Origin of the sequence: Burkholderia cenocepacia (genome assembly GCF_900446215.1) — a bacterium.
In the GTDB taxonomy this organism is placed as follows: Bacteria; Pseudomonadota; Gammaproteobacteria; order Burkholderiales; family Burkholderiaceae; genus Burkholderia; species Burkholderia cenocepacia.
This window is the reverse complement of record NZ_UAQZ01000017.1, coordinates 1-113,546: the sequence shown is the minus strand read 5'-3', so window position 1 is coordinate 113,546 and position 113,546 is coordinate 1. Positions and strand designations below refer to the sequence as shown.

Below are 113,546 nucleotides of genomic sequence, written 5' to 3'. Positions count from 1 at the left end.
GCGTGCCGTATTTTTCGACCGCGTGCCTGGCGGCGACCGCACTGGCTGGCTGCCGCGAGGCGGCCGACGCCACCGGCTGGCTTGCAAAGATCGCCGAAGGCGCGTGCAGCGCGACGCTGGCGCTGCCATTCGAGATGCCCGCAGGTTCGTGGTCGTTGCAGGTCGTCGCGGAAGAGGCCGCGAGCGGCTACGCGCTGTCCGGCGAGATCGCGCAGGTGATCGACGGCGTGCGCGCCGATCTGCTGCTGATTCCCGCCCGGATCGCGAACGAAGGGCAGTCGATCGGTTTGTTCGCGATCGACGTCGCAACGGCAACGGGCCTGACCGTCACGCCGCTCGACACGCTCGATGCGACGCGGCCGATCGCGCGCATCGTCCTCGACGAAACGCGCGTGAGCCGCGACGCGCTGCTCGCCGTCGGCGCCGCCGCGGCCCGGACGATGGAACGCACCGCCTGGTTCGCGGCGCTCGCGCTGGCCGCCGAACAGCTCGGCGGCGCACAGCAATGCCTCGACCTGACGCTCGACTACACGAGCCAGCGCGTGCAGTTCGGCCGGGCGATCGCGTCGTTCCAGGCCGTCAAGCATCGATGCGCGCAGATGATGGTGCTGATCGAAGCGGCGCGTTCGGCCGTACTCGGCGCCGCGCACGCATGGGATGCCGAAACCGGCGCGATGCCGGGCGCCGCGTTGCGCGCCGACATCGCGGCCGCGAAGGCCGCCGCGAACGATGCGTATGCGTTCTGCGCGCAGGAAGCGATCCAGCTGCATGGCGGCGTCGGTTTCACGTGGGAATACGACCCGCACCTCTATTTCAAGCGCGCACAGGCGTCGAGCGCTCAGTTCGGCAGCACGCCGCACCTGCTCGAATGGATCGCATCCCGTGCGATCGACGGCGGCGCATCGCCGCGCGACGAAGCCCGGGCAGCGTCGCCGGTTTCGATCGCCACGCGTGCATCGGCCGCGCGCGCAGGAGCCCTCCAATGAACAGCGAAACGCGTGAACGGCAATTGCGGCACGAAGTGGCGGACTGGGTGCAATCGCACCTGACCGGCGAATTCGCATGCCTGAAATATCGCGGCGGTCCCGGCGACGAGGAAGCGTGGCCCGCGTTGCGCAAGGCGTGGGAGCGCGAACTGGCCAACGGCGGCTGGACCGGCCTCGGCTGGCCGACCCGCCAGGGCGGGCGCGGCTTCTCGGTCGCCGAGCAGGTGATCTTTCACGAGGAATATGCGCGCGCCGGCGGCCCCGGACGGATGGGCCACATCGGCGAAGGGCTGCTTGGGCCGACGCTCGTCGCGTGCGGCACCGACGACCAGCGCGCCCGTTTCCTGCCCGGCATCCTGGCCGGCACGCAGTTCTGGTGCCAGGGCTACTCGGAGCCCGGCGCGGGTTCGGACCTCGCCAACGTGCGCACGCGCGCCGAGCAGGACGCGGACGGCGCGTGGCGCGTGCACGGCCAGAAGGTATGGACGTCGCTCGCGCACGATTCCGACTGGATCTTCGTGCTCGCCCGCACCGATCCCGCGTCGACGGGCAACAAGGGGCTGTCGTTCCTGCTGATGCCGCTCGACCAGCCGGGCATCGAGATCCGGCCGATCAGGCAGCTCAACGGCGGCGCGGAATTCAACGAGGTGTTCTTCGACGGCGCGCGGGCCGACGCACGCGATCTGGTCGGCGCGGCCGGCGACGGCTGGCGGATCGCGATGACGCTGCTCGGCTTCGAGCGCGGGATGTCGACGCTCGGCCAGCAGATGCAGTTCGTCCGCGAACTCGAATGGGTGATCGACGCGGCGCGCGAATCGGGCGCGGACCGCGACCCCGTGCTGCGCCAGCGGATCGGCCGCGCGTGGGCCGGGCTGCGCGTGATGCGCTACAACGCGCTGCGGATGCTGTCCGGCGCGGACGATGCCGACGGCGGCTCGGGTGCGTCGCTGCGGCGCGAGGCGCTCATCTACAAGTACTTCTGGTCGAACTGGCACCGCGATCTCGGCCAGCTCGCGATGGACGCACTCGGCCCGCGCGCGAACGTGCTCGATCCGGCCGACGACAAGCTCACCCATCTGCAGCGCGTATTCCTGTTCTCCCGCGCGGACACGATCTACGCGGGCACCAACGAAATCCAGCTCAACATCATGGCCGAGCGCGGGCTCGGCATGCCAAGAGAACCACGAGGCACAGCATGACCGAACCCCAGATCCAGAAAGCGCCGGCATACGTTCCCGGCCATCAGTTGCTCGCCGGCAAATCGGTGTTGATCACGGCTGCCGCGGGCGCCGGCATCGGCTTCGCGGCCGCGCGCCGCTGCGCGGAGGAAGGCTGCCGCGCGCTGTTCATTTCGGATATCCACGACAAGCGCCTCGCACAGGCCGTCGAGACGCTGCGCGCGGAAACCGGGCTGCAGCAGGTCCATGGCCGCCTGTGCAACGTCGCGGTCGAGGCCGACGTGCAGGCGCTGGTCGCCGAAGCGCAGGACAGGCTCGACGGCGTCGACGTGCTGATCAACAACGCCGGGCTCGGCGGATCGACCCGCATCGTCGATATGGACGATGCCGAATGGTCGCGCGTGATCGACATTAGCCTCACCGGGACGTTCCGGATGACGCGCGCGATGCTGCCGCACATGCAGGCCCGCGGCCGCGGCGCGATCGTCAACAACGCATCGGTGCTCGGCTGGCGTGCGCAGGCGGAACAGGCGCACTACGCGGCGGCGAAGGCGGGCGTGATGGCGCTCACGCGCTGCGCGGCGCTCGAGGCGTCGCCGTACGGCGTGCGCATCAACGCGGTCGCGCCGAGCATCGCGATGCACGATTTTCTGAAGAAGTCGGCTCCGGCCGATTTGCTGAATCAACTGGCGTCGCGCGAAGCCTTCGGGCGCGCCGCCGAAGTCTGGGAGGTTGCGAACGTGATGGTGTTCCTGGCAAGCGATTACGCGTCGTACATGACGGGCGAAGTGCTGTCGGTCAGCAGCCAGCACGCATGATGGATACGACCCTCGACTCCGTCCGCGCGACGCCGCGCGTGTTCGCGCATCCCGGCGAACTCGCGGCCGCCGTCGGCGACACGCTCGGCGCGAGCGCGTGGCTCGCGATCGACCAGTTCCGCATCGACGGCTTCGCCGATGCGACGGGCGATCACCAGTGGGTGCACGTCGATCCGGTGCGCGCGAAGGACGGCCCGTTCGGCGCGTGCATCGCGCACGGCTACCTGACGCTGGCGCTCGTCAATCATTTCCTGCCGCAGATCGTGCGCATCGACGGCGCGCGGCTCGGCGTCAACTACGGCTGCGACAGGATCCGTTTTCCCGCGCCGGTGAAGGTCGGCGCACGCGTGCGCGGCGTCGGCGAGCTGCTGCGCGTCGAGCCGCTCGACGGTGGCGTGCAGGCATGGATTCGCGTGACCGTCGAGATCGACGGCGAGGCCAGGCCCGGCTGCGTGGCCGACACGATCAGCCGCTATTACTTCTAGTTTCCGATTCAGAGAGCCAGCACATGGAAGACGCAGTCATCGTTTCCGTCGCACGCACGCCGATCGGCAAGGCGTTTCGCGGCATGTTCAACGACACCGAGGCGCCCGCGCTGGGCGGCCACGTCGTGCGCGCCGCGCTCGAACGCGCGGGCGTCGCGCCGGCCGACGTCGACGACGTGCTGATCGGCTGCGCCGCGCAGCAGGGCACGCAGGGCTACAACATCGGCCGCCTGTCGGCCGCGGCGGCCGGGCTGCCGGCGTCGGTGCCGGGGATGGCGATCGACCGCATGTGCTCGTCGGGCCTGATGTCGATCGCGAGCGCGGCGCGCAGCATCGGCGCGGGCGATGCGCGGATCGTCGTCGCGGGCGGCGTCGAGTCGATCTCGCTCACGCAGAACAAGCACAAGAACGCGTATCGCGCGCGTTCGCAGGCCGTGCTCGAGCACCAGCCCGACGCGTACATCGCGATGATGGAAACGGCCGAGATCGTGTCGCGCCGCTACGGCATTTCGCGCGCGGCGCAGGACGCATTCGCGCTGCAGAGCCACCAGCGCACCGCCGGCGCGCAGGCAGCCGGCCGCTTCGACGCGGAAATCGCGCCGCTCGACGTGCGGCGCGCGCTGTTCGACGAGGAAGGCAATCCGGCCGGCCACGAAGCGGTGCGCGCGGCGCGCGACGAGGGCGTGCGCGCCGACACGACGGCCGAGCGGCTCGCGGGGCTGAAGCCGTCGTGGAGCGGCGGCAAGCTCGTCGAGCAGGGCGAGTTCGTGACCGCGGGCAACGCATCGCAGCTGTCGGACGGCGCGGCGGCCGTGGTCGTGATGTCGCGCGCCGAGGCGACGCGTCGCGGGCTGACACCGCTCGGCGCGTTCCGCGCCCTCGCGGTGGCAGGCTGCGCGCCGGACGAGATGGGTATCGGCCCGGTGTTCGCGATTCCGAAGCTGCTGGCGCGCTTCGGGATGACCGTGGCCGACGTCGGGTTGTGGGAGCTGAACGAGGCATTCGCGTGCCAGGCGCTGTACTGCCGCGACACGCTCGGCATCCCGGACGACCGGTTGAACGTGGACGGCGGCGCGATCGCGCTCGGCCATCCGTTCGGGATGTCGGGCACGCGGATGACGATGCACGCGTTGCTCGAAGGCGCGCGGCGCGGCGTGCGGCACGCGGTCGTGACGATGTGCATCGGCGGCGGGATGGGGGCGGCCGCGCTGTTCGACGTCGGCGCATAACGTCCGGTAGCGGCACGCGGACGAGCCGCGCCGCACGAGCGGCCATCCATTCAGGACCCTTCGAGGCCGCGGCAACGACCGACGGCCCGGAGACTGGCGGCCGACGGTGGCCGGCGCTTCGGCGCCTGCCGCCGTCGATCGCAGACACAGGAGACAAGCATGAAACGAACCTTGCCCGGACTCGCGATATCGGCGCTCGTGCTCGGCGCCGCGCTGTTCGCATTCTCGCCGCGCCCGCTGCCGGCGTTCCCGGTCACCGCGATCCATGCCGACCGATTGCAGATCAACGGGCTCGCCCGTGCCGGCACGACGCGCATCGTCGCGGTCGGCGAGCGCGGCGTGATCCTGCTGAGCGACGACGCGGGTGCGCACTGGCGGCCGGCGGCGATCGCGCACGACCCGGCATCGACGCTCACGCAGGTGCGCTTCATCACGCCGACGCTCGGGATCGCGGTCGGCCACGACGGGCGGATCGTGCGCAGCGACGACGCGGGCATGCACTGGCGCGAGGTGCACATCGACCACGACCATTCCGATCCGCTGCTGTCGATCTGGGGTACCGCCGACAGCCCGCTGTTCGCGGCCGGCAGCTTCGGCCAGCTGCTGCGCTCGGACGATGCGGGTGTCAACTGGCGGACGGTGAAGACGCCGGCCGGCGACCGCCACCTGAACGCGATCGTCGGTGACGGCCGCGGCAACCTGCTGGTCGCGGGCGAGAGCGGCACGCTGCTGCGCTCGGCCGACAACGGCGTCACGTGGGACAAGCCGCCGTCGCCGTACGCGGGTTCGCTGTTCGGCGCGCTGATGCTCGCGAACGGCGACTGGGTCGCATACGGGATGCGCGGCAACGTGGTGCGCAGCACCGATCACGGCGCGAGCTGGACGCACGTCGACAGCCACGTGCCGGTGTCGTATTTCGGCGCGACGCAGCTCGCGGATGGCGAACTCGTGCTGGTCGGCCAGGGCGGCGCGATCGTCGTGTCGAAAGACGGCGGGCTGACTTTCGACGTACGCAAGCTCGGCGGCGTGCAGAGCCTCGCGGCCGTGCTCGACATGGGGCATGGCGCGCTGCTGCTCGGCGGCGAATCCGGCGTCGCGCCGCTCGCCGTGTCGCCGTCCTGACGCGCGGCCCGGCGGCCGCGATCGATGCAGCCGCCGTTTTTCGCCCGTATCCGTTCGTTTCGCATCGCCCGTCCGTCCCGACACGAGAATTCCATGAACGACCTGTCACGTCCCCCTGAAGCCGTTTCCGCGTCGCGCCTCGCCACGTTCGTCGAGCGCTGCGCCAACACGATCATCCGCCGGCGCCGGCTGCTGATGCTGCTGTGCGTCGCGGTGACGCTCGCGCTCGGGCTGTCCGCGACGCGGCTGAAGCTCGATCCGGGCTTCAACAAGATGATCCCGATGCAGCACCCGTACATGCAGGTGTTCGAACGCTACGCGGGGGCGTTCCCCGGCGCGAACACGATCCTCGTGAGCCTGCGCTGGAAGGGTGACGGCGACATCTACAACCAGACCTTCATGGACGCGCTGCGCCACGCGACCGACGACGTGTTCTTCATCCCCGGCGTGAACCGTTCGCGCGTGTTCTCGCTGTTCACGCCGAACGTCCACTACACCGAGGTGACCGAGGCCGGTTTTCGCGGCGACGTGGTGGTGCCCGGCCAGTTCTCGAGCGCGAACCCGGACGATCTCGCGAAGGTGCGCCGCAACGTCGCGCGCTCGGGGCAGATCGGCCGGCTGGTCGGCAACGACCTGAAGTCGGCGCTGATCCGCGCGGAACTGCGCGAGACCGATCCCGCGACCGGCAAGCGGCTCGACTACAGCGCGGTCGCGCACCAGCTGGAGGAGATTCGCGCGAAGTACGCGAAACGGGGCATCGACGTGAACATCATCGGCTTCGCGAAGCTGGTGGGCGACGTCGAAGCCGGGATCGCCGGCGTGATGGCGTTCTTCGCGCTCGCGTTCCTCGTCACGGCCGCGCTGCTGTTCGCGTATACGCGTTCGCTGAAGACCACCGCGCTGGCGCTCGTCGTCGCGCTGCTGCCGGTCGTCTGGCTGCTCGGCGCGCTGCCGCTGCTCGGGCTCGGCATCGACCCGATGTCGATCCTCGTGCCGTTCCTGATCTTCTCGATCGGCGTGTCGCACGCGGTGCAGATGACCAACGCGTGGAAGCAGGCGCTGGTGCGCGGCGCGTCGTCGGTCGATGCCGCGCGCGACGCGTTCCGCAAGCTGTTCGTGCCGGGCACCGTCGCGCTGCTGACCAACGCGCTCGGCTTCATGGTGATCATGCGGATCAGGATCGACATCGTGCGTGAGCTCGGCATCACTGCATGCCTCGGCGTGCTGCTGATGATCGTGACCAACAAGGTGTTCCTGCCGATCCTGCTGTCGTACACGCGGCTCGAGCCCGGCACGCTGGCGCGCGCGCAGCGCACCGCGGCGGCCGGCGGCAGCCGGATGTGGTCGCGCTTCGCGGTGTTCGCGCGGCCGGCGCCGGCGCTCGGCGTGTTCGCGGTGGCGCTCGCGCTGCTCGCGTACGGCACGCTCGAATCGCGCCGGCTGGAGATCGGCGACATCGGCACCGGCGCGCCGGAGCTGCGCGCGAACTCGCGCTACAACGTCGACAACGCGGCGATCACGCACCAGTACAACATCGGCGTGGACGTACTGTCGGTGATCGTCGAGACGACCGGCTTCGACGACGCATGCCTGCATTACCCGGTGATGAGCGCGATCGAACGCTTCGAGATGAACATGCGCGGCGTGGCCGGCGTGCAGTCGGTGACGAGCGTGGCGTCGCAGGGCAAGGTGTTCATCGCCGCGTTCAACGAAGGCAACCCGCGCTGGGCCGCGCTGCCGCGTTCCAGCGACGGACTCACGCAGGGCGCCAACGCGTTCGATCCCGACAACGGGATGAACACCGCGAACTGCAAGGCGATCCAGGTCCTGATCTACACGAAGAACCACGAAGGCACGACCATCGCGCACATCGTCGACGAGATCAAGCGCTTCGCGGCCGAGAATCCGACGCCGAACGTCGCGTTCCGGCTCGCGGGCGGCAACGTCGGCGTGATGGCCGCGACCAACGAGGCGGTCGGCGACGCGGAGATCGCGATGCTGCTGTCGATCTTCGGCGCGATCGCGCTGCTCTGCGCGCTCACGTTCCGCTCGTGGCGCGCGGTGCTGTGCATCATCGTGCCGCTCACGCTCGTGTCGATCCTGTGCAACGCGGTGATGGCGCGGCTCGGCATCGGGCTGAAGGTCGCGACGCTGCCGGTGATCACGCTCGGCGTGGGCGTCGGCGTCGACTACGGGATCTACCTGTACGAGCGCCTGCAGCACGACCTCCGCCACGGCGCGACGCTGCCGGACGCGTTCGCCGATGCGATGCGCCAGCGCGGCACGGCGGCGCTGTTCACGGCCGTCACGATGTTCATCGGCGTCGGCACGTGGGCGTTCTCCGCGCTGAAGTTCCAGGTCGACATGGGCGTGCTGCTCGCGTTCATGTTCCTCGTGAACCTGTTCGGCGCGGTGTTCCTGCTGCCCGCGCTCGCCGCGTGGCTCGGCGTCGAGCGTGCCGAGCGCCGCCTGCCGAAGCAGCAGCCGTCGCCGGCGACCCCCGCGCCGCCGCAGCCGGCGCCCGCACTCGAACACGGCAACCCGGTGCGCTGAACGGCGCGCCGATTTTCCCCGCGCGCGGCGGGCCGCCGCGCGCTCTCCACAAGAGGAGTCAACCCACATGTCCGCACGCCCTTACAAGATCGAAGCCCAGCCGCTCGCGCAGCGCTATGCGCGCGGCTGGCACTGCCTCGGCCTCGCCCGCGACTACCAGGACGGCAAGCCGCATACGCTGAACATCTTCGGCCGCAAGCTCGCCGCGTTCGCCGATTCGACCGGCAAGGTCAACGTCGTCGACGCCTATTGCCCGCACATGGGCGCCGACCTGAGCCTCGGCACGGTCCAGGGCGACACCCTCGTGTGCCCGTTCCACGGCTGGGCGTGGAACGGCGAAGGGCAGTGCGCGTCGATTCCGTACTGCAAGCGGATTCCGCCGAAGGCGCGCATCGGCGCGTGGCCGACCTGCGAGGAAAACAACCTGCTGTTCGTGTGGAACGACCCGGAAGGCCATGCGCCGCCGGCCGAGGTCGCGATTCCGCGCCTCGACGTGTGTTTCTCGGACGAATGGTCGGGCTGGGTCATCGACAAGATGGTGATCCACGCGAATTGCCGCGAGCTGGTCGACAACATCTCGGACGTCGCGCACTTCGCGACCGTGCACCGTGCGCCGATCGACTATTTCGCGAACCTGTTCGAGCACCACAAGGCGACGCAGTTGTTGGTCGGCCGCAGCGAGAAGCTCGGCGGCGACAGCCTGACCGCGCTGTCGACCTATTTCGGGCCGGCCGTGCACATCACGCAGATGACGGGGCAGAGCAACGGGCAGCCGATCCATTCGGTGCTGCTGAACTGCCACGTGCCGATCGACATGAACAGCTTCGAGCTGCGGTACGGCGTGATCGTGAAGAAGGTGGCCGGACTGTCCGACGAGCAGAACATGGAGATCGCGAATGCGTACGTGAAGGAAGCGCAGCGCGCGTTCTACGAGGACGTGGACATCTGGCACAGCAAGACGCGGATCGACAACCCGCTGCTGTGCGAAGGCGACGGCCCGCTGTACCAGATGCGCGACTGGTATTCGCAGTTCTACCTGGACGTGGCCGACGTGCGGCCCGCGAGCGTCGCGCGCAAGGCGTTCGAGATGCGCATTCGCGAAGGCGACGCGCCGCCGGCGCTGCATCACGTGTTCGAGCCGCAGTAAGAAAGGGGCAGGCCGGCCGGAAAAGAGGGGCGCATCGAAAGCGCGTCGATCGGCCGGCAACACCCGCCGCAGAAGGCGCGCCGGGCGCCTGCGCTTGTGCGCCGCACCAAAAGAACTTGACGAAACGGCCGCTACCGCGTAGTGTCCGAGACCGAAGTCGTCAAGAAGTTCGATTGCTCATCATTGGCCGCACACCGTGCGGCAGTCGTTGGTCTCTCCCTCTTTGATTCTTTCTGTGCCCGTCGCGGGCGCATGTTCACCATTCGTCATTTGTATTAAGGAAGTATTTGTGGATACCGGTACCGTCAAGTGGTTCAACGAAACCAAGGGCTTTGGTTTCATTTCCCCGGACAACGGCGGCGACGATCTGTTCGCCCATTTCTCGGAAATTCGCGGCACGGGCTTCAAGACCCTGGCCGAAGGCCAGAAGGTCAGCTTCGAAGTGAAGCGTGGCCCGAAGGGTCTGCAAGCGTCGAACATCACGCCGCAGTAAGCCGCATCGGCAGCGGTCGCCGATCGGCGGCCGATGCCGGATGGAGTATCGCGCGGGGCGCTGCCTGACGGCGGCCTGTGCGTTCCGATGCGCACGACCGATGCATCGCGACATTCACGATGCATCGGTCGTGACGCCTCCCTCATCGCATGCCTGAACCGCATGCGACGCAACGCCCTCGCGAAGCGCAAGCCGTTTTGCGAGCGCATCACCGCTTCAACGCATCAACCCGAGCAGACCGCCGCCATGCCGTAGCTGGCGCGGTCCCGACTTGCGCGGCGCTGCTGGCGCCGCAGCCACCGACCGCCCGAACGTCGCAACGCGCCGGGCTCCGATCGCAAGACAGGCCCGAGGCCCGTCTGAACGAACCGATCCCGGCAGCCTGCCGGCCGCCGTCCCGTTTGCGGGAATCGGCGCCGGGCAGTCGCCGGCCGCGGTCAATCACCTTGTCTGGAGGAATTGGTTTGGCAAAAGAAGAACTGCTGGAACTGGACGGAATCGTCGACGAAGTGCTGCCGGACAGCAAATACCGTGTCACGCTGGAAAACGGCGTCGTGGTCGGCGCATACGCGTCGGGCCGCATGCGCAAGAACCACATCCGCATTCTCGCGGGCGATCGCGTGACGCTCGAACTGTCGGTGTACGACCTCACCAAGGGCCGCATCAACTTCCGGCACAAGGACGCGAATTCGCCGCGTCCGCCGCGAAGCGGGCAGCCGCGCCGCTAAGCGGCCACCATCGGTGCGCAGCAGCGCGCACCGATCGACACCCGTCCGGCCGCACGGCCGGACGAACCGGCTGAACGGCGCACGGTGTGCCGTTCGCCGGTCGCCGCGGCGCCATCGCGCCGCGGCGGCTTCTCCCGCCTTTGCCGGCGCCGTGCGTGTACCACGCTCAGGCGGCCGCGTCCTGCAGCAAGTCTCCCCGTTCCGAACCGCACGAGCCGGGCGAAACGCATCGTCGTCCGCACCGGCCGGCGACTGAACGCACCCGTTGCGACGTCGTTCGCCGGCGGCTTTACGCGCGGGCCGGCGCGGTCGTACACTCGTCGGCAATTCGCGGCCCGCACGCGGCTTTCAATCCCTTCGGTGCGGGCTCGTCACGACAACCTGCCGGACCGATTGTCCGCAAAGGATCCGAGCATGAGTACCGCCCCGACGCCGGACCCGCGCGATGCGCTGCCCGTGCGCGATGGCACGAGCCTGATCGCCTATCTGCACATCCTGAGGAAAGCGCATGCGGCGCTGGTTGGCCAGGATCACGCGCATCAGCGCTTCAGCGAGATCGTCACGCGCGGGCAGGCGCGCCAGTAACATCGAGGAACTGATGCCGGTGCTGCTGCGCAAGCGCGCCGAGCACCGGGCGCGCAAACATGGCGGGAAGCACCATTGAGCGAACGGCGGGTGCGCATGTGTCGCGTCATGCCGCCCGCTGCACGCTGACCGCCGATACCGCCGCGCCCGTCAGTTGAACCGCCGCGCCGGCGAGCATCGCGACGCGCAGGCCGGCCGCGCCGCCATGCGCGGCTGCGAACGCCGTGCCGAGCACCGCGATGCCGAGCGTCGCGCCGGTCATTCGCGCGACGTTGACGAGCGCGCTGGCGGTGCCCGAACGGGCCGCGTCGACCGCACCGACCGCGACGGTCATCAGCGGGCCCGTCGCGATCCCCATCCCGAGCCCCGTCAACGCCAGCCCGATTTCGGCGCCGAGCAGGCTCGCTGACTCGGCCGATGCGCCGATCGCGGCGAGCCCGCTCGCGATCACCGCGACACCGCCGGCCGTCGTCGCACGCGTGCCGATACGCTCCGACAACGGCCCCGACCAGGGCGACACGACGACGAACACGAGCGCCATCGGCAGCAGCGCGAGCCCCGCGCCGGTCGAATCGAGGCGGCCGACGCTTTGCCACGTCAGCGGCAGCAGGAACAGCACGCCGTACATTCCGAACGTCATGCCGGTGGTCGCGGCGATCGCGCCGCGAAATGCGCTGATCCGGAAGAGGTCCAGCGGCACCAGCGCGGATTCGCCGTGGCGGCGCTCGATCGCCACGAACGCGGCGAACGACGCGACCGCGATGCAGCCGGCGATCGTGCAGGCGACCGGTGCGTCGCGGAACACGATCGCCGCATACGCGAGCGCGCCGAGCGCGAGTGCGCCCGCGACTTGCGCCGCACCGTCGAAATGACGGCCGTGCGGATCGGACGATTCGGGCACGGCCGGAATCGCGAGCAGCATCGCGGCGACGCTCAGCGGCACGACGACGAAAAAGATGCTGCGCCAGCCGAAGTGCCGGATCAGCACGCCGCCGAGCGTCGGGCCGAGCGCCATCGCGACGCCGTTGCACGCGGCCCAGATGCCGAGCGCGCGGCCGCGCGCGACCGGATCGCGCCACACGACGCGCACGATCGCAAGCGACGCCGGCAGCAACAACGCCGCGCCGACGCCGGCCAGCGCACGTGCGGCGATCAGCACCGATACCGATGGCGCGAGCGCGCACAGCAGCGACGCAAGCGTGAAAACGGCCGTGCCGGCCATGAAGATGCGGCGCCGGCCGTACAGGTCGGCGAGCAGGCCGCCGGTCAGCAGCAGCACCGCGTACGTGAGGTTGTAGCTGTCGACGACCCATTGCAATGCACCGACACCGGCGTGGAAATAGGCGCCGATGGCGCGCGTCGCGAGATTGACGACGGCCGTGTCGACCTGCGCGACGAGTACGGCGAGGCACAGGGTCAGCAGGGTGACACCGCGCCGTTTGACGGCGCGCTCGGCCAGTGCGGCCAGTTCTCCGGTATGGGCCACGGGCGATGCTCCTCGGGTGTCGGACGTTCGAGCTTAGGGCCCGCCTGCTGACAGCGTGCTGTCAGCAGGCGGGTGCCCCGGGCGCGCGCAATCGACATGCCCGTGCATCCAACGACGAACGGGGCTTGCGCCCCGTTTCCGTTGGTCGGCCGTGCACGACCTCGTCCGCCTACGCCGCCACCTCCCGCGCCCGCACCATCGTCAGCGCCGCATCCTCGATCATGTCTTCCTGCCCGCCGACGAGCCGCTGACGGCCCAGCTCGACGAGGATGTCGCGCGCCGGAATCCCGTACTTCGCTTCCGCACGCTTCGCGAACAGCAGGAACGACGAGTAGACGCCCGCATAGCCGAGCGTCAGCGCGTCGCGGTCGAGACGGATCGGCGCATCCATGATCGGCACGACGAGATCCTCGGCGACGTCGGAAATCGCGAATACGTCGACGCCCGTTTCGATCCCCATCCGGTCGCACACCGCGACGAACACTTCCATCGGCGTGTTGCCCGCGCCGGCGCCGAGGCCGGCCGCCGCCGCGTCGATCCGGTTCGCGCCGGCGGCGACCGCCGCGACCGAATTTGCGACGCCCATCGCGAGGTTGTGGTGGCCGTGGAAGCCGAGCTCCGTCTCCGGCTTCAGCGCGTCGCGCACCTGGCCGATTCGCGCGGTCACGTCGTCGGGCAGCATGTGGCCGGCCGAATCGGTGATGTAGATGCAGTTCGCGCCGTACGACTCCATCAGCTTCGCCTGTACGACGAGCTGTGCCGGCGACGACATGTGCGCCATCATCAGGAAGCCGACCGTGTCGAGCCCGAGCGTGCGTGCGAGGCCGATATGCTGCTCGGACACGTCGGCCTCGGTGCAGTGCGTCGCGACGCGGATCGTGCCGACGCCGAGTGCGTGCGCCATGCGCAGGTGCTCGACGGTGCCGATGCCGGGCAGCAGCAGCGCGGACACCCGGGCCTGTTTCAGCTCCGGAATCACGGCGCTCAGGTACGCCTCGTCGGTGTGCGCGGGAAACCCGTAGTTGACCGACGCGCCGCCGAGGCCGTCGCCGTGCGTGACCTCGATCAGCGGCACGCCGGCCGCGTCGAGCCCGCGCGCGATGTCGCGCATCTGGTCGAGCGTGATCTGGTGGCGCTTCGGGTGCATCCCGTCGCGCAGCGACATGTCGTGGACGGTGATCTTCTTGCCTGCAAGTGACATCGTGTGGCTCCTCGGCTCAAGCGGTGGCGGCCGTCGCGGCCAGCATCTGTTCGGCGAAACGCTCGGCCGTGGCGGCCGCGGCGGCGGTCATGATGTCGAGGTTGCCCGCGTACTTCGGCAGGTAGTCGCCGAGCCCCTCGACTTCCATGAACACCGACACGCGATTGCCGTCGAACACCGGGCCGTTCTTCAACGTGTAGCCGGGCACGTAGCGTTGCACTTCCTTGACCATCGCATGCACGGACGCGGTGATCGCGTCGACGTCGGGCGGCCCGTCGGTCAGGCAGTGGATCGTGTCGCGCATGATCAGCGGCGGCTCGGCCGGGTTGATGACGATGATCGCCTTGCCCTTGCGTGCGCCGCCGACCTGTTCGATCGCGCCGGACGTCGTGCGCGTGAACTCGTCGATGTTCTTGCGCGTGCCGGGGCCGACCGAGCGCGACGACACGGTCGCGACGATCTCGCCGTACGCGACCGGCTGTACGCGCGACACCGCATACACCATCGGAATCGTCGCCTGGCCGCCGCAGGTCACCATGTTCACGTTCGTCTGCGCGCTGTCGAGATGCGCGTCGAGGTTCACCGGCGGCACGCAATACGGCCCGATCGCCGCGGGCGTCAGGTCGATCATCTTCACGCCGAGCGCGGTGAGCTTGTCGGAATTGTCGCGATGCACGTATGCCGACGTCGCGTCGAATGCGATGCGGATCTCGTCGCCGACGACGTGCGGCAGCAGCCCGTCGACCCCCTTGTCGGTGGTTTTCAGGCCGAACTCGCGCGCGCGTGCGAGGCCGTCGGATGCCGGGTCGACGCCGACCATCCACACGGGTTCGAGCACCGGCGAACGGCGCAGCTTGTACAACAGATCGGTGCCGATGTTGCCCGGCCCGATCAATGCGCATTTGATTTTCTTCATCGGGAGTGTTCCTTTAGATAAAGCGGACGTCGCAGCCGCCGATGCCGGCGATGTGCATCGACAGCGTGTCGCCGGCCGTGACCGGAATCAGTTTCGTGAGCGAGCCGGACAGCACGATCTCGCCGGCAAGCAGCGGCACGTCGTAGGCGGCGAGCGTGTTCGCGAGCCACGCGACCGCATCGGCGGGATGGCCGAGCGCCGCATCGCCGCGACCGCGCGCGACGGGCTCGCCGTTTTTCTCGATCGTCATCTCGCAGGCGGCGAGATCGAGCGTGCGCGGATCGACGCGCGCATCGCCGAGTACGTACACACCGCACGAGGCGTTGTCGGCGACGGTGTCCTCGATCCGGATCGCCCAGTCGCGGATGCGCGAATCGACGATCTCGAAGCAGGGCGCGACGGCGGCCGTCGCGGCGATCACGTCGGTGCGGTCGATGCCGGGGCCGCGCAGGTCGTGCGCGAGGATGAACGCGATCTCGCCCTCGGCGCGCGGCGCGATCAGCGAGTCGGTCGCGATCGCTTCGCCGGCCGCATGGTGCATGCCGGACAGCAGGATGCCGAAATCGGGCTGGCGCACGTTGAGCATGTCCTGCACGGCCTGGCTCGTCACGCCGATCTTCTTGCCGACGACCGCTTCGCCGTGTTCGACGCGGCGTTCGATGAAGCGCTGCTGGATGAGATAGGCATCGTCGAGCGACAGACGGCGCGGGCGGCTCGACAGCGGCGCGACCGGCGCGCGCGCGTGCCACGCGGCGTACAGCTCGTCGCCGAGCGTCGTATGCAGGCGGGAAGACATGAAAGGGCCCTCGAATGGAAAAAGGCCGCCGTCGCGGGCGGCGTCGTGCGCCGGAGCGGGGCTCCGGCGCGTGGAGCGCGGGCAGGCCGCGTCGATCGATCAGTTACCCGAACTACGGATCGCGTCCGGCGAGAAGTACGCTTCGCTGAACTGCGGGCTGTTGTCGAGCTTCGGCATCGGGCCTTCGTTGGTGAGGCGGTCGGCCATGTATGCGCCGGAGATCAGGTCGTGGAAGAACACGACGCCCGGATAGAACGTCTTCGCGTCGTACGCATACAGCGTCGTCGCGACGTTGGTGCGCCACAGCTGTCCGCGCGCGTCGTAGTTGTCGGCGAGCAGCGTCATCCAGGAATCCTCGTCGATGTACAGCACGCGCTTCGCATACTGATGACGGTAGTTGCTCTTCAGCGTCGCCTGCAGCACCCACACGCGATGCAGTTCGTAGCGGATGTACGCCGGGTTTTCATGCCCCTTGGTCAGCAGGTCCGCATACTTGACCGAGCTGTCCATCGCCTTGTAGTTGTCGTACGGCACGTAGATCTCGCGCTTGCCGACGATCTTCCAGTCGTAGCGGTCGCCGGGGCCGTTGTACAGGCGATCGTCGTCGACGGTGCGGAAGCCGCCCGGGCCCTGCGGCTGGTCATAGCCGTATTCCGGCGCCTGGCGCACGCGCCGGGTGCCGGGGTTGTACATCCACGTGCGCGACGCGTTGTCCGCGCCGGCCTTGTCCCAGTTCTGGAAGCCGACGATCAGCGAGCCGCGGTCGGACAGCGGCAACTCCGTCGCGTTGCGGTAGAACGTGCGGTTGTTCAGGTCATTCTTCACGTCGTACTTGCCGACGTTGCGCGGCGAGTAGATGTCATAGCGCACCTTGCCCCACGCGATGTTGCCGTCGGAATAGACGACCGCCTGGTCGTAGGTTGCCTGCTCTGCACCGATCGCCGACGACATGCGCTGATTCCACAGCAGCTCGGCCGCCGTCTTCGGGATCGGATAGGGCACCTGCGGCGGCGCGTTGGTCAGCCCGTTCGCGTCGGACGTCATCGTCGAATCGGGCGCGTACGTGCGGATGTCCTTGTAGACGGAATCGGTGTAGCGGAAATCGCGATGACTCGGGTAGACGTTGATCTTGAACGTGGCCGGATAGCGCTTGAACATCGCCTTCTGACCGTCGGTCAGATGCTCCGCATACTGCGCCATGTTGTCCGCGGTGATCGTCGCGACCGGCTTCTCGTTCGCGAACGGATCGGGGTAGCGGCCGCCGCGCTTGTACTGCACGTCGGGCGGCGTGCCGAGCCACTTGCCCGACCACTCCGGCACGCCGTTGTCCTTGCTCGCGGCGCGCAGCGCGCCCATCGGCGTCAGCGGGCCGTCGAGCGCCTTCAGGTCGTCCGGCGTGACCTTCGGGAACGACGCCGTCGCGACGACCGCGCACGCGGCCATCACCGAGGCGCGAAGGAGGGGGAGATGAATGCGTTTCATATCGATCCTCTTGTTGCTGAGTGACGAGCGGCCGGGCCGCTCAGAAGTGATAGGTCGCCGTGGCCAGTACGTAGTCGCGATCCGAGAGCGGACGCGTGACCGGGTTCGGCGAGCCGAGGAACTTGGCATAGACGAGCGACAGCTGCAGGTTGCTCAGGCGCGTGAAGGTCAGGCCGGCCGTCACGCGGTGATCGCCCTGGCCCGTCAGCGAGCCGAGCGCGCCGGCGAGCGGCGACGTGCCCGTCAGGTCGTGCGTGTAGGTCAGCGGCACGTCGAGATCCCAGCCGTTGAACACGTTCTTGTAGCTGAGCGTCCACGCGATCTCCATCGCGAGCGCGTTGCGCGAATTCGACAGCGTGGTCGAGCCGTCGAGCGCCGAGATGCTGCCTGCGTGCACGTACGTGAGTTCGCCGATCAGCGATTGCGAGTTCGCGAGGAAGCTCGGGCCGATCGAGTAGATGCCCGACAGGTTGGTCTGCAGCACGTTCGCGCGGGTCGACTGCGGGCCGGTCGCCGTATTGACCAGCACGGCCGCGCCCTGGCGGTACGACACTTCGCCCGCGACGTTCACCGGGCCGACCTGCGTCGAGAAGCTCGCGCCGGTCAGCTTGATGTTGCTGAAATACTTCTGCTGGTACTGCAGCGTCGGGAAGTACGTCGTGACGACGCTCGGGTTCATGTCGTTGTAGTGCAGGTGGTACAGGCCGAGCTCGGTGTCGCCGAGTATGCGAAAGCGCGCGCCGATCCCCCACTGGTTGCGTGCGCTCGGCTTGTCGTCCGGGCCGCGCGGAATGATCATCCCGCCCGGGCCGATGATGTATTGCGCGCCGGGGCCCGTGACGTCGGAGTAGCTCCAGTACGTGCCGGGCGCGGTCAGCCGGTTCTGCTGGTACGAGAACTGGTAGTAGCCGAGCAGGCTGAAGTTCGGCGTGATCTGCCACTGCGTCGAGATCTGCGGCACCGGCAGCAGGATGTCCTTGACCTCGGCGCCGGCCATGTACGACTTGGTCGCGTCGGACGGCCCCTGTGCGCCCGCGATGTTCGGGAAGAACAGGCTTTCGCCCCAGGCGACCACCTGATCGCCGACCTTCACGTTCAGGCTCGTCGAACCGAGATGGAACGTGTTGTACGCGTACGCGGCGAGCAGCGTCGTGTGGCCGCCCGACCAGTAGCGCGCGTCGCTCGTGAAGTCGTTGTACTGGCCGGAGTGGTTCACGGTGCCCGGCGCGTCGTTGTAGTTCGGGCGCCGATACGCCTGGTCGTAGAACGTGTCCGCGCGAACGAATATCCCCCAGTCGTCATGCTTCAGGTTCACTTCGCCGAGCAGGCTGACCTGGTTCTCGATCAGCTTGTTCTTCGCGAAGTTGCGATCGCCGTCGTCACCGTTGATGTTCGCCGGCGTCAGCAGATTGCCGCTCGGCGCACGGGTGCGCATGCCGAGGCCGTAACTGAGCGTGAACGTATAGTCCAGCGTCGTGTCGGCGCCGAGCGCGATCGTGCTGCCGGCGTGTGCGTCCGGAACGGCGCACGTCAGCAGCGCGGCGGCCAGCGTCGACAGCGTGGCGGCGGCCCGCTTGTCGGTACGGCGCGAAATCCGTTGATGCATGGTGTCTCCTCTTGGGGTATCGACGACGGTCGACTCTGTGTGTTGTCGTGAGAGGCAGAGTAGGGAGATCGCGGTAGCAGGGAATCGTCAAAATGAACTAGAGGACTTCCCTAGCATCGGCAACGACCGGCTGCGCACCGTGTGCGTCGCATGGTTCAGCGCGCGTCCGTCCGTGCGGCCGACAGGAACGCGGGCCGTTCGCCGCCGCCGTCGAGTCGCAGGTTCGCGCCCGACGTGTACGACGCGTCGGGCGATGCGAGGAACAGGCAGGCGGCGGCGACGTCGTCGGGTGTCGCGAGCCGGCCGGCGGGAATCGTCGCGCGAATCGCGTCGAGCGCGGCATCGTCGCCGTAGTGGCCTTCGGTCGCCGCGTCGGTCTGCACGAGGCTCGGGCTGATCGCGCACACGCGCACGCGCGGCGCCCACTCGACCGCGAGCGACGTGACCGCGTTGACGAGGCCGGCTTTCGCGGCGCCGTACGCGGCCGTGCCGGGCGACGGTCGCGATGCGCTGACGCTCGCGATGAACAGCATCACGCCGCCCGTGGACTGCGGCTGCATGATCGCGTTCACGCGTTGCGCGAGTTGCAGCGGCGCGATCAGGTTCAGCCGCACGATTGATTCGGTGAAGCGCGGCGACGCATCGGCCGCGAGCGCGAACGGCGAGCCGCCCGCGTTGTTGACGAGCACGTCGAGGCCGCCGGCCATGTCGCGAATCGTCGCGAGCATCGCGTCGACCTGCTCGATGTCGCGCAGGTCGGCCGCGACGAAGGCAGCCGTGCGGCCATTCGCCGACGGCGGCGTATCGGGCGCGCTGCGTCCGCAGACGAACACGCGCGCCCCGGCCGCGAGGAACCGTTCGGCGATGCGCCGCCCGATGCCCTTGGTGCCGCCCGTCACGAGCACCGTCTTGCCGCTGTAGTCGAATCCGTTCATCGTCGCCTCCGTTTCGGTGGACCGATGATAGGAACAAGTGCGCGCGGCTTCGTAGTCTGAAAGGATGATGCCAGCCGGCGCCGGCGGCGCAATCATCGTGGCAGGCATCCATCGAACGACGAAGGAGACAACCCGCGATGACGACCCCCACGACGCCGCCGGCCGGCATCTTCACCGACGTACCGGGCGGCATGCGCCTGCATCATTTCGAGGCGGGCGAGGGCCGGCCGGTGGTGTTCATTCACGGCAGCGGGCCGGGCGCCAGCGGCTTCAGCAACTTCAAGCACAACTATCCGGCGTTCGCGGCGGCCGGCCATCGCGCGATCGTCGTCGACCTGCCCGGCTACGGGCAGTCGTCGAAGCCGTCCGACGTCGCCTATACGCTCGATTTCTTCGTCGGTGCGCTGCATGCGCAACTCGCCGCGCTCGGGATCGGGCCGGCCGTCCTGCTCGGCAATTCGCTCGGCGGCGCGATCGCGCTGAAATACGCACTCGACTACCCGGACGAAGTGGACGGGCTGATCATGATGGCGCCCGGCGGCGTCGAGGATCGCGACACCTATTTCCGGATGGAAGGGATTCAGCGGATGGTGAAGCTGTTCACCCATCGCCAGATGAATGACGACACGATGCGCGAACTGCTGACGCTGCTCGTGCACGACCCGGCGATCGTGACCGACGCGCTCGTCGCCGAGCGGATGAAGGTATGCGTCGAGCAGCCGACCGAAGTGCTGTCGACGATGAGCGTGCCGAACCTGACCGCGGCGCTCGGCGATCTGCGCAGCCCGGTGCTCGGTTTCTGGGGTACGGACGATCGCTTCAATCCGGTCGGCGGCGCGCTGACCTTCCTCGAACGCTGCCGCGATGCGCGCTTCGTGCTGATGAACCGCTGCGGCCATTGGGTGATGGTGGAGCACGCCGATTATTTCAATCGGGAATGCCTCGATTTTCTTGCGGCGCGGAATACGCGATAACGTCGGATGCGCTCGAAGGCGCCCATCCGAATACAAGGAGACGACATGAAACTCATCGAAGAACTGTTCGACCTGCGCGGCAAGGTGGCCGCGATCACCGGCGGCGCGCGCGGTATCGGCGCCGAGACGGCGCGTACGCTGGCCGCGGCCGGCGCGAGCGTCGCGATTCTCGACGTGCTGTCGCAGCCGGCGCAAGCGCTGGTCGAGGACATCCGCGCACAGGGCGGCCAGGCCGCATTCTGGTCGCTCGACGTCACGCACGAGGCGGATGTGGCGCGCGTGTTCGACGAGATCGTCGCGCGCTTCGGGCGCCTCGACGTGCTCGTGAACAACGCGGGTATCGAAGGGCACAACGTGCCGACGCACGAGCTCACGCTCGCGCAATGGCAGCGCGTGCAGGACGTGAACGTCAACGGCGTGTTCCTGTGCACGCGCGCGGCGATTCCGCATATCGACGCAGCCGGCGGCGGGTCGATCGTGAACCTGTCGTCGATGTACGGGATCGTCGGCGGCCCCGACGTGCCCGCGTATCACGCGTCGAAGGCCGCGGTGCGGATGATGGCAAAGGTCGACGCGATGCTGTACGCGGCGAAGAACATCCGCGCGAACTCGGTGCATCCCGGCTATATCCGCACGCCGATGCTCGAGGACGCGTTTCGCCAGATGGGCCAGGACCCCGATCGCGCGTTCGAGTACATGCAGACGCACGTGCCGATGGCGAAGATCGGCAATCCGCGCGATATCGCGGCCGGCATCCTGTATCTCGTGTCGCCGGCAGGCCGCTACGTGACGGGCGCGGAGCTCGTGATCGACGGCGGGTTTACCGCGCGCTGATACGGCGCGCTCGCGCAACGGAACAGGAGACAGGCAGTTGAAAGTGCTCGTGGCAGTGAAACGCGTGGTCGACGCGAACGTGAAGGTCGGCGTGAAATCCGACCGGACGGGCGTCGATATCGCGAACGCGAAGATGTCGATGAACCCGTTCGACGAAATCGCGGTGGAAGAAGCGGTGCGGTTGAAGGAGGCTGGAGTCGCGACCGAAGTGGTCGCGGTATCGGTGGGTGTCGCGCAGGCGCAGGAAACGCTGCGCACGGCGCTGGCGATCGGCGCGGATCGCGCGATTCTCGTCGAGTCGAATGAAGGCGTCGAACCGCTGGGCGTCGCGAAGGTGTTGAAGGCGCTGGTCGACCGGGAGCAGCCGCAATTGGTGATTCTCGGCAAGCAGGCGATCGACGACGATGCGAACCAGACGGGCCAGATGCTCGCCGCGCTGGCCGGTCTGCCGCAGGCGACGTTCGCGTCGAAAGTCGTGATCGCCGACGGCCATGCGACGGTGGCGCGCGAAGTCGACGGCGGCGCGCAGACGCTGTCGCTTCGACTGCCCGCGGTCGTGACGACCGACCTGCGCCTGAACGAGCCGCGCTACGTGACGCTGCCGAACATCATGAAGGCGAAGAAGAAGCCGCTGGAAACGGTGAAGCCCGACGATCTCGGCGTCGACGTATTACCGCGCGTGAAAGTGCTCAAGGTGAGCGAGCCGCCGAAGCGCGCGGCCGGCGTGAAGGTGCCGGACGTGCAGACGCTGGTCGGCAAGCTGAAGACCGAAGCCAAGGTGCTGTAACAGGGAACGCAACGACATGACGATTCTGGTAGTGGCCGAGCACGACAACGTGTCGATCAAGGCCGCGACGTTGAATGCGGTGGCCGCGGCACGGGCGCTCGATGCCGCGGGCGTCGGCGATGTTCACGTGCTGGTCGCGGGCCACCACGCGCAAGCGGCGGCCGATGCAGCGGCAAAGATCGCGGGCGTTTCGAAGGTGCTGCTGGCCGATGCGCCGCATCTGGCCGAAGGCCTGGCGGAAAACGTCGAAGCGACCGCGCTGAACATCGCGAAGGACTACTCGCACATCCTCGCGCCGGCCACCGCGTACGGCAAGAACGTCGCGCCGCGTATCGCCGCGAAACTGGATGTCGCACAGATTTCCGAGATCACGGCTGTTGTATCGGCCGACACGTTCGAGCGCCCGATCTACGCGGGCAACGCGATCGCGACCGTGCAGTCGGGCGATCCGGTCAAGGTCGTCACGGTGCGGGCGACCGGCTTCGATCCGGTTTCGGCGGAAGGCGGCAATGCGACGGTCGAGAGGATCGACGCAGCGGCAGACGTCGGCACGTCGCACTTCGTGAGCCGTGAAGTGACGAAACTGGATCGGCCGGAACTCACCAGCGCGAACATCGTCGTGTCGGGCGGCCGCGGACTGGGCAGCGGCGAAAACTACACGAAGGTGCTCGAGCCGCTGGCCGACAAGCTGCAGGCCGCGCTCGGCGCATCGCGCGCGGCAGTCGACGCCGGCTACGTGCCGAACGACTACCAGGTCGGCCAGACCGGCAAGATCGTCGCGCCGCAGCTGTACGTCGCGGTCGGCATTTCGGGTGCGATCCAGCACCTGGCCGGCATGAAGGATTCGAAGGTGATCGTCGCGATCAACAAGGATCCCGAAGCACCGATCTTCAGCGTGGCCGATTACGGTGTCGTCGGCGACCTGTTCACGCTCGTGCCGGAAGCGGTCGCGGCGCTCTGACGATGCCGCTGTTCGAATTCAACGGGATGCGGCCGCGCGTCGATCCGTCCGCGTACCTCGACCCGAGCGCGGTCGTGATCGGCGACGTGACGATCGGCGCGCGCTGCTACATCGGCCCGCATGCGAGCCTGCGCGGCGACTTCGGCGCGATCGTCGTCGAAGACGGCAGCAACGTGCAGGACGGCTGCGTGCTGCACGTCGGGATCGGCGAGACCTGCCGGCTGGGCGTGAACAGCCACATCGGCCACGGCGCGATCGTGCATGGCGCGACGCTGGAGCCGGACACGATGATCGGCATGAATGCGGTCGTGATGGACGGTGCGACGATCGGCGCAACGACGATCGTCGCGGCCTGTGCGTTCGTGAAGGCCGGCTACGACGTGCCGCGCGGCGTGCTGCTGGCGGGCATGCCGGCGCGTGTCGTACGCCGGCTGAGCGGCGCGGAGATCGACGCGAAGGCGAATGGCACGCGGATTTATCACCAACTGGCGGCGGATTGCCTGAAGACGATCAGGCCGGTCGTCGATTGAGCGCGGTGGTGCGGAGAGCCGCCCCGCGATCCATGCGGCATCGCGCCTGAACGCGCGAAATCCTTCCGCCGTCGCGACGCATGCCGGCTTCCGTCGAGGTTGCCACAATCGATGCGCTTTTACGCATGCGGGTCAATCGGGACGATACCGGATCGATTGCGTCATGCATCGCCATTGGCTTAAGATCGTCGGGAAATCATCCCACGCCTTCAGCGTCAATGAAAAAGAGCATAAGCCTGCGGGTCGCCATCATCGCTTCGGCCGTTGCCGTGTACAGCATCTACATGCATGTCCAGCAGTTGATCAGCGGCTGCATGTGGGTCAGGGGCCATCAGCGCTGCAGTTTCGAAAACAGTACGAATTTCGAGGGCTGGATGGATCTGGACCTGATGATCACCTGCTGCTGGGTCGCCGCGGCCGTGGTCGGGTGGATTTCCGTTGCGCAGGGCACGAAAAAACCGGGTTAGCGGCCCACGCACGTCCTCGTTAAACGGGTACGACATGGCCATTCGATCGGGTCGAGCCTGTCAATCCGTGACAACGCGCATTCGCTGCCTGGTCGCGACGGCGCACGCGATGCGTTCGAGCCGGACATGAACGCGTGAGTCTGCGCCGGCAGACGCCGTCATCGCGGTCCCCGGCGAGATGGGCGTCAGCGCGCGGGTCGCGCGAGGGGAGGTTCCCGTGCAATTTCCGACAGGATCGGTGGTCGCGCTCAGTTCGGCCGCCGCGACGATGTTCTCGATGGGCATGCTGTTTCTCGGCTACTGGGGGTTGCACGAAGCGCTGCCCTGGCGGTTCGGCGACTACGTCGTGATCGTGCCCGCGCTGGCGGGTTTCGCGTGCCTCGCCAGCGTGCCGTTTCTTGCCACGTCGCCGATGAAAACCCCCGGCGACGAGTCGCGAATGTTCGTCGCGCGGCGCGTGTTTCTGTGCGGCGCCGGCGCCGTGTGGTGCGCGATCGTTGCTTCGCTGATCGTGTGAGAACAGGCGGACGAGACGGTTTCCGGCGCAACCCGGCGAACGCATCCTGAAACGTCTTACGTGAGGCCGGAACCCCCGGTTTTCACGCCGCCACGACCGCTTTGCTTTCCCCGATCGCGTGCACTAGATTCGAAGCGTTCGTCTGTTTCAGAGCGCGAGGTGGAGCCATGACACCGTGGGAAATTCAGGGAACCGAAATGATCAGTTGCAATTGCTCATACGGTTGCCCTTGCCAGTTCAATGCGCTGCCGACCAACGGCAACTGCGAAGCGATGGGGGCGATTTCGATCGACAGCGGCCACTACGGCGACGTGGTGCTCGACGGCGTCAGGATCGCGGTGGTGTTCCAGTGGCCGGGCGCCGTTCACGAAGGCAAGGGCAAGTGCCAACCGATCGTCGACGAGCGTGCCAGTCCGGCACAGCGCGAGGCCGTGCTGAAGATCATGACCGGTCAGGATACCGATCCGTTCGCGACGATGTTTTCGGTGTATGCGTCGACGCTCGAGCACGCGTTCGAGCCGATCTTCACGAAGATCGATTTCGACGTTGACGTCGATGCGCGGCGCGGCCGGATTCACGTGGACGGTGTGTTCGACGCAGCCGGCGAACCCATCCACAATCCGGTGACGGGTGCCGAGCACCGTGTGCGGATCGACCTGCCGCACGGTTTCGAATACGAGCTGGCCGAGATCGGTTCGGGCACGGGGCGCTCGCAGGGCAACATCGCGCTGAATCTCGACGGAACCTATGCGCAATTCGCGCGGCTGCATCTGAACAACCACGGGCTGATTCGGCATCGCGCCGCGGCATGACGCCGTTCGACACCTGGCTCGCCCGCGAGCGCGCCGTCACGCTGATCGGCATGGCCGCGCTCGTCGGCCTGTGCTGGTTCTATCTGTGGACGGGCGCGGGAACCGGCATGTCGGCGCGGGAGATGACGACCGTCGCGCTGTTTCCGCATCGGCTGGCGGACGGCATGGGCAGCATGGATCCGCCTCTGCCGACCGTGATCGCGATGTGGTGGGTGATGATGATCGCGATGATGACGCCCGGCGCGGCGCCGCTCGTGATGCTGTACCGGCGCGTGCTACGGCAGCACGGCGACGGGGCGACGGGATCGGCGTTCACGTCGGTGGCGCTGCTGACCGGCTATCTGACGACGTGGCTCGCGTTCTCGATCGGCGCGGCGCTGCTTCAGGCGCTGCTGCAACCGGCCGGGCTGATCTCCGCGATGATGCTGTGGTCGAAGAGTGCGCGCCTTTCCGCCATCGTGCTGGCGCTGGCCGGGCTTTATCAATTCTCGCCGCTGAAACGCGCGTGCCTGCGGCAATGCCGGGCGCCGGCTGCATTCCTGGTCGCGCACTGGCGCCCGGGCGTCGCCGGCAGTTTCCTGCTGGGCGTGCGGCACGGCATCGTTTGCGTGGGCTGCTGCTGGTTGCTGATGGCGCTGCTGTTCGTCGGCGGCGTGATGAACGTGGTGTGGATCGTCGCGTTGTCGCTGTTCGTGTTCGTGGAGAAGGTGCTGCCCGGTGGCGAGCGTATCGGCCGCGTGCTGGGTGTCGTGCTGATCGCGTGGGCCGGTGCGACGTTGATCGTGTGATGCGTGGCGCTGGCTGGCGACGGAAACGCGCTGGCTCGACGGGAGATGCTCGATGAAGACCTGTTTTCGCGCTGTCGTCGTGTCGTGCGCGATGGCGACCATTGCCATGCCGGCGCTCGCCGGCGGCGACATGCCGGGCATGAACGCAGGCGGCGCGACCATGTCGGCGTCGAATGCGACGCTGACCGATGCCGAAGTCAAGGCAATCGATGCCGGCCGCAGGCTCGTGACGCTGAAGCACGGCGCGCTCGACAACATCGGCATGCCGCCGATGACGATGGCATTCAAGGCCGGCGACGCGGCGATGATCCCGCCGCTGCATGTGGGCGACAAGGTTCGGGTTCGGGTGGAAAACGTCAACGGCACGCTGACGATCGTGAAGCTGGTGAAGCGGCCGTGACGAGGATGCTGCCGGTTTTTCCCGGTCGGTGCTACGTAACGCGGGGCCGGTGTTACGTCAGCGCGATCGGAATGCCAGGACGGGACGCGCCGCGACGCACGATCCGCACGCGATGTGCCGTGACGCGCAGTGCGGCCCGGACCGCGATCGAAAGGCGATCGTGACAATGTGAAGGAGGCCCACGGAGATGGCACGCTAGATGCTTGTTGACGTGATCGAGCTGAATAGCGAACGGGGGCTTCCATGCACAATCACTTCATCAAGGCGAATGTTTCACTCGCCGCCATTGCCACTGCGTGTGCGCTCGCGGCGTGCGGCGGCGGTGACATTACGGCGCCGACGCTGGCCGGCAACACCATCGGGACGAGTACGAGCGGGACGAACGGAACCGGTGGTACGAGCGGGACCAGCGGCACGAGCGGCACGAGCGGCACGAGCGGGACGAGCGGGACGAGCGGGACGAGCGGCACAAGCGGCACCAGTGGCACGAGCGGCACGAGCGGCACGAGCGGCACGAGCGGGACCAGTGGCACAAGCGGAACCAGCGGCACGAGCGGAACCAGCGGCACGAGCGGAACCAGTGGCACGAGCGGAACCAGTGGCACGAGCGGAACCAGTGGCACGAGCGGAACCAGCGGCACGAGCGGAACCAGCGGCACGAGTGGAACCAGCGGTACACCCGGCACCAACGGCATCATCAGTTCCGTCGGCGCAGTCGTGCTGGCCGCGGGCTCGACGCTCGGCGACGTGACACTGCCCGGCGTCGGCAAGACCATGACGGCCGGGCCGGCCGACACGGTCACCGGCGTCGGCACGCTCATCCGCGACACGACGAACGCCGTGAGCAACGGTATCGGCCAGATCGGCTTCACGCCGAACCCGGTCGGCACGACGGTGACGGGCCTCGGCACCCTCGTCGGCTCGACCAGCAACCCGGTCAACGGTCTCAGCGAAACGGTGAAGGCGCTCGGCTCCGGCCCGCTGTCGCCGCTCGCGCCGATTACGACGCCCGTCGGCGGTCTACTCGACACGGTGGCCGGCGGCCTGAAGTCGGGCGGCACCATGCTCGGCTCGGCCCTGTCGTCGGGCCCGGTCCAGCAGGCGACGCAGGCGCTCAGCACGGCGATCACGCCGCTCGTGACGACGGCCGGTCAGCTCACGCAGCAGGCCGGCACCGCAACGGGCCTCGGGCAGCCGGTCGCGGGCCTGCTCGGGCAGGTCGGCGGAGCGATCACGTCGGCTGGATGGAAGGTGACGTCCACGTCGCCGCAGCCGATCGTCGGCGCGGTCGGCGGTCTCGTCCGGGCGGTCGGCAACACGGTGACCAATGCGGGCGGCCTCGTGAACCCGAGCGGCCCGAACGGCGCGGTGCCGGTCGCCGGTCTGGTGACGAGCGTGGTCGGCGGCATACCGGCGACCGTGCACGGTGGCGCCGAGACCGGTGCGAGCGGCGGCGGCTCGCCGCTGGGCGCGCTCGCCAACCCGCTCGCGCCGGTGACGTCGCTGGTGGGTGGCCTGCTCGGCGGCGCGGTCGGCAAATAGCCGGCTCGTGCCGATCGCCATGCGGGAACCCGGCCGCATGACCGGAGACGACGGCCATCGGTCGTCTTCGGTCCCGGCCGGGACCGGCGATGGAGCCTGAAACCGCGGCCCGCTACCTGCGCGTGTCGCCGGGCTTCGACGGCGGCCGTGCGAGCCCGCGCGCCGGCAGCGGCGTCGACATCACGATCGACGTGCGCGTTTCGCCGTACAGGTTGATGCGTTCGATCAGTTGTTCGAGATGAGCCATGCTGACGGCGACCAACCGCATCACGTACGAATCCGCCCCCGTCACGTGATGGCATTCGACGACTTCGGGAATCGTCTCCAGCAGTTTCAGGAACTTCGCTTTCGCCGGTTGCTGCACCGTGATGCCGATCAGCGCGCTCACCGGATAGCCTGCCGCGGACGGGTTGATCCGCGCGGTGTAGCCCTCGACCACGCCGGCTGCTTCAAGGCGCTTCACGCGTTCCGTCACCGCCGGCACCGACAGGTGGACCTGGCGCGCGAGCTCCGTATAGCTGATGCGTCCGTTGTCCTGCAACAGCGCCAGTATCTTCCAGTCCAGATCGTCCATCGCGGCGGGCGTTTTTAAGGTGGAGTGCCTATTTTTCCTTAAAAACCGTATTCAGCGGGGGCCGGACTTTCCCTACGATGCCTGTTCGATCCACTGGATGCTGCAAGGGGCAGGCGATGCTGTTCATCAAATCCGTCGTGATGGGGTGGTCGATCGCGGCGCCGGTCGGCCCGATCGGCATGCTGTGCATTCAGCGCAGCCTGAGCCGCGGCTTCCAGGCGGGATTCGCGACGGGCATCGGCGCCGCATGCGCCGACGCGATTTACGGCCTGCTCGGCGCGTTGGGCGTTGCGGGCCTCGTCACCGCGTTCCCGATGCTGACCGTCGCCCTGAAAATCGGCGGCGGCGCGTTTCTCGTCTGGCTCGCGTGGACCATCGCGCGCCAGGCGCCGGCCGCGCCGGCGGGGCAACGCGAGCTGCCGCGTACGACGGTCCTGCGCGATTTCCTGACGACGTTCGGCCTCACGCTGTCGAACCCGATGACGATCGTGTCGTTCGTCGGGATCTTCGCGGCGCTCGGCCCGCTGCCGGGCACGCAGGAAGGCGCGATGGGGGCCACCGTCGGATCGATGGTCGCCGGCGTGTTCATCGGTTCGGCCATGTGGTGGCTGTGCCTGAGCAGCGCGAGCGCCGCGCTACGCACGAGGCTGTCGTTCGGGTTCATGCACGGGCTGTCGCGCGTGTCGGCGGCGATCGTCGCGGGATTCGGCGCGATCCAGCTGGTCGCGGGCGTGCGCGGACTGATCTAGACGCGCGGGGCAGCGCAGCGATCCCGGCCGATGCCGATGTCGTTGCCGGGTGCGTTTCTATTCATCGCCGGCTCCATTCGATGCGTGCATGTGCGCGTGCACGAAGCGCGCGATTTCCTGGCTCAGCTCGATATCCTCCGGCGCGCCCATGAATCCGCCGTGCGGCATCCCCTCGAACACGTGCAGCTCGGTCGGCACCTGCGCGCGTCGCAACGCGCGATGCAGGCGCACGGCGTTCGACAGGAACAGGTCGCGCGTGCCGCTCTGGATGAAGGTCGGCGGGAAGCCGGCGGCGAAATCGCCGAACAGCGGCGACAGGTACGGACGCGCGAGATCGGCGCCGTTCGCGTAGAGCAGATTGTTCGCCATCAGCGGCCCCGGCAACACGACGTCGACCAGGCGGTTGGTCTCGAAGCTGTCGCCGGATTCGGTCAGGTCGGCTTCCGGCGACAGCAGCACGAGCGCGGCCGGCAGCGGCAGGCCCTCGTCGCGGGCGCGCAGCACCATCGCGGCGGCGAGATTGCCGCCGGCCGAACGGCCGCCGATGACGACGTGTTCCGGTGCGTAGCGCTCCAGCACGTAGGCATAGGTCGCGATGCAGTCGTCGAGCGCGGCCGGATACGGATGCTCGGGCGGCATCCGGTAGTCGACGCCGTAGCAGCGCACGCCGAGCCGGTCGGCCTGCATCTGCGCGCCGGCACGGCACGCGGCGCCACCGCCGACGACCAGCGCGCCGCCGTGCAGGTCGATGGTCGCATAGGCGCTGGAAGCCCCAGCTTCCGGTGTCGCGACATGCACGTCCGCGGCGCCGACGCGGATCGTCTCGACGCTCGAACGCAGATAGCCGGCGAGCTGCTCGACCGCGGCCGCGTAATGTGCGTCGGCGCTGGCCTTCACGCGCATCCATGCGTCGATATCGTCCGGGGCCGGCATCACGTGCAACGCGTTCAGCGGCACGCCGTCGTCGCCGGTCAGGCGTTGCAGCGCGGCGCGCGCTTCGTCGCTGATCGAGGTCGGGAAGGGAACGACACGGCTCGGCAGTACGACGCCGTCGGGTTTGTCTTTCATCGCTCGGGTTCCGTTCGGTGCGTCAGGCGGCCGACGGCCAGTGACGCAGCATCACGTCGAGCGCATCGAGGCTGCGCGACCACGACGCGTCGGAATCCGGTGCGCTGTGCGAGAAGCCGCCGGCGCTTTCGAGCGTCACGTAGCCCATGAAGAAGCCGCCGAGCAGACGGATCGCGTGCGCCTGTTCGGTTTCCGGCAGGTCGTAGCCGCGCAGCACCGCCGCCGTCATCCTGACGAGCTGCCCGCCCGCGCTTTCGGCGGCCCGTTCGGCGCTCACCGGATGGCGCGCGGCCGCAAAGCGGCCCGGATGCGCCCGCGCGTAGTCGCGATAGACGTTCGCGAGCGCGGCCAGCGCGTCCTTGCCGGTGCGGCCGGCCAGCGCGTCGGTGGCGCGATCGGCCAGCTCCTGCAGCGCGAACAGCGCGATCCGGCTCTTCAGATCGTCGAAGCTCGGGATATGGAAATACAGGCTCGCCAGCTTGACGTCGAAATGTCGCGCGAGCGCCGCGCCGGTGAGCAGCTCGAAGCCGGTTTCATCGGCGAGCCGCGCGCCGGCTTCGACGAGCTTGTCCACGGTAATGCCGGCACGCGCCATGACGAATGCTATGCGGATTAGTCAAAAAACTAATTCTATTAGGTTTGGCCGCGATGTCAATTTTCCGCGCGTGCCGGCGTGGCGCTTCATGCGGATGCGTGAGCTCGTCAGAACGTATAGCTGACCTTGCCGAACGCGGTGCGCCCGAGCGTGTTGTAGCCGTACGCGGTCATGTACTGCCGGTCGAACAGGTTCGACAGCGACGCCGACACGGTCAGGTGCGAATTGATCCGGTACGACGCGCGCAGGCTCACCGTCAGGTACGACGCCAGATACTGCCGGTTGGCCGGATCGTCGAACGTCGAACCGCCGTACAGCAGCGACGCGCCCGTGCTCAGCGCATGCAGCTTCAATTCGTCCCACGTGTGGTCGACGTTCAGGCTGACCGTCTGGCGCGGCCGGCGGCTGAGCCAGGTCTGGTTGGTCTCGTCCTGCGGATTCAGGATGCCGACCGCGATGCTCACCGGCGTCGAACGGCCGATCGTCCCCTTGTACGACAGGTCGATGCCGCGAATGTGCGAACGGCCGATGTTCATCGGCGAGAACGTCGCCGGGTTGTAGGCGATCAGGTTGTTGACGCGCGTATCGTAGATCGCCGCGGTGAAGGTGCCGTACGCCGTGTTCGCGTCGAGCGCGGCCTCGACCGACGTGCTGCGTTCCGGGCTGAGGCTCGGATTGCCGTAGCCGGGATAGTACAGGTCGTTGAACGTCGGCAGGCGGAATGCATTGCCGTACGACACGCGCGCCGTGTAGACCGGCGTGATCGCCCACGACAGCGCGGCGTTGCCGGTGTTCACCGCTTGCCCGGCGACGATCTCGTGGCGACCCGCGACGAACATCGTCACGCTGCCGAGCGTCGCCGACTGGTGCAGCGAGAACGCGGAATCGTTGCGCGTCGGTACGCCACCGGGAATGTCGACCGGCAGGAACGCCTGTTCGCGCGTGAAATCGTAGGCGAGCTTCGATTCGCCCGACAGCGGCAGGCCGAACAGATGAAATCCGTGCGCCTGATGGGTCAGCGACGTCGACGTGCTGATGCGTTGCGAATTGATCTGGTCCGTCGCGAGGGCCGGGTTGTCCGCGTAGATGAACTGGCGGTCGTTCGCATAACCGAACGACTGGTCGAATTGCGTATCGGGCGTGATGTCGAGATGGAACGCGACGCCGGTCGTCAGCTGGTGATCGAGCTCGCGATTCGCGTAGCCGCTGTTGTCGTAGGACAGGTCGGAGCGGTGGTACAGCGCGAACGTCGAGATCGACCAGTTGTCGCGCGCATAGCCGAGCCGCGCGTCGAGATCCTGCGCGTGATACGGATTGCGGCCGTCTTCGTGACCGTAGAAGAACGGCCGCGTCGCGTCGATGCCGGCCGTGTTGTAGTCGTGCAGCCCGAGCGAATAGGTGAGCCCGCCGAGCGCGGCCAGCGGCCCCGTCGACGGCACCGTGCCCGACGTGCGGAACCGCGTGTCGAACGTCTTGTTCGTGCCGCCGCCGAACGACACGGTGGTCTGGTTCGGCTGTTGGGCGGCGCGGCGCGTGAAGAGTTGCACGACGCCGCCCATCGCGTTGTTGCCGAACGACGCGGCGGCCGGCCCGGAGATCACCTCGACGCGCTCGAACGCGTCGGTCGGCAGGTCGGCCCACGGCGCGATGCCGGTGGTCGGCGAGCCGATCCGGATGCCGTCGATGAACACGGCGACCTGGCTCGCCGACGAACCGCGGATGCTGACCGACGCGGACGAGCCGGGCCCGCCGTTCTGCGTGACGGTCACGCCCGGCAGCGTCGCGAGCGCCTGCGTGATGCTCGGGTCGGCCGGCGACAGCCGGTCGAGATCGTCGCGCGTGAGCACCTGGGTCGACGCGTAACGCCGGTCGAACGATTCGGGCAGGTGCCGCGTGTCGGTCACGCTGATCGTCGGCAGGTCCGCCCCTTCCGCGGGCCCGGCGGGCTGCGCAGGCGCCGTGTCGCCGGCCGCATGGGCGAGCGGGGAAAGCAGCGCGGTGGCGGCGGACGTGGCGAGCAGGTGACGAAGGTTCATGAGACGGCGGGACAAAGCGAGTAGCGGGTACGGCGATCGTGAGCGGAGGGCGGACAAGCAACGGATGCCGACGGCGTGTCGGTGCGACGCTTCCGGCCGGGAAGCGGATTCGGGAACGATGGACATCTGGTGGATCCTGAGGTCGGGTCGTCCATGCAACGGGCGACCACCCGGGGGCGGCGCCTGGCGCATCGGGACACCCCGCCCGGTGCGGCTGCTGGACCTCGGGTCGATGGCAGGTCTCCTGGCTCGCGGGTCGTCGTCCGTGCGGGCCTTCCCGGTTTCCCAGTGGCATGCGGTGGCACGGATTCGCCGCTCACAGTTGCGGGGGCAGCCGCAGCTTCGAGGCGTTGCCTCGCCTGCGTTCCCTTTTGATCCCATCCCTGGGAACCATCAGCGCGCAAGGGTAATGGCGTGCGTTCGCGCACGTCAATCGTCCGGCTGCCTGCGGATGCGAAAAAACGTCATTGTCCGGCGTCAGCTTTCCGGATCCTTTCGTTTCATGCGCGCGGGCCGTGCGTCTGGTCTGACGAAACGGGGCGAGCGCGTGCCCTCGAGCCGGAACCGGCTCGGCGCGTTGCGCGGGCCGCGCTTCCCTCGACAGCTTCCCGTTCGAACCTGCCGCTCGCGTGCGCGATCTCGTTCAAACGGGCGAAGCGGAACCCGGGCGCGTATTGCACCGTGTGGATATCGCGGGTTCGAGCTGAACGGCCCGCACTCGATGACAGGAGACATCATGACCGATACCCGAGGCCGGTTCCTTGCCGGCCAGTGCACGCTCGCGCAGCGCCGCGCATCCGACCCGACAGGACGTTGACCGACATGACCGATTCGATTCGCTTCGACGGCGGCACCGCCGTGATTACCGGCGCGGCCAGCGGCATCGGTAGCGGGCTGGCGCGCCACGCGGCCGCGCTCGGCATGCGTGTCGTACTGGCCGATCTCGATCCGGCGAAACTCGACGCGTTCGCCGCGACGCTCGACACCGACGTGCTGTGCGTGCCGACCGACGTCAGCCGGCCGGAAGCCGTCGACGCGCTGGCCGAAGCCGCATGGCGGCGCTTCGGCGGCGTCGACCTGCTGTTCAACAACGCGGGCGTGATGGCGACCGGCTTCAGTTGGGAAATCACGCCGGAGCGCTTCGAGCGCAGCTTCGCGATCAACGTGCACGGCGTGCTGAACGGGATTCGCAGCTTCGTGCCGCGCATGCTCGAACGCAACGCACCGGCGCGGGTCGTGAACACCGCATCGGTCGGCGGCTTCCTGCCGAGCCCGCTGATGTCGCCGTATTCGGCGACGAAATTCGCGGTGGTCGCGCTGACGGAATCGCTGTACGGCGAACTGAAGATGCTCGGCGCACCGGTCGGCGTGTCGCTGCTCGCGCCGGGGCCCGTGCTGTCGGGCATCTTCAACGATCCGTTCGGCGCCGCGCACGACCGGCCCGAGGTGCGCGGTTTCGTCGACACGATGCGCACGATGCTGAACGCGCACGGGCTCACGCCCGACGCGTTCGCCGAGCGGGTATTCGACGGTATTCGCGCCGGGCGCTACTGGCTGATTCCGCAACCGGAGACGCTCGACGGCGCGCTGCAGCGGCGTACCGACGACATCCTCGCCGCCCGCGATCCGTCGCTGCCGTCGTTCTGAATGCCGGCGGCCGGCGCGTGTCGTTACATATGCGTGCCGGCGTGCGTGCGGCCGCCCGGGTCGCCGCCGCGATCGGGCGGCGTATTGTTCTGATCGATCTTCGCGAACACGAAGCCGACGGGCGGCAACGCGGCGGGCGAACGGTGCGTCGCTTGCGCGACTGCGGGGGCCGGCGATGCGGCGGGAAAACCGGATGACGTCACGCCCGGTTGAGCGAACGCCGACAGGGAAGCGGCCGCCAGGGCGGCGGCGACGATCGCGTGCGTATTCATGGTGACTCCTTCACGACTGACTTCACGACGACGTAATCAGTCTAGGGCGCGAAACTTAACGCGACGTGAAGGGTCGGCGGCGCGCGCATGACAGGATCTTCATGCGCGCCGCGACGGTCAGGCCGGTGCCGACACCAGCGCGCAGAAGTTCTCGAGATCGACGTTGCCGCCGCTGATCACCACGCCGACGCGCTTGCCCTGCAGCGCATCCTTCATCCGTCGCACGGCGGCGAACGACAGGCAGCCGGTCGGCTCGACGACGAGCTTCATGCGCGTGGCGAAGAAGCGCATGCAGTCGACCAGTTCCGCGTCCGTCGCGGTCAGGATGTCGTCGACGTCGCGGCGGAGGATCGGGAACGTCAGGTTGCCCAGGTGCTGCGTCTGCGCGCCATCGGCGATCGTGCGCGGCGTGTCGATGTGCACGATCGTGCCGGACCGGAACGATTGCTGGGCGTCGTTGCCGGCTTCGGGCTCGACGCCGTACAGCTTCGCGTGCGGCGACAGCGCCCGTGTGGCGAGCGCGGTGCCCGACAGCAGGCCGCCGCCGCCGAGCGGCGTGAATACCGCGTCGAGCGGGCCGACTTCGTCGAACAGTTCCTTGGCCGCGGTGCCCTGGCCGGCGATCACGTCCGGGTGATCGTAGGGCGGAACCAGCGTGAGCCCGTGCTTCTCCGCGAGTTCGCGCCCGATCTGCTCGCGATCCTCGGTATAGCGGTCGTAGGTCACGACGTTGCCGCCGTAGCCGCGCGTCGCGGCCATCTTCGCGGCCGGTGCGTCCTGCGGCATCACGATCGTCGCCGGAATGCCGAGGATGCGCGCCGAAAGCGCGATCGCCTGCGCATGGTTGCCCGACGAGAACGCGACGACGCCGTGCCGGCGCTGTTCCGCGCTGAAGCGCGACAGTGCATTGAACGCGCCGCGGAACTTGAAGGCGCCCATGCGCTGCAGGTTCTCGCACTTGAAGAACACCTGCGCGCCGAGCGCGTCGTCGATCGTCCGCGACGTCATCACCGGCGTGCGGTGCGCATGGCCTTCGAGCCGGGCCGCGGCGGCGGCAACGTCGTCGTACGTGGGGAGAGTCGGAGAGTTCATGGTCGCTAGAGATCGAAAAGGTCAGTCAACGGGAAATTCGAAACGGGACGGCAGGGCGCGCGGCGTCACTTCGCATCGTTGTAGACGGTGGCGCGCGAGACGCCGAGATGCTGCGACACGATTTCCATCGCGCGGCGCACTTCGAGGAAGCCGTCGGCCTTCAGCATCTGCATCAGCTCGCGGCGCTGGTCGGTCTTCAGCTCGCGCGGCGTCGTCGCGAGGCGCGTCGCGAACGCGTCGATGCGTTGCCGGATCGCGTCCGCGCCGGCCGGGTCGAGCGTTTCGACGACGGTCTCGCCGTCCGTGCGGCAGAACTGGTTCAGCATGCCCTGGAAGCCGCGGAACAGCGTGACGTCGGCATTCAGGCACAGCGCGGCGACGTAGCGTCCGGTCGAATCCTTGATGCCGATCGACGTGCTTTTCGCGGTGCGGCCGTCGGCGAAGCGGTTCGGGTAGTTCGCGAGCACCTGCGGGAAATCGTCGTCGGCGATGCGGGCGAGGCCGAGCTCGGTCGCGGGATCGCCGACCGCGCGTCCGGACAGGTTGTTGTGGATCGCGAGGATCGCGTGTTCCGGCGTGCGCAGGTCGTGCACGACGACCTCGGTGAACGGCGCGAACATCGCGCCGAGCCCTTCGGCGATGCGCTGCACCTGCTCGATCAGCGAGGCCTGTTCCGACGGCCGTGGTGTGTCGTTCGTGCTCATGCGTGGTCCTGGGGAGCCGGGGTGTCCGTCGTTTCCGATCGCGTGATGTCGGCCAGCAGCGGGCGCGCGATCCGGACGTAGTCGGCCGCGTCGAGCACGACCGAGCGGTCGAGCCGGCCCGCGTTGAACGCGATCTCGTCATTGTGTTCGACCAGTGCGGGATCGACGACGAGCGTCACGTTCGAATCGAATGCGAACGGCGGCACGGCGCCCATCACGCAGCGCGTGACGGCGGCCGCGACGTCGGGCGACGCGAGCGTCGCCTTGCGCCGGCCGAGTGCATCGGCGACCTTGCGGAAGTCGATCTTCAGGTGGCCGGGAATCACCGCGAGCGCGGTGGCGTCGCCGCCATCCTTGAACGTGCAGAGCATCGCCTTCGCGCCCTGTTCGGGACGGGTGCCGCGCAGCGCGGCGATCGCGTCGGATTTGCCTTCCGCCGGATGCTCGAGCACGCGGAAACGCGCGCCGGCGGTATTCAGCAGTTCGCACAGCGTGTCGAAAACGGGCGAGTCGTTCATGTTGCTCCGGAGCAGGCAGGCCGGCGCGCCGATGCGCGCGGATCAAAGAATTGTCCAAGTATAGACGTTTTGTCATGGCTGTGACAAAGGGGGCGCGCTCGTCGTTGCCCGACCGCGGCCCAGGCATGTCGTTCTTCAGCAGCCGAAAGGGAATTTCATATTGCGGGATACGCGCCGGATTCCTGTCGCCGCGTTTTACCGCCGCTTGAAACCGTGTTTTGCATCGCAAAAACGCCTGGCTATCTCATTGAAAAACAACAGAAATTTATATCTTATGTCTTATATAAGACTTGACCGAAATTTCGCTGGACAGGATTACTATTGAGTCCATGCAGTTCGCTTCGTCACACGCGGCGGGCACGCTGAACCCTTTACTCAAATGCGCTTCGTTCCCAGGAGATAGACATGTCCCAATATCAAGACGACATCAAGGCAGTGGCTGGTTTGAAGGAAAACCACGGCAGCGCGTGGAATGCCATCAGCCCCGAATATGCCGCCCGCATGCGTGCCCAGAACAAGTTCAAGACCGGCCTGGACATCGCGAAGTACACGGCGAAGATCATGCGCGCCGACATGGCCGCGTACGATGCCGATCCGTCCAAGTACACGCAGTCGCTGGGTTGCTGGCACGGTTTCATCGGCCAGCAGAAGATGATCTCCATCAAGAAGCACTTCAACAGCACCGAACGCCGCTACCTGTATCTGTCGGGCTGGATGGTCGCCGCGCTGCGCTCGGAGTTCGGCCCGCTGCCGGACCAGTCGATGCACGAAAAGACTTCGGTCAGCGCGCTGATCCGCGAGCTGTACACGTTCCTGCGCCAGGCCGACGCCCGTGAGCTGGGTGGCCTGTTCCGCGAGCTGGATGCCGCGAAGGACGCTGCCGCCAAGGCCGCGATCCAGCAAAAGATCGACAACCACGTCACGCACGTCGTGCCGATCATCGCCGACATCGACGCCGGCTTCGGCAACGCGGAAGCGACCTACCTGCTGGCCAAGCAGTTCATCGAAGCGGGCGCGTGCTGCATCCAGATCGAAAACCAGGTGTCGGACGAGAAGCAGTGCGGCCACCAGGACGGCAAGGTCACGGTGCCGCACGAGGACTTCCTCGCGAAGATCCGCGCGATCCGCTACGCATTCCTGGAGCTGGGCGTGGACGACGGCATCATCGTCGCGCGTACCGATTCGCTGGGCGCCGGCCTGACCAAGCAGATCGCCGTGACGAACCAGCCGGGCGACCTGGGCGATCAATACAACTCGTTCCTCGATTGCGAGGAACTGTCGGCCGACCAGCTGGGCAACGGTGACGTCGTCATCAAGCGCGACGGCAAGCTGCTGCGTCCGAAGCGCCTGCCGAGCAACCTGTTCCAGTTCCGCGCCGGCACGGGCGAAGCGCGTTGCGTGCTCGACTGCATCACGTCGCTGCAGAACGGCGCCGACCTGCTGTGGATCGAAACCGAAAAACCGCATATCGCACAGATCGGCGGCATGGTCAGCGAGATCCGCAAGGTGATCCCGAACGCGAAGCTGGTGTACAACAACAGCCCGTCGTTCAACTGGACGCTGAACTTCCGTCAGCAGGCGTACGACGCGATGAAGGCAGCGGGCAAGGACGTGTCGGCTTACGACCGCGCGCAGCTGATGAGCGTGGAATACGACGAGACCGAACTGGCGCAACTGGCCGACGAGAAGATCCGTACGTTCCAGGCCGATGCATCGCGTGAAGCAGGCATCTTCCATCACCTGATCACGCTGCCGACGTACCACACGGCCGCGCTGTCGACCGACAACCTGGCCAAGGAATACTTCGGCGACCAGGGCATGCTCGGCTACGTGGCCGGCGTGCAGCGCAAGGAAATCCGTCAGGGCATCGCCTGCGTGAAGCACCAGAACATGTCCGGTTCGGACATCGGTGACGATCACAAGGAATACTTCAGCGGCGAAGCGGCGCTGAAGGCCGCGGGCAAGGACAACACGATGAACCAGTTCTGATCGTCGTCCGACCCGAAGCACGAAGCCAGCCCCGCGGGGCTGGCTTTTTTTTGTCTGCCCGAGCCTGGCACGTCACCCGCGCACGGCCTTCACGACGTACTGGCTCGTCGGCACCACGTCGATCTTGTCGAAATCGATGAAGCGCCCGCAACTGTCCATCATCTCGGCCACGTTGCGCTGGAACTTCTCCTCGTCGCCGACCGCATCGAAAAACGCGTGCGGATCGGTCATCGCGGCGGCCGGGAAGCATTCCTCGACGATCGCGTCGTAGCCGGGCGCCGCATGCGTGAGCGCACGTACGACGACGTTCTGCACGTACAGGAAATTGTCCTGCGTATCGATCGCGACACGCGTGTGATGGCCGTGCCACACGTCGAGCCACGCTTCGTGCGTGAGGCGCGGCGGGCGCTTCAGGAATGCGAGCTGCGAGAAACCGGTCGTACGCTCGCCGGGCCGCGCGGGGAAGCGCGTGTTCGGAATCGGCTGCGACTCGGTGACGAGATACGCGGCCATGTGCGGGACCACGGCGCGCACCGCGTCGTCGAACGGCTGGCGGAACATTGCGTTCGCGCTGTCGACCCATACCGCGACGATCCCGTCGATGCCCGGCTGCGTGTTGGTCTGCTTCAGGCCGGCGGCGGGCGCGACGTCGGCATCGGCGACGTTCACCTGCACGCCGTGCGCGCCGAGCGACAGCAGCCGGTCGGCGAGCTGCGCGCGTACGCCGCGGCTCCACTGATCGGGCGCGACCTGTGCATCGCGCCACAACACGTAAATGACTTTCTCCATGGTTCCGGCTCCGGGAAGGGAATGACGGGAGCGGCGGCGCGGCCGCCGCGGTTCAGGAAGCGGTTTCGGTCGATCCGGCCGCTCGATGCGCACCGGGGGCGAAGCGGTTCGCGGTCAGCGTGAACGACGGTGGAATCGGCGACGTGACGGTTTCGAACAACCGCTCGTGGCGCGTCGCATGAATGCGCCATACGCCGTCGCGCTTCACGTACTGGTCGTCGTAGAACGCGGTGCCGTGCAGCAGGTAGTCGTCGTCGAGATTGATCGCGTGATCCTCGAGAAACCAGATGCCGCATGCGTGCTCGGCCGACACCAGCGTGAGCTCCGGGTGATGGCCGTGATGCATCGTCAGGAAGGTCGGCTTGCCGATCAGTTCGCGCAGGCTCGACACGAAGGCGTCACGGCCGTCGTACGCATACCGGCCGCCATACAGCCGCGCCTCGCAATCCTCGGTCAGGCACGCCGCGAGCAGCGTCCAGTCGTGCGTGTCGACCGCGCGGAAATACCGGTACTTCAACTGACGGATCTGCTCGTATTCGTGGAGCATGCGGGTCGTGTCGTCCATCGGCGTGTCTCGTGGTGGTGTCGTTCGATGGTAGGGACGAGGCCGCCTGCATCACATCGTCTGTTCGGACGAAAGCCGCGTGCGCATGCGCGCCGCGCTGCTTCGACGAAGCGCCGGTTTCATCCGAACGGGTGATGGCCGACGCAGCGCGCGGCGGTAACGTGGCATCGACGCGGCCTTCGAACCGCGCGGGCACCGAACAAGGAGACGGGATGACCCTCATCGAATCGCTGGAAACGCGCGTGCGCAGGCTCGAGGACGCCGACGCGATCCGCCGGCTGAAGGCGCGCTACTTCACGTGCTGCGACCGCAAGGATCCGCAGGGCATGCGCGACTGCTTCGTGGCCGGCCCCGTGCAGATCGATTACGGCCGGATCGGCACGTTCGACACGCGCGACGCGCTCGTCGACGTATTCGAGCGGCTTGGCTGCCATCCGCACATCGTTGAAATGCATCACGGCGTGAATCCCGACATCACCGTGATCGACGACACGCAGGCGCGCGGCACGTGGGGCCTGCATTACCAGATGATCGACACGCACGCGCGCACGCTCACGCAGCTCGGCGCGACCTACGACGACGTGTATCGCAAGGTCGACGGCGAATGGAAGATCGCGGCCACGCGCTGCGTGGTCACGTCGACGCTGTCGGCCCGCTACGAAGGCGACGCGCCGGGCGTGCTGTTCGCCGGTGCGCAGCCGCCGGCTGCGTGATGAACCTTCCACAGGAGACATCGAACATGACACAGAACCACGATGCGCCGGTTGCCGTCGTGACGGGCGCATCGCGCGGTGCCGGCAAGGGTATCGCGCGGGCGCTCGGTGCGGCCGGCATGACCGTCTACGTGACGGGCCGCTCGCAGCGCGAAGGCGATGCGCCGCTGCCCGGCACGATTCACGAGACCGCACGCGAGATCGACGCGCTCGGCGGCCGCGGGATCGCGGTGGCCTGCGACCACGCGGACGACGCACAGGTGAAGGCGCTGTTCGAACGTGTCGGGCGCGACGGCGGGCGGCTCGACATCCTCGTCAACAACGCGACCTACCTGCACGATCAATTGATCCTGCCCGGCCCGTTCTGGGAAAAATCGCTCGATCTGGTGAACATCCTCGACGTCGGGCTGCGCTCCGCGTACGTCGCGAGCTGGCACGCGGCGCCGCTGATGGCGAAGCGCCGCAGCGGGCTGATCGCGTTCACGTCGTCGTTCGGCGCGAGCTGCTACATGCACGGCGCGGCGTACGGCGCGCAGAAAACCGGCGTCGACAAGTTCGCGAAGGACATGGCCGTCGACCTGAAGCCCTTCGACGTCGCGGCCGTGTCGATCTGGATGGGGCCGCTGCGCACCGAGCGCACGACGCGCGTATGGGAGGAACATCCGGATCTGTACAAGGAGTTTTCGCTCGTCGCCGAAAGCCCGGAATTCACGGGCCGCGTGATTCATGCGATCCACGACGATCCGCGGCGCATGGCGCTGTCGGGGCAGGTGCTCGTCGGTGCGGAAGCCGCGTTGCAATACGGCATCGCCGATCTCGACGGCAAGCAACCGCCGTCGTACCGCGAACTGCTCGGCGGGCCGGTGCAGGCCCATCCGGCGATCGTCGCCTGAAGGAGCACGCATGGGCATCCTGAACGGCAAGGTCGCGCTCGTCACGGGCGCGGGGCAGGGCGTCGGCCAGGGCGTCGCGCATGCGCTCGCCGCCGAAGGCGCGCACGTCGCGGTGGTCGGCCGCACGCGCGACAAGCTGCTCGCGACGTGCGAAGCGATCCGTGCGCGCGGCGGCCTGGCCGACGCGTTCGTTTGCGACGTGATGGACGCCGCGCAGATCGCGCGGTGCGTCGAGGCCGTCGTCGAGCGGTGCGGCGGCGTGCAGATCCTGATCAACAACGCGCAGGTCGTGCCGCTCGGCCGCCTGCTCGACGTGAGCGACGCGGATTTTCTGGCGGGACTCGAATCGGGGCCGATCGCGACGCTGCGGATGATGCGCGCGTGCCATCCGCATCTGAAGGGCGACGGCGTGATCGTCAACTTCGCGTCGTCGGCCGCGGTGCGCTGGGATGCGTCCGGTTACGGCGCGTATGCAGCGACCAAGGAGGCGATTCGTGCGCTGACGCGCGCTGCCGCATGTGAATGGGGCGCGGACGGCATCCGCGTGAACGCGGTCGCGCCGCATGCGTTGTCGCCGGGCCTGAAAGGCTGGATCGATGCGCATCCACAGGAAGCGGCCGCGTTCTTCCGCACGATCCCGCTCGGCCGCGTCGGCGATTGCGAGCAGGACATCGGGCGCGCGATCGTGTTTCTCGCGAGTCGCGACGCCGCGTATCTGACGGGCGCGACGCTGCCGCTCGACGGCGGACAGGCGTACTGGGGCTGACGTCGCACGGCGTGTGCCCATCATCAATTCGGCAGCCGCGCGCATGCGTGCGCAGCGCTGCCGGCAAACCGGAATCGAGAGAGGACGACATGGGTCGACTGGCAGGCAAGGTAGCGATCGTCACGGGCGGCGCGCGCGGCATGGGCGCCGCGACGTGCAGGCTGTTCGTCGAAGAGGGCGCTCGCGTGGTGATCGGCGACGTGCTCGACGCGGAAGGCGAAGCGCTCGCGCGCGAACTCGGCGACGCGGCGCGCTTCGTGCGGCTCGACGTGGCCGACGAAGCGAGCTGGGCGCGCGTGGCCGAGGCGGCCGTCGAGCAGTTCGGCCGCATCGACGTGCTCGTCAACAACGCGGCCGTGCTGACGTTCGGCGGCATCACCGAGCTGTCGAAACGCGATTTCGAGCGGGCGGTGTCGATCAATCTGGTCGGCACGTTCGTCGGCATCCGCACGATCGCGCCGCGCATGATCGCGCAGCAGAGCGGATCGATCGTCAACATCTCGTCGGTGGACGGGCTGCGCGGCGTGAATGCGCTGGCCGCGTACGTGTCGAGCAAATGGGGGGTGCGTGGGTTGACGAAGGTCGCCGCGCTCGAGCTCGGTCACCGGGGCGTGCGCGTGAATTCCGTCCATCCGGGCGGCGTGAACACCGCGATGTCGAACCCGACCGGCGCGCCGCTCGAGGAAATCAACCGGCACTATGCGAACGTGCCGCTGCAGCGCGTCGGTTTGCCCGACGAGATCGCACGCGCGACGCTGTTCCTCGCGAGCGACGAAGCGTCGTACTGCAACGGTGCGGAACTGTCCGTCGACGGCGGGATGGCGGCGGGCGCGTATTACCCCGGATTGCCTGGCGCACCGTTTTGAGCGGGGACGTGTGGCGGGCATTCAAACAGGATGTTTGTGTACGCAACCTAATTCAGGGTTTGCCTGAGTAGCGAAAACGCGAATTCGCGCGGCGCGCGTTTGCGTCGCGAGTACGCACGAGCGGCAGGGTGAAATTGCCGCTCGTGCGAAACCCTTGCGGGGCGGCCGTCGCGGCCGTTTCGTCCCCAAAGCCCGCGCGACCACGCCTGTAAAAAGGACCTGTCTGCAACGCGCATGCCGGCGCGCCGTCACAGTTGTTTCTTGTTGCAACGCAACGCCCGCCCAATAACGGCGATGGTATGCTGGCCGGCATGGAGTTGTATGGCAGGTTGCTTGCATGGCGAAACTCGCGTTCGCACCCTCTAACGAGACTTCACCTTCTCTCGCACGCATCGCGGCATCGACGCGCGCTCCGCTCGCGCGTCCCGTCCTGCGCGCCGCATCCTCCTGCGCTCCGCACGCATTCCCCATCTCGCGGGCCCGCCCCGCATCCCCCATCCCCGCCCAATAATCTGGAGACATTCCCATGTCGCAAAACACCATGGCCGAAGCGACACACGGCCCGCTGATCGCTCCGCCGGCTTTCGTCAAACATCGCAAGCTGATCGACTGGGTATCGCGTATCGCGGCACTCACGGAGCCCGAGCGGGTCGTGTGGTGTGACGGCTCGCAGGAAGAATACGATGCGCTGTGCCAGGCGATGGTCGATCAAGGCACGCTCAAGCGCCTGAACCCGGCGAAGCGCCCGAATTCGTATCTTGCGCAATCCGACCCGTCGGACGTCGCGCGCGTCGAGGATCGTACGTTCATCTGCGCGGCCTCGCGCGACGACGTCGGCCCGACCAACAACTGGATTGAGCCCGCCGAAATGCGCGAGACGCTCAACGGGTTGTTCCGCGGCTCGATGCGCGGCCGCACGCTGTACGTCGTGCCGTTCTCGATGGGCCCGCTCGGTTCGCCGATCGCGCACGTCGGCGTCGAACTGTCCGACAGCCCGTACGTCGCGGTGAACATGCGGATCATGACGCGCATGGGGCGCGACGTGTACGACGTGCTCGGCGAGGACGGCGATTTCGTGCCGTGCGTGCACAGCGTCGGCCATCCGCTCGAAGCCGGCCAGCAGGACGTGCCGTGGCCGTGCAACCCGGTCAAGTACATCGTGCATTTTCCGGAAACGCGCGAGATCTGGAGCTTCGGCTCGGGCTACGGCGGCAACGCGCTGCTCGGCAAGAAGTGCTTCGCACTGCGCATCGCGTCGACGATGGGCCGCGATCAGGGCTGGCTCGCCGAACACATGCTGATCCTCGGCGTGACGTCGCCGGCCGGCAAGAAGTATCACGTCGCGGCCGCGTTCCCGTCCGCGTGCGGCAAGACCAACTTCGCGATGCTGATCCCGCCGCAGGGCTTCGACGGCTGGAAGGTCACGACGATCGGCGACGACATCGCGTGGCTGAAGCCGGGCCGCGACGGCCGTCTGTATGCGATCAACCCGGAAGCCGGATTCTTCGGCGTGGCGCCGGGCACGGGCGTGAAGACCAATCCGAACGCGATCGCCACGCTCAAGGACAACGTGATCTTCACGAACGTCGCGCTGACGGAAGACGGCGACGTGTGGTGGGAAGGGCTGACCGACACGCCGCCCGCGAAGCTGACCGACTGGCAGGGCAATCCGTGGACGCCCGACATAGCCAAGGAAACCGGCCGCAAGGCCGCGCACCCGAACTCGCGCTTCACCGCGCCGGCCGCGCAGTGCCCGTCGATCGACGACGACTGGGAAAACCCGGCCGGCGTACCGATCGACGCATTCATCTTCGGTGGCCGCCGCTCGACGACGGTACCGCTCGTCACCGAGGCGCGCGACTGGGTCGAAGGCGTGTACATGGCCGCGACGATGGGTTCCGAGACGACCGCGGCAGCCGTCGGCCAGCAGGGCATCGTGCGCCGCGATCCGTTCGCGATGCTGCCGTTCTGCGGCTACAACGTCAGCGATTATTTCGCGCACTGGCTCAAACTCGGCAAGCAGCTCGAAGCCGCCGGCGCGAAGCTGCCGAAGATCTATTGCGTGAACTGGTTCCGCAAGGATGCGAACGGCAAGTTCGTGTGGCCGGGCTTCGGCGAGAACATGCGCGTGCTGAAGTGGATGCTCGATCGTCTCGAAGGCACCGGCGGTGGCGGCGAGCATGCGTTCGGCGTGTCGCCTGCGTATGAAGACCTGCACTGGGACGGCCTCGATTTCACGCGCGATCAGTTCGATGCGGTGACGTCGATGAACGCCGACGAATGGCGCGAGGAGCTGAAGCTGCATGCGGCGCTGTTCGAGACGCTGAAGCTGCGCTTGCCGGCTGAAATGACCGACACGATGAAGAAGATCGAGCAGCGTATCGGCGGCTGACGCGGTACGCATCGTTATCGACCCTGACGTCCCGCCGCCGGCGTTTGTTGCCGGCGGCGGGACGTTTTTGTTTCTTCGCTTCGCGTGGCGAACGATTTTTGCTGGCCGGCACAGCCTGTCTCGCGACAGCCCGTTTCGCATATTCCCCGACATGGATGAGTGCGATAACGCACGCTTGCGCGCCGATCGATTCGGGACAATCACGACTCGTCCGTCGACACAGCGACGTCGTCGGTTATCGGATTGGGCGCGCCGTTTCTCGTGTCGGAATTTGGCTGCGAAATTGGCGACGCTCCGATACAAACTCCTGGGGGCGTTGATGATTGCTGAATCGATGAGGTGGCTATCGGACGTGGCGGGTCGTGTACTGTCCGGCCGCCGGAATGGCCGATCGAACTCGAGTTCGGCCGGCTTCGTGTGCATCGCATTCGTCGTCGTGCTGCTGGCTGGCCGACCCGCAATGGGCCAGACCAATACGCCGGTGCCTGCCATCAACCTTGGCAGCGAAATCAACGACATCATCAATCAGAACGCCAGCAACCCGACGCAAGCGATCAACAACTACATGGCCGGTCTTGCCGCGACGAATGCTCGCTGGGTTCGGATCGATATCAACTGGGCGCGCATTCAACCGTCGCAAACCAGCATTGACGTCAACGATCCGAATCCAGGCAGCGGCAGTGGACTGAACTGGGGCGTGACGGACACGGTTATCCGTGCGGCACGCAACAACGGGCTGCGAGTGCTGGGCTTGATTTTGCTGACCCCGCCGTGGGCGGCCAGTTCGAAATGCTCGGGCGGCTATCAGCAGGCGAACGGCGTTCCGTCATGGCTGTGCGCACCGGACCCAACTCACTACACCAACTTTGCTCGGGCCGCGGCCAAGCATTACGGCAGCGACAGCTATGGCGGACAGGTCGACGCATGGGAAATCTGGAACGAACCGAATTGCGGCATCGATTTCATGCCTCACGATCCGGTGCTGTATACACAGATCCTGAAGAGTGCATATCCGGCGATCAAGCAAGCGAACCCGGGCGCTTATGTGTATGCGGGCGGAAGCGCGGCCTGCACGACGTATCCGAACAACACGAGCGGTGCACTGCCACCGAACGGCGTGGCGGGACTCGTCGATTCGAGCAGCCCGGGCTATCCCGCCCCGACGCAGTGGGATCCGCGCGATTGGCTCGCCGTGATGTACGCCAACGGCGCGCACGGGTATTTCGATGCGCTCGCCCATCATCCTTACTGTTACTCCGACGACTGGCAATCGGCTCAGGACCAATGCCCGAGCACGGCGCTCAACTCGACATATCCGCAATACTCGAATGCGTTCAACATGATGTGGCATACCTTTTCGTCGCCGTCGTACGCGTGGCCGTCGAGTACCGGTAATACGTTTTCGAGTTATACCGGCACGAGCTTGCGTGACCAGATGAACGCAGCCGGTGATGGCGCGAAGGCCATTGCGTTGACCGAATTCGGTGCGCCGACGACCGGTACGGACGGCGCGACCAACTTCACCGGAACGTTGGGTGGCTCGTCGACGCAATATACGAATGCCAATTTCCGGACCATGCAGAATGCGCCTTTCCTCACGCAAGCAAACCAGGCGCGTGAATACCGTGCGCTGATGGCATGGATCGCGCAGCAACCGAAGGGTGCATACGGTCCGGTGTACGCATACTGCTATTCGGATATGGCGTTGTCGATGCCGAACAGCACGAACATCTACGAGCCGTACTTCGGCATCGTGACGCTCGGTGCGACGACTGGTTCGACGGGTACCCCGGGCACCGCGAAGATCGAAGGAACGCCACAGGCGAACTCGAGTGCGTACTACCCCGCGTGGCCTGATTTCGGAATCAATGCGCGGGCCGCGGCGGCAGGCACCACGGGCTATGCACCGATCGGTCCGGGCTGGTTCAATGCGTTGGGCAAATAGCCGTATTTCAGCGACTGGAAGGACGTGTAGGTCGCACGAGAAATCGTGGTTCCGTTCGAGACGCTGAAGCTGCGCTTGCCGGCTGAAATGACCGACACGATGAAGAAGATCGAGCAGCGTATCGGCGGCTGACGCGATACGCATCGTTATCGACCCTGACGTCCCGCCGCCGGTGTTTGTTGCCGGCGGCGGGACGTTTTCGTATCCACGCCGTGCTTGACCCGTTCGCTCACCGCGCGCTGCAATGCGCGACGACTTCGTCGACCGCGCGCTGTACGTCGCCGCGCCGGTAGCGCAGCAGTGCGATATCCGCCGGATCGGGCTCGTACGACACGATGTTGCCACGCCCCGTGTAGATCGCGATGTCGGGCAGCAGCGGATGCTCCTGGTCGAGCGACGGCACGTCGCGCGGGTTGCCGGCCGCGCGGAAGAACGCGGCGAAGTAGTCGGCGAAGCTCAGGTTCTCGTCGCCGACGAGATAGGCCTTGCCGGCCTCGCCACGCTGCAGCGCGCCCCAGATCGCTTCCGACAGCGATTGCGTCGAGATGAAGTTGCTGCCGCCGGCCGGCCCGTACACCGGCAGTCCCGCCAACTGGCCCTTCGCATACCCCGTGTACGCGGCGAACATCTCGTTGCGCAACCCCGGCACCGACCCGACGACGAACGGCGCATTGACGCTGCACACCGCGAACGACGGCGTCGCGAGCGCGCGCACGCGCTCGTCGGCGAGATGGCGCGAGCGTACGTACGGCACGGTGTCGACGAGCGCCGGCGCGACCTGCGGGTAGAAGCTGCCGACCAGGACCGCACGCTTCACGCCCGCATCGCGTGCGAGTGCGAAGAAACGCGGCACCGCATCGACGTTCGCGCGTTCCCAGTGTGCGGCTTCGTCGGTGCCGGGCGGCAGATGGCGGATGTCGTTGCCGGCCGCGAACACGACCGCGTCGAACGGCGCGAGATCGTCGCGCGTGAAATTGCCGGCCACGTAGTCGCGTTGCAGCACGTCGAACTGCGCGAGCGCGCTGCCGGCCGCGGCCGGCTTGCGTGCGGCGAGCGTCACGTGATTGCCTTGCGCGTGCAGATGCAACGCGGCGTGGCCGCCGATGAGGCCCGTGCCGCCGACGATCAGGATCTTCATGGTGTCTCCGGTGGCGGCGCAAGGGCGCCGCGTGAAATGAACGGATGAAGCGGCAGGTGTGTCTGGCCGCTGCTCGGAAATCGAAGCCGTTGCCCGCGACGCATGGCAGTGGGTCTAGAAGCCGTTCGGGTCGCGATACCCGCTGACTGCCGCGAGTGAGTCACCGTCGACCTCCCGCATCGTGCCGGTGATCCGCGTCGCGAGCCCGCCGGCAAGGAACAGCGCGGCGCCTGCGATGCCGCCGGCGAAGCGAGCAGAAGCGCGCATCGTTCAGCCTTCCAGCGGCAGATCCTGCGACCAGTCGACGTGCAGCGTGCGCGCGGCGAAGCGCCACGTGCCGCCGTCGAACACGCAGCGGTCGCGATAGCGCAGCCCCCAGTCGAGCTTGCGCTTCACGCCGTCGCGCACGTACATGTGGCATGCGACGCCGTAGGTCTCGACATCGGCCTCGCCGCCGTCGAGCGTGACGAGCTGGTTGTGCACGTGATGCTGGGTCGCGTCGTAACGCTCGATCACGCGCATGCCGGCGACGATCGCGTCGCGGTCGTCGAAGCGGAAGCCGGGGCCGGCCAGCGTGGCGTCGGCGGTGAAGAGGGCGGTGAGGCGAGGCCAGTCGCGCCGGTCGACGGCCTGGGCGTAGCGGCACGCAAGCTCGTACAGCGCGTGGCGCGAATGCGAATCGGTCATGCAGTGCTCCCGTGGAAGAACGGAAAGAGTCGGTCGCGTCGCGTATGCGAACGCGGCGGCATTGCGACGTCGATGCGCAGGTTCGCACTGGACCGGTCGACCTTCATCACCCATACGGAGCAGGGCCGGGGTCGGGGAAAACACTGGGGACGGCCGGCGTGCGGCGTACGCGCGCGAGTCGATGGTGCGATGCGGTGACGAAGCAGGACATGCGTCTGACGATTGAAGCGACCGGTCGAGCAAGGCGTGTCACGTGATTGCCTGCCCCGCAGGCATGCGATGCCGTCGGTATCGATGCTGCGGCGCGACATGCGGCGCCCGGTCCGCTCAGCGTTTGCCCCTAGTCGAAACGGACGATGGCCGCCGGCCTGGCGCTGGCTACCGTGCAGTCATCCGGTGCGGCACGCGAGGCACGCCGGACACGAACCGCACCAGCGGCCAACCGGAGGGGACGACGATCATGAGACTGACGACTCGCAAGCTGTGCGTACTGGCGATGGGCACGTTCGCTGCCATGGCGATGGCGCGATACGGCGCGGACGAAGTCCCGTCGCCGCCGTATGCGGCCGGCATCCTGCAATGCCGCTCGGTCGATCCGAACGGGTTGCCGACCGGGTGCGTGCCGATCGATCCTTCGCACTTCGGTTTCGCTGCGCTGCGCGGCATGTGACGCCGGTGCGGGCTCGAACCGCGCAGGAAGGGCGCCATCGCGGCGCGATGGCGCGTGGACCGCTTTCGGCGAGCGCACGCGATACGACACGTGGCGTGTCGCATCAGGCAGCGTAGCCGGTCAGGTTTCATGTCGCCGGCGTTCCATCCGTGCCGCGCATGGGATTCGTATCGACCACGCTGCTTCGCGTCAGGCCGTCCACGCGGGCGGCCATCGCCGCGCCCGCAGCATCCCGCAGATTTCCTCCACGCCGATCCATTCGTCATGTCATTCGACTATTCCCTGACCCATCCCCTGAACCTGCGCGACGTGCACCGCTGGGACGCCGACCACGACGTCGTGATCGTCGGCTTCGGCGCGGCCGGCGCGTGTGCCGCGATCGAGGCCGCGAGCGCCGGCGCGGACACGCTGATCGTCGAGCGCGCGTCGAGCTACGGCGGCACGAGCGCGCTGTCGGGCGGCGAGATCTACCTCGGCGGCAGCGGCGGCACGCCCGCGCAGCGGCAGGCCGGCTTCACCGACGACACCGAGGACCTGTATCGCTACCTGATGCTCGCGGGCGGCCGCGACGCCGACGACGCGAAGGTGCGCCTCTATGCGAACGAGAGTCTGGCGCACCACGACTGGCTCGTCGCGCAGGGCGTGACGTACAAGAACACGTTCATCGCCGAGCGGATCGTCGAACCGGAAACGGACGACTGCCTGATCTGGTCGGGCAGCGAGGAAGCCTGGCCGTTCAGCGAGGCCGCGAAGCCGTGCCCGCGCGGCCACACGCCGCAATGGCCGGGCTGGGGCGGCGGGCAACTGCTGATGCGCGTGCTGGCCGAGCGTGTCGCGGCGCTCGGCGTGGCCACGCGCTACGACACGCGCGCGGTGGCGCTGATCGTCGACGACGGCGGCGCGGTACGCGGCGTCGTGCTGCGCGCGTATGGCGACACGGTGTTCGTGCGTGCGCGCCGTGCGGTGATCCTGTGCGCGGGCGGTTTCGCGATGAACCGCGACATGGTGCGCCGGCATGCGCCGCAGTTCCTGCGCTCGGACGAGCCGATCGGCAGCCCGGGCGACGACGGGTCGGGCATCCTGCTCGGCCAGAGCGCGGGCGGTGCGGCGATCCACATGGACGAGGGCTTCGTCAGCCTGCCGTTCTACGCGCCCGAAGCGCTGATCAAGGGCATTTTCGTGAACGCGCGCGGGCAGCGCTTCGTCAACGAGGACGGCTATCACGGCCGCACCGGCCATCATGCGTTCCATCAGGCCGACGATCGCATCTACCTGCTCGTCGATCACGCGACGTACCAGGAGCCGCCCGCCATCGCGCGAATCGGCATCGCGGCGGCCGGCGAAACCTGGGAGGAGGTCGAACGCGACCTGCGGATGCCGGCCGGCACGCTGACGGCGACCGTCGACGTCTACAACCGCCATGCGGCCGACGGCGTCGATCCGCTGTTCCACAAGGCGAAGCAGTGGCTGCAGCCGCTGATCGAGCCGCCGTTCGTCGCGCTCGATTGCCGGATCGACTACGCGTTCTATCCGCACTTCACGCTCGGTGGGCTCGATACGCTGCCCACCGGCCAGGTGCTCGATGCGACGCGTACGCCGGTGCCGGGGCTCTACGCAGCCGGTCGCACGACGTGCGGGCTGCCGCGCTGGGGCGCCGGATACAGTTCGGGGCTGTCATTGGCCGACGCGACGTTCTTCGGCCGACAGGCCGGCCGTCATGCGGCGCTGGCCGTGCGCGACGCAGTGCGCAGCGCCGCGTAGCGCCGCCGGGCCTGAAACGAACGACGCCCCGGACCATTCATCGGATGGCCCGGGGCGTCGTCGTTTGCGACGACCGGCTGGCGGTCAGCCGAGCTCGAGTGCGTTCGTCAGGTCGCCCGGCGGCGTCGCGCCGCGCGCGGCGAACGCGTTGTCGCGCAGGACCACGCCGTCGAGCGGCGCGAGCCCGTGCACGCGGCTGATGAAGCGCAGGATCGAGTTCGTGTCGTACAGCGTGTGATCGACGAAGCCCTTTTTCGCGAACGGCGAGATCACGAGCGCCGGAATCCGCGAGCCGGGGCCCCAGCGGTCGCCGACCGGCGGCGCGACGTGATCCCACCAGCCGCCGTTTTCGTCGTGCGTCATCACGATCACGGTGTTCTCCCATTGCGGGCCGCGCCGGATATGGTCGATCACGGTCGCGATGTGACGGTCGCCCGATTCGATGTCCGCATAGCCCGCGTGCATGTTCAGGTTGCCCTGCGGTTTGTAGAACGTGACGGCCGGCAGGCGGCCCGCGTCGATGTCGGCGATGAAGTGGTTGGTCGACGGCTCGTCGCCGAGCCCCGCGTCGCGCAGATGCTTGCGGCGCGCTTCGGTGCCCGGCGCGTAGTTCACGAAGTAGTTGAACGGCTGGTGGTGGTACTGGAAATCGGGCACCGTGCCCGTGTCGCGATGCTCGAGCGCGTACTGCCACGCGCCGCTGTACCACGCCCAGTCGATGTTCTTTTCCGACAGGCGATCGCCGATCGTCGCGTAGCCCTGCGGCGGCATCACGCGATGGTCGGCCGGGTCCGCATACGCGGCATTGCCCGGATCGGGCGGCGGCACGTAGCTCGGCTGGTACGGCGGGGCCATCGTGTTCACGCCGTAGCCGTCCGGCGTGAGCGGGCCGTCGACCGCGAATTTCGGCGGGCCGTCGAGCGCGGACGCGGGCGAATCGTCGGCGAGCTTCAGGCGCGTGCCGGCCGGATCGTCGCCTTCGACCTTCGACAGCAGCTTCGCCGCATGCGGATGCTTGTGCGCGTCCGGATACCGCGGCGGCTGCGCGGAAATCAGGAACATGTGGTTCATCCACGAACCGCCGAAGGCGGCCATGAAGAAGTTGTCGCACAGCGTGTATTGCCGTGCGAGATTCCACAGCCGCAGCGTGTCGGCCGAATTGCGGTAATGGCCCATCACGAGGCCGCCCGAATCGGCCCACGCGGCGAACTGGTTGTTGCGGCCGCCGGCGATCTGCATCTGGTTCTGGTAGAAGCGGTGCCACAGGTCGCGCGTGATCACGCCGTTCGGCAGCGGCTTGCCCTGCGCATCGGTAATCCGGAACGGCGCGTTCGGCAGCTTGTCGATGTCGCGCTCGGCGATCGCGTAGCGCTTGCCGTCCACTTCCTGCGCCTGCGGCACGAGCCCGCCCCAGATCTTCGGCAGCACCGGCAGCGGCGTCTTGCCGTCGCGGTCGAGCTGCTGCGCATGCTCGGGCCGCACTTCGCTCAGCGGATAACGGACACCCGGGAAATCGCCGTACAGGTTCGCGAAGCTGCGGTTTTCCGCATAGATCACGACGATGTGGCGCACGCGCTGGCGCAACGCCTCGTCGATGCGCAGGTCGGCGGCCGAACGCGGCGCGTTGCCCGCGGTGGTTTCGCAGCCGGCGAGCGCGACACCGGCGCCGAGCGCGGCGAGGCCGCCGAGTAAGCGGCGGCGGTCGGGATCGGCGGGAAGGTCGTCGGGGCGATCAGGGGTGTCGTTCACGTCGTGGGCTCCTCGGGTGGGCGGGTGGGCGGGTCGTTCGATGCGCGCCCGGCGGCCGCGCGGGCTGCGGCGAATGCGGCGCGGGATGCAACGGCCGGCATCGCGCGCGGCGGCACGATGCGACTGTCACAAAAATGTCATGAACGCGACTATAGCGCGGCAAGGGGGCGGATGAAAGCCGTTTGTCGGACGATTCGACGCTTGCGCCGCGAGCGCTGCGCGACGTCCACGCGCGAACTAGACTGGAATCAGGGGCGGCGCGTCGCGGCGCGCCGCCCGGGCGAGGATCGCCCGGCGACGCCGGCCCACGGGTTGCCGAGGCGGCATCGATGCGACGAACGACGCGAGACAGCGAGGCGACGATGACGTGGATGCATGGCGTTTTCGCATGGCTGCCGCGGCCGCGTACCGGTTGCGCGCGCGTGCCGGCGTGAGCGCACGCCGTGCAGCAGATACGGCCGGCCCGATGCCATGGACAGGAAATTCGACTACCCGGGATTGCTGATCGCGGCGGGCTTCTTCGTGCTGTTCGCCGCGCAGTTGCTGATGCTGCATCCGACGTCGACACCGATCGCATACAGCGATTTCCACCGGCTCGTCGCCGCGCGGCTGGTCGACGATCTCGAGGTCGGCCCCGCGTCGATCTCGGGCACGCTGAAGATGCCGCAGGCCGGCACGCTGCTGCCGGCGTCCGACGCCGCGGTCGTGCAGCAGGCCGGCACACCGTGGCGCTTCACGACCAGCCGCGTGACCGACGAACACCTGATCGACATGCTGACCGCCGCCGGCATCCGCTATCACGGCACGCCCGACACCGGCTGGATCGCGTCGCTCGCATCGTGGCTGCTGCCGCTCATGCTGCTCGTGTTCGTGTGGAACATGATGCTGCGCAAGCGCGGCGGGCTGCAGGACTTCACCGGGATGGGCAAGAGCCGGGCGCGCGTGTACGTGCAGCAGGAAACCGGCATCACGTTCGACGACATCGCCGGCATCGACGAAGCGAAGGCCGAACTGCAGCAGCTCGTCGCGTTCCTGCGCAACCCCGATCGCTACCAGCGGCTCGGCGGCAAGATCCCGAAAGGCGTGCTCGTCGTCGGCGCGCCCGGCACCGGCAAGACGCTGCTCGCGCGCGCGGTGGCCGGCGAGGCGGCCGTGCCGTTCTTCTCGATCAGCGGCTCGGCGTTCGTCGAGATGTTCGTCGGCGTGGGCGCCGCGCGCGTGCGCGACCTGTTCGAGCAGGCGCAGCAGAAGGCGCCGTGCATCGTGTTCGTCGACGAGCTCGATGCGCTCGGCAAGGTGCGCGGCGTCGGCCCGATGTCGGGCAACGACGAGCGCGAACAGACGCTCAATCAATTGCTGGTCGAGATGGACGGCTTCCAGGCCGGCTCCGGCGTGATCATCATGGCCGCGACCAACCGGCCCGAGATCCTCGATCCCGCGCTGCTGCGGCCGGGCCGTTTCGATCGCCACATCGCGATCGACCGGCCCGACGTGAACGGCCGCCGCCAGATCCTCGGCGTGCACGTGAAGCGCGTGAAGCTCGCGGCCGACGTCGATCTCGGCGAGCTTGCGTCGCGCACGCCGGGCTTCGTCGGCGCCGATCTCGCGAACGTCGTCAACGAGGCCGCGCTGCATGCGGCCGAACTTGGCAAGCCGGCGATCGGCATGGCCGATTTCGACGAAGCGATCGACCGCGCGCTGACGGGCCTCGAGCGCAAGAGCCGCGTGATGAACGAGCAGGAGAAGCTGACGATCGCATATCACGAAGCCGGCCACGCGCTCGTCGCGGAAAGCCGCGCGCATTGCGACCCGGTGAAGAAGGTGTCGATCATTCCGCGCGGTGTCGCCGCACTCGGCTACACGCAGCAGGTGCCGACCGAGGATCGCTACGTCCTGCGGCGCAGCGAGTTGCTCGACCGGATCGACGCACTGCTCGGCGGGCGCGTGGCGGAAGAACTCGTGTTCGGCGATGTGTCGACCGGCGCGCAGAACGACCTCGAACGCGCGACCGCGATGGCGCGCCACATGGTCATGCAATACGGAATGAGCGAGAAGATCGGGCTCGCGACGTTCGACGACGGCGACGCGCGCCAGGGCATGCCGGGCGCATGGCATGGCGCCGACGGCCGCTGCAGCGAGCATACCGCGCGCATGATCGACGACGAGGTGCGCACGCTGCTGACCGATGCGCATGTGCGCGTCGCGGCGACGCTCGGCGAACGGCGCGACGCGCTCGAACGCATCGCGCGACGGCTGCTGCAATGCGAGGTGCTCGAGCGCGACGCGCTGCAGGCGCTGATCGACGGGCGCATCGAACCGTCGTCGGCCACGTCGGCGTCGCCCGGTGACGATGCCGGCGCGCGCGGCGGTGCGATCGAAACGGAGCAGGCGTCGGCGGTCGAGCGCGATTTCGTCGCGTACGGCCGGCCGCATGAACACGATCGCTGAAGCCGCCGCGTGGCGTTTGCGCTGGAGCGGCAGCACGTCGATCCGCAGCCGGACACCGCGCATGTCGATGTCGATATGGTGCGGAACGAAGCGGGCAGGGTGCGCGTGGGCGCGATGGCCGTGCGCCGGTCGGTCCGCCGGACCTGGGCCGGCCTCGCGGCCGCGACGCGCGCGCATCCCGATTTCGGTCGACGCGTGCGATGCAAACGGCGTCGTGCTCGAATGCGCGACGACCGGCGCGTGAGCGCGCGTCAGGATTCGGCCGCGGCCGCCACTTCGGCCGCTTCGGTGAGCGCTTCGAGAAAGCGCGTGCGCCACCAGTGCACGTCGGTCTTGCGCATGATCGCCATCAGCGCCGCGTGACGCTGGCGGCGCTCTTCGAGCGGCATCGTGAGCGCGCGCTGGATCGCCTGCGCGGTGCCCTGCGTGTCGTACGGATTGACGAGCAGCGCCGACTTCAGTTGCTCGGCCGCGCCCGCGAAACGCGACAGCACGAGCACGCCGGGGTCGGCCGCGTCCTGCGCGGCGAGGAACTCTTTCGCGACGAGGTTCATCCCGTCGCGCAGCGGCGTGACGAGCGCGACCCGGCTTGCGCGGTAGAGGCCCGGCAGGCGCTTGCGCGCGACGGTGCGGTGGATGTAGCGCATCGGCATCCATTCGAGCTCGCCGTAGTCGCCGTTGATCGCGCCGCACAGGCTGTCCATCTCGCGCCGCAGGTCGTCGTACGCGCCGAGATCCTCGCGGCTCGGCGCGGCGATCTGGATCAGCGTCGCGCGGTCGCGGTTCTCCGGATACTGTTCGAGCAGCTGGCGGAACGCATGCACGCGCTGCGGCAGCCCTTTCGTGTAATCGAGCCGGTCGACGCCGACCAGCAACTGGCGGCGCGAATATTCGTCGCGCATCCGCTCGAACATGTCGAGGCCGTCGCGATCGCGCGCGAGCGACTCGAACTCGTCGACGTTGATGCCGATCGGGAACGCGCCGGCCGACAGCGTGCGGCCGAACGCGCGCAGCCGGCCGTCCGGCAACCGCGCCGCGCCGGCTTCCGCCTCGACGTAATGCTCGAAGTGCAGCAGATCCGATTCGGTCTGGAAGCCGACGAGGTCATACGCGAACAGCGAGCGCATCAGCCATTCGTGTTCCGGGATCGCGGCCATGATCGGCGGCGGCGGCATCGGGATGTGCAGGAAGAAGCCGATCGGATTCGTGCACCCCATCGCGCGCAGCTCGGCGGCGAGCGGAATCAGCTGGTAGTCGTGCACCCAGATGACGTCGTCGGGCCGCAGCAGCGTGCTCAGCTTGCGCGCGAACAGCTGGTTCACGCGCCGGTAACCGTCGGCGAAGCGTCGATCGAACTGCGCGAGGTCGAGCCGATAGTGAAACACCGGCCACAGCACGTTGTTCGAGTAGCCGAGGTAGTAAGCGTCGTAATCCTGCGGATCGAGATCGATCGTCGCGAGCTGGATGCCGCCGACGTTCTGGATCTGCACGTCGTCGCCCCGCGCGGCCTGATCGTCGCCGCCGCGTAGCCTGCCGCTCCAGCCGAACCAGACGCCGCCGGTTTCCTGCAGGCTGTCCTTCACGGCGACGGCGAGGCCGCCGGCCGCGGCTTTACGGGGATCTGCGATGCGATTGGATACGACGACGAGTCGGCTCACCAGCTCTCCTGACGATTGTTGGGGGAAGGTTCGTGCGGCCAAGGCGCGAGAGGCAGACGCCGCCATCGGCGCGCGCTGCGCGATACGATGGGGCCGCATGGCGATCGGACGGGAGTCAGGGCATGCGATTCGCCGTCCGGTCGAGAAGTGCTTTTTTAGGATACTCGTCATTCGTGCGTTTTAAAAGTCTGTATCGACGGACGAGGTGGACCCGCCTGTCGCGCGGTATCGGTGACGACGGCACGGCAACGCGCGATGCGGGAGCGGGACCGAAACTTGCGCACGGCTGCGGACGCAATGTGTGCAAGGCCAGGCGGCGCGTGGCGCGCATGGCGGGCGATTTTGTCGGCGATCCATGTGCGCGCATGACGGCACGCGAATCGGCGGCACTGACCTTCGATGCGGAATGCGGCTGTGCTGCGCGGCGTGTCGGCCTACACGCGCGCGTGCCGGAAACGCGTCGCACGCAGCGGCGATGCGCGTCGCCATGCATGCGTACTTCCGGACGCGTTATCGGGTGACGACGACGCGCTGCCGCATCGCGTGCCGCGCGTGGCCGCGCATCGTCCGGTGCGCGCCAGCGCGGCGCACGCGCACAAGCGAAACAGCGTGCGCATCGCCGTCTCGTTCGCGACCGCCGTTACGCGGCAGCCGGCTGCCAGTGACGCGGGCCGGCTTCCTGCGCATGCGCGCCGGGCGACGCGCCATGTGCGCCGGACGGCATCCGGAACGCGGCGACCGTTTCGGACAACTCGCGGCCCTGCGCCTCGAGCGACTTCGACGCGGCCGCCGCCTGCTCGACGAGCGCCGCGTTCTGCTGCGTCGTCTCGTCCATCTGCGTGATCGTCAGGTTCACCTGGTCGATGCCGCGGCTCTGCTCGGCCGACGCGGCCGCGATCTCGCCCATGATGTCCGTCACGCGCGCCACGGCCTGCGTGACGTCGGACATCGTCTTGCCGGCTTCGCCCGCGAGCGCCGAGCCGTCGCGGATCGTCTGTACCGACGCGGTGATCAGTTCCTTGATTTCCTTGGCCGCCGTCGACGAGCGCTGCGCGAGATTGCGCACCTCGCTCGCGACGACCGCGAAGCCGCGGCCCTGTTCGCCCGCGCGCGCGGCTTCGACCGCCGCGTTGAGCGCGAGGATGTTGGTCTGGAACGCGATGCCTTCGATGATGCCCGTGATGTCGGCGATCTTCGACGAGCTGTGGCCGATCTCCGTCATCGTGTCGACCACGCGGCCGACCACCGAGCTGCCGCGGTGCGCGACGTCCGACGCATTCGCGGCGAGCGTGCTCGCCTGTTGCGCGTTTTCCGCGTTCAGGCGCACCGTCGACGTGAATTCCTCCATCGTCGCCGCGGTTTCCTGCAGCGACGCGGCCTGTTCCTCGGTGCGCTGGCTCAGGTCGAGGTTGCCCGACGCGATCTCGCTGACGGCGTGCGCGATGCTGTTCGACGAGTCGCGTACACGGCCGACGATGCCGATCAGCCGTTCGTTCATCGTCCGCAGCGCGTCGAGCAGGTCGCGCGTTTCGTCGTTGCCGCGCACCTCGATGTGGCTGCCGAGATCGCCGTTCGCCACCGTGCGCGCGACGTCCACGGCCGCGCTGATCGGCACCGTGATCTTGCGGGTCAGCCACAGGCCGCCGCAGGCGGCGATCGCGACGGCGATCAGGCAGATGCCGGCCAGCAGGTTGCGCTCGACCGTGTAGCGATCCGCGAAGGCCTGCGCGATCTCGGTTTCGCGTTCGTGCGTATAAGTCGCATAGGCGTCGGTCGCCCGCACCAGTTGCGCGAGCAACGGGCGGCAATTGTCGTCGATGTCGGCGATTGCCTCGTCCTTCTTGCCCGCCTGCGCGAGCCCGACGATGCGCAGTGCAACGGGCCCGTAGCGGGTTTCGATGCGCACGATGTCGGCCACCAGTTCGCGTGCGCGATCGGAGGTGTCGGTCGCGTTCGCCATGAGTTCCTTGAGCTTCGCGAGATGGTCCTGCACGTCCTTGTGCGCGCGGTTCACCTCGGCCAGCTCGGCCTCGACGTCGGCCGGCCGGGTGACGAGCACGAGGTTGCGCGCGGCGATCGCGCGCCGGTCGACCGCGGTGCGGATGTGCGCGGACAGGTTCGCCCGTGCGTTGATGCCGTTCATGTAGCGTGAAAACTCGGCGTTCGTGTCGGACAGTGCCTTGAGAGCCATGCCCGACACGATCACGACGACTGCGGCGAGCAGGCCGAAGCCGCCGAGGAGTTTCGTTTTGATGCTCATTCTGGCGATTTTCACGTTTGGGCCCCCGTGCGTGTGGTTGGCAAATGGAATTTATTAGTTCGACCAGATACGGGCTCGTGCCGGCTTTAACGGGTATTCGCGATGATTCTTTACCCTTCGAAAACCCTGATATTCGTTTTTCGAGTGATGAAAGCCTTGTCGCTCGGGCATTCTTGATCCCGATCAATAAGCTGCCGGGAGGGCATTTATTCAATGCGTTATGCGGGGGATTTGAAACCGGTTTTACTGATAAAACAAAAACCATCTTCTTTATAATAATTGTCTGATGATTTCTTTCTGATTTACCGGTGAATAACGGAATTTCGTTGCGGATGAATTGGGGTGCGATCCGGCGTGCGTTTCAATGCGAAACGATGCGATCGATTGACGGATAAATGGAAAGGCGCGGGCGGTTCGGGGGCGCGCCGGCAAAAGGCTCGCGGCGGGCGCCGCGAGCCGTGCGAGGGTCAGAACGTGGTGCGCAATCCGGCCATCACGCTGCGGCCGCCTTGCGGGGCGAAGCCGCGCACGACCGACGTCGAGTAGCGAATTTCCTGGTTCGTCAGGTTGTCGCCGCGCAGGTACGCGAGCCAGTGCGTCGGGCCGACGCGGAACTTGTACGTCAGCATCACGCCGAGCGACGTATAGCCGTCCGTCGAGAAGTCGTCGTCGGGCACGCGATGCTGCGACCACGCATGCGTGACCTGCGCGCGCGCGCCGAACGGGCCGTAACCGTAGTCGGCCGCGAGCGTCGCGCGCAGCGGCGCGATGCGCGGCAGCGGCTGGCCCGTGTCGACGTTGCGCGCGTGCGTGTAGTCGGCCGTCAGTTCGAGATCGACCGTGTGGCCGCGCCGCGAGAATGCCCGCCACTTGCCGTCCAGCTCGATGCCGTAGAACTCCGCGCGCACGCCGCGGTAGATCGCCTCGTTGAGCGAGCCGTCGGTGCCGGGCGCGACCGGTTCGCCGTCGTCGTCCACGACGCGGCCGGTGTTGTACTCGGTCAGGTAGTTCGAGAAGCGGTTGTAGAACACGCCGACGCTGCCGCGGTTCGGCCCGCTCGCATAGCGCAGCGACAGGTCGGTCGACACGGCCTTTTCCTTCGACGCGTTCGGGTTGCCGATCAGGAACTGGCCGGTCGCATCGTGCGGGCCGTTCGAATACAGCTCGTAGAAGGTCGGCGCGCGTTCGGTGTAGGCGACGTTCGCCGCGATCGACCAGACCGGCGTCAGCGTGAACAGCGCGCCGGCCGACAGGCTGCCCGCGTTGAAGTCGCGCGGCTGCGCGCCCGCGAATTTCTCGACGCCGGCCGGATCGGGATCGACCTTCACATGCTCGAAGCGGCCGCCGAGGCTCAGCTTCAGCGCCGGGACCACCTGCCATTCCTCGAGGCCGAACAGCGCGACGCTGTTGGTGCGCGTGGACGGCACGAGCATTTCGTCGCCGAGCGCCGAGAACGTGTTCTGGCCGAACTGCACGCCGATCGCGCCTTCGAACGGCCCGATCTTGCGATGGCGCGCCTCGATGCGCGCCTCGTAGCCGCGATTGCGGAAGGTGGTCGCCGTCTCGCCGTTGTCGATTTCCTTGTGACGGTAGTCGGTGTACGCGAAATCGAATTTCAGCGTCGTGAACGGCCCGCTCAGGTTGCGCACCTCGGACGCGAGCGCGAGGCGTTCCTGACGCATCCGCAGCCGCACGTCGCTTTCCGCGACCGAGCCATAGTTCGATTCGTAGCCGCTGTACGACAGGCCTGCGAAACCGTCCGCCCACGTGTACGACGCGCCGACCGCACCGCCGTGCACGCGGCCGTCGCTGTTAGGCACGTTGCCTTCCGGTTGCGGCGTGTCGGGACCGTCGATCGCGCGTTGCTGGCTGCTGCGCGCGTAGCCGGGAATCCGCAGCTTGCTCGTTTCGCGATCGAACGCGTCGACGTGGAATGCGAAGCGGCCGTTGCCGCCTTCGACCTGCGCGGCGCCGGCACGCACGGAATTCGCGCCGCCGTAGCGCGCGTCGAGCGCGCCGGTCACGCCCTGGATCGCTTCGCGCGGAATCCGGTTGTCGATCGTGTTGACCACGCCGCCCACCGCGTTGCCGCCGTACAACAGCGCGGCCGGCCCGCGCACGATTTCGACGCGCTCGATCGACAGCGGATCCTGCGGCACCGCATGGTCGTACGACAGCGACGACGCGTCATAGGCCGCGACGCCGTTCTGCAGCAGCCGGATCCGGTCGCCGTCCATCCCGCGGATGATCGGCCGGCCGACCATCGGCCCGTAGGTGGTGGTCGACACGCCAGGCAGCCCGTTGAGCGTTTCGCCGAGCGAATCGGCCTGGCGGCGTGTCAGCGCATCGCCGGAGAGCTGGACGGTCGGGGCGATCAGTTCGGTGTCGCCGAGCGGGTTCGCGGTCACGAAGATCGGTGCAAGCGGCGCGGATGCGTTGGCGGGCGTGCCGGACGCGCCCGGTGCATCGGTCTGCGCGTGGGCGACGGCGGCGAACAGCATCAGCGACAGGGACGAGAGCGGGCGAAGCGGTAAGCGAGGGAGGTCGCGCATGGTCGGTGAATCGGTTGGAATCGGATCGGATAACGAGCGATGCGGGTCACCACCGGATACGATATATTGTTGCGTCCATGACGCGCAATGACCCGTTGGAACATGGCTCGGCGAGGCTCGGCCACCGGGTCGGGACGGCGTCAGGCGGACGAGCACGCGAGATGATATGTTATATCATGTCAAATTCCAAGCCGAATGGCGGGATCTCGTCGGGTTTCCGTCGGAGCGGTGAAAGGGTGGCGCGAGCGGCGGGGCGGCGAGCGATCGACGGCTCGAGCTTTCACGTCGAACGATGCCGATCGTGGCGCGTCGGGTCGATTGCTGCATCCGTTCCGATGCGTTGACGCGTATCAACGTGCTCCGATTCCGGAACCGGATACTGAGTCGCTCATCGACCAGACAGGAGCGACGCATGACCCAGACCATGAAAGCGGCCGTGGTACACGCGTTCGGCGCGCCGTTGCGCATCGAGGAAGTGCCGATTCCGGCACCGGGGCCCGGCCAGATTCTCGTCAACATCAAGGCGTCGGGTGTTTGCCATACCGATCTGCACGCGGCCGACGGCGACTGGCCCGTCAAGCCGTCGCTGCCGTTCATCCCGGGCCATGAAGGCGTGGGGATCGTCGCGGCGGTCGGCGCGGGCGTCACGCACGTGCGCGAGGGCGATCGCGTCGGCGTGCCGTGGCTCTATACGGCCTGCGGCCATTGCGAGTACTGCTGCACGGGCTGGGAAACGCTCTGCCACGGTCAGCAGAACACCGGCTATTCGGTGAACGGCAGCTACGCGGAATACGTGCTGGCCGATCCCGACTACGTCGGCCAGTTGCCCGCGCAGGTCGCGTTCGACGAGATCGCGCCGATCCTGTGCGCGGGCGTCACGGTCTACAAGGGCATTCGCGTCACCGACACGCGCCCGGGCCAGTGGCTCGCGATTTCCGGCATCGGCGGCCTCGGGCACGTGGCCGTGCAGTATGCGCGGGCGATGGGCCTGCACGTCGCGGCCATCGACATTTCCCCCGACAAGCTCGCGCTGGCGCGGCAACTGGGCGCGCACCTGACGATCGACGCGTCGATCGACGACCCCGCAACAGTGATCCAGAAGGAAATCGGCGGCGCGCACGGCGTGCTCGTCACGGCCGTGTCGCGCAGCGCGTTCGCGCAGGCGCTCGGGATGGTCCGGCGCGGCGGCACGGTGGCGCTCAACGGTTTGCCGCCGGGCGATTTCCCGCTGCCGATCTTCTCGACCGTGCTGAACGGCATCACCGTGCGCGGGTCGATCGTCGGCACGCGGCGCGATCTGCAGGAATCGCTCGATTTCGCGGCGGACGGCCTGGTGCGCGCGCACATCCACCGCGACCGGCTCGGCAACATCAACGACGTATTCGCGAAGCTGCGGGAAGGGAAGGTCGACGGGCGCATCGTGCTGACCGACATGCATTGAGGCGCGGGACCTGCGCCCGCCGCCGCGCGACGCATGGCGGCGGGGCGGCGGCGAGATGGTCGGGCTCGCGTTACGGCGCGAAGAACACGTCGGTGCGGTTCGTCAGGTTGCCCGCGTTGGTCTGCACGAAGAACGGATGGAACGACGACGACGGAAGGACGTCGAGCCCCTGGTAGTCGCCGATGAAGAACCCTTCGGCATTGGGCGCGAGCTTCATGTCGAACGGGCCGCCGACGCGCCGCTCGTCGGCGAACGTGGCGCCGCCGTCGTGCGAGATCTTGCGCCAGAAGCCGGTCGGCAGCGTCGTCGTGTTGCCGGCCTGCAGGTCGCGGAAGTCGTAGTGCGTGACCATCACCGCACCCGTGTTGTCGACGCGCACCGACGGATTGAACGCCGGGCGTCCGGTCGGCGTGTTCACCTGTTGCGGCGCGCTCCAGGTCGCGCCGCCGTCCTTCGACGTCGATAGCGCGATCTCGTCGTATGCGCCGCCGTTGAAGCGGCTGTCCTGCCACACGACATAGAGTTGCCCGGATGCGGGATCGATCGCGGGTTCCGGAATGATGTCGCCGGTGCGCACGGGTTCGCCGGTGTTCGGATCCGTGACGCCGACCGTCTGCAGTCCGGCGATCACCTGCGGCTTGGTCCACGTCGCACCGTCGTCGGTCGACTTGATGAACGCGACCTTGCCGGCCGCCTTGCTGAACGGCGGCTGGATCAGGTCGAAGAAATCGTAGAGCGTGCCGCTCTTCGGATCGACGACGATCTGGTTGCCGATCGTCTGCTGGCGCGACGGCACGTCGACGATGACCTTCGCGGCGCTCCACGTCTTGCCGCCGTCGGTCGTCTTCGAGAACAGCGTCGGCCCGCGGTACGCCTTCGTGTGCAGGTTCGCGTACGGATTGCCGTTCGGCAGCTCGAGACGGTCCCATACCGCGTACGCGGTGCCGGCCTTCACCGGGTTGGCGGTCACCGATTCCTTGTCGTTGAAGAACTGCGTCGTCGGTTCGTCGTTCGCGATCAGCACGGCCGGGCTGCTCCACGTTTGCCCACCATCGGTCGAGACCGACGCGCCGACCGCGTTGGCGTTGTTCGACTGGTTGAACGAGATCGATACCGAATACGCGGTGCCGTCCGGCCCGAACGATACCCACGGATCGGACGCGCGCTCGTATTTCAGTCCGCCCGGCGCGCATGCGCTGAACGGCTGCGGCGTGCGCGCCCAGGTCGCGCCGGCGTCGAACGTGTAGCCGGCGACGAGCCCGTGGGCGCCGCCGTTCGACCAGCGGTCCTGCTGCCACACGCCGATCATGTTGTTCGGGTTCGCCGGGTTGACCGCGAGCCACGGTTCGACTTCTGCATTCACGTAGTTGGTGCCCGGGCCGCCGATGGTGCACGCGGCGAACGGGCTGGGGCCGGAGACGACGACGGGTTCGGCGTGCGCCGCGGCAGCGGCGGCCAGCGCCATCGCGGCGGACAGGCGGGTGACAAGCGGATGGGACACGATCATGCGTCGCATGGACGACTCCTCGGTGAGGGGCGAATGCGATGGCGGGGCACGACGAGACAACGCGAGCCGGGGCGCGGCAATCATGCCGCGTGTCGTTGCGTGCCGTTCAGCATGCCGTTTCAGTCATCGCAATCCGCGTGCGCTGGATGCCGCCAGCGCTTCGGTTAAGACTCCTCTTCTTTTCATTGCTTGTCGGGTGTGTCTGCGATGTCGACCCGACGGGAAAGCCAGTCCGGGCATGCGACGAATGTGTCGAAGTGGATTGCAATGTAGGCGATTCGAATGCCGCGCGACAGGCGGTTTTTTGTAACAGGACGTAGCCGGAAAGCGTTGCCGAAAGCGCGCATCGGGCCCGCAAGTTTTGCCGTTGCGCGGCATGAAAATCGAATCGAAAACGCGAATCGCAATCGCTTGCGATTGATGCGCGCGCACGCCGGCCGCGCGCGCGTGAAGCGCGGTTCAGCGCTCCGCCGGAAAGCGCTCCTGCAACGCATGCAGCCAGCGCGCGACGACGTCGAGTTCGTCGTCGGAAAACCCGTCGCACAGCTTGCCGTTGAGTTCGCGCAGCAGCACGCGCGCACGCTTGAGTGCCGCGTGGCCGTCGTCGGTCAGGTACAGCCGCGTCGCGCGGCCGTCGTCCGAGTCGGCATGACGCGTGATGAGGCCGGCTTTCGCCATCCGGTCGGCGAGGCCCGTCATCGCGGATGGCGCAAGTTGCAGCGTCGCGCCGACTTCGCCGATCAGCGCGCCGTCCTGTTTCGCGAGACAGAACAGCACGCCGGCCTGCGCGGCGCTCGCGCGCGTCTCGGTTTCGGCCTTGCGGTCGATCCAGCGCTGCACGCGCCGCTGGCCGATGTTCAACATGAAAAACAGTCGTCGGTCTTCGCTCAAGCTGGGTTCCCGGCTGCAATGGAAAGGGAGGGGCGGCCCGCGGCGCGCGGCGTGTCGAGCGCCTGCGCGAGCCAGTCGGCGACGTCGGGCCACAGCACGGTGCCGGGCCGGCTGCGAAAGAAGCCCATGTGCCCGACCGGGCCGCTGCCCGCCGCACGCGGATCGATCTGGCGGCGTTCGACCTTCGCGCGGGTCAGATAGCTTACCAGCAGGCCGATCGCGGCCGGATTCGCCCACGGATCGTCGTCGAAGCCGAGCGCGAGGATCGGCAACTGCTGCTTCGAGAAGCGCTCGGCCGCACCGAGCGTCGGATCGTCGAAGAAGTAGTGCGGCAGCGTCGTCCAGCGGCTCCATTCGCGGAACACGCCGGCCGGCAGATCCTCGCCGAGCCCGAGCCGCTTGCCGGGCACGTAGCCGAGCAGCGCGGACGTCAGCGGGCCGAGCACGCGCAGGATCAGCCGCACCTTCACGCGTTCGGCCGCCTGCGCGATCAGCCGCGTGCTGCCCGCATGCGCGGCGACGAGCACGGCCGCGCGCAGATGCGTCGTCGCGCCGGACAGCCCGATCGCGTGTCCGCCGACGCTGTGGCCGACCGCCAGCAACGGGAGCCCTTCATGCGCGTGCCGGGCCCACGCGGTCGCGGCGCCCACGTCGAGCTCCATCCAGTCGCGCATGCGGGCCTGCAGCGTGCGCAGCCGCGCGGGCCGCGATGCGCCGATGCCGCGATAGTTGTAGGTCAGCGCCGCGAAACCGCGCTCGGTCAGGAAGCGCGCGAAGCCCGCATACAGCCGCTCGGGCACGGCCGTCGCCGGATGGATCAGGACCAGCGCGCGCGGCGGCGCGTCCGGCGACCACAGCGTGCCGTGCAGTACGTAGCCGTCGGCGGCGGAAAATTCGATGGGTTCGGAGGTCATGGCCGTCCTCGCTCGGGCAGTTATTTCGTATGCGAAATATAGTCGGTAATGTGTTTCGCGTGCGAAATATCTATCGAGGAATCGTTCGAACTTCACGCGGCGGCGGCGGCCGGCGGCGAAGCGGCGGCCGCACGCGCGTGCTTCATAAAATATTTGCATCTTTGCATAGAAGAATATTGCGTTTGTGTCATGAAGTGGATCGACGTATCTTCACCGGTTCCATCCGTTCCGCCGGCGGTCGCGCACGGCGGACCAAGGGCGTCGCCGTCGCGCGGCCGCCCGCCAACCTTCCGGGAGATCATGTTGCTGAGCCGAATCGTCACGGCGCTCTTGCTGGCGCTTGCCGCGCAGCCGGGCATCGCCAAGGACACCGTCACGCTGCGCGTCGGTGAACAGAACTACTTCAACATCCAGGCATCGATGGAAGCGTCCGGCGTGCTGAAGGACCTGCCTTACACGATCGAATGGAAGCACTTCCAGGCCGCCGCGCCGGTCGCCGAAAGCCTGAACGGCAACGCGATCGACCTCGGCTTCCTCGGCGATTCCGCGCTGCTCACGCTGGCCGCGCGCGGCGCGCCGGTCAAGGTCGTCGCGGTGTCGCGGCAGAGTCTCGACGGCGTCGCGATCCTCGTGCCGAAAAACTCGCCGGTGCGCACCGTGGCCGACCTGCAGGGCAAGACCATCGCGGTATGGCGCGGCGCCTGGAGCCAGCAACTCGTGCTGCGCGCGCTCGAACACGCGGGCCTGCGCGCCGATTCGGTGAAGTACGCGTACCTGATGCCGATCGACGCGACCAACGCGCTCGCGAACGGTTCGGTCGATGCGGTGTCGCTGTGGGAGCCGTTCGTCAGCACGCTGGCGTTACGGCAGGGCGCGCGGCCCGTGACGACCGCGCAGGGGCTGATGCCGGCGCTGAGCTTCGTCGCCGCGAACGAGCAGGCCGCCTCGGGCAAGCGCGCGGAGATCACCGATTTCCTGCGGCGCGTGGTGGCCGCACGCCAGTGGGTCGACAGCCATCCGCGCGAGTACGCGGACCTGTGGGCGAAGCGCGCGAATCTCGAACCCGACGTCGCGTATCGCTGGCTCAACAATGCTCGGCAGCGCGTCGGCCCGGTCGACGAGACGGCCGCGAAGGACGCGCAGAACACGGCCGACTTCCTGCACAAGTCCGGCGTGATTCCGGCCGCGTACGACACGTCGAAGCTGCTCGACCGCTCGTATGCGGGCGCGTTCGCGGCGCCTGCGCAGAAGACCGCCGCCGCGCAGTGACCGTGCGGCCCGCTGCACGATTCCCGCGCTTCCCGATCGACATACCCGAGGACATCCCGACATGCCAGTCGACATCATCGGCATGATCACCGCGACACCCGGCGCGGAGGTCGACGTACCGGGCGGCGCGGCCGTCCAGCCGGACTACGTGCGCCGCTTCGCGCAGGCGCACGAAGCCGCCGGCTTCGACCAGATCCTGATCGGCCATTTCAGCAACGCGGCGGACGGCTTCATCGTCGCGTCGTTCGCGGCCGCCGCGACCGCGCGCATCCGTCTCCTGCTCGCGCACCGGCCGGGCGTGATCGTGCCGTCGGCCGCCGCGCGGCAGATAGCGACGCTCGACGTGTTCAGCGGCGGAAGGCTGGCGCTGAACGTGGTGTCCGGCGGCGACGATGCGGATCTGCAGCGCGACGGCGATTTCGTGCCGCACGATGCCCGCTATCGCCGCACCGGCGAATATCTCGACGTGCTGAAACGGATCTGGCTGGCCGATGCGCCGGTCGATCACGACGGCGCGTTCTACCGGCTGCGCGGGGCGTCGCCGGTCGTGAAGGGCGCGCAGCGGCCGCATGTGCCGATCTATTTCGGCGGCTCGTCGCCGGCCGCGCTCGCCGTCGCGGGCGAGCATGCGGATGTCTACATGACGTGGGGCGAGCCGCTCGACGCGGTGCGCGAGCAGATCGCGCGCGTGCGGGCCGCCGCCGCGCCGTTCGGGCGGGCGCCGCGCATCAGCGTGTCGTTCCGGCCGATCGTCGCGGATACGGAGGCGGCTGCGTGGGAAAAGGCCGAGGCGATCCGCGAACGCGTGCGTGCGGCGCGGCTCGCGAACGGTCAGCCGATCGCCGGTCACGCACCGCAGAATGCGGGCTCGCAGCGGCTGATGGCCGCCGCCGCGCAGGGCGACGTGCTCGACGAACGGCTGTGGATGGGCGTTGCGAACCTGACCGGCGCGCGCTGGAATTCGACCGCGCTGGTCGGTACGCCCGAGCAGGTCGCGCGTGCGCTCGGCGCGTACTACCGGCTCGGCGTATCGACGTTCCTGATTCGCGGTTTCGATCCGCTCGACGATGCGCTGGCCTACGGGCGCGACCTGATCCCGGCGATTCACGCGCATGTTGCGGAGCTCGACCGCTATCGGGCGGCGGTGCCGGCGTAGGCGAACCCGCCGAACTGCCGCACGTTGACGCGCCCCGGCATCGCCATCACGGCATGCCGGGGCGCTTGCCTTGAACGCTCAGAACGACGGCAACCCCGGCGGATTGGTCTCCGCCCGCGCGATCGCCTCGCTCTGCAAACCCCAGCGCGCGAGCGCCTGCCCGTAGCGGCCGTTGCCGATCAGCGCATTGGTCGCGAGCGTCAGCGCCGGCGCGAGCCCGCTGCCGCGGCGCGTCGCGATCGCGACGTCCGCATTCGCCGGCCAGCCCGCATTGACGACGCCGACGCGACGGATCTTGCCGGTGCGCGCGGCCTCGTACGCGAGCGACGCGTTCGGGTTCAGCTCCGCATCCGCGCGGCCCGACAGCAGCGCGACGCGCGCCGTCGCATCGTCGTCGAAATAGAGCAGCTCGGCCGGCTTCAGCCCTTGCGCGACGTTGCGCTTGCTCCATTCGAGCAGGATGCGCTCCTGGCTCGTGCCGGCGCCGGTGATGATCCGCAAACCCGCGATGTCCTTCGGCTCCGCGATCTTCGCGATCGGGCTGGCGGTGCGCACGTAGAAGCCGTGCAGCCCGAGCCGGTAGGTCGTGAAATCGTATTTCTCCTTGCGCTTCTCGGTGACGCCGACGTTCGAGATCACCGCGTCGTACTTGCCGGACGTCAGCCCGAGCGGCCAGTCGGCCCACGCGATCGGCAGCAGCACGAGCGTGCGGCCGAGCGCGTCGGCAACGAGCTGCGCATAGTCGGGATCGGCGCCGACCACGGTGCGCGCGTCGGTCGCATAGGTCGACACGGGCGGTGCGTGCGGCGAGATCGCGACCGTGAACGCGCCGTCGCGCACCCAGCGGTAGCCGCTGGCCGCGCGGATGGCCGCGTCGTCGGGGCCGGTGCGCAAGCGGCCGGCCTGGCGCGGGTCGAGGTCGGCGGTGGCCGCCGCCGCGCGTGCCGCCTGCCACGGCAGGCCCGATGCCGCGAGCAGCGCGGCCGTGATGAACTGGCGTCGATCGGTCATCGTGCGGCACCCCGCGAGTCGGAAGCGGCGCGCATCACAGCACCCGCGACAGGAACGCGCGGGTGCGCGGATGCGACGGCGCATCGAGCACGGCGGCGGGCGGCCCGGCCTCGACGATGCGCCCGCGTTCCATGAACAGCACGTTGTCCGCCACTTCGCGCGCGAAGCCGATTTCGTGCGTGACGATCACGAGCGTCGTGCCCGAGCGCGCGAGTTCCTTGATCACGTCGAGCACTTCGTTCACGAGTTCGGGATCGAGCGCCGACGTCGGCTCGTCGAACAGCAGCACCTTCGGCCGCAATGCGAGCGCCCGCGCGATCGCGACACGTTGCTGCTGGCCGCCGGACAACTGGCGCGGGTACGCATCGGCCTTATCCGCGAGGCCGACCCGCGCGAGCAGCGCGCGTGCGCTGTGCTCGGCCGCATCGCGCGTCACGCCGGCGACGGCGACCGGCGCTTCGATGAGGTTCTCGAGCACCGTCAGGTGCGGGAACAGGTTGAAGTTCTGGAATACCATGCCGACGGCCGTGCGCCGCTTCAGCACGTCGCGCTCCTTCAGCTCGTGCAGCACGTCGCCGTCGCGGCGATAGCCGATCAGCTCGCCGTCGATGTCGATGAAGCCGTCGTCGACGCGTTCGAGATGGTTGATCGTGCGCAGCAGCGTCGACTTGCCGGAGCCGGACGGCCCGACGATCACGGTCACGCTGCCGCGCGGCGCGACGAACGACACGTTGTCGAGCACGCGCTGCATGCCGAACTGCTTCGACACGCCATGCACGGCCACTTCGCCGCCGGTGCGCGACACCGCGGCCACGGTATCGGCAGGCGGGCCGGCCTCGCCTCGTGCACGGGCGATCGAGGCCGTGCGGCGCGACGTGACACGCCGCCACAGTCTGCCGATGCGCGCCAGCGCGAACGTGACCACGGACGGCGGCGGGTTGCGCAGCGCGCCGCGTGCATAGTGCCGCTCGACCTGTACCTGGATCGCGGACAGCACGGTCAGGATGATCAGGTACCAGACGGTCGCGACCATCAGCAGCGGAATCACTTCGAGGTTGCGGCGATAGATCACCTGCACCGTGTAGAACAACTCCGGCATCGCGAGCACGTACACCATCGACGTGCCTTTCGCGAGCGTGATCAGGTCGTTGAACGCGGTCGGCAGGATCGCGCGCATCGCCTGCGGCAGCACGATCCGCGACGTCTGGCGGCCGCGCGGCAGCCCGAGCGCGGCGGCGGCTTCGAGCTGGCCCTGGTCGACCGCGAGAATGCCGCCGCGGATCACCTCCGCGGAAAACGCCGCATGATTCAGCGTGAGGCCGAGCACGGCCGCGAGGAACGGGCTGATGAGGTCGGTCGTCGGCGTGTCGAACCACACGATGTCGGTGAACGGCACGCCGAGCCGCACGTGCTCGTACAGGTAGCCGAGGTTGTTCAGGATCAGCAGCAGCACGATCAGCGGAATCGAGCGGAACAGCCACACGAAGGTCCATGCGCTGGCCGACAGCAGGCGCGACCGCGACAGCCGGGCCAGCGCGACGAACGCGCCGAGCACGAAGCCGAACACCGCGCCGAGCAGCGTCAGCACCAGCGTGCGCGCGAGCCCCGACAGCACCGGCGGCGACAGGAACCATTCGGCGAACACCGGCCAGCCCCACTGCGGGTTGCCGAGAATCGAATGCAGCGTGAGCGCGATCAGCACGAGCGCGAGCACGGTGCCGGCCGTGCGCGACCGGTGGCGCGCGGGCACGATCCGCAAACGCGTGCCGGGCTCGCGAGCGCCGGGGGAAGAGAGCGGCGGCAGCGCGCCGCCGAGATGGGTCGTGTCGCTCATGTCGTGGGAATCCTCGAATCGATCGATCGGCGGGCGCGCCGCGCACGGGCGGCGCGGCGGCGTCAGGCGTGCGCTTCGGCCGCCGCTTCCTGTGCGGCGCCGGGCGTCGCGTAGCGGCTCGCCTTGCGCGGCAGACCGAGGTGATCGCGCAGCGTCGCGCCGGGCAGGTCGCGGCTGTAGCGGCCGCGCGCCTCGAGCACCGGAATCACGAGTTCGATGAAATCGTCGACGCCCTGCGCCTGCACCGGGAAACCGAGGATGAAGCCGTCGCCGGCGCCCGCGTCGTGCCAGCGGATCAGTTCGTCGGCGACGTGCTCGGCCGTGCCGATGAAGTTCGGCCGCGGCGTCGCGACCGCGAGCGCGGTCTCGCGCAGCGACAGGCCCTTGCGCTTCGCATCGGCCTTGATCCGGTCGGTGGTCGAGCGGAAGCTGTTGCGGCCGAGCTCGCCGAGTTCCGGGAACGGCGCGTCGAGCGGGTACTGCGTGAAGTCGTGGTGATCGAAATAGCGGCCGAGGTACGCGAGCGCCTCGTCGATCGTCAGCAGGTCGCGGATCGCCTGGTATTTGTCCTCCGCTTCGGCGGCCGTGCGGCCGACGATCGGCCCGACGCCGGGGAAGATCTTCACGTCGCCGGCCTGCCGCCCGTGCTCGATCGCGCTCTGTTTCACGCGCCGCGTGAACGCGGCCGTTTCGTCGATCGACGGCGAATGCGTGAACACGGCATCCGCGTATTTGCCCGCGAGGCCGATCCCGGTGTCGGACGAGCCGGCCTGGAAGATCACCGGCTGCCCCTGCGGCGAGCGCTGGATGTTCAGCGGGCCCGCGACCTGGAAGAAGCGGCCGTGGTGATCGAGCGTATGCAGCTTGTCGCGATCGAAGAAGCGGCCGGTCGCGCGGTCGCGCACGAATGCATCGTCGTCCCAGCTGTCCCACAGGCCCTGCACGACGTCGAGATATTCGTCGGCGATTTCGTAGCGCAGTTCGTGATCCGGGTGTGCCTTGCCGAAATTCTTCGCGGTGCCTTCGAGCGGCGTCGTCACGACGTTCCAGCCGGCGCGCCCGCCGCTGATCGCGTCGAGCGACGCGAGCTGGCGTGCGACCGTGAACGGCTCGCTGTACGACGTCGAGATCGTGCCCGCGAGCCCGATCTTCTTCGTCGCGACCGCGAGCGCCGACAGCACGGTCAGCGGCTCGAAGCGGTTCAGGAAATGCGGGATCGACTTCTCGTTGATGTAGAGGCCGTCCGCGACGAACGCGAACGCGATGCCGGCGGCTTCCGCCTTGCGGGCGACGCCGATCATGAAATCGAGGTTGATGCTCGCGTCGGGCGGATTGCTCGGATGCCGCCACGCGTTCATGTGGCTGCCTGCGCCTTGCAGCATCAGGCCGAAGGGGATCGATCGTCGGGTCGTCATGATGGGAATGTCACGCGTTCGGGTCAGGGGAGAGGGAGCGGTCGGCCGCGAGGGCCGCCTGCAACGGCGTGGTGGACAGCGCGCCGCCGAGCCATTCGGCCGATGCGAGTCGCGCCGCGTAGTCGGACACCGGCGAATCGATCACGAACGCATCGACGTCGAGCCGGCGGCTCAGCGCGTCGAGCGCGCGATGCACGCGCTCGGGCGTATCGGCCAGCACCGTCGGGCGCAGCTCGTCGATCCGGTAGTCGGATGCGCCGCTTTGCCGCGCGAATTCCGCGGCTGCCTGCGCGCTGGCGAGGTTGAAGCTCTGGCCGCCCGCGAACTGCAGCTTGAAGATCTTCAGCGGCCCGATCAGTCGTTCGGCTTCGTCGCGGGTCGGCGCGGCGACCGCATACAGCGCGACGAGCGGTTTCTCGCCGCCCGCGCTGCGGTAGGCGTCGAGCGAGCGTTCGAGATTCGCGTCGTCGCCGTTGAAATGGCCCGCGTAGCAAAAACGCCAGCCGTTGCGCGCGGCGAGCGCGCCGCTGTCCGGCGAGCCGCCGAGCAGGATGCGTTCGGGCAACTGCGGCGGCACCGGCATCGCGACCGCGCCGGCGAGCGGATGATCCTCGGCCACGCCCCAGCCGAGAAACGCGTCGAGCGCCGCGAGCTGCCCCGCGAAATCGGGCTTGCGCGCCTTGTCGTGGAACCACTGCAGTGCGCGCGTGGTCAGCGGCAGCCCGCCGGGCGCCTTGCCGATGCCGAGATCGACGCGGCCCGGCGCGAGCGCGGCCAGCAGCTTGAAGGTCTCCGCGACCTTGAACGGGCTGTAGTGCTGCAGCATCACGCCGCCCGAGCCGATGCGGATGCGCGACGTGTGCGCGAGCAGGTGCGCGACGACGATCTCCGGCGCCGAGCTCGCGAAACCCGGCGTGCCGTGATGTTCGGCGACCCAGAAGCGCGCGTAGCCGAGCTGTTCGGCGCGTTGCGCGAGCGTCGTGGTGAAGCGCAGCGCATCGGCGGCGTTCGCGCCGTCGGCGATCGGACTCTTGTCCAGCAACGAAAGCGAATAAGACATGGTGAGCGGCGTTCCTGCGTGAGCGTGGATGGACGGTTGCGGGCGCGCGGCGCTCAGCTCTTCGGCAGCCCGGGCGGATTCGTGCGCGACTGGTCGATCGCTTCGGACGCGAGGTTCCAGCGGTCGAGCACCTGCTGGTAGCGGCCGCTCTTGATCAGCCCGTTCAGCGCGACGGTCAGCGGCTCGGCGAGGCCGCTGCCGCGACGCGTCGCGATCGCGATGTCGGCCGTGCGCGGCCAGCCGCCGCTGATCGCGCCGACGAGCCGCGTCTTGCCTTGCTGCGCGCTTTGATACGCGAGCACCGAGTTCACGCTGAACACCGCGTCGGCGCGGCCCGACTGCACGGCGACGATGCGCATCGCCTGGTCGTCGTAATACTGGATCTGCACGGGTTTCAGCCCGTGCGCGACGTTCTCGCGGTCCCAGGCGAGCAGGATCTTTTCCTGGTTGGTGCCGGCGTCGGTCACGATGCGCAGCCCCGCGACGTCCTTCGGCTCGCGGATCGCCTGGATCTTGCTGTCGTTGCGGACGTAGAAGCCGACCTGATCCTTGCGATAGGTCGAGAAATCGAACTTCTGCTTGCGCTCCTCGGTGACGGTCACGTTCGAGATCACCGCGTCGACTTTCCCCGATTCGAGCGCCAGCGGCCAGTCGGCCCACGCGAGCGCGACGATCTTCAGCTTGCGGCCGAGGCTGTCGGACACGAGCTGACCGACGTCGGCGTCGAAGCCGATCACCGTGCGCGCGTCGGTCGCATACGAACTGATCGGCGGCAGGCTCGGCGCGATCCCGATCGTCAGCGTGCCGGGGTCGGCGAACTTGAACGACGCGGGCACCGCGCGCTCGACCGCCGCATCGGCGGTGCCACGCGGGCGGCCGCGTTGTTCGGGGCTCAGGTCGAACGTCGCGGCGGCTGCAGCCGTCGCGGCGGCGAAGGCGCTCAGGCCGATCAGCGCGGTGGCCAGCGTGCGCACGGCACGGGATGAAAACGGTACGGCTCGATGCATGAAGACGTCCTGTCGTGGAAGCGTGGAAAGCGGAATGGGCGAGATGGAATGCGGGACGTCGTGCACTCAGCGCGGCAGCACCGGTTCGGGCACCGGCGCCCACAGGTCGGCCAGCGTCGACGTGCGCGACGGATCGACGAGATCCTTGCCGAAGCGCAGATGGAAATACGCTTCGGGATCGATCGACGAATCGAACAGCCGCGTATAGCCGGTGCGGTCGTACAGCGCCCACGCTTCGGGCTGGCGAAAGCCGGTGGTCAGGTAGAGGCGCTGGTAGCCCTGCTGCGCGGCGCGCAGTTCGAGCGCTTCGACGATGCGCCGGGCGAGGCCCTGGCGGCGCAGGTCGGCGCGCGTCCAGATGCGTTTGAGTTCGGCGGTCCGTGCGTCGTAGCGCTTGAACGCGCCGCCGCCGATCGTTTCGCCGTCGCGCAGCAACAGCACGAACGCGCCTTCGGGCGGCGCGAACAGTTCGGCCGGGTAGCGTGCGAGTTCGTCGCGGGCCGACGCGCGGCTGTCGGGGCGGTACGCGTCGTAACGGATCGAATACTCGTCGATCAGCGCGTCGATCAGCGGCTGCGCGCGGACGTCGAGCGGCGTCGTGTCGATGATGCGGTCGTTCGTGGCCATGGGCATCGCGAATGGCGCGCGATGCGGACGTTCCTGGCGGGGTGCGGGCACGCGGCCCGTCCGGTCTGTTCCGTTATCGCGACGCAGTTGTCGTGATGGCGGCGGCTGTCGTGCCCGATGCGAGGCATCCGGCGTGCCGCCGCCGTTTTGAACACGTTAGCGGCGCGGCCGGCAAAGGCGAACGAAGCAATTTCGATAAGGATTTCGCGGAAGGCGTAAGAAGGCTTGCAGGGGGCGTGGGGTGGGGCGAGCGGGCGTGGGAGAGCCGTGCCCGTTTGCGGTGTGGACGACGGGGAAGGGCCGCCGTGGATTGGCGGGGTGTCGTCGTTTCGATCGCCTGCCGGTCATGCCTGATGCCGATGAGGGCAGGCTTTTCACGGCCGCGCCCCCGGCCGCGATCCGCCGCCATGATGGCGACGGTCCCCCTTGAATTGTCGCGTCGTCGCGCGGCGACGACCCTCGACGACGCTGTTCAGGCTGCTGCCGGCTGAGGAACCGAGTCCTGCCGATCCCCGCCCAGGATATCGACGAGACTGGTCAGCATCCGCGCCAATTCACCCGTCATCAGCGTGAAGTCGGAGTCGAAGCGCTCGTCGTCGTTCTGCGCGGTGGGGTCCGCCGCCTCCTTGATCACGTCGAGCGGCGTGACCCGCTTGATCGTCAGCGACGGAGTCAGCACGAACGAGATCCGGTCGTCCCAGGTCATCGCGAGGCGCATGCATTGTTTGCCGGCTTCGATATGCCGGCGCATGTCGTTCGCTTCCAGCGCGTGGCCGACGTAGCGCACGGTGGCGCCGCCTTCGCCGCTCGAGCGCAACTCGGCGTCCTGGTCGACGGTGAATCCGCCCGGCGCGTCGCCGGACAGCAGCCAGTCCGTCATCGCGGCGACCGGCGAGCGCGCCACCTGAACGCCGGCGAGCGGCAATCCGTCGATCGATTTGACGAGCAGGCTGCGAACGTCGTCGGCGAGCGCCTGGGCCGCCGCATCGATGACGAGCCAGCCGTTCGCCGTATCGATCCACACGCGGGTATCGCGGCGAATGCTGAACGCGCGCGGCAGCAGTTCGTCGGTCACCTGTTCCTTGAGTTCGCGCAGTTGTTTCCGGCCGACCTTGAAGCCCTGCTGCTCTTCGAGTTCGAGCGCACGGGCCTTGGTGACCTGATTGACGACCGACGCCGGCAGCAGTTTCTTTTCGGCACGAAACACCAGCAGCATCTGCCGGTTGATCGAATACACGAGCGCGCCGTCGTCACGCGGCGACGCCCAGCCGACGCGCTGCATTTCGACGCTGCTGCCCGGCTGGAATGCGTGAGGCGCGAGCCATTTTTCCATCCGGTCGGCAGTAACGGCCCAGGGCGCGGGAAGACGGTGAAGCTGGAGATTCTTGAACCACATAGGCGTACGGGCAAAGCGCGTCATTCTATCTGACGGGGGCGATTGCCGGTCAGTGGCGGAGATTCGACGCCAATGTCGAGGGGACTTGTCCGCTAGCGCGAATGTGGGCCGACCGTTTAGGATCGGCATTCGGCATCAGCGCGGCGCCGCACGGCAACCGACGACAAAGAGAGCATCGACGGTTGCATCAAGATTGATACCAATGGAAACCATTCCAACAACAAGGAAGGAAAAACCATGATGACTTCCGGCGACGGCCTGACCAGCCCTGCGCGGCTCCTGCGACTCGCGTCATGGGTGATCGCGATCATCTTCGCCGTCTTTCTGAACATGCTCGGCAGTCTCGTGATTCGCGACATGGCGTTCGCGCCTCGGGGTGGTCCGCCGGTCATCGAGCAATTCGCCGACGCTCCGTTAAAAGCGCGGCTGGACGCGGCGCGGCGTCAGTTGCAGGCGCAGCGCGATGCGCTCGCCGAGAAGGTCGACACGATGGAAGTGGCGCGCGGCCGCGCCGTGAAGGCGTACGCGGCCGAAAAGGAAAGTTTCCGCAACTGGCTGGCCACCCGCGCGGTGACGGGAGACGGTGCGACGGACCCGGACATCGTGGCGAGAACGCGCAAGCTGGATACGCTGCAGGCAGTGGTCGTCAACTGGCAGCATCAGATCGATGCGATCGGCGACCAGCAACGGGCGCTGGCATCGCAGCAGACGCAAGTCGACACGCAAATCGCCGAAGCGGACACAGCAGCCGAACGGCGCTTCGACGACGCGACCCGGCGCTACGAGATGCAGGTGTTCGGGCTGCGGCTGGCGCTGACGTTGCCGATACTGCTGGTCGCGACCTGGCTGTTCATCCGCTACCGCAACGCGCGCTACTGGCCGTTCGTGTACGGTTTCGGCCTGTTTGCGCTGAGCGCGTTTTTCATTGAACTGGTGCCGTACCTGCCGAATTTCGGCGGCTATGTCCGGGTCCTGGTCGGCATCGTGCTCACGGTATTCGCCGGTCTTTACATGATGAAGGCGTTTCAGCGCTATGCCGAGCGCAAACGGCTCGAATTGCAGCAGGATCAGGGCGAACGCGCGCGCACGATCGGATACGAAAAAGCCGTCCGGTCGCTCGAAAAAAAGCGCTGCCCGTCATGCGACAAACAATGGAGTCTCGGTGGCAACGACTCCACGTTCTGCGTCCATTGCGGATTGAGGCTTTTCAATGTGTGCGAATGCGGTGGCCGGAATTTCTTCTTCTTTCCGCATTGCCATCAATGCGGTGTTGCGCAGGGAAACGAGTCGCCGGTGTCGTCCGACTGACGGTCGGCGTGTCCGCACTGGCAGCGTGCGACGGTCGTGAACGCGTCAGTCGGGTGCCTCACGCGATGACGCGCGGCGGCGTCGACGGCTCCGCGAGCTGAAACAGGCAATCCCCGCGCCGCACCTGCGCCGGCACGCGCTTGCACACCACCTCGCCGTCGCCGTTGAACCGGTGCAGCACCGGTTCGCGCAACGGCGTATCGGGGAAATGCACCCACGCGGCCGGCTGCCCGGCCTTCACCTGGTCGCCGAGCTCGACGAGCGGCTCGTACAGCCCGCGCTCGTACGCATAGACGAAATGGCGATCGCCGTCGACGCGCATGAAGCGCGTGACGGTCGGCGGCGCGTCGGGCACGAGCGCGCCGTGCAGCAACCCGATATAGCCGAGGTAATGCAGCAGTCCGTGGCGACCGAGCCGGATCAGCGACGGATCGGCCATCCCGGCGCCGCCGAGTTCGGTGACGATCGAGATCGCGCCTTGCCGGCGCGCGGCCGACGCCGAATGCACGGGATTCGGCGCGTGCAGCAATGCATTGTGCAATCCGAACGCGACCAGCAGCCCGTTGAGCTTCTCGGCTTCGTCGGCGTCGAGCGGATCGATCGCGAGCATGTTGCCGCCCTGGTACAGCAGCGAGCTGCCGCCCGAATGCAGGTCGACCAGATACTGCGCGCGCGACAGCAGCGCGTGCTCGATGTAGTGGGCGATCATCTGCGTCGGCGTGCCGGTCGGGTCGCCGGGAAAGCTGCGGTTCAGGTTGCCTTCGTCGAGCGGCGACACGCGCAGGCCCGCATCCGCCGCCGGGAAATTCGCCATCGGCAGCAGGATCAACTGCCCGCGGACCATGTCGGGTTCGATCTCGCGCATCAGTTGCGACACGATGATCTGGCCTTCGTACTCGTCGCCGTGGTTGCCGGCCATTACGAGCGCGACCGGGCCGTCGCCGTTGCGGATCGACGCGATCGGGATCGGCAGCCAGCCGTATGCGGAACGGTGCACGGAGTGCGGCAGCCGCAGGTAGCCCGCGTGCTTGCCTTGCGCGTCGAGATCGATTTCGCAGTGAATGGGGTTTCGAGCAGGAGAGGAAGTCATGGCAGCGTCGTTCGATGAACGGAATCTGCCATCTTATAGGGGAAACCGGCGCCGCGCGGCGCGGCGGGCGGGATCGGCCAGGCAGCGCGTGACCGCGGACGGGCGCACGGCCGTGTCTTGCCGGGCCGATACGCGGGCGCGCGCGATGTTGCAGCGATGAAGCCATGCCGGCGCGCCGGCCGGCTGCATTGACGTGCCGGCTCTCGCGCCAGCCCGTGTCGTGACGGGGCCGGCGCGCGCGACGCGCTTACCGGCCGGATGTTTCAGCTTCGAGACGTCCTTCTTCCCACAGTGCCCAGAAACGGCTGCCGGCGCGATACGGATTCGCGCGTCGCGCGGCGTGATCGGCGACGCCCTGACGAAACGCGCCATACAGCGTGAGCGGCGGATTGTCGATGCAGGCGGCTTCGCGCGCGGCCGGCATCCGGCGCTCGGACACGAGCCGGCGGATCAGCGATGCGCCGTCGATCACGGCCTGTTCGTCGATGATTTCGGTTCGTGCGAGCACGTCGACGGTATTCATGTTGGGCTCCCTGAAACGTTCTTTCCCCATCAAGGAGCAATAAGAGTGCCAGCCGCGAAATGCCGTGCCCGGTCTCGATCGTGCGGGCTTCTGCAGTCATCTTGCGGCGCGTCGGATGGCGATGTTACGGAACACGTCACGTGACACGCGAACGCACGGCGTCATGTGCGGACCGGCAAAGCGTTTCGGAATTGAATCGTCGGGAGAACGCAGCGGGCACGGAAAGTTGATGCGCGGCGCGCGCGTCACGGGCTCAGCTTGCGGTGGCCGGCGCCATACGGCGGCTGCCGCTCGAATAGAAGCAGTAGATGCCCTTGCCGGCCGACTTCGCGTCGTACAGCGCGCTGTCGGCTTGCCGGATCAGTTCGTCGGGCGAGCCGTGCCCGTCGTCGAGCGCGATGCCGATGCTGATGCCGATGCAGACGGTCTCGCCGTTCGACAACCCATACGGCGCCGAAATCTGCCGGATGATCCGCGCGGCGAGGATCGAGCACGCGTGCATCGTCGTGTCGTCGATCGCGACGACGAATTCGTCGCCGCCGATGCGAGCCGCGAGCTCGCCCGGCGGCAGCGTCTTGCCGAGCCGTTCGGCGACCTGCGTGAGCACTTCGTCGCCGGCCTGGTGGCCGAAGCGGTCGTTGATCGACTTGAAGCCGTCGAGGTCGAGATACATGATGGCGAACGCCGGGCTCGGCAGCCGCGGCCGGCGCGCGAGCATCCGCTTGAGCGCCGCGTGCAGCTCGTGGCGATTCGGCAAACCGGTCAGCGCGTCGTGCCGCGCGAGGTGCCGGATGTGCTGTTCGGTCTGGCGGCGCGCGGTGACGTCCTCGACGATGATCACCGCGTTGCCGTCCGGCACGCGGTGGCGCGTCAGTTCGAGCTGGCGGCCGTCGGCCAGCGCGATGTCCAACGGCGCGGGCTCGTTGCGGCTCAGCCAGCTGTCGCATTGCGCGGCGAGGCCGATGCCGCCGGGATCGGTCGCGGCGTTCGCGCCGAGTGCGGCGACCACGGCCGGCAGCGGCGTATCGAGCATGATCTCGCGTGGCGAGCCGAACAGTTGCGCGGTGCGCCGGTTCGCGACGATCACGCGGCTGTCGCCATCGATCATGCACAGGCCGTGCGGCATGTAGGTGAGGGCGGCGTCGAAGCGCGCGACCAGTTCGGCGTTGCGCTGGCGCGCGGCGATCAGCGCGACGAGCACGCGGTAGTGGCGCTGCACGACCGTGCGCATCGCCGCGAGATAGATCGCGAGCGGCGGCACCAGCAGCCATGCGCCCGGCCGCGGGGCCAGCAGCGCACCGACGCCGATCGGCAGCACGCCGAGCACGACCTGCGTCATCGCGAGCCGCGGCAGCGCCGAATTGCGCGACGCGATCCCGCCGAACACGCCGCCCGCGACCATCACCGACAGCGTGCCCAGCTCGACGTCGGCCGCCTGCACGCAGCCCATCACGCCGAGGCCGAGCACGAAGCACGCGACGAGCGACACCGGCGCATAGCGCCTCGCCCAGTATTCGGCGCGATCGTCGCCGGCGTTGCGCCGCACCGTGTAGGCCCGTGCGATCGACAGGCGCGCGATGAGCAGGCCGACGTCGACGACGAGCCACGCGAGGCACCACAGCTGCTGCAGCCGGATCAGCGCGACGGCCGCGACGAAGCCGCTCGCGAGCCCGGACAGCGCCATCGGGCGCACGTCCTCGAACAGCGTGACGAGCATCGACGGACGCAGCGCGGCCGTCACGCGGTGGTTGCCGGAGGGGGGAGTGGCGAGAACGGAGTTCAGGAGAGAGGCCCTGACTGCCATGGTCGTTGACCTCGACACGATGTCGGGATGGCTGGCGACGCCCGCACGGCACGTGGCGGACGCCCGGCCGAGCCGGATGCGCACGACATTACCATGAAAAACCGGCGGCGCGGGCCGCCCGACGGCGCCGCGCACCGCTTCGCGCGGTAGTCGTAAACCACGGTTGCGAGAGGCTTGCGGATTCGGCGGCGCGAAGGCAGCATCGTTGCGAACGGAACGATGTGCGGCGACCGGCAGGAGACGGGGGCAGCCGGCGTGGCGGCCGCCGGCCGCACGCGCACGGCGGGCGATTCGCGCCCGCGACCGCCCGCCGCAGCCCGGCTGAATCCCGTTATAAGAAATCCAATAAGTATTTCATGCGAGAAATACTATAGGCGATATATCAAAAACAATGCCAGAATGCGCGCCGCTCCGAACGCCGCGACACCCGATCGCCGTCCGAGCCGCATCAGGAGGTTCCCCCCAATGAAAAACCACGGCCTGTCACGGCGGGGTTTTCTGAAAGCCAGCGTGCTGGCGGGCGTCGCGGTGTATGTCGCGCCCATCGGCAGCCGCGCGTTCGCGGCGCTCTTCGAAGAAAAACTCCTCACCCCCGTCAAGTGGGATAGCGTCACCGGCATCCCCCAATTCCGCATCGACGGCATCGCGAAGGTCACGGGCTCGAAAGTGTTCGCCCGCGACGTGCGCGCCGCCGACATGCCGCACTGGCCGCAGCAGCAGTCGCACGCGCTGATTCTGCGCGTCACGCAGGCCGACCGCACGTACGAAGGTTTCGACCTGTCGCTGCTCGGCGACGAGCTGAAGCCGGACCGCGTGGTCACGGCCGACGATCTCGCGCGCGACGGCGTCGCGTTCCCGGCGTTCTACGGCGACGACATGCTGTTGCCGGCCGGCAAGACGCCCGCGTATCTCGGCCATGCGGTCGCGATCCTGATCTATCACGACTTCGCGCGCTTCCGCTTCGCGAAGAACGCGCTGAAGTTCCGCGACGACGTGATCCGCTACGGCGCGGTCACGGGCCCGCTCGAGCGCGATCCGTGGGGCACCTTCCGCTACGTGCGCGTGGGCGGCAAGACGGCCTATGACGACGACGTCTATTCGAGCCTGAAGGACGCGCCGATCTTCCCGAGCATGATGCGCAAGCACCTGCCGGTCTGGCCGGACGGCAAGGAGCACGGCAAGCTCGACGAGCAGGGCATGTTCCTCGCCGGGCAGATCGCCAGCGAGCTCGACCATCCGTCGGCCGACTGGCTCGTGTTCGACCGCGAATACAACACGCAGTCGGTCGATACGGCCGCGCTCGAACCCGACAACGCGAACTGCTGGTACGACGCCGCGACACAATCGCTGCACCTCGTCGTGCCGACCCAGTCGCCGCTCGAAGTGTCGGAGAACGCGGCCGCGATGGTCGCGAAATGCCGCTTCCCGGTGAAGAAGCTGTTCGTGCATCCGTGCTACACGGTCGGCTACGGCTCGAAGGACCACTTCAACGTGCCGTTCTACGGCCTCGTCTGCGCGCTGTACGCGGACGGCCGCCCGGTGCGTTTCGCGAACGACCGCTACGAACAGTTCCAGACGTCGCTGAAGCGTCACGCGTTCAAGATGCGTTACCGGATCGCGGTCGACCGCAACACGGGCCTGCTGCAGTCGTTCAAGGGCGACTTCGAGGCGAACGGCGGCGGTCGCTCGAACTTCTCGCCGTCGGTCGCGATGGTCGGCGCCACCGCCGCGCAATCGATCTACTATTTCCCGAAGAGCGACCTGGCGGCCGTCGCGATCGCGTCGCGCGCGATCGACGCCGGCTCCGCACGCGGCTACGGCACGCTGCAGAGCATGGCCGCGACCGAGATGGCGGTCGACGAGATCGCCGCGCAACTGAACATCGACCCGATCGACTTCCGTCTGCGCAACGCGCTGCGTTCGGGGATGAAGAACACGCAGGGCGCGATTCCCGCCGGCGCGCTGCGCGTCGACGAAGTGCTGGAGCGCGCGAAGCAGCATCCGCTGTGGACGCGTCGCGTCGCGCGCAAGGCCGAATTCGAGGCCGCGCATCCGGGCAAGCGCTACGGCGTCGGCTTCGCGTGCGTGCAGAAGGATTTCGGCACGGGCGCGGAAGCGTCGTTCGCGAAGGTCGAATTCGACGAGCACGGCAAGGTGTCGCTGCAGCACACCGCGGCCGAGATCGGCACCGGGATGTCGACGTCGCAGGCCGTCGCGGTCGCGAAATGGCTCGGCCGTCCGGCGACCGACGTACGCGTGGCCGTGACCGAATGGCCGGACCTGCCGGTCGAGACGAGCGGCGATCCGTACCTGATGTCGCAGGCCGACCAGGACCGCCTGAGCGCGAACCCGCGCTGGTCGCCGGGCTATGCGTCGCCGTCGAGCGCGACGAACTCCGCGTACTACTTCACGCACAGCACGCGCGAAGCCGCGCGCGCCGTGTTCCGCTACGGGCTGTGGCCGGCCGCGATGTCGATCTGGACGCGCGGCCTCGGCGGCGGCCAGGCCGCGCCGTACACGATCCGCATCGAGGATGCACGCTGGGTCGACGGCAAGCTGACCGCCGACGGCCTCGAGCCGCTGACGTTCGAACAGCTCGCGAAGCAGGCGCATGCGCTCGGCCTGCCGACCGGCGCCGTCGTGCACGTGTTCAACCGCTGGCAGTGGACCGATGCGGAATTCGAGGTAGGTGGCGCGGTCGAGCGTCTGCCGATCGACGGGTTGTCGCTGCGGGTCGGCGCGCCGAAGACGGGCGATGACGGTCCGATCCCGGGCACCGCCGCGCCGGCCGGCGCGACCGCGCTGCGCGGCACGCTGCCGCCGACCGCGAACGGCTACCGCGTGCTGGACCGCAAGCGCGTGTTCATCCCGCCGACGAGCCGCAACAACGCGGCCGTCACGTATTACACGGCGGTCGGCACGCTCGTCGAGCTGGCCGTGCACGAAGCGACCGGCAAGGTCGAACTGCTCACGCACCATTCGATCATGGAATGCGGCAACCAGATTTCGCCGCAGCTCGTGTCGGGCCAGTTGCAGGGTGGTCTCGCGATGGGCATCGGCCATGCGCTGCACGAGTACCTGCCGCTTTACGAGGACGGCCCGGGCAACGGGACGTGGAACTTCAACCGTTACCAGCTGCCGCGCGCGTCCGACGTCGCCGTCTGGACGCAGACGGGCGACGTGCTGCCGCCGCTGTCCGAGACCGATCCGCCGAAGGGTGTCGCCGAAGTGGTGATGATCCCCGTCGTCGGCGCGATCGTGAACGGCATCGCGCACGCGATCGGCCATCGTTTCACCGATCTGCCGGTGACCCCGCAAAAGATTCAGGAGGTGCTCGCATGACGACCGCCCAAACCGCGGCTTCGGCCGCGAGCGCCAGCGTGGCTGCGACTGGCGCTTCCGCACCGGCGGCAACTTCGGCCGCATCGGCGTCCGTTCCCGCTGCCCCGGCTGCGCCGGCATCGGCCGCGGCCGCCGTCGAGCGTCCGCTCGTCCGGTTCCAGCAGAAACCGCTGTCGGTCAGGATCAACGGCAAGACCGTCGGTCCGATGCAGGTGCCGGAAGGTCTGATGATGATCGAGTTCCTGCACGAGTACGCGGGCCTCACCGGGTCGCGGCTCGGCTGCGGGCAGGGCATCTGCCATGCGTGCGTCGTGATCGTCGACCAGCCGGACGGCACGAGCGAGGAAATGCGCACCTGCATTACCGGCGCGCACTTCTTCCACGGCCGTTCGATCCGCACGATCGAAGGCCACGCGAAGCGCAACGAAGCCGGCGAAGTGGTCGAGCTGTCGCCGATCCAGCAGAAGTTCCTCGAACACTTCAGCTTCCAGTGCGGCTACTGCACGCCGGGTTTCGTCAACGCGGCGACCGTGCTGATCGAACGCCTGAAGCGCGAGCCGATCGCGAAGGCCGACGTGGAACGCACGATCACCGACGCGCTCGACGCGCATCTCTGCCGCTGCACGGGCTATGTCCGCTACTACGAAGCCGTCAAGGACGTGGTGCTGACGACGCCGGGACTCGTGAAGGACGCCGCATGAACCGCACACTCGCTCATCGTGTCGCGCGGGCCGCGCGCCTGCCCGCGCTCGCAGCGGCCTGTGCGCTGCTGCTCGCCGCGTGCGGCGGCCACGACGCGCCGGCCTCGAACGCGGCGTCCGGCGCACCCGGCGCCGACCCGGTCGCGCGCGGCCGCTATCTCGTGAAGGCCGCCGACTGCGCGGCGTGCCACACCGCGAAGGACGGCGCGCCGTTCGCCGGCGGCGCGGCGCTCGAATCGCCGTTCGGCACGTTCTACGGCTCGAACATCACGCCCGACAAGGATCACGGGATCGGCAACTGGAGCGCGGACGACTTCTATGCCGCGCTGCACGACGGCAAGGCGCCGGGCAAGCGCCTGTATCCGTCGATGCCGTACACGTCGTACCGGCAGCTCACGCGCGCCGACGCCGACGCGATGTTCGCGTACCTGAAGACGGTCAAGCCGGTCGCGCAGGAAAACCGCGCGCATGAACTCAAGTTCCCGTACAACCTGCGCTTCGGCATGGTCTTCTGGGACATGCTGTTCCTGAAGGACAGCCTGCCGGATGCGTCGACCGGGCAATCCGCCGACTGGCAGCGCGGCCGCTATCTCGCGGGCGCGCTCGGCCACTGCGCGGAATGCCACACGCCGCGCGCCTTCACGGGCCAGCTCGACGGCGCGAAGCCGTTCGCAGGGGCCGCGCTCGGCCGCGTGGCCGCGCCCGACATCACGCCGGCCGGCCTCGCCGCGCGCGGCTGGACGGGCACCGACCTGCAGACGTTCTTCGGCGTCGGCATCGCACCGCAAGGCTCGGCGTTCGGCGAGATGTATCCGGTCGTGCACCTGAGCACGCAGTACCTGACGAAGGACGACCTGCGCGGACTGTCGGTGTACCTGCTCGGCGATACGCCGCCCGCGCCGCAACCGGTGAAGCCGGTATCGGCCGATGCCGCGCAACTGGCCGCCGGCCGCTCGGTGTATCTCGCGGTCTGCGCGGGCTGTCACGGTTTCAACGGCGAAGGCAAGCCGCACGTGGCGGTGCCGATGAACGGCAACTCGACGGTGCGCCAGGGCGATCCGCGCAACCTGCTGGTCGCGATGCTCGACGGCATCGGCGAGCAGAAGTTCGCCGGGTTCGAAAACCTGCAGCCGATGCCGGGTTTCGCGAAAACGTTGAGCGACGACGAACTCGCGCAGCTCGCGAACTACCTGCGCGCGACGTGGGGCGGCCAGCCGGCGAGCGTCACGTCGGCCGACGTGAAGGCGATGCGTTGAATCGCACCCCGGGGCGGGGCGTCGCGCACGAGGCGGCCGGTTTCCGGTGCCCGTGCGCGATGCGCCGCCCCGTTTTCCTGACGGCGGCGCGTCAGTAGCCGCCGCCGCCTCCGCCGCCTCCGCCGCCTCCGCTACCTCCCGAGCCGCCATACCGGCTCATGCCGGGTCCTTGCGACACGCCGCTGCCCGACGACGTACAGCCCGTCGACAGCACGAGCACCAGCGCCGCGACGAGCGCCGCGGCCAACGTTGCCGATTTCATTGCAATCTCCTTGCAGCGCGCAGGCCACGGGAAAGGCGGTTCGCGTGAACCGCGCGGCTGCGCGATGAGAAGACGTTTCGGCGGCGCGTTTATTCCATGCTTTTTGCGTATCGCCGCCGCCGCGGCGACGCCGGATCAACGATAGACGAGATCGGCGCGGCGGTTCTGCGCCCACGCTTCCTCGTCGTGGCCGAGCGCGACCGGCTTTTCCTTGCCGAGGCTGACGGCCTCGAGTTGCGTGGCCGGCACGCCGAGCGTCTGAAGCGCGCTCGCCACGGCCTGCGAGCGGCGCTGGCCGAGCGCGAGGTTGTATTCGGACGTGCCGCGCTCGTCGGTGTTGCCCTGGATCAGCACGTGCCGCGCCGGGTGGCTGCGCAGGTAGTCGGCGTGCGCCTGCAGAAGCGACTGGAATTCGGGCTTCACGGAGTACTGGTCGAAATCGAAGTAGATGCTGCGCTTGGCGAGCGGGCTGTTCGGATTGTTCAGATCGTCGGCCGTCACCGTCGCGACGGTTTCGCTCGAGGGCTCCGGTGCCGCGCCGGCATTCTCGGGCGTTTTCGCCGCGTTGTGACAACCGGCCAGCAGTACGAAAGTTGCCAGGACCGCAATTCGGTTCATTTTGCTCATCGTTCGTCTCCAGCGGTTGACTGCGTTGAAAGCGTGGCTGCGTGCCGTCCGCACGCAGCTGTCCGGCCGCCATGGCGCGAAAGGTCCGGCTCCGTTGCCGTGATGCAGGCCCGTAAGCCGATGGTGCGCCAGATGAAAGAATGTTGCGACCGGAACGCCGAATCGCGGCGTCGCTGCAAACAGATTAGGAAAAATGTCACAACGTGACCAGTTTCTTCGCATTTTTTGCGCAAATGCGACAGTCGGGAGGCATTCTTGCTTCCGCGCGCCGTACGCGATACCCGACGCCCGCCACAGCGAAAAGGCCGCGCACGGGGCGCGGCCTTTCTCGTGTCGATCACGGCGATCGGGTGACGGGTGACGTGCTCGTCGGATGCAGCCGGGCGGCCGCGCGAGGCCGCATTCGTCAGAACTTGTGCCGCAACCCCAGCGCGACGACGACCTGGTTGCTGTTCGCCGAAGGCGTCAAGGTCCAGACGGTCGCGTTGAACGCCGGATTGCCGTTGCCGCCGCTCACGCTCTGGTAAGTGCCTTCGAGATACGCATCCGTGCGCTTCGACAGCGCGTAGTCGGCCTGCGCGACGACCTGGTTCCATTTCGGACGCGTCTGGCCCGTGCGGGTGTCGAAGCGGCCCATCGTGTACGTGTACGCGGCGGCGACGCTCAACGCGCGCGTGACGAAGTAGCGTCCGTCGATCGAGAAGTTGTCGAACACCAGCGATTCGCCTTTCAGCGGCGCGATGTTGCCGCCCTGGAGCACGCCCGTCACGCCGTCGGTGGCCGAATGCGACCACGCGGCGCCGACCGAGTGCGGCCCGAACGCATACCGGCCGGCCAGGGCCCAGATCTGCTGGTTGCCGCCCGTGATCGTCGCGGAGCCGTCGACCGTGCTCAGCGCGCCGTCCGGGTTCGGCGCGTTGCGGTCGCGGCTGATCTTCAGGTAGCCGGCGCCGAGCTTCAGCGGCCCGTTCGCATACGACACGCCCGTGCTCCACACGGCATTGTTGGAGAACTGGCCGGCCGTGTTCGAGAAGCCGACCATCGCGCCGAACGTCAGCCCGCGAACCGTCGGGCTCGTATATTTCACCGCGTTGTTGATGCGCAGGTTGCGGTTCGAATCGTCGTTGTCGTACGGGTGGACGGCGAGGTTGCCGCCCCAGCCGGGGCCGGACGCGCCGAGCGGCGTCACGAAATCGAGGATCAGGTCGTACTGGCGGCCGAAGGAAAGCGTGCCGGCCGTCTTCGAGCTCACGCCGATCCACGCCTGGCGGCCGAACAGGTCGACGCCTTTCTGCGACAGCTTGCCGGTGGTGCCCGAGAAGCCGTTTTCGAGCGCGAAGACCGCGGCCATCCCGCCGCCGAGATCCTCGCGGCCGCGCAGCCCCCAGCGCGACGCATTCAGCGCGCCGCTCGTCATCGCGACGCTGCCGCCGCCGGGCGAGCCGGCGCCGCGCGTGCGCTGGTTGGTCGAGTAGGTGATCGACGTGTCGATCAGGCCGTACAGCGTCACGCTGCTCTGCGCATGCGCGACATTCGGCACGAAGCTGCTCAGGCAGGCGGCAATGACGGTCCCCGCGACGCGTGCGCCGGCCTGCGGGTTCATTTGGCAGGAATGCATAGGAGTTTTGTTGTTGTGGGTCCGGCCTGGCGGCCGATGGATCGAGCGGCCATTATTGGAGATCGTGCGGCGGTCGATTAAGGCGTTGCACAGGAAAGGTCCTGTGCGGAATCGCGCGGAATCGCGATGCGTCGACGGCGGGGGCGGCGGTCGGAAAGGCGGGGCGTGCGGGGCGGGGTGCGGGTTCAGCGCGCCATCGCGCGATTGCGTGCCGAGCTGTCTAGCGGCGGGTGATCGGCAGCGCCGCGTCGGCGCCGCCGCTTCGATAGGCGGCGCGCACGGCGTTGGTCCTCGCTTCGAGCGCTGCCGGCGAGGGCCACGGTCTCAACCGGACGACCACCCGCGGCAACTCGGCCAGTTGCGCACGCAACTGCACGATCGACCGGCAGCAACGGCAGGCCGACGATTGCGCATCGGCGGCCGAGGCGGCTGCGGCCAGCCCGGCGGCCCATTCGACGCCGCGATGGCGCCTGGCCGCGCCGAGGTGCGGCAGATAGCGCGCGTCGCCCGACAACGCGATCAGCAGCGCGGCCCAGTGCGCGCCGCGCCAGCCGTGCCGCATGTCGCGTGTCAGGTCGGCCAGCAGCGCGTCGTCCAGCGCGGACAGGCTTTGCTGACACAGATAGTGGAAGTCGAGCGGCTGGTAGCGGACCTGCGGGTAGTCGCGCAGCACCTGCCGGAGTTCGGCGCCGGTAGCGACGGCGGCGGCGAGAAACCGCTCGGCGGGCGCGGGGCGGTTCAACTGCAGCGTCGGCACACCGAGGAAAAGCCGGCTGATGTCGTCGGGGTGGTAGTGCATCGCGGATATCGGGGGATCGTTCGGGGTACGCTGTCCGGAATGCTCACTGATCGCCGGACATCAGCGCCGTGTAACGCCGCTGCATTTCATCGGGTTCGACCGCTTCGATCGTATGCCCGATCAGCCAGTCGTAACCGAACGGATCGCGGATCCTGCCCGAACGCTCGCCGTAGAACTGGTCCTGCAGCGCGCGGGTCACGCGCGCGCCGGCCGCGACGGCGGCGGCGATCGTCGCGTCGGCGTCGTCGACATGCAGATGGAGCACCATCGGCGCGTTGCCGTCCGGGTCGAGGGCGAACAGATCGTATTCCGGGAACTCGTCGGAGATCATCAGCGTGCATGGCCCGAGCTGCAATTCCGCGTGTCCGATGCGCCCCGACGGCTCGACGAGCCGGAATTTCTCCTGCGCGCCGAATGCCTTCGCATAGAACGCGATGGCGTCTTCCGCGCTTTTGGCGCGCAGATACGGAAAGACTTCGTGAATCGCCATGGTGCCCTCCGGTGGGTGGTGTGGGTTGGCTCGATCCTATCGGGCGTCCGGCGCCCGGTCTTGAACAAAATTGACCGCCGCGGCGACCGTGGCGGTCGTGCGTCAGCAGTCAGAGCGGTACGTGAAAACCGTTCGCGCTCGCGCGTTGCCGGTACTGTTCCGGTGACAATCCGGCGAACTCGAGGAATTCGCGATTGAAATGCGGTTGATCGGCATAGCCTGCCGCCGCCGCGGCATCGGCCCACGATGCCGGCGGCGCGGCCGACAAGCCGTCGAGCAGTTGCGCGAAGCGGCGCACGCGGCCGTAGCGTTTCGGCGGCATGCCGACCGCCTCGCAAAACTGCGCGACGAAGTGACGGTGGCTGCAGCCGAGTTGCTGCACGATCGTGCGGACCGCCGTGCCACGATTCAATTGCGCGATCGATGCGGCGATGGCCGGGTCGATGCCGGTCACGCGCGGTAGCCGTGCGCTCAGCAGCGTTTCCCACAGATCCAGCCGCGCGGCGGCGGAAGCGACTTCGCCGAGCCGGTCGCGGATGCTGGCAGCGTCGGCGCCCCACAGATCGTCGAGCGACAGGTGCAGGCCGTAGAAGGCCGACGCCGGCACGCCGGTGACGAGCCGGACCGCGCCCGGACGAATCAGCGCACCGACGGTCGGCACCGGCGCGGAGACGTCCTTGAGGTACGCGCACGCCCGTGCGCCGCCGACCACGGCGACGCCGACCGTGCGGCCGGTGTCGTCTTCGACGCGGTCGAATAGCCGCAACGGCTCGGCATCGAGCCGGATCGCGATGTGTACCGCGCCGGTCGGCAGCACGCGCTCGCGGCAACGTTCGTTCCGGATCGAAAACGGCGGATACGATGCCCATACCGAGTCGATGAAGGGCCGCAGGTATCCGGCGGGACGGCGGCTGAGGATCATGTCTTGTCCCGTGTCGTGGACGGCGAACACGCCGATTCTACAAACGAATCGGGTAGGGGGCGCAAGGTCGGTTTCAACCGACGGGCACGGACGATCGGCGCACAAACGCGTCGGCGACGGGTCCGCCCACGCCGAACGACAGCCGCGAACGGTATCGGATAGCGGGTTCCGACCGGTGGCCGGCGATCCGCAAAAATGCCAGAATCGCCCGACAAACGGCGGCGCCGACCACGACGGCACGGCCGCCCGGACGACGCGACAGGAGACGACGAGTGACCCGCGATGCCATCCGCCCCCGCTCAATCCCGCCACGAGGCGCCGCGCTTGCACGGCGCGTCGGCCGCCTGCTGTTGCCGCTCTACCGGTTGCCGCAAGCGACGCGCGTCGACGAATTCGACCGGCGGCTCCTGCTGCTGCTGAACGAGCACATCGACTTCGACGGCGCATGGTTCGGCCATTCGAGCCTGCGGCCCGACGGCCCGTTGCCGCACAGCGCGTACCTGCACAATCTGCGTCCGGGCTTCATGCACGACTGGGAACAGGTCAAGCTGCGCGATCCGCTGGCGCGACTGGCGGAAACATCGTCGGAGAAGATCGTCGTCGCGTCGACGTCGACGGTTCCGCTGAACGACACGATGCGGCGGTTCTGCAAGGCGCAGGGCATCGCACAGGTGTTGTTCGCCGTGTGCGTGGACGCCGGGAATCAACGCGCCACGCACCTGTCGCTGTATCGCCGCACGCATCGCCGCTTCGACGCGGCCGACGCGAACCTGCTCGAATTCGCGATCGAGCACATGGCGTCGGCGCTCGAATGCAACCGCCTGCACTGGATGCACGCGACCGATGGCGCGACGGGCGGCGCGGCTTCCGCGCTGTTCGACGCGCATGGCGTGCTGCAGTACGCGGACGACGCGTTCCTCGCGCTCGCCGCACTCGAATGGCCGTCGTGGGATCGCACCGGCTTGCCGGACGACGCGAGAGCCCGACTGTTCGACGCCACGCCGCCGCCGCCCGCGTTGTCGGGCGCGCGTATCCGGCTGCACAGCGAACGGCTCGGCGATTACGTGCTGGTGCGCGCGCGGGCGGCCGGCGTCGGCGCCGTGCTGAGCCCGCGCGAGCTGGCGGTCGCGCGCATCTTCTGCGACGGCTGCACGTACAAGGGCGTCGCGAAACGCCTCGGCATCGCGCCGGCGACGGCGCGGCATCATCTGCGCCGCGTGTACGTGAAGCTGCGCGTGACCACGAAGAGCGAACTGATCCGCGTGCTCGACGATGACGGCGCGCTCGCGTAAGCGCGCCGCTTTTTCCCGCTGTTCGCCGCATTCCTGCCGCACGTTCCCATCGTTCATCTGAACGATTTCGGATGGTTTTTTCGCGGGCTTCAATGAAGTCGCTTCACCGCAGTCCCGCCCATCACGACATCCGTCACCCCCGACGAACGCAGGAGAACGCCCATGAATATCGAGGAATACGTACGTTACGACGCGACCGGCCTGGCCGCCGAGATCCGCGCCGGCCATGTCAGCGCCGACGAAGCGATGCAGGCGGCGAAAGCCGCCGCCGCGCGCGTCAACCCGGAAATCAACGCGATCATCGAAACTTTCGAGCAGCCGCTCGAGTACGCGGCGGACGGGCCGTTCGCCGGCGTGCCGTTCCTCATCAAGGATCTCGTGCTGCATGCGGGCGGCGTCGCGAACGACGGCGGCTCGCGGCTGCTGGCCGGGCGCTACGTGCCGCCTGCCGACAGCGAGCTGATGGCGCGTTTCAAGCGCGCGGGCTTTGCGACCTTCGGCCGGACGACGACGCCCGAACTCGGCTTCAACGCGACGACGGAATCGCTGCTGCACGGGCCGACCCGCAACCCGTGGAACCCCGCGTACAGCGCCGGTGGATCGAGCGGCGGCTCGGCGGCGGCGGTGGCCGCGGGCATCGTGCCGGCCGCGCACGCGAACGACGGCGGCGGGTCGATCCGCGTGCCGGCGGCCGCCTGCGGGCTCGTGGGGCTGAAGCCGTCGCGCGGCCGTACGCCGGTCGGCCCGGACTACAACCTGCCGTTGTTCGGTCTCGGCATCGAGTTCGCCGTGACGCGCACGGTGCGCGACAGCGCGGCAATGCTCGATGCGGTCGAAGGCCCGGAGACCGGTGCGATGTTCGATATCGCGCGGCCGCACGAACGCTATGCCGACGCGATCCGCACGCCCGCACGCCGGCTGCGTGTGGCACTGGCGACGCGCATGCCCGGCGCCGGCGTCACGCATCCGGATTGCGTCGCCGCGGCCGAGCAGGTGGCACGCACGCTCGAACAGCTCGGCCACGACGTCGACGTGGCCGTACCTGCGTACGACGCCGAAGCGCTTGCGTCGGCGAGCTGCACCGCGTGGACGGCGTTCCTTGCGTCGGCCGCGCTGGGCGCCGCCGATGCGCTCGGGCGGTCGTACGATCCGCGCGAAGTGGAAGCGTGCACGCATGCATGCATCGAGCACGGGCGCCGGCTGTCGGGGCTCGACCTGCAACGCATGCTGATGCAGTTCAATGTGCTGTCGCGCGACGTCGGCGGGTTTTTCGGCGGCTATGACGTGCTGGTCACGCCGGTCACCCGGATGCCGACGGTCGAACTCGGCCATCTCGACCAGAACGATGCGACGCTCGACGCGCGCGGCTGGTGCGACAAGCTGTTCGACTACTGTCCGTTCACGGGGCTTTTCAACATCACCGGCACGCCGGCGATTTCGCTGCCGGCCGGCTGGTCGGGCGACCGCCCCGTCGGCGTGCAGCTCGCCGGGCCGATGGGCAGCGAAGCGGTGTTGCTGCAGGTCGCGGCCACGCTGGAGCAGACGCTCGGATGGCATACGCGGCGGCCGCGCGTGCATGCAGCCGGCGGTTGATGGCCGGCGGTCGACGCGGCCGCGTGCGATGTCGCGATCGGGTGCTCGGCAGCAGCGCGCGGATGGCGAGTCGTTGTCGCAGTTGACGGGGGGCTTGTCGCGACATGTCGACGATGTGGGCGGATGTCCGAGGCTGGGGTTGTCGCATGAACACCCGGAACGGAATCCACCAGGATCGGACGCAATTCCACCGGCGGCGTCACGGAGCACGGCAGAATAGGGTAGAGGGGCGCATGCCGGCCGTTGTCGGCAGCGCGCCGATTCATCAGAACTCGTCAAGTCTTCACGGCGCTCCCTATGCCCGACATCTTGCCGGCGCCCGTTCCTCGAACCATCGATGATCGCAGCCGTCGATCTGGATCAGTTCGCCGAGGCAAGCCCGGCGCGCTCGCGGCTGATAAACCTTCGGCGGTCGTTGCCGGCGCGGAATCCACAGCCCGGCGTCCGTCATCAGCCTTCTGACTGTCTCCTTCGACAACTGCAGCCCGTGGCATTCCCACAGCTTCTCGCAGGCCAGCGTCGGCCCAAAATCGGCGTAGCGATCACGGATGATCGACAGCGCCCGGTCAGCGGCTCCTGGATCCAGACGGCGGTTGCCGGGCTTCGACCGGTGTCCCGATACCAATCCCACCGGGCCGTGCTCACGTAACCGGGCGACCAGCCGGCGGACCTGCCGGGTCGTCAATTCCAGCCGTTCCGCAGCACGCCATGGTTTGAGCTTGCCGTCGGCTACGTCCTGAATGACCTTGAATCGATCCAGCTCGCGCATCGTCATCGTGATCCGCTCCGTTGCAGCCATCGCAGCCTCCGGCGCCGGGAAACCGGCAGCCGGACAGCTTACGCGGCCCGAAAGCGGACATTTCTATGTAGCCAAAAGCGGACATTTCAATCTAGCTACTACAACACAAACTGTCGATAATTCACGTTATGTAAAATAGAGTCGCTAGCGAAAACCGTTAGTTCACCGCCCGCAACGCCTATGAATGCCGCCGCCTGCCGTCACGGCGCGCAAGCCGATTTGCTCGCGCTCACCGATGGCCTGTCTATCGCTCGAAGCGCCCAAACACTCCGCTGCTGCATTCGCACCGTGCGGAACGACGTCGCCGGCCGCTCGCCGATTCCGCGGCATTGCCCCGAAGTCCTGCGCCTGCTGGCGCTCGAAGCGCACAGCCCATGAATCGGCGGCAGCCTGCACGCGCGTCAACCCGCCGTCGCCGCTACGCGCGAACATCCGCGCCGGACGTTCCGCTCGATGAAATGCTGCCATGAGTCGGTGTTCATGCACACGTTCGCGACCGTGCTCGCCAAGTGGCGCGCTCGCGCTGGATCTACCTCGCACATGGCATTCTGGCCGCCCTGGACAGGCATCGACCCACCCGCAGATACCGCCGAAATATTTGAACTGCCGACGCAGGAAGTTCGGGCGTTGTAACGCGTGTGATATCTTCCGACCAAACGCTTTCAATTATTACGGGGTTGTTTCGCATGACACGGGGTCTGTCATACGTCTGCATTTCACTCGCACGCGCACACGATCGCCGCGCAGGAATGGTTGAGGAATTCGCGAAACAAAATATCAATGCGCGCTTCTTCGACGCCTTCGAACTCAAAGGCTGCGGCCACGGTATCCCCGGGTACGACACCGGCGCCCGCCTTCGCCGTTACGGCTGGCTGCTGTCACCGGGCGAGCTCGGTTGCTATCTCAGTCATCGCGCTGTCTGGCGACAACTTGTGGAGTCGGGGAGCAACGCGTGCTGCATCATGGAGGACGATGTGGCGTTACTGGATGGCTTCAAATCCGCGACCGAAGAACTGTACGCCACGCGCGAGCACTGGGACATGGTGCGATTGATGTGGCTCAACAGGCGCGAGCAAACCGAATACGCACACCTATCGAGCGGTACAAAGCTGATGTGGATGGAAAGCCCGGTCGGTTTGCAGTGCTACATGATCACGCGCGAAGCAGCCGAAGCCATGCTCGATTACACGTCCAGGATTTTGCACGCCATCGATATCGCGTTCGATCGCAATTGGGAACACGAGCAGCGGATGTTTGTCACTGAGCCGCAATTCGTCCAGGACACCGGCGCACCGACCACGATCCTCGATCGCTCAGACGCCCGCACGCTCGTACAACGGCTGAAAGCCAAATATCACCGGAAGGTCGATCGTATAGCGGCACGCGCGTACGCCAAGAAGCACCGTCCGTCGAGTCCGATAACGCTTGACGAGCGAAAAACGATTGACGCGTGAGACCTGCGATTGAAAGCGGCGGCGCCCGGCGCGTCGGCGCGCCGTCGCCAGTCCGGGCGATCATCGAGCCGAACCCGCCCTTTCTAAACCGGCATCGAGCCGGAGACCGTCGCCCATGAACGGCGACCACTGGCATCGAGACATCCGCAAAGCGGGCGCGCCGCACGCATCGCGGCGCGCCCACACTCAACCGACCGTCAGACGGCCATCACCGTCACCGACTTCGTGACGAGATACGGCTCCAGCGCTTCCGGCCCGCCTTCCGACCCGTAGCCGGAATCCTTCACGCCGCCGAACGGCATTTCCGGCCACGGCGTCGCCGGCTGGTTGATCCACAGCATCCCGACTTCGAGGCGCTGCGTGAGCAGATGCACGTTCGCGAACGAACGCGTGAACGCATAGCCGGCCAGGCCGAACGGCAGACGGTTCGCCTCGGCGATCGCCTCCTCCAGCTTGTCGAAACCACGAATCGCGGCAACGGGGCCGAACGGCTCGTTGTTGAACACGTCCGCTTCGAGCGGCACGTTCGCGATCACGGTCGGCGCGAAGAAGTTGCCTTCCGCGCCGATCCGCTCGCCGCCGGTTTCGATGCTCGCGCCGACCTTGCGCGCGTTGTCGACGACCGACGCCATCGCGGTCAGGCGCCGCGGGTTCGCGAGCGCGCCGAGCGTCGTGCCTTCCTCGAGGCCGTTGCCGACCTTCAGCCCTTCGGCGTGCTTGACCAGCGCGCGCGTGAATTCGTCGCGGATGCTGTTGTGCACGAGGAAGCGCGTCGGCGAAATGCACACCTGCCCGGCGTTACGGAACTTCGCCCCGCCGGCGGCCTTCACCGCGAGCGCGACGTCCGCGTCCTCGGCGACGATCACCGGTGCATGGCCGCCCAGTTCCATCGTCGCGCGCTTCATGTGCTGGCCCGCGAGCGCGGCCAGTTGCTTGCCGACCGGCGTCGAACCCGTGAACGTGACCTTGCGGATCACCGGGTGCGGAATCAGGTACGACGAGATTTCAGCCGGATCGCCGTACACGAGGCCGATCACGCCCGCCGGCACGCCCGCATCGACGAACGCGCGCAGCAGCGCGGCCGGCGATGCCGGGGTTTCTTCCGGCGCCTTCACGAGGAACGAACAGCCGGTCGCGAGCGCGGCGCTCAGCTTGCGCACGACCTGGTTGACCGGGAAATTCCACGGCGTGAACGCCGCGACCGGGCCGACCGGCTCCTTCACGACCGTCTGCTGCGCGCCGAGGTTGCGCGGCGGCACGATCCGGCCGTACACGCGGCGGCCTTCGTCCGCGAACCATTCGATGATGTCGGCCGCCGACAGCACTTCGACGCGTGCTTCGGTGAGCGGCTTGCCCTGCTCCTGCGTCATCAGCTGTGCAATCGTGTCCGCGCGTTCGCGCACCAGCGCGGCCGCCTTGCGCATCGTCGCCGCGCGCTCGTGCGCGGGCACCTTGCGCCATGCCTCGAAGCCGCGCTGCGCGGCGGCGAGCGCGCGGTCGAGATCGGCGATGCCCGCGTGGGCCACCTTGCCGATCGGCTTGCCGGTCGCCGGGTTCACGACGTCGATCGTCTTGCCGCTCGCGGCGTCGACCCACTCGCCGTCGATCAGCAGTTGCGTATCCGTATAAGTCACGTTAGCCATCCAGACACCCCTACATTGCGTCGATAAAACGCGCGCTGCCGCGAACGGCCACGCGCCGGTTGACAGAAAAAGCCGAGCCGCCGGGGCAGGCACGCACCCGGCGGCATCGACGGCAGGCACGCCGGCCTGCCCTCGTTTCGCGGCGCGCCGCGCTCAGTGCGCGGCCGCCGTCGCCTTGCGGAGTTTCGCGACGTCCGCCGCCTGCACGGCCGGCGCGCCGTTGTTCCAGCCGGCGCGCATGAACGTCAGCACGTCGGCGACCTGCTGGTCGTTCAACTGGTTCGAGAACGCCGGCATCGGATACGCGGACGGCACGCCACCGATCACGAGCGTGTCGCTGCCGTTCAGCGTCACGTTGATCAGCGACGATGCATCGGCCTCGAGCACGTTCGGATTGCCGGCGAGCGGCGCGAGCAACGGTGCATAGCCGCGCCCGTCCGCCCCGTGGCAATGCAGGCAGTAAGCGTTATACACCTTCGCGCCCGGATCGGCTGCCGGCCGGCCCAGCGCGACCTGCGTCGCCTTCGGATCATAGCGGTACGGCGGCGCGCCCGTGCCGCCTGCCGCCGGCAGCGATTTCAGGTAGCGCGAGATGGAAGCCAGATCGTCGTCGGTCAGTTCCTGCGTGCTGTGGTTGATCACGCTCACCATCGAGCCGAACGCGGTCGCGTGCTGGTTCGCGCCGGTCTTCAGGAACTGCGCGACGTCGGCCTCGTTCCAGCGGCCGAGCCCGGTGTTGTGCTCGCCGGTCAGGTTCGACGCGAACCAGTTGTCGATCGACGCGCCCGACAGGAACGCCGCGCCGCTTTCGTCGAGCGCCTTCTCCTGGAAGCCGACACCGCGCGGCGTGTGGCACGACCCGCAGTGCCCGAGCCCCTGCACGAGATACGCGCCGCGGTTCCACATCGCGTCCTTGGCCGGCTTGTCCGCGTACGGCGTCGTGTCGAGGAACACCGCGTTCCACAACGCGAGCGGCCAGCGCATGTTGAGCGGCCACGGGATGTCGGACGGCCGGTTCGCCTGCTTCACCGGTTCGACGCCGTGCATGAAGTACGCGTACAGCGCCTTTACGTCGTCGTCCTTCAGCTTCGCGTACGACGGATACGGCATCGCCGGATACAGGTTGTGGCCGTCCTTCGCGACGCCCTTGCGCAACGCGCCGGCGAAATCCGCTTCGGTATAGCCGCCGATACCCGTCTCCGGGTCGGGCGTGATGTTGGTCGTGTAGATCGCGCCCATCGGCGTGACCATCTTCAGGCCGCCCGCGAACGGCGTGCCGCGCGGCGCGGTATGGCACGCGACGCAGTCGCCGGCTTTCGCGAGATACGCGCCGCGCGCGACGAGCGCGCTGTCGGCGGGCGCCGGCTGCGCGGCATGCGCGGCCGTGCCGCCCACCAGTGCGGACAGCGCGAGCAATGACGCGCGGAGCGTGTTCAGGTTCAGGGTGAGATGTCGCATGGTCGTTCCCTCCCCTCAGGCCGTTTTCAGCTGGTTGCCGACCGGCAGCTTGCGCAGCCGCGTGCCGGTGGCCGCGAAGATCGCGTTCGACAGCGCCGCCGCGGTCGCGGCCGTGCCCGGCTCGCCGATTCCGCCCGGCGCTTCGCCGCTTTTCACCAGGTGGACCTCGATCGGCGGTGTCTCGTTGATGCGCATCATCCGGTAGTCGGTGAAGTTGGTCTGCACGACGCGGCCGTCCTCGATCGTGATCTCGCCGTACAGCGCGCCCGTGATCCCGAAGATGATGCCGCCCTGCACCTGCGCCTCGATCGTGTTCGGATTGACGAACATCCCGCAATCGACCGCGCACACGGCGCGCTTCACCTGCACCTCGCCGCCGTCCACCGCGACGTCGATGACGATCGAGAAGAAGCTGCCGAACGCGTGCATCACCGAGACGCCGCGCCCTTGCCCCTTCGGCAGCGGCGCGCCCCAGCCGGCCGCCTTCGTCGCGACGTCGAGCACGTTGCGGGCGCGCGGCGTCTTGTCGAGCAACGCGCGGCGGTATTGCACCGGGTCGGTCTTGGTCTGCGCGGCCAGTTCGTCGATGAAGCTCTCGACGACGAACGTGCCGCGCGTCGGCCCGACACCGCGCCAGAACGCGGTCGGCACGTGGCGCGGCTCCTGGCGCACGTAGTCGACGAGCTGGTTCGGCAGGTCGTACGGCAGTTCGGCCGCAACCTCGACCGCGTCGGGATCGACGCCGTCCTTGAACGCGGGCGGCGCGAAGCGCGCCATGATCGACGAGCCGACGATCCGGTGCTGCCACGCGACCGGCTTGCCGTTCGCGTCGAGGCCGGCGGAGATCTTGTCGTAGTAGCACGGCCGGTACATGTCGTGCTGCACGTCTTCCTCGCGCGTCCAGATCACCTTCACCGGCGCGTTGACCTGTTTGCCGACCTTCACGGCCTGGCCGACCATGTCGGTTTCGAGCCGTCGGCCGAACCCGCCGCCGAGCAGGTGGTTGTGCACGACGATCTTGTCCGGCGGCAGCCCGGTCAGTTGCTGCGCCGTGTCGCGTGCGCGGGTCGGCACCTGCGTGCCGACCCAGATCTCGCAGCCGTCGCCGCGCACGTGCACCGTGCAGTTCACGGGCTCCATCGTCGCGTGGGCGAGCAGCGGCTGTTCGTAGACGGCGTCGACGCGCGTCTTCGCGTTCGCGAACGCTTTGCCGACGTCACCCTCCTTGCGTGCGACCGCGCCCTTGCCGTTCGCCGCCGCCTGCGCGAGATCCGCGAACAGATCCTTCGTCGACACCTTCGCGCCCGCGCCTTCGTTCCACTTCACGACGAGCGCCGACGCACCGCGCTTCGCGGCCCACGTGTGATCGCCGACCACCGCGACCGCGTTGTCGACGCGCACGACCTGGCGCACGCCGGGGATCTTCCTCGCGGCCGTGTCGTCGACGCTCGCGACCGTGCCGCCGAACACCGGGCTGTTCACGATCACCGCATACAGCATGCCGGGCAGGCGCACGTCGAGCCCGAACTGCGCGGTGCCGTCGACTTTCTCCGGCGAATCGAGGCGCTTCGCGGGCGTGCCGATCAGCTTGAAATCCGCCGGCTGCTTCAGCGCGACGTCCTTCGGCACCGGCAGCTTCGCCGCGGCGTCGGCCAGCTGGCCGTACGATGCGCGCCGGCCGCTCGGCGGATGCTGCACCTCGCCGTTCGCCGCGCGGCAAGTGGCCGGATCGACGTTCCATTGTTTCGCGGCGGCCGTGACCAGCAGCGTGCGCGCGGTGGCGCCCGCGCGGCGCATCGGTTCCCACGCGTAGCGCACCGACGTCGAGCCGCCGGTGAGCTGGCCGCCGAGCAACGGATCGAGGAACAGTTTCTCGTTCGGCGGCGCATGATCGAGCGTCACGCTCGACAGCGGCACTTCGAGTTCTTCCGCGATCAGCATCGGCAGCGCCGTGTAGACGCCCTGCCCCATCTCGACCTTCGGCATCACCAGCGTGACCTTGCCGGCGCGGTCGATCTGCACGAAGGCGTTCGGCGCGAACACGCCGGGCGCCGCGGGTTCGGCCGCGTCGCCGCCGATCACCGAACGGCGTGCATCGTCGCCCGCGGCCGGCAGGCTGAAGCCGAGCAGCAAGCCGCCGCCGGCCGCGGCACCGAGCGACATGCCGAGTTTCAGAAACCCGCGGCGCGACACGCCCGCGCCGGCCCGGCCTGCTTCGAGGAGTCCTCGCGACATGTCAGGCCTCCTTCGCGGCTTGCTTGACCGCGGCGCGAATCCGGTTGTACGTGCCGCAGCGGCAGATGTTGCCGGCCATGGCCGCGTCGATGTCGGCGTCGCTCGGGTTCGGGTTCGATGCGATCAGCGCGGTAGCGGCCATCACTTGCCCCGACTGGCAGTAGCCGCACTGGACGACGTCGAGCTCGCGCCAGGCCTGCTGGACCTTGTGGCCGGCCGGCGTCGCGCCGACGGCTTCGATCGTCGTGATCTTGCGGCCCGCGACCGCGGCGACCGGCAGCACGCACGAACGCGTGGCGACACCGTCGAGATGCACGGTACACGCGCCGCATTGCGCGATCCCGCAGCCGAACTTGGTGCCGGTGAGGCCGACGACGTCGCGCAGCACCCAGAGCAAGGGCATGTCGTCGGGGGCGTCGACCGAGCGGTTTTCGCCGTTGATGTTGAGGGTGATCATTCAGCCTCCGGGGCCGTTGTATTGGGGAAGCGGCGCGAACGAGGCGCGCTGCGCCGTGTGGTCGTCGTCATCGCCGTTGCGTCGTGCGCAACGGGTGCCGCGCGGTCCGGGTGCGGGCGGGCCGCGGCGGTGGTGTTGCGTGCTGCGTCGTTACTCGGCCACGTCGATGCCCGACAGCACCTTGATGACCGGCGGTGCGGTGAACCAGTCGGCCGACTTCGTGCGGAATTCGCCGAAATACGGGCTCGCGAGGTGTGCGTCGAATGCCGCCTGATCGTCGTAGATCTCGTACAGATGCAGGTTCGGCGAACCGTCCTGTTCGCGGAACAGGTCGTAGCGCCGGTTGCCCGGTTCGGTGCGCGTCTTGGCGACCATGCTGCGCAGCTCGGCCTCGGCGGCCTGCGCGTGTTCGGGTTTCAGGAACAGCGAAGCAATCACGTGAAGCGCCATTTTTTCACTCCTTTGCAAACGGAAACGAGCATGCCACAAGCCGGCGTCGGGCGACGCCAGCGTGCAACGGTGGTAGGTGGTCGAGCGGAGGGATCAGGCCAGCTCGTCCGGGCCGACACGCACGACGACCTTGCCGAAATTCTTGCCGGCGAGCAAGCCGATCAGCGCTTGCGGCGCGTCGGCGAGATCGGGGACGACGTCCTCGAGCGTCTTCACCTTGCCCTGCGCGACCCATTCGCTCATGTCCTTCAGGAACGGCGCATAGCCGCTCGCATAGTGATCGAGGATGATGAAACCCTGCACGCGGATGCGCTTGCGCAGGATCGCCCCCATCAGCGCCGGCACCCGATCACGGCCGGTCGACAGCGCCTTGTCGTCGTAGGCCGCGTCGTTGTAATGCGCGATGATCCCGCAGACGGGCACGCGCGCATGGTCGTTCAGCAACGGCCACACCGCGTCGAACACCGCGCCGCCGACGTTCTCGAAATAGACGTCGATGCCGTTCGGGCACGCGTCCTTCAGCTTCGCGGCAAACGCCGGATCGTGGTGGTCGACGCATGCGTCGAAGCCGAGCGTGCCGGTCACGTACGCGCACTTGTCGGCGCCGCCCGCGACGCCGACCACGCGGCAACCCTTCAGCTTCGCGATCTGGCCGACCACGGCGCCGACCGCGCCGCTCGCGGCCGCGACGACCACGGTTTCGCCGGCCTTCGGTTCGCCGATCTTCAGCAGCCCCGTGTACGCGGTGAAGCCCGGCATGCCGAGCACGCCGAGCGCGTACGACGGATGCGCGAAGTCGCGGCCGAGCGGGATCAGGTCGCGTCCGTCGGACAGCGCGTAGTCCTGCCAGCCGGCTCCGGCGACAACCAGATCGCCTTCGCGAAACGCCGGCAGGTTCGACGACACCACGCGGCTGACCGTGCCGCCGACCATCGGCTGGCCCAGTTCGGCCGGCGGCGCATACGACGGCGCGTCGCTCATCCGGCCGCGCATGTACGGGTCGAGCGACAACCAGACGGTGCGCAGCAGCACCTGGCCGGGGCCGGGCACCGGCACGTCGCTCGTTTCGGCGCGGAAGTTGTCCGGCGTCGGTGCGCCGACCGGGCGCGAATTCAGGATGATCTGGCGGTTTGCGGTCTTGCTTTGCGGCATGTGAGCCTCCGTCAACAGGAATGAACGTGCTTCGTGGGCACGATCGGATCAGGGATGGACCAGCAGGAAGTGCACGCCCGTGGCGGCATCGGCGGCCGGGCCGGTGCGCTCGCAGGCAGGCGGTGGGAACGATCGGGACAGCGTAACGCAGCGTGAAGCGTTCGTCATGAAGGATTGAGTAGACCAGTCGTCTAGAATCAGGGCAAAAACAAGGCGCGCCCAGGCGCGCCCGGATTACGACTGCGCTCCGTCGTGTGCGGCCGGCGGCAGGTTCAGCATGCGCCGCGTTTCGGCCATCGCCCTTTCGAGCGGTTTGCGGTTGCGGTGAATCTTTTCCAGCAGCGTCGCGCCCAGCCACAGCTCGTACAGGATCGCGGCCGTGTACGACGGATCGTCGACGCCGCTCAGCGACCCGTCGGCGAGCCCGCCTTCGATGCCGCCCGCGAGCCGCTCGATGATCTGGCTGGTGCCGCGCCGCAATACCGCGCGCATCGCTTCCGACAGATCCGACACTTCCGCGCCGAGCTTCACCGCGAGGCACTTGCCTTCCGGATCGTCCGCGCATTGCGTGTGCAGCCAATTGCCCCAGTACGTCATCAGGCGCTCGGCGCCCGTGCCGGCCTGGTGCTTGAGCAGGTTGTCGAGATGCGCGAGATAGCCTTCGAAATACGATTCGAGCAGCGCTTCGCCGAATGCCTCTTTCGAGCCGAAGTAATGGTAGAACGAGCCCTTCGGGATGCCCGCCGCGGCGAGAATCTCGTTCAGACCGACCGCCGAAAACCCCTTGTGGAGCATGATCGGCTTCGCGATGTTCAGGATGTGCTGGCGGACTTCGGCGCCTGAAGATGCATTCATGATGGCGTATGGTAGCAACGATTAGACCGGTCGTCTAGTAACGTCGAACCGGCATGTTGAGCGGCACTTTACCCGATCCCCGTCGCGCACCCAATGCCTGGCCGGCGCTCCCCTCGCCCGCCCGGGCCGTCCGCGCGCGGCGCGTCACATCGGCGACTCGGTTTCGTCGCAGGCATTTCATCGATCTCCCGCATAAATACGCGCGGCGCATGTGCCGGCGACCGCGAGGACGCAGCCGGCATTGCACACGTGTGCAATGCGCCGGACCGTTACCGCCTCTCGAACCCGTGACCAGGAACGCCCCATGACCGCTTCGAAACCCGTCCGCCCGACCGCGCCGAACCGCCGGCGCTTCATCCAGCGCGGCGCCGCGCTGACCCTGTCGCCGCTCGTCGGCTCGCTGGCTGCCTGCGGCGGCGACGGCAGCCCGGCCGCCGCGTCGTCGTTCGCCGCCACCGGCGCCGCCGATACGTCCGCCCGCAGCTACGGCATCGGCGATCGCTCGATCACGATCAACGTCGTCAACGCGATTCCGTCGACCACGCTCGCGTTCGGCAATGCGGCGAGCCAGAGCGGCTCGACGCCGCAGGCGTCGCAAAGTTTGATCGCGACCGGGCAATCGACCGCCGTCAGCGCGTCGAACAGCTGGGGCGATTGCACGGGATCGTTCAGCCTCGCCGGCGGCGACGCATCGTTCGCGATCGCGTACACGCATCCGTTCGGGTCGCAGCCGACCACCGTCAGCGTCACGCCGTCGGCCGGCTACGTGTCGGGCGCCGACGCCGCGACGTTTCCCGGCCACGACTCGGTCGCGAATCTCAACCTGTATCGCGGCGTCGCGACCGCGAACGGCGCATGGGTCGTCCCGCTCGCGCAACTCGCGACGCCGCCGGCCAACAACTGCCAAGATTTCGCGAACAGCATGTTCGGCAGCAACGTGCGCACGGCCGCGGCGATCCGGTCCGCGTATCAGGGCACGGGCTCGCTCGGCTACGTGCCGCCCGCCGACTTCACCGGCGGCCAGCTCGCGGGCTTCGTCGCGCAATGGGTGCGACGCTGGCAGGACGGCGCGTCGTACACCGTGCTGCCCGGCGCCGATGCGCAATTGATCGATGCGCTGAAGCAGTACGTGTCGAGCGCGTCGAACGCGGGCCCGCTGACGATGTGGGTGCCGCAGATCGCGTGGCAGGCCGGCTCCGACCCGGCGGTTTTCTCGCTGACCGGCTATCGCGCGTTCCCGTTCGTCGACGCGCAAGGCAACTGGAACGCGGCCACGCTGTCCGCGTTCCTGACGCTGCTGGCGGCCGGTTCGCACCTCGTCGCGATCAGCGCGACCAGCGACCTGCCGGCGGGCGTCACGATGCAGGCCTTCGACAGTTTCATGGGGGCGAGCGGGCTGGCGACGTCGACGGATATCGGCAATTCGCACTACGCATCGGTCGTGAACACGACGGGCCGCTATTACCTGAGCGTCGGCAACGATTTCGCGCCGGCGAATTGCGGGCTGATCCTGTCGTTCCTGTACGGGCGCACGGTGAACAACCTGCTCGCGGGCGCCGGCACGTACAACACGTTCATCCAGCTCGAAGGCTGGCAGGCCGGCGGCTCGCGCCACAACGCCGACTACGCGACGTATCAGCAGACGTTGTGGAACATCTCGACGTACGGCGCATCCGCGTACAGCGAGAAGCGCGCGACGTCGATCTTCATCGCGCCCGCCGGCTGGACGCCGCAGGTCTATCAGACGACGCGGATGATGCCGTACGTCGGCGCGTATGCGCAGTCGAACGGCACGCCGCAAGGCTGGCTGAACACGTCGCTCGTGACGATTCCGGCGGACGCGCCGCCGCTGCCGTCGCGGTATGTGGGGAGTTGAGCGGGGCGCAGCGGCCGGCGGTCGGTCGGGCCGGCCGCTCGCGCCACGTCGCTTCGCGCATGCGGCGCCGATCGGCCCTGCAGTCAGCGCGGCGCTTCGTCGGCGCGCTTTCTCATGCGTGCCCGCCGCTCGCTCCGTTCGGCGGCCGGGAGGGCCTTGACTCCGCGCAACGGCGGCCGGCGCACGAGCGCCGCCATCTCGCGCCTCAGCGCGTCGAGCTGGTTGCTGCGCGCCGCATCGGTCGCCAGGGCGCCGTCGAGCTGCCCCTGAAGCACGCCGCAGCGATGCAACGCGTCGCCGAGTTGCGCCTGTAGCGCGGCCATGTCCTTCCGCTGCTGCGCATCGCGCTGTTCCGCGCGCGATGTCGCTGCGTCGAGTTCCTTTTGCAATCGTGCGGCCGCGAGCCGCTCGCGATCGATTTCCTGAAGCGCCCGCTTCTCCGATGCGCGCAGGCGCGCCTCGGCGCGGCCCGCGTCGTCGCGCAACCGGTCGAGCTGGGCGGTGAAATCCGCGCGGGCTTCGGCGAGTGCGCGATCGGCCTCCGCGTTGTCGGCTGTCAGGCGTTCGATATCCGCTTGCAGCGCTTGCCGCGATGCATCGTCCGCCGCCCTCGCCTGCTCCAGTTCCTGAATGCGGACCTGCGCGGCCAGCAGCGCGGTCGTGCGTTGCTCCAGCGCGGTTTCGGTGCGGGCCAGTTCGGCCTGCAACGTCGCGACTTCCGCTTGCGCCGCGGCCCGCTGGGCTTCGACTTCCGCGCGCAGCGAGTCGAGTGCGGCGGCCGCGTCGGTACTCGACCGGTTCCACAGCGCCGCGACCAGTTCGCCTGCCGCGGCCTGCAGATCGGCCGGCAGGTCCGGGTGCTCGATGCGCACGCGGCTCTTTTCCCGCAGCTCGGCCCAGAACTCGGCCAGGACGGCCGTCGGCGTGCTCATGCTGCCCTTGCGGACGAGCTGGTACAGGCGGTTCGCCGTCGGCGTGATGCCGAAGCGGAAGAACAGCAACGCGCAGGCTTCGCGATACAGCTCCCGGGTTTTCGGGAAGTCGGCCTTGAGGCGCTCGATTTCGGCGGTCAGGCGGGGTTCGTCGGCGGCGAGATCGGACATGGCGGGGTTTCGTCGGGAATTTGATAAATAATATAACGTAAACCGTTAGATATCCAATCATTCGTCAATTGAGTTTTGACATTATTTCTATAATGTCGAGTGCGGTGGTTCATGGCCTCGCATGTGCCATCGCGGGAGCTGTTGGCCGCCTCGTCTTCACCCCAACGTGGTTGCCCGGCAAAAACGCCGCTGCAACCGCCGCGAAAAAACGTCAACATGGCGCGATTGAAAGCTGGCCGCCCTGCTTTGCCGGGGCAACGGTAAAAGACAGAAAAACGAGGAGCCCGCGTTGCGCACATTCCGGATCGGCTTTCGCGGCTTGTTCGTCAAGCTCGTACCGACGTTCATCGTCGTGGGGTTCGTCGCGATGGTGCTGTCGTCGGTGCTGACGAGCGTGTTGTGGCGCACGCATGCCGAAAGCGACATTCGCCGTTTTCTCGGCAATCTCGATCGCCCTGCACTGGCCGCCGCGACCGGCGCCGTCGACTTGCGCGACCCGGTCGCCTGCCGCGCCGCGGCCGACGCGATGTTCTGGCAAATCGCACGAATCGGCGCGCGCGACGTGATGGATTTCGCGCCGATGATGGGCTTCTTCGGCGCCGGCCGGTTGCAGGTGCGCATCGCGCAGCCGGATGGCGCGGGATGCGAAACGTCGCCGGCCGCGTCGCCGCTGCTGTCCGACGCGTTCGCGGCGACACTGGCCGACCCGGCCGCGCCCGACACGATGCTGCATCGTGACGGCGACTGGGCCATCGTCACGCGCATCGCGCTGGCCGGCGGCGCGATCGCGCGGATCGGCGTCCATTACTGGCCGGGCTGGCAACTCCACTACGAGATCGCGGACGACGCCTCGGCCTACGACCTGATCCGCACCGTGCTGTATCTCGGTGCGATGGGCGCGAGCTTCGCGGGCTTGCTCGTCTGGTTGCTGGTGCGGCGCGTGCGGCGGATGACGGCGGCGGCCGACCGCTGGGCGGCCGGCGACTTGTCGGCGCGGATCGCCGATGCGTCGCGCGACGAACTCGGCGCGCTGGCCGCGCATTTCAACCGGATGGCCGATGCGCTCGCGCGGGCGTTCGGCATGCAGAAGGCGCTCGCGGTATCGGTCGAGCGCACGCGCATCGCCCGCGACCTGCACGACACCGCGAAGCAGCGCAGCTTCGTGCTCGGCCTCAAGCTGACCGAGCTGGAATACGAGGCGCAGCGTCACCCCGACCTGTTGCCGACCGTCGGCGCGGCACGACGTCTGGCCGATCACCTGCAGCAGGATCTCGACAACGTGGTGACCGGCTTCAGCCTGCCCGCGATTGCCGAGGACGGCCTGCGTGCGGCCGTTTCGCACGCGGTGCGCGACTTGCTGGCCGGCTCGGGCATCGCGTGGTCGCTCGACCTGCCAGACGCCGCGGCGCGCACGCTCGATGCCGATCCGGCGGCCGCGCACGAGTTGCTGATGATCACGCACGAGGCGGTCGCGAATGCGCTGCGCCATAGCGGCTGTCGCCGCATCGACATCGCGTGCGAACCGGGCGATGCTGGCCACGCATCGGCCGCCCGTCCGCCGGCACACTGGCGATGGAGCGTGCGCGACGACGGCGCCGGTTTCGACCCGGCCGCCGTGCCCGTCGGCATGGGGCTCGGCAATTTGCGCTGGCGCGCGGACGCGCTGCCCGGCGGCAGGCTCGACATCGTGTCGGGCGCGGACGGCACGCGCGTGACCGTCCATTTCAATCCGATGGAGACCACATGACCACCATCCTCGTTGCCGACGATCACGCGGTCGTGCGCGAAGGCATCCGTGGCCTGTTGCGGCTCGATGCGTCGTTCGAGATCGTCGCGGAAACGGACGACGGCGCGTCCACGGTCGAGCAGGTACGCGTGCATCGTCCCGACGTGCTGTTGCTCGACCTGATGATGCCCGGCATGGGCCACGCCGGCGTGCCGGCGGTGATTCGTGCGATTCGGGCGGCCAGCGGCGACACGCACATCATGGTGCTGACGTCGTCCGACGACGATGCGCTGGCACTGGCCGCGATCGACGCCGGCGCCGATTCGTTCCTGCTGAAATCGATGCGCGGCGAGCGTTTGCTGCAAGCGATCCATGCGGCCGTCCACGGCGAACCGACGCTGCACCCCGGCATCGCGCAGCGCATGATCGGTGCGTTGCGCAAGCCGCCGCGCAACCCGTTCGCCGCATTGACCGCGCGCGAGCTCGAAGTGCTGCGCTGCCTGGCCGAGGGCGGCAGCAACGCGCGCATCGCCGCGACGCTCGGCATCACGGAAAAGACGGTCAAGACGCATCTCGGCAACGTGATGTCGAAACTGCATCTGTCCGACCGCACGCAGGCCGTCGCGCTCGCGTGGCGCGAAGGATTGATGGCGCCGAAAACCTGACGTCGCCGAGCGGCCAGTGCCGGCCGCGCGTCGACCGCGCTTCCCCGTATCTACGACTTTCGTCGGATCCTTTCCGTCGCCAGCGCGCGACCTTCGCCCGATGCGCGGCGCGGCCGGCGTCCCTAAAGTGGCGCTGTCGCGCGATTCCGCGCATTCGTTACGGCGAAAACATGAGACCTGCCTGGCTGTTGGGCCTTCCTGTCGCGCTGGCGGCATGCGCGCCGCTCGAACCTTCCGCCGCGGGGCGCGACGTGCGCATCGTCACGAGCGACCCCGGCGGCACCTGCCGCCACCTCGGCGACGTGACCGGCAGCCGCGGCAACTTCCTGATCGGCGGCTTCATCCCCGATGCGACGTTCGAGACCGGGGCGCGCAACGACCTGAAGACCCGCGCGGCCGCGCTCGGCGGCAACGTCGTGGTGCTGCTCACGCAGCGCGGCGTGCAAAGCGGCAGTTTCGACGGTACCGACGGCGGCTACCTGCGGCAGACCGGCGTCACGCTGACCGGCAGCGTGTATCGCTGCCCGGGCGCCGGGGCGTGACGATGCGTGCCTTCGCCACCCTGATATGGAGCCTCGGTATCTCCGGCTGGCTGCCCGGCTGCGGCGGCGACGGCAACGAGCCCGTCGTGCCGGGCGGGCTGCCGTCCGCGCCGCCCGAGATGCTGCGCGCCGCGTGGCAGGACGGCGCGTTCGTGCCGCAGACACACGGTATCTGGGCGCTTGCCGGCACCGGCGCGATCGCCGAGATCGGGCCGCACGGCGCGGTCATCTACAACACGACGCGCACCGGCAACCTGTGCTGGCGCGATCCCGCGTACAACGCGAGCACGGCGGCCGTCTCCGGCCTGATCGGGATGTATGCACGCTGGCGCGGCGGCATGGTCTTCACCGACTCGCCGGACGGCATGCAGCTGCATGCGCGCCCGCTGGCTGCGCTGCCCGACGCATGTCGCATGACGGGCAACGGCGCGCCGTCGCCGCTCGCGACGTATGACGCGGTCGCCGCCCTGCTGCTCGACTTCCATTCGTTCGCGGCCGACTACGGCATCGACTGGGCGGCGC

101 protein-coding genes, 2 pseudogenes and 1 riboswitch (1 of these 104 running past the window's edge) are annotated in these 113,546 nt (G+C 68.0%); of the genes and pseudogenes, 51 read left to right on the top strand and 52 right to left on the bottom strand.

The window, feature by feature from the left end:
• From DTA15_RS35025 to DTA15_RS38805, 11 genes are all read left to right on the top strand, one after another.
• A protein-coding gene (locus DTA15_RS35025; RefSeq protein WP_006481543.1) for an acyl-CoA dehydrogenase family protein crosses the window boundary here: on the top strand, nucleotides 1–986 show its 3' portion. It extends 253 nt beyond the left edge of the window; the window shows 986 of its 1,239 coding nt (coding positions 254–1,239); the start codon falls outside the window, past its left edge; its stop codon occupies nucleotides 984–986.
• Nucleotides 983–2,185 carry an acyl-CoA dehydrogenase family protein gene (locus tag DTA15_RS35020; protein WP_006481541.1) on the top strand — a complete coding sequence of 401 codons (1,203 nt, stop codon included), beginning with the start codon at nucleotides 983–985 and terminating at the stop codon, nucleotides 2,183–2,185. Before DTA15_RS35025 ends, DTA15_RS35020 begins: the two co-directional genes overlap by 4 nt.
• The gene (locus DTA15_RS35015; protein WP_006481546.1) at nucleotides 2,182–2,982 is read left to right on the top strand and encodes an SDR family oxidoreductase; all 801 of its coding nucleotides are present in this window, start codon (nucleotides 2,182–2,184) and stop codon (nucleotides 2,980–2,982) included. The genes DTA15_RS35020 and DTA15_RS35015 overlap by 4 nt, the downstream gene beginning before the upstream one ends.
• Nucleotides 2,982–3,467: a MaoC family dehydratase gene (locus DTA15_RS35010; protein WP_006481528.1), complete on the top strand. Its 486-nt coding sequence runs from the start codon at nucleotides 2,982–2,984 to the stop codon at nucleotides 3,465–3,467. Before DTA15_RS35015 ends, DTA15_RS35010 begins: the two co-directional genes overlap by 1 nt.
• Nucleotides 3,468–3,490: 23 nt before the next feature.
• A complete protein-coding gene (locus DTA15_RS35005; RefSeq protein ID WP_006493100.1) occupies nucleotides 3,491–4,696 on the top strand; it encodes an acetyl-CoA C-acyltransferase in 1,206 nt (401 codons plus the stop codon).
• 159 nt (nucleotides 4,697–4,855) lie between these two features.
• Nucleotides 4,856–5,818 (top strand): WD40/YVTN/BNR-like repeat-containing protein, encoded by a 963-nt coding sequence (locus DTA15_RS35000; protein WP_006482823.1) that lies wholly within the window; start codon nucleotides 4,856–4,858, stop codon nucleotides 5,816–5,818.
• A 93-nt stretch (nucleotides 5,819–5,911) separates the two neighbouring features.
• Nucleotides 5,912–8,371 carry an efflux RND transporter permease subunit gene (locus tag DTA15_RS34995; RefSeq protein WP_012493353.1) on the top strand — a complete coding sequence of 820 codons (2,460 nt, stop codon included), beginning with the start codon at nucleotides 5,912–5,914 and terminating at the stop codon, nucleotides 8,369–8,371.
• 67 nt (nucleotides 8,372–8,438) lie between these two features.
• Nucleotides 8,439–9,518 (top strand): 3-ketosteroid-9-alpha-monooxygenase, oxygenase component, encoded by a 1,080-nt coding sequence (locus DTA15_RS34990; RefSeq protein ID WP_006483025.1) that lies wholly within the window; start codon nucleotides 8,439–8,441, stop codon nucleotides 9,516–9,518.
• A gap of 289 nt (nucleotides 9,519–9,807) precedes the next feature.
• A complete protein-coding gene (locus DTA15_RS34985) occupies nucleotides 9,808–10,011 on the top strand; it encodes a cold-shock protein (protein WP_006483056.1) in 204 nt (67 codons plus the stop codon).
• A 464-nt stretch (nucleotides 10,012–10,475) separates the two neighbouring features.
• A complete protein-coding gene (infA, locus tag DTA15_RS34980; RefSeq protein ID WP_006483034.1) occupies nucleotides 10,476–10,739 on the top strand; it encodes a translation initiation factor IF-1 in 264 nt (87 codons plus the stop codon).
• A gap of 414 nt (nucleotides 10,740–11,153) precedes the next feature.
• Nucleotides 11,154–11,324 carry a hypothetical protein gene (locus DTA15_RS38805; RefSeq protein ID WP_006483045.1) on the top strand — a complete coding sequence of 57 codons (171 nt, stop codon included), beginning with the start codon at nucleotides 11,154–11,156 and terminating at the stop codon, nucleotides 11,322–11,324.
• A gap of 106 nt (nucleotides 11,325–11,430) precedes the next feature.
• Here DTA15_RS38805 and DTA15_RS34970 read toward each other — a convergent pair whose 3' ends face one another.
• The 7 genes from DTA15_RS34970 to DTA15_RS34940 all read right to left on the bottom strand — a co-directional run bounded on the left by DTA15_RS34970 (nucleotide 11,431) and on the right by DTA15_RS34940 (nucleotide 19,746).
• Nucleotides 11,431–12,810 (bottom strand): MFS transporter, encoded by a 1,380-nt coding sequence (locus DTA15_RS34970; protein WP_006483018.1) that lies wholly within the window; start codon nucleotides 12,808–12,810, stop codon nucleotides 11,431–11,433.
• Nucleotides 12,811–12,979: 169 nt separating this feature from the next.
• Nucleotides 12,980–14,011, bottom strand: a complete 1,032-nt coding sequence (gene dmpG, locus DTA15_RS34965) for a 4-hydroxy-2-oxovalerate aldolase (RefSeq protein ID WP_006483010.1) — start codon at nucleotides 14,009–14,011, stop codon at nucleotides 12,980–12,982.
• A gap of 16 nt (nucleotides 14,012–14,027) precedes the next feature.
• Nucleotides 14,028–14,927, bottom strand: a complete 900-nt coding sequence (locus tag DTA15_RS34960) for an acetaldehyde dehydrogenase (acetylating) (RefSeq protein WP_006483009.1) — start codon at nucleotides 14,925–14,927, stop codon at nucleotides 14,028–14,030.
• A gap of 13 nt (nucleotides 14,928–14,940) precedes the next feature.
• Entirely contained in the window at nucleotides 14,941–15,723 is a 783-nt protein-coding gene (gene dmpE, locus DTA15_RS34955) for a 2-oxopent-4-enoate hydratase (RefSeq protein WP_006483057.1), read from the bottom strand.
• A 99-nt stretch (nucleotides 15,724–15,822) separates the two neighbouring features.
• A complete protein-coding gene (locus tag DTA15_RS34950) occupies nucleotides 15,823–17,205 on the bottom strand; it encodes a DUF1329 domain-containing protein (RefSeq protein ID WP_006483040.1) in 1,383 nt (460 codons plus the stop codon).
• A gap of 40 nt (nucleotides 17,206–17,245) precedes the next feature.
• On the bottom strand, nucleotides 17,246–18,811 hold the full coding sequence (locus DTA15_RS34945; protein WP_006483062.1) for a DUF1302 domain-containing protein: 1,566 nt from the start codon (nucleotides 18,809–18,811) through the stop codon (nucleotides 17,246–17,248).
• 155 nt (nucleotides 18,812–18,966) lie between these two features.
• The gene (locus DTA15_RS34940) at nucleotides 18,967–19,746 is read right to left on the bottom strand and encodes an SDR family oxidoreductase (protein WP_006483021.1); all 780 of its coding nucleotides are present in this window, start codon (nucleotides 19,744–19,746) and stop codon (nucleotides 18,967–18,969) included.
• 137 nt (nucleotides 19,747–19,883) lie between these two features.
• On the opposite strand from DTA15_RS34940, the gene DTA15_RS34935 reads away from it, so the two are divergent.
• From DTA15_RS34935 to DTA15_RS38405, 11 genes are all read left to right on the top strand, one after another.
• The gene (locus DTA15_RS34935) at nucleotides 19,884–20,720 is read left to right on the top strand and encodes an alpha/beta fold hydrolase (RefSeq protein WP_006483031.1); all 837 of its coding nucleotides are present in this window, start codon (nucleotides 19,884–19,886) and stop codon (nucleotides 20,718–20,720) included.
• Between the two features lie 45 nt (nucleotides 20,721–20,765).
• Complete coding sequence (locus DTA15_RS34930) at nucleotides 20,766–21,554, top strand: SDR family NAD(P)-dependent oxidoreductase (protein ID WP_006483065.1); 789 nt, start codon at nucleotides 20,766–20,768, stop codon at nucleotides 21,552–21,554.
• 37 nt (nucleotides 21,555–21,591) lie between these two features.
• Complete coding sequence (locus DTA15_RS34925; protein ID WP_006483005.1) at nucleotides 21,592–22,341, top strand: electron transfer flavoprotein subunit beta/FixA family protein; 750 nt, start codon at nucleotides 21,592–21,594, stop codon at nucleotides 22,339–22,341.
• Between the two features lie 16 nt (nucleotides 22,342–22,357).
• On the top strand, nucleotides 22,358–23,302 hold the full coding sequence (locus tag DTA15_RS34920) for an electron transfer flavoprotein subunit alpha/FixB family protein (RefSeq protein ID WP_006483027.1): 945 nt from the start codon (nucleotides 22,358–22,360) through the stop codon (nucleotides 23,300–23,302).
• Nucleotides 23,303–23,304: 2 nt separating this feature from the next.
• Nucleotides 23,305–23,832 carry an acyltransferase gene (locus DTA15_RS34915; RefSeq protein WP_006483026.1) on the top strand — a complete coding sequence of 176 codons (528 nt, stop codon included), beginning with the start codon at nucleotides 23,305–23,307 and terminating at the stop codon, nucleotides 23,830–23,832.
• 80 nt (nucleotides 23,833–23,912) lie between these two features.
• Nucleotides 23,913–24,299, top strand: a complete 387-nt coding sequence (locus DTA15_RS39485; RefSeq protein WP_369719009.1) for a hypothetical protein — start codon at nucleotides 23,913–23,915, stop codon at nucleotides 24,297–24,299.
• 217 nt (nucleotides 24,300–24,516) lie between these two features.
• The gene (locus DTA15_RS34900) at nucleotides 24,517–24,816 is read left to right on the top strand and encodes a hypothetical protein (RefSeq protein WP_012493350.1); all 300 of its coding nucleotides are present in this window, start codon (nucleotides 24,517–24,519) and stop codon (nucleotides 24,814–24,816) included.
• Nucleotides 24,817–24,983: 167 nt separating this feature from the next.
• A complete protein-coding gene (locus DTA15_RS34895; RefSeq protein WP_006491659.1) occupies nucleotides 24,984–25,628 on the top strand; it encodes a DUF1326 domain-containing protein in 645 nt (214 codons plus the stop codon).
• A complete protein-coding gene (locus DTA15_RS34890) occupies nucleotides 25,625–26,416 on the top strand; it encodes a DUF2182 domain-containing protein (protein WP_006483061.1) in 792 nt (263 codons plus the stop codon). The genes DTA15_RS34895 and DTA15_RS34890 overlap by 4 nt, the downstream gene beginning before the upstream one ends.
• Before the next feature lie 52 nt (nucleotides 26,417–26,468).
• Nucleotides 26,469–26,816, top strand: a complete 348-nt coding sequence (locus DTA15_RS34885; protein WP_006483033.1) for a copper-binding protein — start codon at nucleotides 26,469–26,471, stop codon at nucleotides 26,814–26,816.
• A gap of 243 nt (nucleotides 26,817–27,059) precedes the next feature.
• Nucleotides 27,060–28,358, top strand: a complete 1,299-nt coding sequence (locus tag DTA15_RS38405; RefSeq protein ID WP_006483060.1) for a collagen-like triple helix repeat-containing protein — start codon at nucleotides 27,060–27,062, stop codon at nucleotides 28,356–28,358.
• A gap of 112 nt (nucleotides 28,359–28,470) precedes the next feature.
• Here DTA15_RS38405 and DTA15_RS34870 read toward each other — a convergent pair whose 3' ends face one another.
• A complete protein-coding gene (locus tag DTA15_RS34870) occupies nucleotides 28,471–28,932 on the bottom strand; it encodes an Lrp/AsnC family transcriptional regulator (RefSeq protein WP_006483067.1) in 462 nt (153 codons plus the stop codon).
• Between the two features lie 116 nt (nucleotides 28,933–29,048).
• On the opposite strand from DTA15_RS34870, the gene DTA15_RS34865 reads away from it, so the two are divergent.
• Nucleotides 29,049–29,681, top strand: a complete 633-nt coding sequence (locus DTA15_RS34865) for a LysE family translocator (RefSeq protein WP_012493349.1) — start codon at nucleotides 29,049–29,051, stop codon at nucleotides 29,679–29,681.
• A gap of 57 nt (nucleotides 29,682–29,738) precedes the next feature.
• Here the strand turns inward: DTA15_RS34865 and DTA15_RS34860 are convergent, their stop codons facing one another.
• From DTA15_RS34860 to DTA15_RS34850, 3 genes are all read right to left on the bottom strand, one after another.
• On the bottom strand, nucleotides 29,739–30,749 hold the full coding sequence (locus DTA15_RS34860; RefSeq protein ID WP_006483050.1) for an alpha/beta hydrolase: 1,011 nt from the start codon (nucleotides 30,747–30,749) through the stop codon (nucleotides 29,739–29,741).
• A gap of 22 nt (nucleotides 30,750–30,771) precedes the next feature.
• Nucleotides 30,772–31,323, bottom strand: a complete 552-nt coding sequence (locus DTA15_RS34855) for a TetR/AcrR family transcriptional regulator (RefSeq protein ID WP_227743158.1) — start codon at nucleotides 31,321–31,323, stop codon at nucleotides 30,772–30,774.
• A 128-nt stretch (nucleotides 31,324–31,451) separates the two neighbouring features.
• Nucleotides 31,452–33,380, bottom strand: coding sequence for a TonB-dependent receptor domain-containing protein (locus tag DTA15_RS34850; RefSeq protein WP_006483015.1), 1,929 nt, complete (start codon nucleotides 33,378–33,380; stop codon nucleotides 31,452–31,454).
• Between the two features lie 217 nt (nucleotides 33,381–33,597).
• A riboswitch (cobalamin riboswitch) is annotated at nucleotides 33,598–33,790 on the bottom strand.
• A 412-nt stretch (nucleotides 33,791–34,202) separates the two neighbouring features.
• Here DTA15_RS34850 and DTA15_RS34840 point away from each other — a divergent pair.
• A complete protein-coding gene (locus DTA15_RS34840; RefSeq protein WP_006483043.1) occupies nucleotides 34,203–35,027 on the top strand; it encodes an SDR family NAD(P)-dependent oxidoreductase in 825 nt (274 codons plus the stop codon).
• A gap of 23 nt (nucleotides 35,028–35,050) precedes the next feature.
• Here DTA15_RS34840 and DTA15_RS34835 read toward each other — a convergent pair whose 3' ends face one another.
• The 4 genes from DTA15_RS34835 to DTA15_RS34820 all read right to left on the bottom strand — a co-directional run bounded on the left by DTA15_RS34835 (nucleotide 35,051) and on the right by DTA15_RS34820 (nucleotide 37,613).
• Nucleotides 35,051–35,299, bottom strand: a complete 249-nt coding sequence (locus tag DTA15_RS34835) for a hypothetical protein (RefSeq protein ID WP_006483063.1) — start codon at nucleotides 35,297–35,299, stop codon at nucleotides 35,051–35,053.
• Between the two features lie 117 nt (nucleotides 35,300–35,416).
• Entirely contained in the window at nucleotides 35,417–36,391 is a 975-nt protein-coding gene (locus DTA15_RS34830; RefSeq protein WP_006483053.1) for a threo-3-hydroxy-L-aspartate ammonia-lyase, read from the bottom strand.
• A gap of 65 nt (nucleotides 36,392–36,456) precedes the next feature.
• On the bottom strand, nucleotides 36,457–37,095 hold the full coding sequence (locus DTA15_RS34825; RefSeq protein ID WP_006483016.1) for a helix-turn-helix transcriptional regulator: 639 nt from the start codon (nucleotides 37,093–37,095) through the stop codon (nucleotides 36,457–36,459).
• Nucleotides 37,092–37,613, bottom strand: a complete 522-nt coding sequence (locus DTA15_RS34820) for a YbaK/prolyl-tRNA synthetase associated domain-containing protein (protein WP_006483022.1) — start codon at nucleotides 37,611–37,613, stop codon at nucleotides 37,092–37,094. The genes DTA15_RS34825 and DTA15_RS34820 overlap by 4 nt, the downstream gene beginning before the upstream one ends.
• A gap of 405 nt (nucleotides 37,614–38,018) precedes the next feature.
• On the opposite strand from DTA15_RS34820, the gene DTA15_RS34815 reads away from it, so the two are divergent.
• Nucleotides 38,019–39,602: an isocitrate lyase gene (locus tag DTA15_RS34815; protein ID WP_006483004.1), complete on the top strand. Its 1,584-nt coding sequence runs from the start codon at nucleotides 38,019–38,021 to the stop codon at nucleotides 39,600–39,602.
• A gap of 72 nt (nucleotides 39,603–39,674) precedes the next feature.
• Here the strand turns inward: DTA15_RS34815 and DTA15_RS34810 are convergent, their stop codons facing one another.
• Both DTA15_RS34810 and DTA15_RS34805 read right to left on the bottom strand, forming a co-directional pair.
• Complete coding sequence (locus DTA15_RS34810) at nucleotides 39,675–40,391, bottom strand: EthD domain-containing protein (protein ID WP_006483047.1); 717 nt, start codon at nucleotides 40,389–40,391, stop codon at nucleotides 39,675–39,677.
• A 52-nt stretch (nucleotides 40,392–40,443) separates the two neighbouring features.
• The gene (locus DTA15_RS34805; protein ID WP_006483008.1) at nucleotides 40,444–40,956 is read right to left on the bottom strand and encodes a nuclear transport factor 2 family protein; all 513 of its coding nucleotides are present in this window, start codon (nucleotides 40,954–40,956) and stop codon (nucleotides 40,444–40,446) included.
• 212 nt (nucleotides 40,957–41,168) lie between these two features.
• On the opposite strand from DTA15_RS34805, the gene DTA15_RS34800 reads away from it, so the two are divergent.
• From DTA15_RS34800 to DTA15_RS34770, 6 genes are all read left to right on the top strand, one after another.
• A complete protein-coding gene (locus tag DTA15_RS34800; protein ID WP_006483068.1) occupies nucleotides 41,169–41,669 on the top strand; it encodes a nuclear transport factor 2 family protein in 501 nt (166 codons plus the stop codon).
• Nucleotides 41,670–41,695: 26 nt separating this feature from the next.
• Nucleotides 41,696–42,562 carry an SDR family NAD(P)-dependent oxidoreductase gene (locus tag DTA15_RS34795; protein WP_006483006.1) on the top strand — a complete coding sequence of 289 codons (867 nt, stop codon included), beginning with the start codon at nucleotides 41,696–41,698 and terminating at the stop codon, nucleotides 42,560–42,562.
• A 10-nt stretch (nucleotides 42,563–42,572) separates the two neighbouring features.
• Nucleotides 42,573–43,328, top strand: a complete 756-nt coding sequence (locus tag DTA15_RS34790) for an SDR family NAD(P)-dependent oxidoreductase (protein WP_006483036.1) — start codon at nucleotides 42,573–42,575, stop codon at nucleotides 43,326–43,328.
• 89 nt (nucleotides 43,329–43,417) lie between these two features.
• Entirely contained in the window at nucleotides 43,418–44,194 is a 777-nt protein-coding gene (locus DTA15_RS34785; protein ID WP_006483030.1) for a glucose 1-dehydrogenase, read from the top strand.
• 526 nt (nucleotides 44,195–44,720) lie between these two features.
• Nucleotides 44,721–46,586, top strand: coding sequence for a phosphoenolpyruvate carboxykinase (GTP) (locus DTA15_RS34775; RefSeq protein ID WP_006483011.1), 1,866 nt, complete (start codon nucleotides 44,721–44,723; stop codon nucleotides 46,584–46,586).
• 460 nt (nucleotides 46,587–47,046) lie between these two features.
• Complete coding sequence (locus tag DTA15_RS34770; protein WP_370448170.1) at nucleotides 47,047–48,531, top strand: glycoside hydrolase 5 family protein; 1,485 nt, start codon at nucleotides 47,047–47,049, stop codon at nucleotides 48,529–48,531.
• A gap of 229 nt (nucleotides 48,532–48,760) precedes the next feature.
• On the opposite strand, the gene DTA15_RS34765 is transcribed toward DTA15_RS34770, so the two are convergent.
• The 3 genes from DTA15_RS34765 to DTA15_RS34760 form a co-directional block, all read right to left on the bottom strand.
• Nucleotides 48,761–49,669, bottom strand: coding sequence for an NAD-dependent epimerase/dehydratase family protein (locus tag DTA15_RS34765; protein WP_006483003.1), 909 nt, complete (start codon nucleotides 49,667–49,669; stop codon nucleotides 48,761–48,763).
• A gap of 114 nt (nucleotides 49,670–49,783) precedes the next feature.
• Nucleotides 49,784–49,936, bottom strand: coding sequence for a hypothetical protein (locus DTA15_RS38800; protein ID WP_006483014.1), 153 nt, complete (start codon nucleotides 49,934–49,936; stop codon nucleotides 49,784–49,786).
• 3 nt (nucleotides 49,937–49,939) lie between these two features.
• Entirely contained in the window at nucleotides 49,940–50,356 is a 417-nt protein-coding gene (locus DTA15_RS34760) for a nuclear transport factor 2 family protein (protein WP_006483012.1), read from the bottom strand.
• A gap of 460 nt (nucleotides 50,357–50,816) precedes the next feature.
• Between DTA15_RS34760 and DTA15_RS34755 the strand changes: the two genes are divergently transcribed.
• Complete coding sequence (locus tag DTA15_RS34755) at nucleotides 50,817–51,026, top strand: hypothetical protein (RefSeq protein WP_006483048.1); 210 nt, start codon at nucleotides 50,817–50,819, stop codon at nucleotides 51,024–51,026.
• A gap of 264 nt (nucleotides 51,027–51,290) precedes the next feature.
• Nucleotides 51,291–52,787, top strand: a complete 1,497-nt coding sequence (locus DTA15_RS34750) for an FAD-dependent oxidoreductase (RefSeq protein ID WP_006483070.1) — start codon at nucleotides 51,291–51,293, stop codon at nucleotides 52,785–52,787.
• Between the two features lie 84 nt (nucleotides 52,788–52,871).
• Here the strand turns inward: DTA15_RS34750 and DTA15_RS34745 are convergent, their stop codons facing one another.
• A complete protein-coding gene (locus tag DTA15_RS34745) occupies nucleotides 52,872–54,536 on the bottom strand; it encodes an acid phosphatase (protein WP_006483058.1) in 1,665 nt (554 codons plus the stop codon).
• Nucleotides 54,537–55,007: 471 nt separating this feature from the next.
• Here DTA15_RS34745 and ftsH point away from each other — a divergent pair, with 471 nt between their 5' ends.
• Entirely contained in the window at nucleotides 55,008–56,984 is a 1,977-nt protein-coding gene (ftsH, locus tag DTA15_RS34735) for an ATP-dependent zinc metalloprotease FtsH (protein ID WP_006483069.1), read from the top strand.
• A gap of 251 nt (nucleotides 56,985–57,235) precedes the next feature.
• On the opposite strand, the gene otsA is transcribed toward ftsH, so the two are convergent.
• Complete coding sequence (otsA, locus tag DTA15_RS34725) at nucleotides 57,236–58,642, bottom strand: alpha,alpha-trehalose-phosphate synthase (UDP-forming) (protein WP_006483013.1); 1,407 nt, start codon at nucleotides 58,640–58,642, stop codon at nucleotides 57,236–57,238.
• Between the two features lie 640 nt (nucleotides 58,643–59,282).
• Nucleotides 59,283–60,902, bottom strand: coding sequence for a methyl-accepting chemotaxis protein (locus DTA15_RS34715; protein WP_006483064.1), 1,620 nt, complete (start codon nucleotides 60,900–60,902; stop codon nucleotides 59,283–59,285).
• A gap of 77 nt (nucleotides 60,903–60,979) precedes the next feature.
• Between DTA15_RS34715 and DTA15_RS38795 the strand changes: the two genes are divergently transcribed.
• Nucleotides 60,980–61,189 (top strand): hypothetical protein, encoded by a 210-nt coding sequence (locus DTA15_RS38795; protein ID WP_124633885.1) that lies wholly within the window; start codon nucleotides 60,980–60,982, stop codon nucleotides 61,187–61,189.
• Between the two features lie 180 nt (nucleotides 61,190–61,369).
• Here DTA15_RS38795 and DTA15_RS34710 read toward each other — a convergent pair whose 3' ends face one another.
• Nucleotides 61,370–63,454 (bottom strand): TonB-dependent receptor, encoded by a 2,085-nt coding sequence (locus tag DTA15_RS34710; RefSeq protein ID WP_012493345.1) that lies wholly within the window; start codon nucleotides 63,452–63,454, stop codon nucleotides 61,370–61,372.
• 412 nt (nucleotides 63,455–63,866) lie between these two features.
• On the opposite strand from DTA15_RS34710, the gene adhP reads away from it, so the two are divergent.
• Nucleotides 63,867–64,895 (top strand): alcohol dehydrogenase AdhP, encoded by a 1,029-nt coding sequence (gene adhP / locus DTA15_RS34705; protein WP_006483046.1) that lies wholly within the window; start codon nucleotides 63,867–63,869, stop codon nucleotides 64,893–64,895.
• Nucleotides 64,896–64,965: 70 nt separating this feature from the next.
• On the opposite strand, the gene DTA15_RS34700 is transcribed toward adhP, so the two are convergent.
• From DTA15_RS34700 to DTA15_RS34690, 3 genes are all read right to left on the bottom strand, one after another.
• Nucleotides 64,966–66,411 carry a sialidase family protein gene (locus DTA15_RS34700; RefSeq protein ID WP_006483052.1) on the bottom strand — a complete coding sequence of 482 codons (1,446 nt, stop codon included), beginning with the start codon at nucleotides 66,409–66,411 and terminating at the stop codon, nucleotides 64,966–64,968.
• Nucleotides 66,412–66,861: 450 nt separating this feature from the next.
• Nucleotides 66,862–67,293 (bottom strand): MarR family winged helix-turn-helix transcriptional regulator, encoded by a 432-nt coding sequence (locus DTA15_RS34695; RefSeq protein WP_006483055.1) that lies wholly within the window; start codon nucleotides 67,291–67,293, stop codon nucleotides 66,862–66,864.
• Complete coding sequence (locus DTA15_RS34690; protein ID WP_006483051.1) at nucleotides 67,290–68,207, bottom strand: alpha/beta hydrolase family protein; 918 nt, start codon at nucleotides 68,205–68,207, stop codon at nucleotides 67,290–67,292. The genes DTA15_RS34695 and DTA15_RS34690 overlap by 4 nt, the downstream gene beginning before the upstream one ends.
• A 300-nt stretch (nucleotides 68,208–68,507) precedes the next feature.
• On the opposite strand from DTA15_RS34690, the gene DTA15_RS34685 reads away from it, so the two are divergent.
• Both DTA15_RS34685 and DTA15_RS34680 read left to right on the top strand, forming a co-directional pair.
• Entirely contained in the window at nucleotides 68,508–69,476 is a 969-nt protein-coding gene (locus DTA15_RS34685) for an ABC transporter substrate-binding protein (RefSeq protein ID WP_006494828.1), read from the top strand.
• 61 nt (nucleotides 69,477–69,537) lie between these two features.
• Nucleotides 69,538–70,632, top strand: coding sequence for an LLM class flavin-dependent oxidoreductase (locus tag DTA15_RS34680; protein WP_006483029.1), 1,095 nt, complete (start codon nucleotides 69,538–69,540; stop codon nucleotides 70,630–70,632).
• Between the two features lie 78 nt (nucleotides 70,633–70,710).
• Here DTA15_RS34680 and DTA15_RS34675 read toward each other — a convergent pair whose 3' ends face one another.
• From DTA15_RS34675 to DTA15_RS34645, 7 genes are all read right to left on the bottom strand, one after another.
• Entirely contained in the window at nucleotides 70,711–71,643 is a 933-nt protein-coding gene (locus DTA15_RS34675) for an ABC transporter substrate-binding protein (protein WP_012493344.1), read from the bottom strand.
• Between the two features lie 34 nt (nucleotides 71,644–71,677).
• Nucleotides 71,678–73,477: an amino acid ABC transporter permease/ATP-binding protein gene (locus DTA15_RS39400; RefSeq protein WP_006483625.1), complete on the bottom strand. Its 1,800-nt coding sequence runs from the start codon at nucleotides 73,475–73,477 to the stop codon at nucleotides 71,678–71,680.
• A 62-nt stretch (nucleotides 73,478–73,539) separates the two neighbouring features.
• The gene (locus tag DTA15_RS34665) at nucleotides 73,540–74,892 is read right to left on the bottom strand and encodes an LLM class flavin-dependent oxidoreductase (RefSeq protein ID WP_006483628.1); all 1,353 of its coding nucleotides are present in this window, start codon (nucleotides 74,890–74,892) and stop codon (nucleotides 73,540–73,542) included.
• A gap of 10 nt (nucleotides 74,893–74,902) precedes the next feature.
• Nucleotides 74,903–75,952 (bottom strand): LLM class flavin-dependent oxidoreductase, encoded by a 1,050-nt coding sequence (locus DTA15_RS34660; RefSeq protein WP_006483631.1) that lies wholly within the window; start codon nucleotides 75,950–75,952, stop codon nucleotides 74,903–74,905.
• Between the two features lie 53 nt (nucleotides 75,953–76,005).
• Nucleotides 76,006–76,959, bottom strand: a complete 954-nt coding sequence (locus DTA15_RS34655; protein WP_006483635.1) for an ABC transporter substrate-binding protein — start codon at nucleotides 76,957–76,959, stop codon at nucleotides 76,006–76,008.
• 66 nt (nucleotides 76,960–77,025) lie between these two features.
• Nucleotides 77,026–77,586: a GNAT family N-acetyltransferase gene (locus DTA15_RS34650; protein ID WP_006483626.1), complete on the bottom strand. Its 561-nt coding sequence runs from the start codon at nucleotides 77,584–77,586 to the stop codon at nucleotides 77,026–77,028.
• A gap of 472 nt (nucleotides 77,587–78,058) precedes the next feature.
• On the bottom strand, nucleotides 78,059–78,982 hold the full coding sequence (locus tag DTA15_RS34645) for a recombination-associated protein RdgC (RefSeq protein ID WP_012493343.1): 924 nt from the start codon (nucleotides 78,980–78,982) through the stop codon (nucleotides 78,059–78,061).
• 240 nt (nucleotides 78,983–79,222) lie between these two features.
• Between DTA15_RS34645 and DTA15_RS34640 the strand changes: the two genes are divergently transcribed.
• Nucleotides 79,223–80,290 (top strand): double zinc ribbon family protein, encoded by a 1,068-nt coding sequence (locus DTA15_RS34640; protein ID WP_034178527.1) that lies wholly within the window; start codon nucleotides 79,223–79,225, stop codon nucleotides 80,288–80,290.
• A gap of 58 nt (nucleotides 80,291–80,348) precedes the next feature.
• On the opposite strand, the gene DTA15_RS34635 is transcribed toward DTA15_RS34640, so the two are convergent.
• The 3 genes from DTA15_RS34635 to DTA15_RS34625 form a co-directional block, all read right to left on the bottom strand.
• A complete protein-coding gene (locus DTA15_RS34635; RefSeq protein ID WP_006483634.1) occupies nucleotides 80,349–81,380 on the bottom strand; it encodes a succinylglutamate desuccinylase/aspartoacylase family protein in 1,032 nt (343 codons plus the stop codon).
• A gap of 247 nt (nucleotides 81,381–81,627) precedes the next feature.
• Complete coding sequence (locus tag DTA15_RS34630; RefSeq protein ID WP_006483627.1) at nucleotides 81,628–81,903, bottom strand: hypothetical protein; 276 nt, start codon at nucleotides 81,901–81,903, stop codon at nucleotides 81,628–81,630.
• 253 nt (nucleotides 81,904–82,156) lie between these two features.
• Nucleotides 82,157–83,707, bottom strand: coding sequence for a sensor domain-containing diguanylate cyclase (locus tag DTA15_RS34625; protein ID WP_012493342.1), 1,551 nt, complete (start codon nucleotides 83,705–83,707; stop codon nucleotides 82,157–82,159).
• 465 nt (nucleotides 83,708–84,172) lie between these two features.
• Between DTA15_RS34625 and DTA15_RS34615 the strand changes: the two genes are divergently transcribed.
• The 3 genes from DTA15_RS34615 to DTA15_RS34605 are packed head-to-tail and all read left to right on the top strand — an operon-like array spanning nucleotide 84,173 to nucleotide 89,006.
• Nucleotides 84,173–87,049, top strand: a complete 2,877-nt coding sequence (locus tag DTA15_RS34615) for a xanthine dehydrogenase family protein molybdopterin-binding subunit (RefSeq protein ID WP_006483637.1) — start codon at nucleotides 84,173–84,175, stop codon at nucleotides 87,047–87,049.
• Complete coding sequence (locus DTA15_RS34610; protein WP_006483632.1) at nucleotides 87,046–87,750, top strand: (2Fe-2S)-binding protein; 705 nt, start codon at nucleotides 87,046–87,048, stop codon at nucleotides 87,748–87,750. The genes DTA15_RS34615 and DTA15_RS34610 overlap by 4 nt, the downstream gene beginning before the upstream one ends.
• Entirely contained in the window at nucleotides 87,747–89,006 is a 1,260-nt protein-coding gene (locus DTA15_RS34605) for a cytochrome c (protein ID WP_012493341.1), read from the top strand. The genes DTA15_RS34610 and DTA15_RS34605 overlap by 4 nt, the downstream gene beginning before the upstream one ends.
• Before the next feature lie 91 nt (nucleotides 89,007–89,097).
• Here DTA15_RS34605 and DTA15_RS38790 read toward each other — a convergent pair whose 3' ends face one another.
• The 6 genes from DTA15_RS38790 to DTA15_RS34575 form a co-directional block, all read right to left on the bottom strand.
• A complete protein-coding gene (locus DTA15_RS38790; protein ID WP_006484238.1) occupies nucleotides 89,098–89,268 on the bottom strand; it encodes a hypothetical protein in 171 nt (56 codons plus the stop codon).
• 135 nt (nucleotides 89,269–89,403) lie between these two features.
• Nucleotides 89,404–89,895 (bottom strand): peptidoglycan-associated lipoprotein Pal, encoded by a 492-nt coding sequence (pal, locus tag DTA15_RS34600; RefSeq protein WP_006492284.1) that lies wholly within the window; start codon nucleotides 89,893–89,895, stop codon nucleotides 89,404–89,406.
• A gap of 406 nt (nucleotides 89,896–90,301) precedes the next feature.
• The gene (locus DTA15_RS34590; RefSeq protein ID WP_077021125.1) at nucleotides 90,302–91,513 is read right to left on the bottom strand and encodes a porin; all 1,212 of its coding nucleotides are present in this window, start codon (nucleotides 91,511–91,513) and stop codon (nucleotides 90,302–90,304) included.
• Between the two features lie 220 nt (nucleotides 91,514–91,733).
• Nucleotides 91,734–92,312 carry a hypothetical protein gene (locus DTA15_RS34585; RefSeq protein WP_006484231.1) on the bottom strand — a complete coding sequence of 193 codons (579 nt, stop codon included), beginning with the start codon at nucleotides 92,310–92,312 and terminating at the stop codon, nucleotides 91,734–91,736.
• 43 nt (nucleotides 92,313–92,355) lie between these two features.
• A complete protein-coding gene (locus DTA15_RS34580) occupies nucleotides 92,356–92,802 on the bottom strand; it encodes a VOC family protein (RefSeq protein WP_006484235.1) in 447 nt (148 codons plus the stop codon).
• A gap of 109 nt (nucleotides 92,803–92,911) precedes the next feature.
• The gene (locus DTA15_RS34575) at nucleotides 92,912–93,829 is read right to left on the bottom strand and encodes a helix-turn-helix domain-containing protein (protein ID WP_227743157.1); all 918 of its coding nucleotides are present in this window, start codon (nucleotides 93,827–93,829) and stop codon (nucleotides 92,912–92,914) included.
• A gap of 167 nt (nucleotides 93,830–93,996) precedes the next feature.
• Between DTA15_RS34575 and DTA15_RS34570 the strand changes: the two genes are divergently transcribed.
• Both DTA15_RS34570 and DTA15_RS34565 read left to right on the top strand, forming a co-directional pair.
• Nucleotides 93,997–95,016 carry a helix-turn-helix transcriptional regulator gene (locus DTA15_RS34570; protein ID WP_006484230.1) on the top strand — a complete coding sequence of 340 codons (1,020 nt, stop codon included), beginning with the start codon at nucleotides 93,997–93,999 and terminating at the stop codon, nucleotides 95,014–95,016.
• Nucleotides 95,017–95,178: 162 nt separating this feature from the next.
• Nucleotides 95,179–96,609 carry an amidase gene (locus DTA15_RS34565; protein ID WP_006492282.1) on the top strand — a complete coding sequence of 477 codons (1,431 nt, stop codon included), beginning with the start codon at nucleotides 95,179–95,181 and terminating at the stop codon, nucleotides 96,607–96,609.
• 310 nt (nucleotides 96,610–96,919) lie between these two features.
• Here DTA15_RS34565 and DTA15_RS34560 read toward each other — a convergent pair.
• Nucleotides 96,920–97,408, bottom strand: a pseudogene (locus tag DTA15_RS34560) (helix-turn-helix domain-containing protein); the annotation flags it as partial.
• A gap of 180 nt (nucleotides 97,409–97,588) precedes the next feature.
• On the opposite strand from DTA15_RS34560, the gene DTA15_RS34555 reads away from it, so the two are divergent.
• Both DTA15_RS34555 and DTA15_RS34545 read left to right on the top strand, forming a co-directional pair.
• Nucleotides 97,589–97,786, top strand: a complete 198-nt coding sequence (locus DTA15_RS34555; protein WP_006482785.1) for a hypothetical protein — start codon at nucleotides 97,589–97,591, stop codon at nucleotides 97,784–97,786.
• Between the two features lie 308 nt (nucleotides 97,787–98,094).
• Nucleotides 98,095–98,862 (top strand): glycosyltransferase family 25 protein, encoded by a 768-nt coding sequence (locus DTA15_RS34545; RefSeq protein WP_012493339.1) that lies wholly within the window; start codon nucleotides 98,095–98,097, stop codon nucleotides 98,860–98,862.
• A gap of 197 nt (nucleotides 98,863–99,059) precedes the next feature.
• Here DTA15_RS34545 and DTA15_RS34540 read toward each other — a convergent pair whose 3' ends face one another.
• The 7 genes from DTA15_RS34540 to DTA15_RS34510 form a co-directional block, all read right to left on the bottom strand.
• Nucleotides 99,060–100,505 (bottom strand): NAD-dependent succinate-semialdehyde dehydrogenase, encoded by a 1,446-nt coding sequence (locus DTA15_RS34540; RefSeq protein WP_006482793.1) that lies wholly within the window; start codon nucleotides 100,503–100,505, stop codon nucleotides 99,060–99,062.
• 153 nt (nucleotides 100,506–100,658) lie between these two features.
• Nucleotides 100,659–101,963: a c-type cytochrome gene (locus DTA15_RS34535; protein ID WP_006482794.1), complete on the bottom strand. Its 1,305-nt coding sequence runs from the start codon at nucleotides 101,961–101,963 to the stop codon at nucleotides 100,659–100,661.
• Nucleotides 101,964–101,978: 15 nt separating this feature from the next.
• Nucleotides 101,979–104,198, bottom strand: coding sequence for a xanthine dehydrogenase family protein molybdopterin-binding subunit (locus tag DTA15_RS34530; RefSeq protein ID WP_006482788.1), 2,220 nt, complete (start codon nucleotides 104,196–104,198; stop codon nucleotides 101,979–101,981).
• Nucleotide 104,199: 1 nt separating this feature from the next.
• Nucleotides 104,200–104,655 (bottom strand): (2Fe-2S)-binding protein, encoded by a 456-nt coding sequence (locus tag DTA15_RS34525; protein WP_006482795.1) that lies wholly within the window; start codon nucleotides 104,653–104,655, stop codon nucleotides 104,200–104,202.
• A 150-nt stretch (nucleotides 104,656–104,805) separates the two neighbouring features.
• A complete protein-coding gene (locus tag DTA15_RS34520; protein ID WP_006482784.1) occupies nucleotides 104,806–105,105 on the bottom strand; it encodes a putative quinol monooxygenase in 300 nt (99 codons plus the stop codon).
• 93 nt (nucleotides 105,106–105,198) lie between these two features.
• Nucleotides 105,199–106,257, bottom strand: a complete 1,059-nt coding sequence (gene curA, locus DTA15_RS34515) for an NADPH-dependent curcumin/dihydrocurcumin reductase (RefSeq protein ID WP_006482783.1) — start codon at nucleotides 106,255–106,257, stop codon at nucleotides 105,199–105,201.
• Between the two features lie 234 nt (nucleotides 106,258–106,491).
• The gene (locus DTA15_RS34510; RefSeq protein WP_006482787.1) at nucleotides 106,492–107,112 is read right to left on the bottom strand and encodes a TetR/AcrR family transcriptional regulator; all 621 of its coding nucleotides are present in this window, start codon (nucleotides 107,110–107,112) and stop codon (nucleotides 106,492–106,494) included.
• A 304-nt stretch (nucleotides 107,113–107,416) separates the two neighbouring features.
• On the opposite strand from DTA15_RS34510, the gene DTA15_RS34505 reads away from it, so the two are divergent.
• Nucleotides 107,417–108,988 carry a hypothetical protein gene (locus DTA15_RS34505; RefSeq protein WP_012493338.1) on the top strand — a complete coding sequence of 524 codons (1,572 nt, stop codon included), beginning with the start codon at nucleotides 107,417–107,419 and terminating at the stop codon, nucleotides 108,986–108,988.
• A gap of 83 nt (nucleotides 108,989–109,071) precedes the next feature.
• Here the strand turns inward: DTA15_RS34505 and DTA15_RS34500 are convergent, their stop codons facing one another.
• Complete coding sequence (locus tag DTA15_RS34500) at nucleotides 109,072–110,091, bottom strand: DNA-binding protein (RefSeq protein WP_006490639.1); 1,020 nt, start codon at nucleotides 110,089–110,091, stop codon at nucleotides 109,072–109,074.
• A 289-nt stretch (nucleotides 110,092–110,380) separates the two neighbouring features.
• Between DTA15_RS34500 and DTA15_RS34495 the strand changes: the two genes are divergently transcribed.
• From DTA15_RS34495 to DTA15_RS34480, 4 genes and pseudogenes are all read left to right on the top strand, one after another.
• Entirely contained in the window at nucleotides 110,381–111,838 is a 1,458-nt protein-coding gene (locus DTA15_RS34495) for a HAMP domain-containing sensor histidine kinase (RefSeq protein ID WP_006490643.1), read from the top strand.
• On the top strand, nucleotides 111,835–112,482 hold the full coding sequence (locus DTA15_RS34490; protein WP_006490644.1) for a response regulator: 648 nt from the start codon (nucleotides 111,835–111,837) through the stop codon (nucleotides 112,480–112,482). The genes DTA15_RS34495 and DTA15_RS34490 overlap by 4 nt, the downstream gene beginning before the upstream one ends.
• Nucleotides 112,483–112,652: 170 nt before the next feature.
• Nucleotides 112,653–113,024: a DUF4156 domain-containing protein gene (locus tag DTA15_RS34485; protein ID WP_012493337.1), complete on the top strand. Its 372-nt coding sequence runs from the start codon at nucleotides 112,653–112,655 to the stop codon at nucleotides 113,022–113,024.
• Between the two features lie 2 nt (nucleotides 113,025–113,026).
• Nucleotides 113,027–113,546, top strand: a pseudogene (locus DTA15_RS34480) (S41 family peptidase); the annotation flags it as partial.

Bases quoted from the DNA above. Each gene is read 5' to 3' on its own strand.
- DTA15_RS34815 (WP_006483004.1), top strand. From the start codon at position 38,019: ATGTCCCAATATCAAGACGACATCAAGGCAGTGGCTGGTTTGAAGGAA.
- DTA15_RS34660 (WP_006483631.1), bottom strand. From the start codon at position 75,952: ATGTCTTATTCGCTTTCGTTGCTGGACAAGAGTCCGATCGCCGACGGC.
- DTA15_RS35010 (WP_006481528.1), top strand. From the start codon at position 2,982: ATGGATACGACCCTCGACTCCGTCCGCGCGACGCCGCGCGTGTTCGCG.
- DTA15_RS34555 (WP_006482785.1), top strand. From the start codon at position 97,589: ATGAATGCCGCCGCCTGCCGTCACGGCGCGCAAGCCGATTTGCTCGCG.
- DTA15_RS34535 (WP_006482794.1), bottom strand. From the start codon at position 101,963: ATGCGACATCTCACCCTGAACCTGAACACGCTCCGCGCGTCATTGCTC.
- DTA15_RS34795 (WP_006483006.1), top strand. From the start codon at position 41,696: ATGACACAGAACCACGATGCGCCGGTTGCCGTCGTGACGGGCGCATCG.
- DTA15_RS34915 (WP_006483026.1), top strand. From the start codon at position 23,305: ATGCCGCTGTTCGAATTCAACGGGATGCGGCCGCGCGTCGATCCGTCC.
- DTA15_RS34750 (WP_006483070.1), top strand. From the start codon at position 51,291: ATGTCATTCGACTATTCCCTGACCCATCCCCTGAACCTGCGCGACGTG.
- DTA15_RS34545 (WP_012493339.1), top strand. From the start codon at position 98,095: ATGACACGGGGTCTGTCATACGTCTGCATTTCACTCGCACGCGCACAC.
- DTA15_RS38805 (WP_006483045.1), top strand. From the start codon at position 11,154: ATGAGTACCGCCCCGACGCCGGACCCGCGCGATGCGCTGCCCGTGCGC.
- DTA15_RS34590 (WP_077021125.1), bottom strand. From the start codon at position 91,513: ATGCATTCCTGCCAAATGAACCCGCAGGCCGGCGCACGCGTCGCGGGG.
- DTA15_RS34930 (WP_006483065.1), top strand. From the start codon at position 20,766: ATGAAACTCATCGAAGAACTGTTCGACCTGCGCGGCAAGGTGGCCGCG.
- DTA15_RS38790 (WP_006484238.1), bottom strand. From the start codon at position 89,268: ATGAAATCGGCAACGTTGGCCGCGGCGCTCGTCGCGGCGCTGGTGCTC.
- DTA15_RS34770 (WP_370448170.1), top strand. From the start codon at position 47,047: ATGGGCCAGACCAATACGCCGGTGCCTGCCATCAACCTTGGCAGCGAA.
- DTA15_RS34805 (WP_006483008.1), bottom strand. From the start codon at position 40,956: ATGGACGACACGACCCGCATGCTCCACGAATACGAGCAGATCCGTCAG.
- DTA15_RS34685 (WP_006494828.1), top strand. From the start codon at position 68,508: ATGTTGCTGAGCCGAATCGTCACGGCGCTCTTGCTGGCGCTTGCCGCG.
- DTA15_RS34790 (WP_006483036.1), top strand. From the start codon at position 42,573: ATGGGCATCCTGAACGGCAAGGTCGCGCTCGTCACGGGCGCGGGGCAG.
- DTA15_RS35000 (WP_006482823.1), top strand. From the start codon at position 4,856: ATGAAACGAACCTTGCCCGGACTCGCGATATCGGCGCTCGTGCTCGGC.
- DTA15_RS34655 (WP_006483635.1), bottom strand. From the start codon at position 76,959: ATGCATCGAGCCGTACCGTTTTCATCCCGTGCCGTGCGCACGCTGGCC.
- DTA15_RS34860 (WP_006483050.1), bottom strand. From the start codon at position 30,749: ATGAAAGACAAACCCGACGGCGTCGTACTGCCGAGCCGTGTCGTTCCC.
- DTA15_RS38800 (WP_006483014.1), bottom strand. From the start codon at position 49,936: ATGCGCGCTTCTGCTCGCTTCGCCGGCGGCATCGCAGGCGCCGCGCTG.
- DTA15_RS35015 (WP_006481546.1), top strand. From the start codon at position 2,182: ATGACCGAACCCCAGATCCAGAAAGCGCCGGCATACGTTCCCGGCCAT.
- DTA15_RS34830 (WP_006483053.1), bottom strand. From the start codon at position 36,391: ATGAACTCTCCGACTCTCCCCACGTACGACGACGTTGCCGCCGCCGCG.
- DTA15_RS34940 (WP_006483021.1), bottom strand. From the start codon at position 19,746: ATGAACGGATTCGACTACAGCGGCAAGACGGTGCTCGTGACGGGCGGC.
- DTA15_RS34565 (WP_006492282.1), top strand. From the start codon at position 95,179: ATGAATATCGAGGAATACGTACGTTACGACGCGACCGGCCTGGCCGCC.
- DTA15_RS34840 (WP_006483043.1), top strand. From the start codon at position 34,203: ATGACCGATTCGATTCGCTTCGACGGCGGCACCGCCGTGATTACCGGC.
- DTA15_RS34580 (WP_006484235.1), bottom strand. From the start codon at position 92,802: ATGGCGATTCACGAAGTCTTTCCGTATCTGCGCGCCAAAAGCGCGGAA.
- DTA15_RS34635 (WP_006483634.1), bottom strand. From the start codon at position 81,380: ATGACTTCCTCTCCTGCTCGAAACCCCATTCACTGCGAAATCGATCTC.
- DTA15_RS38405 (WP_006483060.1), top strand. From the start codon at position 27,060: ATGCACAATCACTTCATCAAGGCGAATGTTTCACTCGCCGCCATTGCC.
- DTA15_RS34505 (WP_012493338.1), top strand. From the start codon at position 107,417: ATGACCGCTTCGAAACCCGTCCGCCCGACCGCGCCGAACCGCCGGCGC.
- pal (WP_006492284.1), bottom strand. From the start codon at position 89,895: ATGAGCAAAATGAACCGAATTGCGGTCCTGGCAACTTTCGTACTGCTG.
- DTA15_RS34895 (WP_006491659.1), top strand. From the start codon at position 24,984: ATGACACCGTGGGAAATTCAGGGAACCGAAATGATCAGTTGCAATTGC.
- DTA15_RS34525 (WP_006482795.1), bottom strand. From the start codon at position 104,655: ATGATCACCCTCAACATCAACGGCGAAAACCGCTCGGTCGACGCCCCC.
- adhP (WP_006483046.1), top strand. From the start codon at position 63,867: ATGACCCAGACCATGAAAGCGGCCGTGGTACACGCGTTCGGCGCGCCG.
- DTA15_RS34810 (WP_006483047.1), bottom strand. From the start codon at position 40,391: ATGGAGAAAGTCATTTACGTGTTGTGGCGCGATGCACAGGTCGCGCCC.
- DTA15_RS34785 (WP_006483030.1), top strand. From the start codon at position 43,418: ATGGGTCGACTGGCAGGCAAGGTAGCGATCGTCACGGGCGGCGCGCGC.
- DTA15_RS34510 (WP_006482787.1), bottom strand. From the start codon at position 107,112: ATGAATGCATCTTCAGGCGCCGAAGTCCGCCAGCACATCCTGAACATC.
- DTA15_RS34960 (WP_006483009.1), bottom strand. From the start codon at position 14,927: ATGAAGAAAATCAAATGCGCATTGATCGGGCCGGGCAACATCGGCACC.
- DTA15_RS34760 (WP_006483012.1), bottom strand. From the start codon at position 50,356: ATGACCGATTCGCATTCGCGCCACGCGCTGTACGAGCTTGCGTGCCGC.
- dmpG (WP_006483010.1), bottom strand. From the start codon at position 14,011: ATGTCACTTGCAGGCAAGAAGATCACCGTCCACGACATGTCGCTGCGC.
- ftsH (WP_006483069.1), top strand. From the start codon at position 55,008: ATGGACAGGAAATTCGACTACCCGGGATTGCTGATCGCGGCGGGCTTC.
- DTA15_RS34995 (WP_012493353.1), top strand. From the start codon at position 5,912: ATGAACGACCTGTCACGTCCCCCTGAAGCCGTTTCCGCGTCGCGCCTC.
- DTA15_RS34605 (WP_012493341.1), top strand. From the start codon at position 87,747: ATGAACCGCACACTCGCTCATCGTGTCGCGCGGGCCGCGCGCCTGCCC.
- DTA15_RS34850 (WP_006483015.1), bottom strand. From the start codon at position 33,380: ATGAACCTTCGTCACCTGCTCGCCACGTCCGCCGCCACCGCGCTGCTT.
- dmpE (WP_006483057.1), bottom strand. From the start codon at position 15,723: ATGTCTTCCCGCCTGCATACGACGCTCGGCGACGAGCTGTACGCCGCG.
- curA (WP_006482783.1), bottom strand. From the start codon at position 106,257: ATGCCGCAAAGCAAGACCGCAAACCGCCAGATCATCCTGAATTCGCGC.
- DTA15_RS34540 (WP_006482793.1), bottom strand. From the start codon at position 100,505: ATGGCTAACGTGACTTATACGGATACGCAACTGCTGATCGACGGCGAG.
- DTA15_RS34650 (WP_006483626.1), bottom strand. From the start codon at position 77,586: ATGGCCACGAACGACCGCATCATCGACACGACGCCGCTCGACGTCCGC.
- DTA15_RS39485 (WP_369719009.1), top strand. From the start codon at position 23,913: ATGCCGGCTTCCGTCGAGGTTGCCACAATCGATGCGCTTTTACGCATG.
- DTA15_RS34950 (WP_006483040.1), bottom strand. From the start codon at position 17,205: ATGAAACGCATTCATCTCCCCCTCCTTCGCGCCTCGGTGATGGCCGCG.
- DTA15_RS34585 (WP_006484231.1), bottom strand. From the start codon at position 92,312: ATGCACTACCACCCCGACGACATCAGCCGGCTTTTCCTCGGTGTGCCG.
- DTA15_RS34945 (WP_006483062.1), bottom strand. From the start codon at position 18,811: ATGCATCAACGGATTTCGCGCCGTACCGACAAGCGGGCCGCCGCCACG.
- DTA15_RS34710 (WP_012493345.1), bottom strand. From the start codon at position 63,454: ATGCGCGACCTCCCTCGCTTACCGCTTCGCCCGCTCTCGTCCCTGTCG.
- DTA15_RS34615 (WP_006483637.1), top strand. From the start codon at position 84,173: ATGAAAAACCACGGCCTGTCACGGCGGGGTTTTCTGAAAGCCAGCGTG.
- DTA15_RS34690 (WP_006483051.1), bottom strand. From the start codon at position 68,207: ATGACCTCCGAACCCATCGAATTTTCCGCCGCCGACGGCTACGTACTG.
- DTA15_RS34500 (WP_006490639.1), bottom strand. From the start codon at position 110,091: ATGTCCGATCTCGCCGCCGACGAACCCCGCCTGACCGCCGAAATCGAG.
- DTA15_RS34990 (WP_006483025.1), top strand. From the start codon at position 8,439: ATGTCCGCACGCCCTTACAAGATCGAAGCCCAGCCGCTCGCGCAGCGC.
- DTA15_RS34640 (WP_034178527.1), top strand. From the start codon at position 79,223: ATGACTTCCGGCGACGGCCTGACCAGCCCTGCGCGGCTCCTGCGACTC.
- DTA15_RS34530 (WP_006482788.1), bottom strand. From the start codon at position 104,198: ATGTCGCGAGGACTCCTCGAAGCAGGCCGGGCCGGCGCGGGCGTGTCG.
- DTA15_RS34665 (WP_006483628.1), bottom strand. From the start codon at position 74,892: ATGACGACCCGACGATCGATCCCCTTCGGCCTGATGCTGCAAGGCGCA.
- DTA15_RS34820 (WP_006483022.1), bottom strand. From the start codon at position 37,613: ATGAACGACTCGCCCGTTTTCGACACGCTGTGCGAACTGCTGAATACC.
- DTA15_RS34765 (WP_006483003.1), bottom strand. From the start codon at position 49,669: ATGAAGATCCTGATCGTCGGCGGCACGGGCCTCATCGGCGGCCACGCC.
- DTA15_RS34825 (WP_006483016.1), bottom strand. From the start codon at position 37,095: ATGAGCACGAACGACACACCACGGCCGTCGGAACAGGCCTCGCTGATC.
- DTA15_RS34675 (WP_012493344.1), bottom strand. From the start codon at position 71,643: ATGACCGATCGACGCCAGTTCATCACGGCCGCGCTGCTCGCGGCATCG.
- DTA15_RS34885 (WP_006483033.1), top strand. From the start codon at position 26,469: ATGAAGACCTGTTTTCGCGCTGTCGTCGTGTCGTGCGCGATGGCGACC.
- DTA15_RS34800 (WP_006483068.1), top strand. From the start codon at position 41,169: ATGACCCTCATCGAATCGCTGGAAACGCGCGTGCGCAGGCTCGAGGAC.
- DTA15_RS34755 (WP_006483048.1), top strand. From the start codon at position 50,817: ATGAGACTGACGACTCGCAAGCTGTGCGTACTGGCGATGGGCACGTTC.
- DTA15_RS34680 (WP_006483029.1), top strand. From the start codon at position 69,538: ATGCCAGTCGACATCATCGGCATGATCACCGCGACACCCGGCGCGGAG.
- DTA15_RS34490 (WP_006490644.1), top strand. From the start codon at position 111,835: ATGACCACCATCCTCGTTGCCGACGATCACGCGGTCGTGCGCGAAGGC.
- DTA15_RS35005 (WP_006493100.1), top strand. From the start codon at position 3,491: ATGGAAGACGCAGTCATCGTTTCCGTCGCACGCACGCCGATCGGCAAG.
- DTA15_RS34630 (WP_006483627.1), bottom strand. From the start codon at position 81,903: ATGAATACCGTCGACGTGCTCGCACGAACCGAAATCATCGACGAACAG.
- DTA15_RS34920 (WP_006483027.1), top strand. From the start codon at position 22,358: ATGACGATTCTGGTAGTGGCCGAGCACGACAACGTGTCGATCAAGGCC.
- DTA15_RS34935 (WP_006483031.1), top strand. From the start codon at position 19,884: ATGACGACCCCCACGACGCCGCCGGCCGGCATCTTCACCGACGTACCG.
- DTA15_RS34715 (WP_006483064.1), bottom strand. From the start codon at position 60,902: ATGAGCATCAAAACGAAACTCCTCGGCGGCTTCGGCCTGCTCGCCGCA.
- DTA15_RS34870 (WP_006483067.1), bottom strand. From the start codon at position 28,932: ATGGACGATCTGGACTGGAAGATACTGGCGCTGTTGCAGGACAACGGA.
- DTA15_RS34865 (WP_012493349.1), top strand. From the start codon at position 29,049: ATGCTGTTCATCAAATCCGTCGTGATGGGGTGGTCGATCGCGGCGCCG.
- DTA15_RS35020 (WP_006481541.1), top strand. From the start codon at position 983: ATGAACAGCGAAACGCGTGAACGGCAATTGCGGCACGAAGTGGCGGAC.
- DTA15_RS34700 (WP_006483052.1), bottom strand. From the start codon at position 66,411: ATGCGACGCATGATCGTGTCCCATCCGCTTGTCACCCGCCTGTCCGCC.
- DTA15_RS34485 (WP_012493337.1), top strand. From the start codon at position 112,653: ATGAGACCTGCCTGGCTGTTGGGCCTTCCTGTCGCGCTGGCGGCATGC.
- DTA15_RS34775 (WP_006483011.1), top strand. From the start codon at position 44,721: ATGTCGCAAAACACCATGGCCGAAGCGACACACGGCCCGCTGATCGCT.
- DTA15_RS34645 (WP_012493343.1), bottom strand. From the start codon at position 78,982: ATGTGGTTCAAGAATCTCCAGCTTCACCGTCTTCCCGCGCCCTGGGCC.
- DTA15_RS34520 (WP_006482784.1), bottom strand. From the start codon at position 105,105: ATGGCGCTTCACGTGATTGCTTCGCTGTTCCTGAAACCCGAACACGCG.
- DTA15_RS34835 (WP_006483063.1), bottom strand. From the start codon at position 35,299: ATGAATACGCACGCGATCGTCGCCGCCGCCCTGGCGGCCGCTTCCCTG.
- DTA15_RS34890 (WP_006483061.1), top strand. From the start codon at position 25,625: ATGACGCCGTTCGACACCTGGCTCGCCCGCGAGCGCGCCGTCACGCTG.
- DTA15_RS34625 (WP_012493342.1), bottom strand. From the start codon at position 83,707: ATGGCAGTCAGGGCCTCTCTCCTGAACTCCGTTCTCGCCACTCCCCCC.
- DTA15_RS39400 (WP_006483625.1), bottom strand. From the start codon at position 73,477: ATGAGCGACACGACCCATCTCGGCGGCGCGCTGCCGCCGCTCTCTTCC.
- DTA15_RS34610 (WP_006483632.1), top strand. From the start codon at position 87,046: ATGACGACCGCCCAAACCGCGGCTTCGGCCGCGAGCGCCAGCGTGGCT.